Origin of the sequence: Paraburkholderia sp. NPDC080076 (assembly GCF_050281145.1) — a bacterium.
Lineage (GTDB): Bacteria > Pseudomonadota > Gammaproteobacteria > Burkholderiales > Burkholderiaceae > Paraburkholderia.
The window spans coordinates 172,655-287,427 of sequence record NZ_JBNNWQ010000004.1; the positions used below are offsets into that span (position 1 = coordinate 172,655).

A 114,773-nucleotide genomic window follows, 5' to 3' on the forward strand; every position below is an offset into this window, starting at 1 on the left:
GGGCGTCGACGAAGCGACAGCCGAGCGGCTGTTCGAACCGTTTTACAGCACCAAGTCCGATGGTATGGGCATGGGGCTGAACATTTGCCGTTCGATTATCGAATCGCACCGCGGCCGTCTGTGGGTGGTCAACAACGTCGAATCTGACGGCCACATCACAGGCGCCACGTTCCATTGCAGTCTGCCTATTGGAGAGCCTGATGGCCCGAGCAACGGCGGGACACAGGCGCCGACACCACAAACCGTTACGGGAGAGCTATGAACAGCCCAGTCACCACACAGGAAACTGTCTTTGTCGTCGATGACGACGAGGCCGTGCGAGATTCGCTGCGCTGGCTGCTGGAGGCGAACGGCTACCGCGTGCAATGCTTCTCCAGCGCCGAGCAGTTCATCGACGCATGGCAGCCGCATCAGCATCCGGGCCAGATCGCGTGCCTGATTCTCGATGTGCGGATGTCCGGCATGAGCGGGCTCGAGTTGCAGGAACGCCTGATCGCCGACAACGCATCGCTGCCGATCATTTTCGTGACGGGCCACGGCGATGTGCCGATGGCCGTGTCCACGATGAAAAAAGGCGCGATGGACTTCATCGAAAAGCCGTTCGACGAAGCCGAGTTGCGCAAGCTGGTCGAGCGCATGCTCGACAAGGCGCGCAGCGAAAGCACCAGCGTGCAGCAGCAGCGCGCCGCGGCAGAACGTCTCGGCAAGCTGACCGCGCGTGAGCATCAGGTGCTCGAGCGCATCATCGCCGGCCGCCTGAACAAGCAGATCGCCGACGACCTCGGCATCAGCATCAAGACGGTCGAAGCGCACCGCGCGAACATCATGGAAAAGCTCAACGTCAACACGGTCGCCGATCTGCTGCGACTGGCGCTGTCGAACAAGCCGCAACCGGCGCAATAAGCCTCGCACGGCGGCGCTTACCCCGAAGGAGGGCCCTTTGGGGAACTCGCCGCCACACCAGAAGTGACTGCGTGCCAACGGCCGGACTATCGAAGAGTCCGGCCTGTTTCGTCCTCTTTTTCCCTCCTCATTACCCTCCCCTCTATCGCACGGCAATCACGACGAAGCGCGTGATTTCGACGCACCTCGCGGGAGCAAAATAATACGCATTGCTCAGCAATTACTTACGCCAATCCGCAACAGGTTCTTTCCTCAGACAAGATTGACGGATTCGGACGCGCCCCTTAATTTACGCAGAACTCCTTAGCAGACAGCGCCGATGCGACGATCGACGCGGGAGTGACTTGCTGCGATACGCCGCATGCGGCATCGCCTGGTGATGCGAAACAATTAGAGCGGTTCGAGCGCTTTTACACGGCATCGTGCCGTGCCGATCGAGCCGTCCGACCACCCACCGGACACCGGCCCGACTCGCCATTTCCTCGCCGTATTCCATCGCGGCGAAGCGACGCAGCCCGTGCTGCGCACCGACGTCTCGTCGTATAAACCCCACCGGGAGGAATTCATCGTGAAACGATCCGGAGCACACCGCTCGCGTGTGATGCTTGTTTGCGCCGTTCTTGCGGGAGCGCCGCTATTCGTCGGACTGGCCGCGCCGGACTTCGTCCATGCGCAAGGCACAGCGAAAATGTCGAACCAGCAACTCGATTCGCTTGCCGCGCCGATTGCCCTTTATCCGGACGCCCTGCTCGCCCAGGTGCTGATGGCCTCGACGTTTCCGCAAGACGTGCAGGCGGCGGCCATATGGTCCAGAGTCAACTCGACGCTGCAAGGCGACAGCGCCGTCAAGGCAGTCGCGTCCGAGCCGTGGGATCCGAGCGTGCAGTCGCTCGTTGCCTTCCCGCAGGTGCTCGCCACCATGGCCTCGAAAGCGGATTGGGTCACGCAACTCGGCAGCGCGTTTCTCGCCCAGCCCAGCGACGTAGTGGACTCCGTGCAGCGTCTGCGCAGGCAGGCACAGGCCGCGGGCAATCTGAAGACGACGTCGCAGCAAACGGTCGTGGTCGAACAGAGCACGATTCAGATCGTGCCGGCCAATCCGCAAGTAGTGTACGTGCCGACCTACAACCCGACCGTGGTCTACGGCGTGTGGCCTTATCCCGCGTATCCGCCGGTGTATGTACCGCCGCCGCCCGGTTATGTGATCGGCACCAGTTTCGTCGCGGGCCTCGCGTTCGGCACCGGCGTCGCGGTGGCGAACGCGCTGTGGGGCGGCTTCGACTGGAACTCACATGACGTCAACATCAACGTGAACCGGTACAACACTATCAATGTGAACAACCGGATCAACGTGAATGGCAGCACGACGAACTGGAATCGCAACACCAACATCAATCGCAACGTCGGCAACGCGAATGTCAATCGCGGCTTGAACAATAACGTCGGCGGCGCACAGCGCGATGCGTATCGCGGCCGCGACGACGCCCGCGCCCGGGCGCAGCAGACGCTGCAAAACCGCACTGGCCAGAATCTGGGCGGCAGCGCGAGCCAGCGTGTGCAAGGCATTCATCACGGCGGCACGGCGAACCCCAAGTTGCAGAACCGCGCGCAGAACGTCAATCGCGACAACGCGCTGCGCGGCGCCGGCGACGGCAAAGCCGCGCGACAGGACACGCAACGCGGCCAGGCAAGCCGTGATGCGCTCGCCGGCCGCGGTGGTCAGCAGCATGCGGGCGGCACGACCGGCGCAAATGCCAGCGGCCTGCAGCGCGCAGGCGAAGGTCTCGCCGCAAATGGCGGCGGCCAGCAACACATGAGCGGAAGTCTCGGCGCGAACAGCGGCGGTGTCCAGCGTAACGGCGGCACCGCCGGTGTGGGCGGAGGCTTGGGCGGCGGAGGCGGCGGCCTGGGCAGCGGCGGAGCAGGCGAGCATCACTTCGGCCGCAATCGTTGAACAAAAAAGGAGAAGTCTGATGATGCGTCCATTCTCTCGGGGCAGGCTGCGTGCCCAGGTCCTGATACTTGCTATCGCGCTCAGCAGCACCGGCGCACTGCTGCTGGCGCCGGCGCTGCTAATCAGCGCGATCCCCGCTCATGCCCAGGCGATCTATCCCAGCGCGGACGACGCCGCCAATGCCTTCGTCGAAGCCCTCGCCCGCAACGACGACGATGCCCTCAAGCGCGTGCTCGGCGGCGATTTTCATCGCTTCATTCCAACCGAAGGCATCGGGGAGGACGACATCTATCAGTTCCTCGGCGAATGGTCGAAAAACCATCAGATCGTCGAGGACCCCGTCATGGACAAGGGGCGCGCCACCGCGCATCTGACGGTCGGCTACAGTGGCTGGACCCTGCCGATTCCGCTCGTGCAGTCGGGCAACGGCTGGCGTTTCGATCCGCCGGCGGGACGCGACGAGATGCTGACACGGCGCATCGGCCGCAATGAACACGCCGCGATCCTGACCTCGCTCGCTTACCTCGATGCGCAGTACGATTATCGCAACCTCACCCAGCACTATGCACAGCGCTTCGTCAGTACGCCGGGCCAGCACGACGGCCAGTACTGGACGACGGCGCCCGGCGAAGCGGAAAGTCCGCTTGGGCCGCTCGCTGCCACGATGCCCGACGGCACGCAGCCTGAGGAGGCGTATCACGGCTATCACTTCCGCATTCTCACGGCACAAGGGGCGCACGCTAAGGGTGGCGCGAGGAACTACGTCGACAACGGCGTGCTGAGCAAAGGGTTCGGACTGATCGCATCGCCGGCCGACTATGGCAAGACCGGCGTGATGAGTTTCATCGTCAATCAGGACGGACAGGTGTATCAGAAGAATCTCGGGCCGCGAACCGCACGCGCGGCGGCGGCGATCACATCGTTCGAGCCGGGCTCGGGTTGGCAGCCGGTCCAGCCATAGCAAGTCGCGTTTGACAGCTTTGCCTCCGCCCGCCGCACCAGGCGGCAGGCGCGGCCCCGAATACGCGTCTGGCGGCGCACCCGCTGCCGCCACCGTTCCAACCGGGCATCCGTCCCACCATGTGAGGCACGCGCGGCCGGCATCCGTAGCGCTGCCGCACAGCCTGGAATCCGTACGCGGCGCACCTGGCAGGGCCGGTATAATGTCGCACTTTGCAGCGCTGCTTAACCCCGATTCGCGCCGCGCCCTTTTCACGTGCCGACCCATTCCCGTTGAAAAGCGCCATCGCGCGCGGCACGCACAAGCGTCTGCGCCCTGCCCCGCTTTCCAAACTGCCCATCTCGACCGACCATGACTGCCAAACTGATCGACGGCCTAGCCCTTTCCAAGACCCTGCGCGCCGACGTCGCCGCGCGCGCCGCCGCCCTCACCGCTCGCGGCCATCAGCCGGGCCTCGCGGTGGTGCTGGTCGGCGACAATCCGGCCAGCGAAGTCTACGTGCGTAATAAAGTGAAGGCGTGCAACGACAACGGCCTCGGCTCGTCGTTCGACCGTTATCCGGCCGACCTGCCGGAAGCCGAGTTGCTCGCACGCATCGACGAACTGAACCGCGACCCGCGCATTCACGGCATTCTGGTGCAACTGCCGCTGCCGCCGCATATCGACAGCCACAAGGTGATCGAAGCGATCGCGCCGGAAAAGGACGTCGACGGCTTTCACGTTGCCAACGCCGGCGCGCTGATGACCGGCCGGCCGCTGTTCCGCCCGTGCACGCCGTACGGCGTCATGAAAATGCTCGCCGCTTACGAGATTCCGCTGCAAGGCGCGAACGCGGTGGTGATCGGCCGCTCGAACATCGTCGGCAAGCCGATGGCGCTGCTGCTGCTCGAAGCGGGCGCGACCGTCACGATCTGCCACAGCAAGACGCGCGACCTGGCCGCTCATACGCGCAACGCCGACGTGGTGGTCGCCGCCACCGGCTTGCGCAACATCCTCACGGCGGAGATGGTGAAACCGGGCGCGGCGGTGATCGACGTCGGCATGAATCGCGACGAAGCCGGCAAGCTGTGCGGCGACGTGGATTTTGCGGGCGTCAAGGAAGTGGCCGGCTACATCACGCCGGTGCCGGGCGGCGTCGGCCCGATGACCATCACCATGCTGCTCGTCAACACGATTGAAGCCGCCGAACGCGAAGCGGCAGCGAACGCGTAAACGGCGGGAGAAAAGCCGGCGAAGCACCTTCGCCGGCTTCAGGACCTAGCGGCCCTGGCGGCGTCTTGGCAAACCCTCCAAGTCAATCGGCACCGGCCGCGGACCTCATACTCAGCACATCTCAGCGCACCGCCTGATCGCCAGCCGGCATGCCCGCGGCTACCTGCGTCGACGGCCGCGCGAGACGCCCGCGGCACCACTTCAGCACCGGCCGCTCCACGAAGTGCCACGACAGCGCCGCGCACAAAAGAATAAACGGCGCGGCAATCAACACCGCCGCCACATGGCTCAACTGCGGCGCGATGTTCGCGACGCATTGCTGGACCAGGAAGCCGTACAGATAGATGCCGTACGAGTAATCATGACGCGGCACGAAGCGCCGCAGAAGCGGTGTCGTCCCGACCCACAGCACGCCGTACACGAAGGCCAGATAGAACAGCGGCTGCGCGCCGGCGGTGTCGCGGAACACCAGGAACACCATCGCGAACGCCAGCGCCGCCAAGCCGTTGATGTCGATCCGCTCACGCCAGCCATACAGCAGCATGCCCAGCATGAAAAACGGCTGCGGCCAGAACGAATAGCCGTCGGGCGTTTCGCTGAAATCGCGCAAGCCGATCTGCCAATGCGCGTGATCCACGTTCAGCATGAATGTGGCGCAGCCGAGCGCGGCCGCGAGCACCACGCCACGCGAGTTGGACAGCAAACCCACCATGCCGGTCACCAGCACGAGCAGATAGCAGCGCACTTCGACCGGCAGCGTCCAGAGCGGTCCACAGATGTCGACGGGATAGCGGTTGTGCTCGAACACGCCGGGCAGCGCCCAGCCGGCCGACCGCACGATAGTCGAGAAGTTGTCGAGGTTGGCCCAGGTCATGCCGGAGGCAAAATACTCGCGCAGCGTCAGCGTCGTAAAGAGCGGACCGACGATGAACACCGTCACCAGCGACCCTGCCGCCACCGCCGGCCACAGGCGCGCGATGCGCAACACGGCGAAGCGCGGCACCGAGCGTTGCCGGTCGAAGCTGGCGGTCACCAGCATGCCGCTCAGCAGGAAGAAGGCGTAGACGCCCAGCGCGCCGAAACCGTCGAAACCCAGCGCGTTCTGGACCCAATCGGTGCTGCCGTCGGGAGCCTGCAGCACGTACGAATGGCCATACACGACGGCAATGGCGGCCAGCAGTCGCACGAGATCAAAATTGTTGCCCTTGTGCGATAGAGCGTCCGAAAGCGGATTCATTGATACCTCTTTGCAAAAAACGCCGCTGACCGGTAGCGACGCTCCACCTTGCCGCATAGCAGCAATCGGGACCGTGCGCTTTCGCACAAAGCGCAGCGGCGCGTTATTGCCGCGCGCGGCGCCGCCCGGCCTGTCCGGCACGCGCACAAGGCCGCGACATCTGATAATTTGTCTGCCGACGGATTGGAATCGGCGCGCCCTGCCCCAATAATGTCTGTATCGGCCGTTATGGGGCGTCATTGCACGCGCTCCGAAGGAAGTCCCCTTGGGGGGATGCCCGTCGATGCACCGATTACCCGTTCACCCGCGTCAGACAGGAAGCCTCATGTCCACTACCGCCTCGAATCACGACAATCCGCTCCTCGATTTCTCCGACCTGCCGCGCTTTGGCGAAATCCGCCCCGAACACGTCACGCCAGCCCTCGATGTGCTGCTCGCCGATGCGGCCGCCGCCGTCGAACGCGCTGCCCAGCCGATCACCCCCGCTTCGTGGGCCGACGTGGTCGAACCGGTCGAGCGCGCCACCGAACCGCTGTCGCGCGCCTGGAGCGTGGTCGGCCATCTGAACGCCGTCGCCGATACGCCCGAGTTGCGCGCCGTGTATGGCGAAAATCTGCCGCGCGTCACCGAATTCTGGTCGAGCGTCGGCCAGAATCTCGCGCTGTACGAGAAGTACAAGGCGTTGAACGCGAGCAGCGATTTCGCCTCGCTGACCGACGAGCGTAAGAAGATCCTCGGCAACGCGCTGCGCGATTTCCGCCTGTCCGGCGCGGAATTGCCGGAGGACCAGAAACCGCATTTCGCCGAATTGCAGGAACGCCAGGCGGCGCTCTCGAAAGCGTTTTCCGATCACGTGCTCGATGCGACCAACGCCTATGCCTATCTCGTCGAAGCCGGCGATGAAGCGCAATTGGTCGGCCTGCCCGAAGACGTCGTCGAAGCCGCGAAGGAAGCAGCCGAACGCGAAGGCAAGACCGGCTACAAGTTCACGCTGCACTTCCCGTCGTATTTCCCGGTGATGCAGTACTCGGAAAATCGTCCGATGCGCGAAGCGATGTATCGCGCCTATGTCACGCGTGCTTCGGAACTCGGCCCGCAATACGGCAACGGCAAGCCCGAGTGGGACAACACCGCGGTACTCGCCGACCAGTTGAAACTGCGCGCAGAAGAAGCGCACATGCTCGGCTTCAACAACTTCGCCGAAGTCTCGCTCGCGCCGAAAATGGCCGAGTCGCCCGCTCAGGTGATGAGCTTTCTCGAAGACCTCGCCACGCGTGCGCGTCCGCATGCCGAGCAGGACTGGAAGGAACTGCGCGAATTCGCCGCGAACGAACTCGGCATGAGCGAGTTGCAACCATGGGACATGACGTTTGCCGCGGAGCGTCTGCGTCAGAAGCGCTACTCGTTCTCTGAGAACGAAGTCAAACAGTACTTCCCGGAAGACGCCGTGTTCAAGGGGCTGTTCAAGGTCACTGAAACGCTCTTCGGCGTGCGTATCCGTCGCGACGACGCGGCCGTGTGGCATCCGGACGTGCGCTTCTTCCGCGTCGAGAATCAGGACGGCGGCCTCGTCGCGCAGTTCTACCTCGATCTGTATGCACGCGAAGGCAAACGCGGCGGGGCGTGGATGGACGATGCGCGCGGCCGTCACAAGCACACGCACGGCAGCGTGCAAACGCCGGTCGCGTATCTGACCTGCAACTTCTCGGCGCCGGTCGGCGGCAAGCCCGCCTGCTTCACGCACGACGAAGTCATCACGCTGTTCCACGAGTTCGGCCACGGTCTGCATCACATGCTCACGCGTGTCGATGAACTGGGCGTGTCGGGCATCAACGGTGTCGAGTGGGACGCGGTCGAACTGCCGTCGCAATTCATGGAGAACTTCTGCTGGGAGTGGGACGTGTTGAGCGACATGACGTCGCACGTCGAAACGGCCAAGCCGTTGCCGCGCGATCTGTTCGACAAGATGCTCGCCGCGAAGAACTTCCAGAGCGGATTGGGCACGCTGCGCCAGATCGTGTTCTCGATGTTCGACATGCAACTGCATACCGGCTTCGACGCTTCAGGCACGAAGAACGCCACCGAACTCGCGAACGAAATCAACGAGCGCTTCCATGTCGTGCCGCAGGCGCCGTTCTCGCGTTGGCCGAATACGTTCAGCCATATTTTCGCGGGCGGTTACGCGGCGGGCTACTACAGCTACAAGTGGGCTGAAGTGCTCTCCGCCGATGCTTACGCGGCATTCGAAGAAGCGGCGCAAGCGGCAAGCGGCAGCGTGCTCGATCAGGCGACCGGCATGCGCTATCGCAAGGAGATTCTGGAAGTGGGCGGCAGCCGTCCGGCAATGGAGTCGTTCAAGGCGTTCCGCGGCCGCGAGCCGAATATCGACGCCTTGCTGCGCCACAACGGCATGTCGCCGGGCGCGGCGCATTGATGGGTTGAGGCAAGCGTCGGCGCTTTGCTTCGCGCCGATAAAAAACCGGTGACCTGCGTAAGCAGGCACCGGTTTTTTTGTTTCGCGCGAGGCATCAAGCCGCAATCAATCGCGATGCAATTTGAAGTCCACTTCCGCCGGACGGCCTTCGAGCGACAGCGCCGCGCGCGCAGCCGGCGCGCGGCTCACCACCTTGCCGCGGCTCACTACCGCGAGGCGCGCGGCGCGCAAGCGGATCGCTTCCACCGGATCGCGCGCATCGAGCAGCACCAGATTGGCCGAGCATCCCGGCGCGATGCCGTAGCCTTCCAGACCGAGAATGCGCGCGGCGTTCACCGTCACCGCTTCGAAACAGGCGCGCATGCCGTCGACGCCCGTCATCTGCGCCACATGCAAGCCCATGTGCGCGACTTCGAGCATGTCGCCCGAGCCGAGGCTGTACCACGGGTCCATCACGCAATCGTGGCCGAACGCGACGTTGATGCCGGCCGCCATCATCTCCGGCACGCGCGTCATGCCGCGGCGTTTCGGATACGTGTCGCTGCGCCCTTGCAGCGTGATGTTGATCAGCGGATTCGCGATCGCCGCGACGCCCGACTCGCGCATCAGCGGCAGGAGCTTGCTGACGTAGTAGTTGTCCATGGAATGCATCGAGGTCAGATGCGAGCCGGTGACACGCCCGTGCAAACCGAGCCGGTGCGTTTCGGCCGCGAGCGTCTCGATGTGCCGCGACATCGGATCGTCCGATTCATCGCAATGCATGTCGACGCGCAAGCCCTGCTCCGCCGCGTACTCGCACAAGAGGCGCACCGACTGCGCGCCGTCGGCCATGGTGCGCTCGAAATGCGGAATGCCGCCGACCACGTCCACACCCATCGCGATCGAGCGCTTGAGATTCTCGAACGCGCCCGGGCTGCGCAACACGCCGTCTTGCGGAAAGGCCACCAGCTGCAGATCGAGATACGGTGCGACGCGGCGCTTCACTTCGACCAGCGCCTCGACCGCGAGCAGACGCGGATCGCATACATCCACGTGGCTGCGGATAGCAAGCAGTCCGCGCGCGACGGCCCAATCGCAATACTGCAGCGCCCGCTCGATCAGCGCCTCCTGCGTCAGATGCGGCTTCAGCTCGCCCCATAACGCGATGCCTTCGAGCAGCGTGCCCGACGCGTTCACGCGCGGCAAACCGTACGAGAGCGTCGCGTCCATATGGAAATGCGGATCGACGAACGGCGGTGTGACGAGTGAACCCGCGGCATCGATTTCTTCGCGCGCGCTGGCGGCCAGCTTCGGCTCGACGGCGACGATGCGGCCCGCTTCGATGCCGATGTCGACCGGCTCTTTGTATTGCGGCGCGGCGCCCGGTGGCAGCATCGCGCGGCGGATGATCAGATCCATCTATCGCTCCCTTTGACCCCGTCCTGATTGACTACGATTCTATCGGCGTCAGAAAGCGCGTGGCGGCGTTTTTGTTCGACGCTTTTTTCATCTGGCCGTACCGGCGAGCGGCGCGCGATCCGTACCGGCAGTGCATCGCGCCGCCCGCCTATACTCGCCAGACAGACGGTCGATGCGATGCCGCGCCGTCATCCACTCACGGAGCAAGCACATGAAAACCATCGGCGTGATCGGCGGGATGAGCTGGGAATCGTCCACCGAGTATTACAAGCTGCTCAACCGCCACGCCAAAGCGCGCCTGGGCGGCCACCACAACGCCCGCAGCCTGATGCTCACCGTCGACTTCGCGCCGATCGAAGCGAACCAGCGCGCGGGCGACTGGAACGCGCTCGGCCAGCAGATGGCCGACGCCGCGCGCCAACTCGAACGGGGCGGCGCCGATCTGGTGATGCTTGCGACCAATACGATGCATCGCGTGTATGAATCGATCGAAGCGGCGATCGACGTGCCCTTCCTGCATATCGCCGATCCGACCGGCAGCGCGCTGCGCGCGGCAGGCATCGAGCGAGTGGGCTTGCTGGGCACGCGCTATACGATGGAGCAAGCTTTCTACACGGGACGCCTGCGTGAGCGCTACGGCCTCGACACAGTGATTCCCGATGAAGCCGATCGCGCGGACGTGCACCGCATCATTTACGATGAGTTGTGCCACGGCAAAGTGAACGACGCTTCGCGCGCGGTGTATCAGCGTGTGATCGAAGCGCTGGCCGCGCGTGGCGCGCAGGCGGTGATTCTCGGCTGCACCGAGATCACGTTGCTGATCAAGCCAGAAGATTCCGCGTTGCCCGTGTTCGACACGACCGCGTTGCATGCGCAAGCGGCGGTGGAATGGGCGATTGATTCGGAGTGAAGGTGTCTTGCGCACGCGCTTCAACCCGTATGCGCACGGATGCCGCAGAAGTTAAAAAGCCCGCGTGGCTTGCGCCAGCGGGCTTTCAACAATGCTTGGTTGCGGGGGTAGGATTTGAACCTACGACCTTCGGGTTATGAGCCCGACGAGCTGCCAGACTGCTCCACCCCGCGTCAGAGAAAACGGATTGTATAGAGATGTTCGCAAGACGTCAAACAATCGCGCGAATTATTTCACGCTCGTAAAATCACGCACACGCGACTCACAGATCCTGGACCGTCGCGCCTTCCACCTTACCGTCGATGATGTCCGCGCCGTACTGGCTCGCACTGCGTTTGGCCACGCCGAAATCGGAGAACGTGAGCGGCAGCACGAGACGAAATACGCGGCTCGCCTTCGAGCCGCTGATTGCTCCCGGCCGGCAGACGCGCACCGCGACGTCGTAGCCTTCGGAGTGGCGCTTGTGACCGTCGAACTTGTCGAACGCCCGCGAAAATACCAGCGGATGCACTTCGAAGTCCTTATAAAGGGCTGGGTAAAGTTCGGCCATGATGCCTCCCCGATGCGCAAAAGCGCGAGTGTGAGTGATCCCACTATACGCCGCGACATGACCGGCTCGCGCTTTTATTTTCGGTGCCGCGGCGGGGCCATTTTCACCGTCCGCTCGCCCGCGCGATAAGATGCGGGACTATCGGAATCACGCAAGCTTGTGAGAATGTCATGAAAATCGCCACCTGGAACGTCAACTCCCTCAAAGTCCGCCAACAGCATGTGGTCGACTGGCTCGAAACCAGCGGCACCGATGTACTGTGCCTCCAGGAACTGAAGCTGCCGGACGAAAAATTCCCGCGCGCCGAACTCGAAGAAAAAGGCTACCGCAGCTGGTTCGCCGGCCAGAAGACTTATAACGGCGTCGGCATTCTGGTGCGCGGCGGCCTGACGGTCGACGAAGGCAGCATCGTGCGGAATATTCCGGGCTTTGAAGATCCGCAGCAACGCGTGATTGCCGCGACCATCGAAGGCGTGCGCATCATCTCCGCGTATTTCCCCAACGGCCAGGCGCCGGGCACCGATAAGTTCTCGTACAAACTGCGCTGGCTTGCTGCGCTGCACGACTGGATCGCGAGCGAGATGGCGTCGCATCCGAAGCTCGCGCTGCTAGGCGACTACAACATCGCGCCGGAAGACCGCGACGTGCACGATCCGAAAGCGTGGGAAGGCCAGAATCTGGTGTCGCCCGAAGAACGCGCGGAGTTCGTGCGGCTGATCGAGCTCGGTCTCGTCGATGCATTCCGCCAGTTCGAGCAGCCGGAAAAGATCTACTCGTGGTGGGATTACCGGATGATGGCGTTCCGCCGCAACGCGGGGCTGCGCATCGACCACATCCTGCTGTCGAAGGCGCTGGCTGACGTGTGTTCGTCGTGCGACGTCGACAAGGTGCCGCGCAAGTGGGACCAGCCGTCGGACCACGCGCCGGTCGTCGCGCAGCTCGGCTGATCCTTCCGCACGACGTCAGGCCTGCGTCGACCGGTTCAGCGTACGCCACAGGAACTCGAACACCATCGCATCATGCTCGGCCTGCTCCAGCTCATCGGAGCCGCCGTGCCCGCCTTGCGTGTTCTCCCGATACCAGACGTGGTCGGCACCCAGCGCCTGCATGCGCGCGGCCATCTTGCGCGCGTGGCCGGGATGCACACGGTCGTCGGCCGTCGATGTGGTGAACAGCACAGGCGGATACGCAACGTTCGCCGACACGCGGTGATACGGCGAGTAAGCGGCCAGCATGCCCGCTTCATCGGGTTCGTCGGGATCGCCGTATTCGTCGATCCATGACGCGCCCGCGTGCAGCAGGTGATAGCGGCTCATGTCGAGCAAGGGCACCTCGCACACCACGGCGCCGAACAGCTCGGGCCGCTGCACCATGCACGCCGCCACCAGCAAACCGCCATTGCTGCCACCCTGAATACCGAGTTGCGCGGCGCTCGTCACGCCAGTCTCGATGAGCGCCTCGGCCACCGCGATGAAATCGTCGAATGCGCACTGGCGATGCTCGCCCTGTGCCGCCATATGCCAGCGCGTGCCGAACTCGCCGCCGCCGCGAATATGCGCGACCACGTACACGCCGCCGCGCGCCAGCCAGCCGATGCCCTGCCCCGTCAGATAGCTCGGCAGCAAGGGAATTGCAAAGCCGCCGTAACCGTTGAGCAGGCATGGACGCGCGTGTTGTTGCTCGGCGCGCGGGCCGATCACCGTGTACGGCACGCGCGTGCCGTCCGCGGAAACTGCGTGGCCACGCGTGACGGCGAACTGCGTTGCGTCGAATTGCGTCGGCCAGCGGTCAAGCAACTCCCATTCGCTCAGATCGTCACGGGCGAGATCGGCGAGCCAGTACGCAGGTGGCTGCAGATAGTCGTCGGTATCGACGAACACTTCGTCGTCGAGCGTCGGCTCCACCGGCGAGACGTCGGCTTGCGCATCCTCGCGCGTTGGAAAGACGAGTTGCTGCCAATGCCACGCCTGATCGTCGCCTTGCGACGGCGTCAACACCAAGGTCTTGTTCTGCACGTCCTCCAGGTACGACACGATCAGGTGGTTGCGCGTATGCGTCCACTCACAGGCCGAGGTTTGCGGCGTCGGCGTGAATAGCGACTGCACGTCGCGCTCGCCGCGCAGGAACGCGTCTTCGCGGATCGCCAGCAAGGCGCCGCCCGGATAGTGCATGCCATTACAGTCCCAATCGAGCCGCGGTTCGAGCAACAGCCAGTCTTGCCAGCCGCTCACCGCGACATGCGACGGCACCTCGTAGCGGCGCCAGGCGTCGACGGCACCATCGGCATCATCGAGGTAGTACGTGTGCGAATCGAAAAAATCGACGCTGCTCACTACCGTGTGCCGTTGCTCGACCGGATCGTAGTGCCCCTCCACGCCGATGTCGCCGAACGCGCCCTTGAACACCACCGGCGCGTCGGCGAGCGCGGTGCCGCGCGTCCAGCGTCGCACTTCGCGGGGATAACCGGAGCGCGTCAACGTCTTGCGGCCGTTATCCCAGCCGACGTAAAGCGTGTCGCGATCGATCCACGACGCCGTGTGCTTGCCGGCCTTCGCGATCACGAAGCCGTCGTCGAGAAAACGTCGCGCGTCGATGTCGAACTCGCGCACCACGAGCGCATCCGAACCACCGGGCGACAGTGTGATCAGCGCGCGGTCGCCATCGGGATAGAGAATGTCGAATTCGACACAGACCCAAGGCGTGCCCTCGGCAGCACCGAGCGCGTCGAAGTCGAGCAGGTTCTGCCACTCCGGTTTGCCGCCACGCCATGCCGCCCACGTGGTACGCCGCCAGATGCCCTTGGGATTGCGCTCGTCCTGCCACAGGTCGTAAGCCCACTCCTTCCAGCGATCGGGAATCACCGGACGCTCACGCGGCAGATAGGCGTCGGCAAGCCGTTGCCTGAGCGACTCGAATTCCGCGCTGTTGCACCACGCGGCGCGCGTGCGGGCGTTCTGCTGTTCGACCCACGCGAGCGCGTCAGGGTCGTCGAGCGCTTCGAGCGACAGGAAGGGATCGGGAGAAAGCGGCCAGGAGAAAGGAGCGGGAGAAGCGGGCATCGTCAGCTGTCGAATGAAAACAGCGTCGATTATGCCTTGTGGGAGCCCGTGACTCGTTTTACAGGCGAATGAGCGGAGCGACGCGCGCGCCGCCCCGCTCTACAACGCGATACTCAGGGCTCGAGGTTGAGTTCCTGAATCTTGCGCGTAATCGTGTTACGGCCGATGCCGAGACGCTCCGCCGCTTCGACCTTGCGTCCACGCGTGAAGTCGAGCGCTTCGCGAATCACGGCGGCTTCGAACCGGCGCGCGAGTTCGTCCATGACGTCCGCCGCATTCTCGCGCAACATCCGCGCGACTTCGGTGCGCAAGCCGCCTTCCCAGGCGCTGACGGTGTTCGCGACCGGCATGCCGCCCGCCGCGGCCGGATGCGCCGCGGCGCTCGTGCCGTTGACCGGCACGCCGCCTGCGAGGCCCGCATCTCCCGTTCCGATCGCACCGCCACCGCCGGCCAGATCGGTCACGCCGGCTTGCGCGGGGCCGAGATCAGGCGGCAAGTCCTTGATCTCGATGGTCTGCGCCGGCGCCATCACCGTGAGCCAGTTGGCGAGATTCTCCAACTGACGCACATTGCCCGGAAACGGCAACGACGCGAGATAAGCCAGCGCTTCTTCGGACACGCGCTTCGGCTCGACGCCGAGATCGCGTGCACTCTTTTGCAGGAAGTGCCGCGTGAGCAGCGGAATGTCCTCACTGCGTTCGCGCAAGGCCGGCAAGCGCAGGCGGATCACATTGAGCCGGTGATACAAGTCCTCGCGGAACAGACCCTGACGCACGCGCGATTCGAGATTCTGGTGCGTCGCCGCGATCACGCGCACATTGGCGCGCAACGGATTGTGGCCACCGACGCGATAGAACTGCCCGTCCGACAGCACGCGCAACAGACGCGTCTGCAAATCGAACGGCATGTCGCCGATTTCGTCGAGAAACAGCGTGCCGTTCTCGGCCTGTTCGAAGCGGCCCTGACGCATGGCCTGTGCGCCGGTAAACGCGCCCCGCTCATGGCCGAACAATTCGGATTCCAACAGATCCTTCGGAATCGCCGCGGTGTTCAGCGCGATGAAGGGACCGTTCGCGCGTGGGCTATGTCGGTGCAACGCACGCGCGACCAGTTCCTTCCCGGTGCCTGATTCGCCGGTAATGAGCACGGTTGCCGCGGAATGGGACAAGCGGCCGATCGCGCGGAACATGTCCTGCATCGCCGGCGCCTGGCCGAGCATTTCCGGTGCTTCGGTAACGCGTTCGTCCCACGTCTGTTCGCCGCGCATGCTTTCGTCCACGGCACGGCGAATCAGTTCGACCGCCTTGTCGACGTCAAACGGTTTGGCGAGGTATTCGAACGCGCCGCCCTGGAATGCGGCGACCGCGCTATCCAGATCCGAGAACGCCGTCATGATGATGACGGGCAAGCCCGGCACCTTGTCACGCACGGTTTGCAGCAGTTCGAGGCCGGAGCCGCCGGGCATCCTGATGTCGGACACCAGCACCTGCGGGCTGTCGTGGTCGAGCGCGGCCGACGCCTCGCGCACGTTCGCGAAGCTGCGGGTCGCGAAGTTTTCGCGGGCCAGTGCTTTTTCGAGCACCCAGCGAATCGATTGATCGTCGTCTACTATCCAGATCGGCTTCATATGGGTCGGTCAGAAGTCTCAAGAGTGCCCCCAAACCTGTCGCTTCGCGGCAGGCCCCCCGAAGGGGAGTGAGAAAACGTGGGCGGCCCGGCGTTTTCTCACGAGGCATTGGTGTTAGCAGTCGAGCGGCAGCAGAATCTGAAACTCGGTGTGGCCCGGGCGGCTATCCACTTCGATCAAACCGTCGTGCTGTTGCACGAAAGTCTGCGCGAGCGTCAGTCCGAGACCACTACCGTCCTCGCGCCCCGACACGAGCGGATAGAAAATGCGGTCACGGATTTCTTCGGGAATGCCTGGGCCGTTGTCAGTGATATGCAAGTCCAGTGCCAGCTTACATAAGCGTTTCGACACCGTAATCTTGCGCGCAATGCGAGTGCGCAATTCGATCCGCGCATCGCCTTGAGAAATACGTTCGCGCAACGCTTCAGCCGCGTTGCGCACGATGTTCAGGAGCGCCTGGATCAACTGCTCCTTATCGCCGCGCAGATCCGGCACGCTCACGTCGTAATCGCGTTCGATGGTGAGGCCGCGCGGAAACTCCGCGAGAATCACCTGGCGCACGCGCTCGCACACTTCGTGGATATTCACGTCGCCGACGATATGCGGATGGCGGTGCGGCTCGAGCAGCCGGTCGACCAGCGTTTGCAGCCGGTCCGATTCCTTGATGATGACCTGCGTGTACTCGCGCAACTCGTCGCGCTGACGCTCGCCGAGTTCGAACTCGAGCAGTTGCGCCGCGCCGCGAATCCCGCCGAGCGGATTCTTGATCTCGTGCGCGAGATTGCGGATCAGTTGCTTGTTGACCGCCGTGAGGTCGTTGATGCGCTCCTCGCGGTCGGTGCGTAAATGCCGCTCGTTTTCGAACAGTTCGAGCAGCACATAGTCTTGCGCGCCTTCCAGGAAACCGACGATCGCATGCACATGCAGCGGCTCGTGGCCCGGACGTTCGAGCACGGCGTCAAGATGGGTCGCGTGAAAACGGTGGGCGGCGATCGCGGAAATGGTCGCGACCAGTTCGTCGGCATTCGAGAAGATGTCCGGCCATGCCATCTGCGTCAGTTGCCGGCGCGAGAGGTCCAGCATCGACTCCGCCGACGGGTTCGCAAACGCGACGCGCAGCGTGCGCTTTTCGAGCACCAGCACGACCGTCGGCAACGCCTCGAAGCCCGGCAGTAAACCGGAACTGACGAGCTGAGCGTCGTCCGAAAGCGCCTGCTCGTGCCCTTTCCTTGCCTTGATCAGATTCTTGAGAACCATCTTGCAGTCTGGCCGATAGGAGATGGTGATAAACCGGTGATGCGCTTTTTTGTGTTGCTCTTTGCCCATTGCCCGCGAGCCGCAAACGTTGTGCGCGGTCTAACGAAAAAGGGACGGCGCCGCCGTCCCTTCGTGACCGATCGCGAGCGTCGGGCAAAGCACTTCGCCGTGTGAAGGGCGAAGCGCCATTGCCGCTTACAGCGAGTAGTACATTTCGAATTCGATCGGGTGCACCGACTGACGATAGCGTTGCAGCTCGCCCGTCTTCAGTTCGATGTACGCGTCGAGCATCGAATCCGTGAACACGCCACCGCGCGTCAGGAATTCGCGGTCAGCGTCCAGCGCGTCCAGCGCCTGGTCGAGGCCGGCGCACACGGTCGGGATCTTTGCATCCTCTTCCGGCGGCAGGTCGTACAGGTTCTTGTCGGCAGCTTCGCCCGGGTGAATCTTGTTCTGCACGCCGTCCAGACCCGCCATCATCAGCGCGGAGAAGCACAGGTACGGATTCGCCATCGGATCCGGGAAGCGCGTTTCGATACGGCGGCCCTTCGGGTTCGACACGTGCGGAATACGGATGGATGCCGAACGGTTGCGAGCCGAGTAAGCCAGCTTGACCGGTGCTTCGAAGTGCGGCACGAGGCGCTTGTACGAGTTCGTCGACGGGTTCGTGATCGCGTTCAGCGCGCGAGCATGCTTGATGATGCCGCCGATGTAGAACAGCGCGAATTCCGACAGACCTGCGTAACCGTTGCCTGCGAACAGGTTCGTGCCGTCTTTCCAGATCGACTGGTGAACGTGCATGCCCGAACCGTTATCGCCGACCACCGGCTTCGGCATGAACGTTGCCGTCTTGCCGTACGTGTGCGCGACGTTGTGGATGATGTACTTCATTTGCTGCAGCCAGTCGGCGCGTTGCACCAGCGTCGAGAACTTGGTGCCGATCTCGTTCTGGCCTTGGCCCGCGACTTCGTGGTGGTGCACTTCGACCGGAATGCCGATCTGTTCGAGCAACAGACACATTTCCGAACGGATGTCCTGGAACGTGTCGACCGGTGCGACCGGGAAATAGCCGCCCTTCGTGCCCGGACGGTGGCCGGTGTTGCCGCCTTCGAATTCCTTCGCCGACGACCACGGTGCTTCTTCCGAACCGATCTTGATGAAGCAGCCCGATTGATCCGTGTTCCACTGGACCGAATCGAAAATGAAGAATTCCGGTTCCGGGCCGAAGAATGCCGTGTCGCCGAGGCCCGTGCTCTTCAGGTAGGCTTCAGCGCGCTTTGCCAGCGAGCGCGGGTCGCGCTCGTAGCCCTTGCCGTCCGCCGGTTCGACGACGTCGCAGGTCAGCACGAGGGTGGATTCTTCGTAGAACGGGTCGATGAAGGCCGTGTTCGCATCCGGGACCAGCAACATGTCCGAGGCTTCGATGCCCTTCCAGCCGGCAATCGAAGAACCGTCAAACGCATGGCCGCTTTCGAACTTGTCTTCATCGAATGCCGACACCGGCACCGAAACGTGTTGCTCTTTGCCGCGCGTGTCGGTGAAACGAAAGTCGACAAACTTGACGTCTTCGTCTTTGACGAGTTGCACGACGTCGGCCACGGATTTACTCATAACCTTTTCTCCTGATTAACGAATTCGGCGGATTCAGCCGCCGCCCAATCTAGCTGACCCGTCCCGGCGCGTCCACCCTCAATCGTTGAGGAGGAACATAAAGGTCTGCCTGGACAAATCGATCGGCACCAATAAAGCAGCTTCTGTGCCACGTATGCGCCAACCCGGAGCAGAACCACGGTGCGCGCGCGTTTGCGGGGAATGGGCGCACCGAACGGCATGCAGCCCCGAAATCTTTGGACGATATGTCGCACCAAATACGTGCATTCGCCAAATCGGCAACGGCCAACATTTCTATTTTGGTGCATTTCACCAAACTTGCACCATGTTTGCGCATTCGCCGGACCGCGGCGCACGCCCGTTCGCGGCTGCTCGCGCCACACGTGCGCGCCTCGCGCCGCGCGCTAGAATGATCATTTGGTCCGAAGGAGATTTGCGCTCATGAGCACGCTCGAACAGTTGTACGCCAGCGCGGACAAACGCCGCACCGAGAATCAGTTGCCGTACGCGGGCGCGATATCGCCCGCCGAAGCGTTCGAACTGCTGCAGCTCGATCCGCGCACGCGTCTCGTGGATGTGCGCACCCGCGCCGAACTCGATTGGGTCGGCCGGCCGGTGATCGGCGACGGACAATACGCGCACGTGGAATGGACGCGCTATCCGGGCGCGGTGCCGAATCAGGAATTTCTCGCGGCGTTGAAGCAGGTCGCCACGCCGGATACGCCCGTGCTGTTCCTGTGCCGCAGCGCCGCGCGCTCGAAGCTCGCCGCGATCGCCGCCACCCAGGCCGGTTTCACGAAGGCGTATGACCTGCTGGAAGGCTTCGAAGGCGACAAGGACGGCCAAGGGCATCGGAAGACGGTGTCGGGCTGGTGCTTTCGCGGGTTGCCGTGGATCGGCGCGTGAGTGCGGCGGTTGTGCGGCGCGCGGTTACCTTGCGGTCGCCTTGCGGTTGCCTGATCGCTGCGCGAGCGCTGCGTGATATTTGCTTGTCGCCGCGGCTCGTGGACGCCGCCTCAAAACCGCCCATTAAGGCGCGCACGTGAGGACAGGCACATCGTCGGCGCCGAATGTGACAGGCCGATGATCCGCCTCTGCCGCGCTCGGAATCGGCGACGAGCGCGATGAAAAACGGGCGCCGCAGCGCCCGAACCCAGGATAAACGTGCGCCGCGCGAATCAGCCGCGCGGCTTCGCCGCCGCAGCCGCCGCCTCGGGCTCGACGATATCGCCGCCCAGCAGGTGCACGCCTTCCCGCAGCTTGACGAAGGCCGCCGCCACCGCTTCGGGCTCGCCCTTCACGCCCAGATCGATGTGATGCCGCGCGTACACGCCACCGCGTTCCGCATCGCCCACGCTCGGCAGACTGAAGACCCGCACGCCCGGAAAATCGCGTTCGATCTTTTCCATCAGCGGCGTGAGGCGCGACTCCGGCAACTCGAACACCAGCAGCGACTTCTCAGCGTGCGGCATGGCGTGATGCAGATGCGCGTATTGCGTATCCAGCACCCACTCGATCATCGGCCACGCCATCACCGGGAAACCCGGCACGAAGTGATGCTGCCTGATCGAAAAGCCCGGAATCTTGTTGTAGCCGTTCGGAATGATCGACGCGCCCTGCGGATACGTGCCCATATTCAGGCGATGCCGGTTCTCCGGCGACTCCAGATCGAGCGGCGTGGCCGCGTTCGCCGGATGCATGTCGCGGATGCGCTCCTGAATCAGCTTCGCGGCTTCCGGATGCAGTTCGAGCGGCACGCCGAGCGCGGCCGCCGCGCATTGGCGCGTGTGGTCGTCTGGCGTCGCGCCGATGCCGCCCGTGGAGAACACGATGTCGCCCGAGGCGAACGTGCGCCGCAGCGTCGCGGTGATGCGCTCCGGATCGTCGCCGATATACTCCGCCCAGCCGAGCGACAGCCCACGCGCGCCCAGCAATTCGATGACCTTCGGCAGATGCTTGTCGATACGCCTGCCCGACAGGATTTCATCGCCGATGATGATGACGCCAAATGCCATTGCCGCCTCTTTTTCGCTTAGTCAGTAATTCATCAGTAGGGAACCGGCGCCGCGTGCCGCACGCCGCCGTGCTCATCCGCGCGCATGCGTTGCAGCGCGCGCAAACAGTAGTAGCCGAACCATAACGCCGAGAACACGAGGATGAACGCATAGATCCAGATCGTCACGGCCGTGACCACCGGGAACAGCACGATCAGCCAGACCGACGACGCCCACAACAGCGTAGGCAGCGAACCCAGCAAGCCGCTCGCGATGCCGATCAACAGCAACGGCAAACGGAAACGCCGCACCAGCGCGCGCCGCTCGTCACGTGTGGCATGCAGCGCGAGCGCGTCGTAGCTCATCACACGATACGTCAGCCAGCCCCACAGCAGCGGCGGAATCAGCGCGAAGAACGGCGGCACGAGCCAGAGCGGCAACGTGACGATCAGCAGCACCAGACACACCAGCGTGGTCCACAGCGCCTGTCCGAGGCTACCGTACCACGTTCCGCCGCGGCGCATTTCCAGGCTCGGGAATTGCCGTGCCGACAGGAAGCGGATTACCGCGGGCATCGACAGCGTGGCGATCAGCAGCAGCACCGTGACGACGATCAGCGGAATCGTCATCGCGATCACCATAAACGGCGCGATCGCCGCATGCAGCGCTGAAAAACCGAGCCAGTCGAACAGATGATAAAGCGTGAGCGTGAACGACCAGCCTTCGAGCCAGCTGCGCGTCGCACCGATCAGCGTCTGCCAGGAAAACCACAGGATCACGCCCCACCCGACCGTTGCCGCGAGAAACGGCATGAAGGTCAGCCAGAGCATGCGCGGGTGGAGCGCGCTTGTCAGCGCGCGCCCGAACGAGCGCAACAGATCATTCATGCGAGCCAGTGCCGGTGAGCGAAACGATGGAATGGAGTGAAGCGCGCGACAAACCCGCCGGGCAGCCCGGCGAAGGATCGCAAACGTGAACAGGATAAACCACGTGACGCGCCGCCGGGGAAACCGGCGGCGTGGGAGGAAGCGCGCTCAAACGGCGGCGGCGTCGTTGCTTTCGGTGCGGCGTTTCGGCGAAAGACGCCCGGCGATACGCACGAAAGCAAGCCAGTGCTGCGCCCAGAAACCGTCGCCGTAACGGCGGCCTTCGAGTTGATCGCTGATGCCGGTCGGCTCCATTTCCCGGCTCCAGGACACGCTGCGGAACAGCATGTCCCACCACGGAAACAGCACACCGAAGTTGCAACCGTATTTCAGCCCTTCGTGGCCATAACCAATGGCGTGGTGACGGCGATGGAAGGTCGGGCTGACCAGCAGGCGCTCGCCCAGCCAACCGAAGTACAGGCGGATGTTCGCGTGCTGGACACTCTGCGCGAGATTCGTGATGGCGACCAGCACGACGAACTGCGACGGCGGCACGCCGATCACCAGCGCGATCACCGCGAAGAACGAGGCTTGCAGCAGATCGTCGAGCAGATGGTTGCGGTCGTCGGACCAGAGCGACATCTGCTGCTGGCTGTGATGCACCGCGTGCAGTTCCCACCACACGCCGATCCGATGTTCCCAGCGGTGATACCAGTAACCGGCGAAATCAAGCACCAGCAGATACATCACGAACGTGACGAGCGGCTGCGTGGTCACGCCCGGCCACAGATTGTCGAACTCGATATTCGAAATGTTGTGCAGTCGCAGCCACGCCTGCACGGTGTCGAAGAATGGCTGGAGCGCGAAGAAAAAGAACAGGTTCAGAATGCCGAGCTTGGCGATCCACGTGTAGATCACGTCGACGCGCACCGCCTTGCGGGTCTCCCACTTCTCTACCGGACGCAGCGCTTCGAGCGGGCGCAGAACCGCGTACATGGCCAGCACTTCGACGACGCCCACGATCACCCAATACAGGCTGTCGTAGGTGTCTTCGTCGTAATCCATCAGATCGAAGCGGAACAGTAGCGGCTGCACCACGTCGACGTACAACAACGTCTGCACGGCGGAGACGAAGTTGTCGAGGGAAGAAAAAATCAGATGGAACATGGTGCTGGTCTGGTTACTTCATCCGTGACGGTTCGCGTGGTGCGGCATGGGCCCCTGCATCAAGCGCCGTTCGGCGCCGTGACCGGCGCGCGATTGAAGAAATAGATGCCGTGCGGCGAACGGCCGACAGCGATCGTCTGGATCAGCTTACGCGTTGTCAGGTCGATGATGCCGACGTGCTTCGCGAAGCGGAACGTAACCCACAGATAGCGTTTGTCGGCGGAAAGTTCCATGTCGTCCGGTCCCGGCATCAAACCGGTGATGTCGCCGACGTTGGTGAGCGTGTCCTCGTCGATGATGCTGATCGTGCTCGCCACGCGGTTCGACACCGCGACGTGCTTGCCGTCGGCCAGCGAACGGAAGTTGTGCGCGCCGTTGCCGGTGTGGATCGTCTTGACGATCTTCTGGTTGCGCCAGTCGACCACCGCGACGTAGTCCGCGCCGGTCATGCCGACCAGCAGGTATTTCTCGCCCGGCGTCATCCACAGGCCCGCCGGCACCTTGCCAACCTTCATCTTCCACTTGACGGTTTGCGTGGCCAGGTCGATCGCGGCCAGTTCGCCCGACACCTGCAGCGTGACGAATACCGTCTTGCTGTCGTTCGTGAACGCCATGTGGCTCGGCATGACCGCGAGCGGCAAGCGCGAGGCCAGCGTCATCTGGTTCTTCTGGCCGTCGTAGTGATAGATGTCCAGACGGTCCAGACGCAGGCCGGTGGTAACCAGCCATTTGCGGTCAGGCGAAAAGCCGATCTGGTACGGATCTTCGATGTTCTCGACCCAGCGCTGCACCTGCCCCGTTTTCGGGTCGACGAACATCAGATTGTTCGACACCGAATTCGCGACGATCAACGACGAATTGTCCGGCGTGGCCATCAGGTGGTGCGGTTCCTTGCCCGTGGGCACCGTGCCGACGACCTGGCGGGTCGCTTCGTCGATCAGGCTCAGCGTGGCTTCGCCGGAATTGAGCACGATCACGTTGTTGGCGTGGGCCGCCGGAGAAAAAAAGCCTGTGGCGGCGACCAGCAGCGCGCCCGCAGCGACCGTGGCAGTCAAGCCGGGAAGAAAAAATTTACGCATGAAAACTCACTTCGGAGAACAACCATCATTGTAGAACGTTTGCCGGGGCCAGCGGTTGACGCAGATCGGTCTGCGGGGCAGGAGAAATGAGGGCGCGATGTCTCTAGCAACGCGCGACGAGCGGCCCGACACGACACGTGACCGCGTCTTTCTTGAAGCGCCAAAAATGCATTTCCCGCCTGACAATGTGGAGTCTCATCAATCATACGTAAAACAGGAGAATTTTCTTAGATTAAGTCAATCATTGTCATACTAGGTTCTGAATATTCCTATTTAACGCTGCTCGAATATCAGACAAGCGACGCATACCGATATAAAACGATTTTTCCGCATTGCCTGCAGATTTAACTGATATCCCGCCCTGCCCGCCAAATCGGACAATTCTGCCGTCTCATCGCCCACCCACTCATCCTGTGGATGCACGGGCATGACGCGGTGTTCTTCAGTAAAAAGGAACGAAGGGTTGATCTAGCAATACCAGGCCCGCAGACCTTTATATTTTACGCAATTTATCAGGGCGATGAATGCATACGGATCACCCGCGCTCATGCGCCGCGCTCCCACGCACTGCCGCGGAGTTTTAAAACGATGAATAGCAATAAATCACTGGTTTGGTGTGAAGCGGCGCAAACGTTGCTGGCAGCGCCAGCGACGGCAAGATCAAATGCAAAGCGCAAGAAGGCGATCGCGCACGCGGTGCTGGTTTTGGCGGCATTCGCGGGTGGCGCACCGGTGACACAGGCCGCCACCTTCGTAGACACGAACGCTGATTCGCCAGGAAACGATATCGCCCCCTATGCTGGTGGCCTAGGCGCGATTGCGATCGGCATCGGCGCAAAGGCAGCGGGTCCCTACGCGACTGCGACGGGCTTCCAGGCGAGCGCGCAAGGCAGCCTGTCGATCGCAAACGGCGTGCAGGCGAACGCGCAGGGCGACAAGTCGATTGCAATGGGCGTGCAGGCGACAACTGCAACACCTGCCACCAACGGAATCGCGATCGGCAATCAGGCTCTCGTCAGCGGCTTGGGCGCGATGGCATTGGGAGCATCCGCGCGGGCGACCGGCATCAATGCCGCGGCTATTGGCTACGGCGCGATGGCCGCAGCGACCGGCGCCGTGGCGTTCGGCAACAACGCGGCGGCCACAGTTGCCAACAGCGTCGCATTGGGCGCGAATTCCACCACCACCGCCGACCTGTCCAAGGCAGCGTTTGCACCGGCTGGCTTGGGCGCAACCGGGATCGCGGCCGCGAGCGCGGCGGGCGAAGTCTCGCTCGGTTCAGCGAGCCAGGAACGCCGCCTGACGAACGTGGCAGCGGGCGCGGCTGCGACCGATGCCGTCAACGTGAGCCAGTTGAGTTCGGTCGACGGCAAGGTCGACGCCATTGCGCAAAGCGACACGCAGCACTATTTCAAGGCCAATGGCCTCGCCGACGGCTCCGACGACGCCGTGGCAAGCGGCACGCACGCTGTCGCGGCAGGCGCAGGCGCAAGCGCGACGGGTGCCGATACGGTTGCGCTGGGCGCGAGCGCCACAGCCGGCGGTGTCGGTTCTATCGCCCTGGGCGCGAGTGCCGTCGCCAGCGCCGCGTACTCCACCTCGATCGGCGAGTCCTCCGTTGCCACCGTCGCCGATGCGACGACGATCGGCGCCTACTCGAGCGCAACGGGCGTCGGCAGTGTCGCGCTCGGTTACATGGCCACAGCAAGCGGGGCCAACTCTGTGGCGCTGGGCCAAGGATCGGTTGCCGAGCGCGCGAGTACGGTATCGGTAGGTTCGGCGGGTCACGAACGCCAGATCACGAACGTCGCGGCCGGCACCGCCGACACCGACGCCGTCAACGTCGGCCAGCTCAAGGTTGCCATTACTGCTAGTGCCGTCACGTACGACGAGAATGCGGACGACACCGTCAACACGAAAAGCGTCACGCTGGCGGGTCCAAACTCCACTGACGGCGGCGTGACCGGCGGCACGACAATCACCAACGTGCATCAAGGCGCAGTGTCCGCGAGCAGCACCGATGCCGTGAACGGCGCCCAGCTCTATGCCATCACTGGCGACAACAGCGATACCTACATCCAGCAGAACGGCAACGGCGTCAAGTACGTTCGCACCAACGATGACTCGCTGACACCGGACGACGCTCACGCCACTGCCACGGGCGCTTCGGCGATTGGCTACAACGCCCGGGCGGACGGCGAGAACTCGGTCGCACTTGGCCGCGGCGCTCATGCGGAAACTGCCAACTCCGTCGCACTCGGCCAAGGCTCGGTCGCGGACCGGGCGAACAGCGTGTCCGTCGGCGCAGCGGGCCAGGAACGCCAGATCACGAACGTCGCGGCCGGCACCGCCGACACCGACGCCGTCAACGTCGCGCAGTTGAAAGCCGTGAGCGACCAAGGCGCCGCCAATGCCGCGAAGCTCGACGGTGCGGTCATGTATGACCAGAACGCCGACGGCACCATCAACAAGAACAGCGTCACACTCGGCGGCGACGCGGCGAACGGCGGCACGGTCATCCACAACGTCGCGGCAGGCGTGGACGCAACCGACGCGGTCAACGTCGCTCAACTGAACGCCGCCATCGACGGCGCCGTCAGCAACGTCGTGGTCAATACCGCCAATCCGTTCTTCAGCGCGGAAGGCAACCGCGATAGCGAAGGCGCCGTGTCCTCCGGCACCCACTCCGTCGCCGCGGGCGCCAGTGCGCAGGCCACCGGCGCCAACGCAGTCGCGATCGGCGCGAATTCGCTGGCGAGCGGCGCAAACGCCACGTCACTCGGCGCAAGCTCCGTCGCCAGCGGCGCCAACGCCACCGCGCTCGGCGCAGCCGCAAACGCCAGCGCTGACAATTCCGTCGCATTAGGCCAAGGCTCGATCGCGGACCGGGCGAACAGCGTATCCGTCGGCGCAGCGGGCCAGCAACGCCAGATCACCAACGTCGCAGCCGGCGTGCAAGGCACCGATGCCGTCAACGTCAACCAGTTGCAGCAAAGCGTCAGCGGAGCCGTGAGCCAGGCGAACAGCTATACGGACGACCAGATCCGCTCAGCCCGTCGCGACAGCTACGGCGGCACGGCATCCGCGATGGCAATTGCCGGTCTGCCGCAGGCAGTCCTGCCGGGTCACGGCATGGTCGCAATGGCCGGTGGCACGTACGCCGGCCAGTCGGCGTTGGCCATCGGCGTATCGCAGCTTTCGGAAACGGGTAAGTGGGTCTACAAGTTGCAAGGCACCACGGATTCGCGCGGCCAATTCGGCGCGTCGATCGGCGCCGGAATGCACTGGTAGGCGGAACTGGCAGGGCAGGCCGGGCCAAGCCGAGTCACGAGCAATCGCCTGGCCATCGACGTTGCAGGTGCGACGAGCGCGGGACCGACAAAAACCCCGCGCCGTTCTGCGCGCGCCGTCATTCCCACAAGGCATGGCGGCGCGCGCGTTTTTTATCCGTGCCGCGAAAGGCAGCCGGGCCATAACCGAAGCCACTCGCATGAGGCGGCAGCGCACAGCGCGCCCTCGCCCCTCACGTCGATCAGCGCTGCATCGACTCCCACACCTTGTAAAGCCGCTTCACCGAAACGGGCATCGGCGTACGCAACTCCTGCGCAAACAGCGAGATCCGCAACTCCTCCAGCAGCCAGCGGAACTCCGACAAGCGCGGATCGAGCACGCCGCCGCGTTGCGCCACCGCGCGCTGATAGTTCTGCAGCAGCGGCTGGAATTCGGCGAACTGCCGCGCGTCGCGCGCGGGGTCCGCCTTCAGCTTGTCGATGCGCAGCGCGATCCCTTTCAGATAGCGCGGGAAATGCGCCAGTTGCGCGTATGGCGTGTCGACCACGAAGCGCTTGCCGATCAGTCCGTCTAGCTGGTTCTGCAGATCGGCGTGCGCCGCCGTGAACGACTTTGCCTGCACCAGCTTCTTCGCGACCGTCGCGTATTCGCTCAGAATCTGCCCGACCAGCCGGGCAATTTCCTGAGCGAGTAACGTCAGGCGGCTACGGCCTTCGTCGCGGCGCGTGTGGAAACTGGCGTCGTCGTCGGGCAACGGGTCTTGCAGACAGGCGCGGTCGAGCGCGGTGTCGATCAGTTGGTCGCGCAACTCTTCCTGCGTGCCGCGCGGCATGAACTGCATCGCCATTTCGCGCAAGCCCGGCAGATTCTTTTCCAGATACTTGATCGGCTCCTTCAGCTGCAACGCGAATAGCCGGCGCAATCCCGCGCGATGAATCCGCGCGGCTTCGTCCGGTGAATCGAACACTTCGACGTCGCAATGCATGCCGCGATCCACCAGCGCCGGATAACCAAACAGCGTCTGCCCGCCCCGGCGGATTTCGAGCAACTCGGGGAGCTTGCCGAAGTTCCACGTCGTCAGCTTTTCATACAGCGCCGTGCCTTGAGTGCCGGCTTGCGGCGCGGTCTGTGGACCTGGGGCGGCAGCGCCCTTGCCTCGCTGCGCCGCTCCACCGGCCGCACCGGACGCTTGCGACGGCGTCGCGACGCCGCCGCCGCCCGCGTCCGCCAACGCTGCGCCCGCCGCACTCGACGCGATCTTCTGGAAATGCTGCTGCGCCTGGCCGCCGAGTTCGGCGCGCAGTTGCGACAGATTGCGGCCCATCGCAAGCTGACGCCCATGCTCGTCGACGACCTTGAAGTTCATGAACAGATGCGGCGGCAAGGTCTCGAGCTTGAAGTCCGACTGCTTCATCGCGACCTGGGTCTGCTCGCGAATATCGGCGATCAGCGACTCGAGCAAACCGCCCGCGCCGAAACGCGGACCGCTATGCCGGTCGACGAAACCCGCCGCGTACTCGGGCAGCGGCACGCAATGACGGCGCAGCTTCTGTGGCAAGGACTTCAAGAGCAGTTGCGTCTTCTCTTTCAGCATGCCGGGCACGAGCCATTCGCAGCGCCGCGCGTCGACCTGATTCAGCGCATACAGCGGCACCGCGAGCGTCACGCCGTCGCGCGGCGAACCCGGCTCGAAGTGATAGGTAAGCGCCATTTCGACGCCCGCCATCGTCATCCGTTTCGGGAACAGATCGGTGGTCACGCCGGCGGCTTCGTGCCGCATCAAATCATCACGCGACAGATACAGCAGGCGCAGCTTGTCTTCCGGCTGGCCGCTCTTTTTCACCTCGTCGCGATACCAGCGTTCGAACGACGCGCCGGTGTAAATGCCCTTCGGCAGCGCCTGATCGTAGTAGGCAAAAATCAGCTCGTCGTCGACCAGCACGTCCTGGCGGCGCGACTTGTGTTCGAGCTGCTCGATATCGGCGAGCAGCTTGCGGTTGTGAGCGAAGAACGCGAGCTTCGTATCGAACTCGCCTTCCACCAGCGCGCCGCGAATGAACAGCTCGCGGGCGCGCGCCGGATCCTGTTTGCCGAAGCTCACGCGCCGCCGGTGGTAGATCGGCAGGCCGTATAGCACGGCGCGTTCGAACGCCGAGACCTGCGCCGCGCGCTTTTCCCAATGCGGCTCGGAAAGCGACTTCTTCAGCAGATGCGCGCCGATCTTCTCGATCCACTCCGGCTCGATCTTCGCGATGCAACGCGCGTACAGGCGGCTCGTCTCGACCAGTTCGGCGGCCATCGCCCACTTGCCGGCTTTCTTCACCAGCACCGAGCCCGGCCACAAATAGAACTTGATGCCGCGCGCGCCGAGGTAATACGGCTCGTCGTCGGCCTTGAGACCGATGTTGCCGAGCAAGCCCGTCAGCAGCGCAAGATGGATCTGCTCGAAAGTCGCTTCCGCTTCGTTCAACCGCCAGCCGTGCTCGCGCACCACCGTCAGCAGTTGCGAGTGCACGTCGCGCCATTCGCGCAGGCGCAGTTGCGACAGGAAGTTCTTGCGGCACTCCTCGTGCAGCTGCTTGTTCGACTTCTTGTGCGCAATCGCTTCTTCGAACCAATTCCAGATTTTCAGCCACTGCAGGAATTCGGAGCGCTCGTCGGCAAAACGGCGATGCGCCTGATCGGCCTGCTCCTGCGCTTCGATCGGCCGGTCGCGCGGATCCTGCACGGACAAGGCGCTCGCGATGATCAGCACTTGCTTGAGCGCCTGCTGGTCGCGCGCGGCCAGAATCATCCGTCCGACGCGCGGGTCGAGCGGCAGGCGTGCGAGTTCGCGGCCGAGCGGCGTGAGCTGATTGTCGTCGTCGACGGCGCCCAGTTCGTTGAGCAGCTGATAGCCGTCGGCGATCGCGCGGCCCGGCGGCGGCTCGATGAACGGGAAGGTCTCGATCGCCGTCAGATGCAGCGACTTCATGCGCAGAATCACCGACGCCAGCGACGAGCGCAGAATTTCCGGATCGGTAAAACGCACGCGGCCCTGGTAGTCGCTTTCCTCGTACAGGCGAATGCAGATGCCATCGGCGACGCGGCCGCAACGCCCGGCCCGCTGATTCGCGGCGGCCTGCGAAATCGATTCGACCTGCAACTGCTCGACCTTGTTGCGATACGAGTAGCGCTTTACGCGCGCGAGGCCGGTGTCGACCACGTAGCGAATGCCCGGCACCGTCAGCGAGGTTTCGGCGACGTTGGTGGCCAGCACGATCCGGCGCGCGTTCGAGGTGCGGAACACGCGCTCCTGTTCGGCCGCGGAAAGACGCGCGAACAGCGGCAGGATTTCCGTGTGCGGCGGATGGTGCTTGCGCAGCGCCTCGGCGGCGTCGCGGATTTCGCGCTCGCCGGGCAGGAACACGAGCACGTCGCCGGGGCCTTCGCGGCAGAGTTCGTCGACGGCGTCGACGATCGCGTCCATCAGATCGCGATCGGTTTCGCGCTGGCTTTTCGGCCGGTCGCCACGCGGCGCGGACGACGCATTGCCTTCCGCGGCCTTCACGGCGGGGCTGTCTTCCGCGACCGGCCGGTAGCGCACCTCGACCGGATAAAGCCGCCCGCTCACCTCGATCACCGGCGCGGGCTTTTCTTCGCTCCCGAAGTGGCGCGCGAAACGGTCCGCGTCGATCGTCGCCGAGGTCACGATCAGCTTCAGATCGGGGCGCTTGACGAGAATTTCCTTCAGGTAGCCGAGCAGAAAGTCGATGTTCAGGCTGCGCTCGTGCGCCTCGTCGATGATCAGCGTGTCGTATGCTTTCAGCAGAGGATCGGTCTGCGTTTCGGCGAGCAGGATACCGTCGGTCATCAGCTTGACGGAGGCGCCCGGCGACAGATTGTCGGTGAAGCGCACCTTGTAGCCGACCACTTCGCCGAACGGCGTGCCGAGTTCCTCGGCGATGCGGCGGCCCGTCGCCGACGCGGCGATCCGGCGCGGCTGCGTGTGGCCGATCAGACCGGAGCCGCCCGCGCCGAGCCCGCGCCCGAGTTCGAGGCAGATTTTGGGCAGCTGGGTGGTTTTACCGGAGCCCGTCTCGCCACAGACGATCACCACCTGATTCTGGGCGATGGCTTTGGCGATTTCCTCGCGACGGCCCGACACGGGCAGCGCTTCAGGATAGGTGATCGGCGGAATCGGATTGGGCTCGACCACACGTGGAGCGCGCGGCGGCCGTGCTTCGCGCGGCGGCTGCTGCTCGCGGCGGCCGGCGCTGCGCTCGGCTTCGCTCGCCGCTGGCGATTTTTGCGCGGGCGCGCCGCCGGACTCGCGGCGCGGCTCCGCGCCTTGCGCCGACGCGTGCCGCGGCTGCTCGCCACGACCGCCGCCTTTCTGCTGATTCGCGCCCGGCACATTCGCGGGCTGAGCACGCCGCTCGCCACTTCGCTGCGTCTGCTGGCCGTGCGGCGCATTCTGTTTCTGCGGACGCCCCGGGTTGTGGCCCGGGCCTCGACCTTCCTTGCCGTGAGGCGGCTGCGACTCGCCACTTCCGGCGTGTTTCGCCACGTCGTCACTTTCCTGACCGCGGGCTTCACGGCCCGGATTATTTCTCTGCGCCGACGCCTGCGCATTTTCCGCGGCGCGCCGCGGCTCGCGCGCCGTGTGCGGCGCGTTGCGTTCGGCGTCCTGCGCATCGCGGCGCTTCGCGTCGCCGGCCTTCACCTGATCGGCGGCCGACGCCGGATTCTCGTTCGCCGCAGCGGGACTTTTGGGTACATTCGACATGGGGGCGCATTATAATCCCCGGCATGAATTCCCAAACCGACCTCGTCCCCGCGCCCGCGAGCGCTCCGGCCCCCGCCGGAGCAACGGAAGATCTCGCCCAGCACGCGCAATTCGTCGACTGGATGCGCTCAGTCGCCCCTTACATCCATGCATTCCGTAACAAGACGTTCGTCGTCGGGTTCGGCGGCGAGGTGGTGCATCAGGGGCTCCTGAACGCGCTCGTGTCCGACATTGCGCTCTTGCAGGCCATGGGCATCCAGATCGTGCTGGTGCACGGCTCGCGTCCGCAGGTCGAGGAGCAGATGAGCCTGCACGGCGTGGAGTCCGAGTTTTCGCACGGCATGCGAATTACGGATGCGCGCGCGCTCGAGTCCGCGAAAGAAGCGGCCGGCGAAGTGCGTCTGGATATCGAGGCCGCCATCAGCCAGGGTTTGCCGAATACGCCGATGGCGCACGCGCACATCAGCGTGGTGTCGGGCAACTTCGTGACGGCGCGGCCGGTCGGCATTCTCGACGGGGTCGATTTCGCTCACACCGGCGTGGTGCGCAAGATCGACGCCGATTCGATCCGCCACTCGCTCGCGAGCCGCAAGCTGGTGCTGCTCTCGCCGCTCGGCTTCTCGCCCACCGGCGAGGCCTTCAATCTGGCCATGGAGGACGTGGCGTCCGCCGCCGCGATCGCGCTGCGCGCCGACAAGATCGTGTTCCTGACCGAAACGCCGGGCCTGATGGAAGCCGGCGAAAACGGCCCCGAACTGGTGCGCGAACTGTCGCTCGACGACGCCTACAAGCTGCACGAAAGCGGCGAGGTCACCGGCGACGCGGGCTTCTATCTGAAGCACTCGATCCGCGCCTGCCGCGGCGGCGTGGCGCGGGCGCACATCATCCCCTACGCGCTCGACGGCAGCCTGCTGCTCGAACTGTTCCTGCACGACGGCGTGGGCACGATGATCTCGTACGAGAACCTCGAAAGCCTGCGCGAAGCCACGCCGGACGACGTCGGCGGCATTCTTGCGCTGATCGAGCCGCTCGAATCGGACGGCACGCTGGTGCGGCGCGGCCGTCACCAGATCGAACGCGACATCGACCACTTCTCGGTGATCGAGCACGATGGCGTGCTGTTCGGTTGCGCGGCGCTGTATCCGTACACGCAGGAGCGCATCGGCGAAATGGCGTGCCTGACGGTCGCGCCCGAAGCGCAAGGCACCGGCGACGGCGAGCGACTGTTGAAGCGCATCGAGCAGCGCGCGCGGGCGCGCGGCCTGACGCGCATTTTCGTGCTCACCACGCGTACCGAACACTGGTTCCTCAAACGCGGCTTTGTCAAAGTCACGGTCGACGACCTGCCGGAAGACCGCCGCCGACTCTATAACTGGCAGCGCAAGTCGCTCGTGCTGATGAAACAGCTCTGAGCGGCCCTATATATATAGCGACTGCCCGCCCCCACACCGATTTTAGGAGAAGCACAGCATGACTCGTATGGTTCAATGCGCGAAGCTCGGCAAGGAAGCCGAAGGCCTCGATTTCCCGCCGCTGCCGGGCGAACTCGGCAAGCGGATCTACGAAAGCATCTCGAAGGAAGCCTGGCAGGCCTGGTTGAAGCAGCAGACCATGCTGATCAACGAAAACCGCCTGAACATGGCTGATCCGCGCGCACGCCAATACCTGATGAAGCAGACCGAAAAGTTCTTCTTCGGCGAAGGCGCGGACACCGCGCAGGGTTATGTGCCGCCGTCGGCTTAACTGAACGCTTTCGCGCTTCAGGCTGCATCACCGAAATCCGCGCCGCGTGCGCGGATTTTTTTCGCGTCTACGCGCCACCAGATTGACCGGGGCGACGCTGCCAGATTCGCGGCCCCGGCAGCGCCGGAAAAATTCTCCAAACGGTACATTTTCGCGCCGTTTTAAGCCCCTTTTCCAGACCGCCAGGATCCGCTCAATCCCCCGCCCCGCAAGGGATTGAGCGCCCCCGCCAAGGCCCCCGCCGAACACCGGGTTTGCACGATCCTCTGTTATCGTGCTATCATGTGCCTCGTTCCAACAGCATTTCACCTTCATTCACGTTCTCTTCAATCTGGCGCGCAGTGCGTGTGCCATCCCGAACTGAACAGTTTTTATACAAGAAGGCTCGTCGGTCGCTTCCCCGTGTCATGCGCCCCCCTCGTGGGCCACATGAGCGGCGAATAAAAGCACCGGCCTTTTTCGTTTCAAGCCTTCCAGCGGCGCATGGGCCAGCTTTCAGCCACCCCAGCGTCCTCATGCACCTGCCCCCCTTCCACGGCCACGCAGGTGCAACAGTCAGCACAATCTAGACGAGTGTTTTTTCGCGACCTGTCTCGCGAGGCACGGGCGTTCTGCTTTCCATCGCGCCCAGCTCCATCGCCCTCAGCGGCGACGGAGACGCTTTTCGCATGGCTCGCGAAACTGCACTCCCCAGCAACCGTGGCGGAACGTTCATGCGCATCATGAGTTTCGTCGCAGTCATTGGAGTTTTCACCTTGACCGCTTCCAGCAACGGCTTCTGGCGACACCACAAAGAAGAACAACGCCTCTCTCTCGACGACATCACCGTCGTCGACAAATCTCTCCTCAAGCGTGCCGTCGGCGCCATGGCGCTCGGCAACGCGATGGAATGGTTCGATTTCGGCGTGTACAGCTACATCGCCGTCACGCTCGGCAAAGTGTTCTTCCCGTCGGCCAGTCCGGCTGCGCAGTTGATCGCCACGTTCGGCACGTTTGCCGCGGCGTTCCTCGTGCGGCCGGTCGGCGGCATGGTGTTCGGGCCGCTCGGCGACCGTATCGGCCGACAGCGCGTGCTCGCCATGACCATGATCATGATGGCGCTTGGCACCTTCGCGATTGGTCTGATCCCGAGCTACACGACGATCGGCATTTTCGCGCCGGTGCTGCTGCTGGTTGCGCGTCTGGTGCAAGGTTTCTCGACTGGCGGCGAGTACGGCGGCGCGGCGACCTTCATCGCCGAATTCTCGACCGACAAGCGCCGCGGCTTCATGGGCAGCTTCCTCGAATTCGGCACGCTGATCGGCTATGTGCTCGGCGCGGGTACGGTGGCCGTGCTGACCGCGACGCTCTCGAACGATGCGCTGCTTTCGTGGGGCTGGCGTGTGCCGTTCCTGATCGCCGGCCCGCTGGGTCTGGTGGGTCTGTATATCCGGATGAAGCTCGAAGAAACACCCGCGTTCAAGAAGCAGGCCGAGCAACGCGAAGCTGAAGACAAGGCCGTGCCGAAGCAGTCGTTCCGCGAGTTGCTCATGCAGCAATGGAAGCCGCTCTTGCTGTGCGTCGGCCTCGTGCTGATCTTCAACGTCACCGACTACATGGCGCTCTCGTATCTGCCGAGCTATCTGTCGGCCACGCTGCACTTCAACGAAACGCACGGCCTGTTCCTCGTGTTGCTCGTGATGGTGCTGATGATGCCGATGACGCTCGCGGCCGGCCGTCTGTCCGACACGATCGGCCGCAAGCCCGTGATGCTGTTCGGTTGCGTGGGTCTGTTCGCACTGTCGATTCCCGCCCTGCTGCTGATCCGCATGGGCACGGTGCTGCCGGTGTTCGGCGGCCTGATGATTCTCGGCGTGCTGCTGTCGTGCTTCACCGGCGTGATGCCGTCGGCGCTGCCTGCGCTGTTCCCGACCCGGATCCGCTATGGCGCGCTCGCGATCGGCTTCAATATCTCGGTATCGCTGTTCGGCGGTACGACGCCGCTCGTGACGGCATGGCTGGTCGACCGTACCGGCAATCTGATGATGCCCGCGTACTACCTGATGGGCGCGTCGCTGATCGGTATCGTCTCGGTGATGGCGCTGCGCGAAACCGCCCGCAAGCCGCTGCTCGGCTCGGGCCCGTGCGTGGCCACGCGCGCGGAAGCGCATGCCGTGCTGCGCGGCGAGCGTGAAGCCGAAGAGATGGACGAAGGCTATGCGGCAACGGCTACGGCGCGCGCCTAAGGGCGAGTTGTTCGACTGTTAGTGCGAGTTGTTAGAGAACGGGCCGGCAAAATTGCCGGCCCGTTTTTTTATGGCACCAGCGAATCGAAGCTCGCGCTGGCGTGAGCGCCTTCGACCATCAAGATGCCCGCCGAAATCGGCAGCTTGAAGCGCCGCGGCCCGGCGCTGCCAGGATTGACGAACAGCACGCCGTCGCGCTCGCTGATCAATGGCTTGTGCGAATGGCCCGTCACCACCACGCTGATCCCCTGGCTGCGCGGATCGGCGCCCACGTCGGCGATGTCGTGCACGACGAGAATCGTCACTTGCTGCACGGTTAGCGTGGTGTGCGTCGGCAGCGACGCGGCCCAGTCGCCGGTGTCGTTGTTGCCGCGCACCGCCGTGAGCGGTGCAATCCGCCTGAGCGCTTCGAGCACCGCCTCGTTGCAGATATCGCCCGCGTGAATGATCGCGTCGCAACCGGCGAGGTACTGCAAGGCCTCGGGACGCACGAGATTGTGCGTGTCGGAGATCAGGCCGATTCGGGTGCGTGTGGATTGTGGGGTGCGCAAAGTCATGTTGGAAGTATCGGGCAAATGAGCGGACGGCGTGCGCTGTCGTTTCGCATGAGCAAGTGTTCCGCGTGCTTCGAACTGCGTTGAACCCGTGCGCTCAATCCGCCGACTGCTGCTCCGCGAGCTCATGCGGCACGCGCTGCACCGGCCGCTCCGCGTTGAGCATCCGCCGCGTCGCGCCCTGCACGACGATCGAGACCAGCGCCGCGCACGCAAAGCTCAGCCACACGCCATACCGCGGCAGCATCGTCGCGGTCACGGCGAAGAACGCTGCGAACGAGGCGCGGCCAATCACCATGCCGCGCATCAGCAAAGCGACGAAGTCCGCGCCGTGCGCGCGCTGCGCCGACACCGCGAGCACGATGCCGAGCAAGGGAAACACCGACAGCAGTCCGCTCCAGGTCGCGCCCAGCGACGCGGACAGCGTGGTCACCGCGACCGTCAGCAATGCGCCGGCGAGCATGCGCACGGCGAGGTCGCCGAGTCCGAGGCGCGCCGCCGGCACGTGACCAGTCACGCGCGGCAAGCCGCTTTGCGACACCGCCACGGCGACACAGGCCGCCGCCACCGCCCATGCAAGTCCGGCCGGAAGCTGCGTGAGCAGAATGGCCACGCCGACCCAGCCCACCATGCCGACGACCAGCGCGAGCGGCCACGAGACACGGCGGCAGCTCCACGCATACGCAAAATTGAAGGCTTCCGACGCGGCAATCGCCGCGATCGAGGCCACCGACGCCTGCGCCGCGAACGACGGACCGCGCTCCAGCGCGAGCAGCAACACGATCGGCCCGGCGACTACCGGCAGCCCCGCGAGCCACCCCGCCACTGACGGCCCCCACACGCGCCCCGCCACGGTCAGCGCGGCGAGAAACGCGGGCACCAGTACGACTTTGAGCGCGAGCAGCAAGCTTACGATTCCAGCAGGTGTTCGATGCGCCGGTCCGGAACCAGCCACCACGCGGCAGCCAGCGTATAGAGCGCGGCCGAAACCCACGGCGCGACAAACGCCAGCGCAATGCCCGCCAGATAGATCACGACCGAGACCTTGCCCTTGAAGTCGTTGCCGACCGCTTTGGCGAGGGTCGAGTCCCCGCCGTGCTCGCGGATCAGCACGCCCGTCAGAATGAAATACGCGATCGACGACATGAACAGCACCACGCCGTACATCGCGGTCGGCCAGGAGGCCAGATGGTTTTCGCCGGCCCAATGCGTGACGGCCGGCAGCAGCGACAGCCAGAACAGCAGATGCAGATTGGCCCACAGCACCGCGCCGTTGACCTTCTGCACGGCATGGAACATGTGATGATGATTGTTCCAGTAGATGCCGACGTAGATGAAGCTCAGCACGTACGCGCAGAACACGGGGAGCACCGGACGCAGCGCGGCGAGATCGAAGCCTTCCGGCACTTTCAACTCGAGCACCATGATCGTGATGATGATGGCGATCACGCCATCGCTGAAGGCTTCGACACGTCCCTTGCCCATCGGTTGGATTCCTGATGATGAATGCGGTTGTGCGCACCGTTCGCCCGCATTCCGCAGACGACCCGCGCCGTTGCCGATTATCCGCGATGGCCCGACGCTTTGTCGATGCGCCTGATCGATCGCCAGCGTGCCGCGCTCAGGCTGAAGCGCCGTCCGGGTAGTAGACGGCGAGCCACACGCTGGGCTCCTGATCGCTCGTCCATGCCACCCGATGCCGGCAATGCGCGTCGATCAGCACATGATCGCCGGCCTTCATCCGATGCGGCTCGGCCTCGCCTTCGAATTCGAGCGCCGCCGCGCCGCTCAGCAGCACGACCCATTCCGCGCGCGGACTGTCGTACCAGAAGCCCGGCGGACTGGCATGCCCCATCGAGACGATCCGCTCGATGCTCACGCCGCCCTGCTCCACGAACGTGTCGACCTGCTCGTCCGCGCCCGCTGGTGCCCGGTCGTCGAACAGATTGCCGCTTCTGATTGCGCGCTTCACCGTATGTGCTCCGCTCACTTCATTGGCTTGAGTCCATCGAGCAAGGTCGGCACCAGTTCGCTGATGGTCGGGTGGATATGCATCGCATACTCCAGCGTCGGATACGGCGCGCCCGCCGTCATGATGTCGATGAACGTGTGCAGCGCCTCATCGCCTTCGATGCCGTGAATCGCCGCCCCGAGAATCTGCTTGCTCTCCTTGTCGACCATCACCTTCATGAAGCCGTCGGTCTCGCCCCGTTCGCGCGCGCGGCCCACTCGCGTCATCGGCATGGTGGCGATCAGCGCGTCGCGGCCCGCCTTGCGCACCTCGGCCTCCGAGGCGCCGACACGCGCGAGCGGCGGATCGACGAATACCGCATACGTCATGATCCGCGTATCGACGCTGCGCGAGCCGCCGTCGAGCAGATTGGCCGCGACGATCTGATAGTCGTCGTAGGAGGTGTGGGTGAAGGCGCCCCGCCCGTTGACGTCGCCGATCGCCCAGACGCCCGGCACGTTGGTGCGCAACTGGCCATCGACCGGAATCGTGCCGTGTTTGTCCGTCGTGATGCCGGCGGCCGCGAGGCCGAGGTCGTCGGTATTCGGTTCGCGGCCGGTCGCGAACAGCAGGTGCGACGCTTCGAGCGCGGGGATGTTCTGCTCGAAGCCGATGCACACTTCGTTCTCGCGATGCGGATGCGGCTCGACCCGCGAAGGCTGCACGCCGAAGCGAAACTCCACGCCCTCGCGGGCCAGCACCTTGTGCACGGAATCGGCGAAATCGGCGTCCTCGCGGGTGAGCAGGCGCTCGCCGCGCACCAGCACGGTCACCTGGCTGCCGAAGCGGCGAAAGATCTGCGCGAATTCGAGCGCGATATAACTCGCGCCGACGATCACCAGATGACTCGGCAATTCGGTCAGGTCGAGCAGGTTGGAGTTGGTGTAGTAGCGAATCCGCTCGAGTCCGTCGAGCGGCGGCACGACGGCGCGCGTGCCTGTATTGATGAAGATTTCGTCGGCGCTGACTTCGTCGAGCAGGTTGCCGTCCAGCCCGCTGATGGCGAGCGCATGCGGTTCGGTGAAGCGCGCGTGGCCTTTGAACACGCTCACGTTCTTCGTGCCGCGCAGCCATTTCTCGACGCCGTCGCGCGACTGCCCGATGATCTCGTCCTTGCGCGCCTTGACCGCGGCCAGGTCGACGCTGATCGCGCCGCCCACCTGCACGCCGAGTTCCGCGCAATGACGCGCGACATGCGCCGCGCGGGCGCTCGCCACATAGGATTTGGTCGGCGTGCAGCCGACGTTGACACAGGTGCCGCCAAAGGCAGCCCGTTCAATGACCGCGGTTTTACGGCCGCTTTGACCGAGACGCACGGCGAGCGGTGAGCCGCCTTGTCCCGTACCGATCACAACTGCGTCGAAGTGCTGTGGCATGGCAACTCTCCCGAGGCTGGGGTGCTGGTCGTAGCATCTTACCCTTCGCCCTTGGAATCACCATGTTGTGCCGCTCACTACTGCCGCGGATTGTTGCGGATGACTGCTGTTTTCCGTCTGTTTTGCTCAGGCGTGGCAATGCACGGCGCAGATCAATTCGCGCGAACGTTGCAGCGCGGCCTGCGCGCCCCGGGACGCCATTACCCAGCCGACCTGGCCGAGATTGAAATCCTGCGACACCATCACCTGCATGAGGGCGACCATCGGTAAGACCACCGACGGCCGGTAAAGCTGGTCTCTGATTAAAGCTGGCATGACAACTCCCATCGCACGATGCCGCTTCGGCATCGCACTCAATTTACCTTTCGATGGGAGCATTTTAGGGAGACCGACCTCGCGGATAAATACCGGGAACGCGAAGTCACTTGTTTGTCAAACCGAACAATCGAATCCGGCTGCCCGCGGCCGCACCCGGCGAAAGCCCGCATTCGCAGGCCCGGCAAGGCGTCCGGGCTTGCATGCGGGTCGCCGCCGGGTTCAGGAGGCGTCGGCCACGTTGAGCTGCGCGTCCCACAAAGCGCGGGCATACGCGCTTGCCCCGACCGGGCGGCTGTAAAGATAGCCCTGCTGCTTGTCGCAATCGATCGCGCGCAGGAACGCCGCCTGTTCGGCGGTTTCTACCCCTTCGGCGGTGACGTTCATGCCGAGGGAGTGCGCCATCGCCACCACCGCCTGGGTAATCGCAATCGAATCGCGATGATCCGGCAGCCCCGCGACAAACGAGCGGTCGATTTTCAGGTTATGCAGCGGGAAGCGCTTCAGATACGACAACGATGAATAGCCGGTGCCGAAATCGTCGACGGAAATGCGCACGCCCATGGCGTTCAGCGCGCTCAGCATCGGCAGGACGGTTTCGCTGTCGCTCATCAGCAGCCGCTCGGTGATCTCCAGCTCCAACGCCGTCGGTTCGAGCCCGGACTGCGCGAGACAGCGTTCGATCCGCTCCACCAGGCCGTCGTTGAACTGCCGCGGCGACAGGTTCACCGCGACGATCAGCTCCGGCGCCAGCGTGCGGCGCCATTGCGCCACCTGCTCGCAGGCCCGCGCCAGCACGAAGTCGCCGATCTCGACGATCAGCCCGGCATCTTCGGCCACGGGGATGAATTCCCCCGGCGACACGTTGCCCAGCTCGCTGTTGTACCAGCGCAGGAGCGCCTCCGCGCCGATCGTGCGGCCGTCGTGGCTATCGACGATCGGCTGGTACACGAGGCTCAGTTCGCTGGCGGCGAGCGCGCGCCGCAGCGATTGCTCGATCGTGAAGCGGCGCTGCAGATGCTGATTCAGCTCGGCGGTGAAGAACTGGAAGTTATTGCGGCCGCGCTGCTTGGCGTGATACATCGCCGAATCGGCGTTGCGCATGAGCGTGGCGACGTCCTGGCCGTCTTCGGGAAAGCGGCTGATGCCGATCGACGCGCCCAGGTAGTACTCGTTGTCCGCCACCGCGAACGGCACCGCGATCATGTCGAGGATGCGGCGCGCGAGGCCGATCAGATGCCCGGTGTTTTCATACGCGCTGACCACGATCACGAATTCGTCGCCGCCCACGCGCGCGAGCGTGTCCTCGGCCGAGATGCACGCCGAGAGGCGCTCCGCCACGCTGCACAGGAGCGAGTCGCCGGCCTCGTGACCGGCGGTGTCGTTGACTTTCTTGAAGCCGTCCAGATCGACGAACAGCACGGCGACGCTCGCCAGCTCGCCCATGCCGGACGACATGTCCGGCGTGAACAGATCGCGCATCCGCTCGGTAAGATAGGCGCGGTTGTAGAGGCCGGTGAGCGAATCACGGGTGGCGAGGAACTTGAGTTGGCGCTGCGCCTCGCGCACAGGTCCGATGTCGGTGAACGAAATCAGCACCGAACTGGGTTCGCTCTCGCCCGGCTTGATGATCGGCACGACGTTCTCGGTGATCCAGACGATGTCGCCGCCGATCAGCTCCACGCCGATCGTGACGCCGAGCACGGGTTTGCCGGTTGCCAGCACCTGGGCGGTCGGACGAGCCGTATCGGCGACGAGCGAGCCGTCCTCGTGATACGCGCGCACCATCACCGTATGAATACTGCGGCCGACGATCTGCGGGGTCGCGCGCAAAATGCGCTGCGCGCTCGGATTGCAGGCGAGCACGATGCCCCCGCGCGACTGCACCACGATCCCTTCGATCAGGTGATCGACCACCAGCCGGTGATGCTCCTCGCTGTGCGCGAGGCGCTGAACCATGGTGTCCTGATGCACGGCGAGACCGACGCTGTGACCGATGTCGCGCAGCATCGCCTCTTCCTCGGCGCTCGGACGGCGCGGCACGCGGTAGTACACCGCGAAGGCGCCGAGCACCACGCCGGAATCGTTTTCAAAGGGCACCGACCAGCAGGCCCGCAGGCCGAGCGGTAACGCGAGGTGCCGGAAGTCGGCCCACAGCGGATCGGTTTCGATATCCTCGACGACGACGAGACGCCGCTCGTACATCGCGGTGCCGCACGAGCCGACCCGTGGGCCGATCGCGGCGCCGTCGATCGCCGCGCTGAAGTGCGCCGGCAGCGACGGCGCGCCGCCCACTCTGGTGTGCACGCCGTCGGGGTCGAGCAGCAGGATTGAACAGGACGCGCCTTCCCCCAGCAGCGCTTCCGCGCGGCGGCATACTTCGTCAAGCAATTCCGGCAGCGGCGTGTTGCGGGTGATCAACCGCAACACCGTGCGCTCCGACGCCAGCACCCCTTCGGCGAGATTCGATCCATAGCGGCCTTCAGGCGCTGCTCCCAGCGTGTTTTCTGATGTCGCTTCGCAAGTCATATGTGCGCCCCCTAACCCGACATCGGCAAGTTAGTGTACGCGGCACACGGGGGTTTACGCGAGGCCGGCGAATTTAATTCGTCGCGTGTCGCAGACGGGTTGGCCAATTGGGCCGGTCGATCGCTGGGTCAAACGGCCCAATGGCCATGCTGGAGCGGGTGATGACGCCGTGGGCGGGCGCCGCGCGGGCCGGGTTTCGGGCTCCGCTGCCGCCTGTGGCGCAGGCGGAACCCGAATCGCGCTGGAACACGCCGTGGCGACTTGCGCATGAGCGCGATCAGCTATGCTGATCCGGTGGACGGCCGCCGCCTCCGCCTCCGCCGCCTCCGTGTCCTCCGCCACCGTTACCGCCGTTGCCGCCGCCCGGCGGCCTGTCTCCGCCACCTTGAGGGTGACCGCCTTGGGGCCGGCCACCGGCATTGCCCTGCGGTTGACCACCCGGTGGCCGCCCGCCAACATTCCCCGGCGGCTGACCACCCGATGGCTTTCCTCCGCCATGCCCCGGTGGCTGACCGCCCGATGGCCTTCCTCCGCCATGCCCCGGTGGCGACCCGCCCGGCGGTCTTCCTCCGTCGTGCCCCGGTGGCGGTCCGCCCGGCGGTCTTCCTCCGCCGTGCCCGGGTGGCGGTCCGCCGGGTGGCCTTCCTCCGCCGTGCCCTGGTGGCCGTCCCGCGCCGGGTCGCGGCGGGGGCGGCGGCGGATGATGCGCCCAGCGCGATTGCTGGCCGTACCAGGGCCGGCCGCGATAATAGTTGCCCCAGTACGTACCGATCGAGAACGTCACGATCGGCAGCCCGATCACCGTGCCGTAGTTCATCACCGGTACGTTGGCGCCCTGGTAGGGATAACTGAGCGACCCTGCATAGGCCCAGCCGCGCAAGTTCGGCGCGGCGACATCGCACCATTGATAGTTGCTGATGCAGCCCATGACGCTCAATGGCACACCGCGCGGCAGTTGCGCCACGACCGGATAATCCGGCGCCGGACCCGCGCGAACGTTGACGGTAGTGTTGGTATAAGCCTGCGACTGCGCGCCAGCTACAGCGGGTAAGGCAAGCGCGCCGGCCGCCGCATACAGACAACGAACGAGGTGTTGTTTCATTCTTTCTCCCGTTTCAAGGGCCGCGTTGGTGTTGCCAGGTGTTGGCGGCCTGTCCGGCTTGTTGTGAGTCCTGCTTCCGGTCCCTGCAATGCACGCCGCATTGCCATGCGCGGTGCGTCGGCTCACAGGCGAGTTGCACGGCACATGCCTGAAAGCGTTTGGTCAACGTCTCGCGTCGATTCCTGCCGTCCCCGTGAGGCAAGATTTGGTAACCACCCACGTGAACTCACGCGTTTTTCGGTCGTCCGTATTCCGGCAACTCGGCCGATCATCCATTGCATGAAAAAGCCATGCACTGCCGGGACCGCCATGACAAGAATCCGCCCACTTCTGATCGCCGCGCTGATGTTCGCGCAGCCATCCGCCCACGCCACCAGCTTCGACTGCAACAGGGGGCGCTCGTTAACGGAGAAGATGATCTGCAACGACCCCGCGCTCTCGAAGCTCGACGACACGCTGGGGCAACTGTACTGGAAAGCGCGTCGGCGGGTCACCAACCGGCGGGCCTTTCTCACCGACAGCGACAGCAAGTGGGCATGGCGTGAAGCGAACTGCCGCGATGCGGCGTGTCTGGGGACGTGGTACGCGACGCGTATCGAAGAACTGCGGAAACTGATCGACAGCATGCAAGCCGGAACGCCGCCGCCGTCCGCTACGCCGGTTGAACCGGACACGCGGCGCAGGCCGCTCATGGCGCCCGCGCAGCCCACCGAGGTGGCGATGCGTCAGTGCACGGCAGCGAATCCGGGGATCGCGATGAACGAACAGTGTTCCACCGTGCTCAGGGAGACCAGCGGTCAGTGGAAACATCAAGCGCGTGGCGGCGACTGGTTCTGCGGCGTCGCGATGCTCGCACCGGCGGAGATGCAGGCGGACGCCGCGCAATGAGAAAGGTGATGCGCATGCTGGCGGAGCGCCGCCACGCCAGCATGCGTGCAAGGTGGTCGTTCTCCCGCGAAGGCGGCGAAAGCACTGCTACCGGCCGCTCCAGAATCTGCGCTGAACTTCCATCACCTCGGCTTCCACCTCGGGCACCGGCCCGAGCACCTCGACCGGCTTCTGGCAATGATCGAAGACATACCGGCAGTCCACGCTCATGGTCGGATTCTCGGCGTGATCGCCGGTTGCTTCCAGCAAGCGCTTCTCGGTCATGCCGAACACGACCCGGCCGATGTTTGCCCAATACATCGTCCCGGCGCACATGCAGCAAGGTTCGACCGACGTGTACAGCGTGCAACTCCACAAATACTCCGGCGTGAAGTTCAACGCCGCCACGCGCGCCAGCACCGACTCGGCGTGATTCACCGTGTCGACGTTGCCCTGCTCCATCAGCACGGTCTCCTGGTCCGGCCCGACCAGCACCGCGCCGAACGGATGATGTCCTAGCAGCGTCGCCCGCTCCGCCACCCGGCTCGAATGCCGCAGATGCCGCACGATCTGTTCGTGCGTGGGCGTCAAACCCTGCGGCGGATAGTTCGCGGCCGCGGTGGCGGCCTCCGTCGAAACGGTCAGACTCACGGGCGATCTCCTTGAATAATAGTTAGATTAGCGAAGTAAATTTCTACTTGGGCAGCGAGCCATCCACGCCTTGCACGAACCAGTTCAAACGCAGCAGTTCCGGATCGCTCAGCGACTTGCCCGCGGCGACCTTCACCGCGCCGGATTGATCCATGATCGGACCGGCAAACGGATTGAACTTGCCGGAGATAATGTCGTCGCGCTTCTGGCTCAAGGCCTTTTGCGCGGCCGGCGATACGGCGTCGGTGTTGATGTCGGCGAGATCGATCGCTTTCTCTTTCAGCCCCCACCACACCGGCGAGTTGTTCCATGTGCCCGCCATCACCTGATCCACCAGATGCGTGTAGTACACGCCCCAGTTGCTCACGCATGCGCCGAGTTGCGCGTTCGGCCCGAACTTCTTCATATCCGAGTCCCAGCCGAACGCATGCACCTTCTTCTGCTCGGCGGTCTGCATGGTCGCCGTCGAATCGGTGTTCTGGATCAGCACGTCGGCGCCCTGGCCGATCAGCGTTTCGGCAGCCTGCTTTTCGCGGCCCGGATCGAACCAGCTGTTGATCCACACCACCTTCACGCGCGCATTCGGATTGACCGAGCGTGCGCCCATCGTGAACGCGTTGATGTTGCGCACGACTTCGGGCACCGGCACGGAGCCGACAAAGCCGAGTGTATTCGACTTGGTCGTATAGCCCGCGACGAGACCTGCCAGGTAAGCGCTCTGATAGGTGCGCACGTCGTAGGTGGCGAAGTTGGCGGCCTTCTTGTAGCCGGTGGCATGTTCGAACACGGCGTCCGGGAAGTCCTTCGCGACCTTCAGTTCGAAATCCTGGAAGCCGAAGCTCGAACCCACCACGATCTTGTTGCCCTTGGACGCCAGATCGCGGAACACGCGCTCCGAATCCGCCGACTCCGGCACGTTCTCGACGCGCGTCACCTTGACCTTGTCGCCGAACTTCGCCTCGAGCGCTTTCACGCCCTGTTCGTGCGCGTAGGTCCAGCCGGCGTCGCCGGGATTGCCGAGATAGACGAAGGCAATGCCGATCGGCTGCGTGGCGGCGGCCGACGCCCCCGCGGCGCTGAATGCCAGGCTCGCGCCAAGCGTCGCTGAAATGAGCGTGCGGACGGTTCGGACGGTTTTGATGCGCAGTGAATGATGCAGCGCTCGCGCCAGCGTTGTTTTCATGGATTCTCCAAAGATGGTTGAAGGTGCCTGCCCCAGCGCTCGGGATGACCCGGGCAAGGCTCCAGCATAGGGGGCCATATTCGAAGGTCAATTTCAGCGGAAAAATTATTATTCGTTATCTCGTCTATAACGAATCCAGTATTCTGGGTGCCCAGGAAAACATGTTCGATGACTTCGAACGAGTGCATCGGAGAAGTGGTACGGCAAGCATCTCGCACAGGCGCACTATGACTCTCACCAACCCGCAACACTCTTTCGGAGATTCAAAATGACTCGCTTCCAAGGTAAGTCGGTTCTCGTCACCGGCGGCAGCAGCGGCATCGGCTTCGCAGCCGCCAAGGCATTCGCCCACGAAGGCGCCCGTGTGGTCATCACCGGCCGCGACGCCGATGCGCTCGAAACGGCCAGACTGGCGCTCGGCGCCGACGCCGTCGCGGTGCGCAACGACGCCGGCTCGGTGGCGTCGGCGCGTGAACTGGCCGCCGCGATCAGCGCCGCCGGCATCCGCCTCGACGCGGTGTTCGTCAACGCCGGCACCGCGAAATTCGCGCCGTTCCCGGATGTCGACGAAGCCTTCTGGGACGCGATGTTCAACATCAACGTCAAGGGCGCCTACTTCCAGATTCAGGCACTGCTGCCGTTGCTCAATCGCGGCGCGTCGATCGTGATCAACGGATCGATCAATGCGCATATCGGTATGCCGGCGTCATCCGTGTATGCGGCGAGCAAGGCCGCCGTGATTTCGCTGGCGAAGACGCTGTCGTCGGAATTGCTGCCGCAAGGCGTGCGCGTCAATGTGGTGAGCCCCGGCCCGGTGCAAACGCCGCTGTATGGCAAGCTCGGTCTCGACGCCGCCGCGCTCGAAGCCACCGCCGCGCAGATTCTCGGCCAGGTGCCGGTCGGCCGCTTCGGCACGCCGGAAGAAATCGCCTCGACCGTGCTGCATCTTTCGGCGCCGGAATCGGCGTTCATTGTCGGCACGGAAATCATCGCCGATGGCGGTATGAGCCAGCTTTAAGCTCGCGCTTAGGCGAGCCGCGCACGCGGCTCGCCGATCTGTCGCCCAGTCACGCGCGACGCGCTTCAGTGAAGCTTCGGCGACGGATCCGCCTCGTCGTCATCGGGCAATTCGCCATCGCCGAACAAGTCGGCACACAGGCTTTCGCCGAGTTCGCTCAGGCGCGCCGTGCCTGTCCCTTCCTCGTTGAAGGTGGTGTCGACCAGACCGCCGTCGACGAGCGCCGTCAAGTGCCGGCGCAAGCCGCTCATCGGCACGCCCGCCTGCTTCGACAGTTTGGCGAGCGACCACGCGCCGCCCGGCGTCTCCCGATGCGCGCGCCACAGTTGCGTCAGCACGGCGGCCAGCACCGGATCGAGTTCGTCGTCTTCCATGGTGAATGTCTCCTCGTTCTCTTATGCCATCTGTGTGACCAACTCACCCAACGTCTTCAAAGCCGCTTCGGTCTGCGCCGTCCACGGATAGCTGTAGTTGAGCCGGATGAAGTGGCGGAAATCGTTGCGCGTCGAAAACATCATGCCCGGCCCGACCGTGATGCTGCGCGCAAGCGCCGCCTGGTAAAGCCGCATCGAATCGACACGCTCGGGCAGTTCTACCCACAGCACGTATCCACCCTGCGGCGTCGACATACGCGTGCCGACCGGAAAAAACCGCTGCACCATCGCCATCATGATGCTCGCCTGCTGCCGGTAGACCTTGCGCACGTGCCGCAGATGCCGGTCGTAGCCGTCCTGCCGCAAATAATCGGCGACCGCGACTTGCGGCACCGACGGCGTGGTCAGCGTATTGAGAAACTTCAGCTTCTCGACCTGCGCGCGATAGCGTCCCGGCAGCGCCCAACCGATCCGGTACGACGCGGTCAGGCTCTTCGAAAACGACGCGCAGTGCAGCACCAGCCCTTTCTTGTCGAAGTTCTTCAAGGTCGACGGCCGCGTCTCGCCGAAGTACAGCTCCTGATAGACATCGTTTTCGATCACGGGAATCTCGTGCGCGGCGAGCAGTTCGACCAGTTGCCGCTTGCGCGTGTCGGGCATCTGGAAACCGAGCGGATTCTGGAAGTTCGGCATCACCATGCAGGCCGCGATTTTCTGTTCGGCGATCACTTGAGCCAACGCCTCGATATCGATGCCGTGCACCGGATGCGTGGACACCTCGATCGCGCGCATGCCCAGACGCTCGATGGCATGCAGCATCGCGTAATAAGTCGGCGATTCGACGGCCACCGTGTCGCCGGGTTTGGCGACCGCCTGCAGGCTCAGGTTGATCGCTTCGGTCGCGCCGAGCGTGATGACGATTTCGTCGGGATCGACCGGCACGCCGTTCTCGGCGTAGCGCCGGGCGATCTGCCGGATCAGTTCGGGGTTGCCCGGCGGCAGGTCGTCAATCAGGTTCCAACTCGCGTGGCGTCGCGCGATCGCGTTCGCGTACTGGTTGATGCGCCGCCACGGGAACAGCGACGGATCCGGATACGGCGAGCCGAACGGCACGGCGTCGTGCGCGCGGATGCTGCGCAACGTCGACAGCACGAGGCGGCTCACGTCCACCGCGGCGGCCACCGGCGGCGTCTGCGGTGTTGACAGGCGGCCGGGCCGCGGTTCGTCGAGCGCTACTGCCCGCGCTGCGGCGTCGCGCACGAAATAGCCCGACTGCGGACGGGTCTCGACGATCCCACGGCTTTCCAGCAACGCGTATGCGTGCAACACCGTCTTGATGCTGACGCCGTGCTGCTGACTCGCCTGGCGCACCGACGGAATCCGCTCGCCCGCCGCGAACACCCCGCGGCGCACGGCTTCGGTCATTTCATCGGCGAGTTTTTCGTACAGTTTCAAGGACCTGAGTCAAACCGAAGCGTGGGCTGGAACGCCAGTCTATGACAAAAGTCTCGCAACTGTATCCCTTCTCTTTCCAATTTTCTGTATGCTGCGCCCTTTTTGGAACACAGTAGGCTTGCACCTATCGGCTCAACAGCCTCGTTCAAGCCCGATCCGGCGGCAACATCATGAAGAAACCCGAAGCTCGCATCGAACCCTATACGCACCCCGCCGCAGGCTGGGGCGCGCTCAAGTACGTCGCCATCAACCTGATCAAGGAAAAGGTGACGGGCGGCGACTACCGCATGCTGTTCAAGCAGAATCAGCCGGACGGCTTCGACTGCCCCGGCTGCGCGTGGCCGGATCGCGAGCATGCATCCACCTTCGAGTTCTGCGAAAACGGCGTGAAGGCCGTGGCCGCCGAAGCGACCAGCAAGCGCGTGACGCCGGCGTTCTTCGAGCAACACACCATTGCCGAACTGATGACGCAATCGGACTTCGAACTCGAACAGCACGGCCGCCTGACCGACCCGCTCGTCTACGACGCCGTGCGCGACCGCTACGTGCCGATCGGCTGGCACGAAGCGTTCGACCTGATCGCCGATCACCTGAAGCGCCTCGACGATCCGGACCGCGCCGCCTTCTACACCTCGGGCCGCGCGAGTAACGAAGCCGCGTTCCTGTACCAGCTGTTCGTGCGCATGTACGGCACCAACAACTTCCCCGACTGCTCGAACATGTGCCACGAGGCGACCAGCCGCGGCTTGCCGCATACCGTCGGCATCGGCAAAGGCACGGTGACGCTCGACGACTTCGAACACGCCGATACGCTCCTGATCTTCGGCCAGAATCCGGCCACCAACCATCCGCGGATGCTCGGCGAACTGCGCGAGTGCGCCAAGCGCGGCGCGACCATCGTGTCGATCAATCCGCTGAAGGAGCGCGGCCTCGAGCGCTTTGCGAGCCCGCAGCATCCGGTGGAAATGCTGACGATGGGCAGCACCAGGATCAGTTCCGTGTTCATCCGCCCGAAGGTCGGCGGCGATTTCGCGCTGATCAAGGGCGTCGCCAAGCGCGTGATCGAACTCGACGATGAGGCTGTGGCGTCGGGTCTCGAGCGCGTGCTCGACGTCGCGTTCATCGCCGAACATACCGTGGGCTTCGAGGCGTTCGCCGATGACCTGCGCGCCGAAAACTGGGACACGATCGTCGCCGAAGCGGGCGTGCCGTTCGAAGACGTGCTGAAGCTCGCCGACATCTACGTGAAGGGGCGCGCCGTGATCTCGACGTGGGGCATGGGCCTCACGCAGCACAAGAATTCGGTGCCGACGGTGCAGATCCTGTCGAACCTGATGATGATGCGCGGCAACATCGGCCGGCGCGGCGCGGGCCTGTGCCCGGTGCGCGGGCACTCGAACGTGCAAGGCGACCGCACGGTCGGCATTGAAGAAAGGCCGACCCAGGCGTTTCTCGACCGGCTCGGCGAAGTCTACGATTTCGAGCCGCCGCGCGAACACGGACTCGACGTCGTCAATACGATTCAGGCGATGCTCGACGGCAAGGTGAAAGTGTTCATCGGCCTCGGCGGCAATTTCTCGATCGCAACGCCCGATACGCCGCGCACATGGGAAGCGATGCGTTCGTGTGACCTCACCGTGCACATCACGACCAAGCTGAATCGCAGCCACCTCGTGCATGGACGCGACGCGCTGATTCTGCCGACGCTCGGCCGCACCGAGATCGACCTGCAGAACGGCGTGGCGCAAGGCGTGAGCGTCGAGGATTCGATGAGCATGGTGCATATCTCGTACGGCATGAACAAACCGGCGTCGGAGAATCTGCTGTCGGAAATCGCGATCGTGGCGCGCATGGCGCATGCGACGCTCGGCAGCGAGAAAGTGGATTGGCTCGCGCAGGCCGCTGACTACTCGCTGATCCGCGACGGCATCGCGCAGGTGATCGAGGGCTTCACGGACTACAACGAGCGGTTGAAGAATCCTGGCGGCTTCCACCTCGGCGTGGCGTCGCGCGAGCGGATCTGGAAGACGCCGAGCGGCAAGGCGCAGTTCCTGGTGCACGCGATCGATATGGCTACGCCGATTCATCAAGCGCGCAAAGAACACGGCGAGCGGCTGATGACGTTGATGACGACGCGCTCGCACGATCAGTACAACACGACGATCTACGGTCTGGACGACCGCTATCGCGGTGTGTATGGGCAGCGTCGCGTGTTGTTCGCCAACAAGGACGACCTCGCGATGCTCGGCTTCGTGGCGGGACAGCGCGTGGATATCACGAGCGTGTGGGCCGACGGCATCGAGCGTCACGCGGAAGGTTTTCTGCTCGTGGAGTACGACATTCCGCGCGGTTGTCTCGGCGCTTATTATCCGGAGACGAATCCGCTCGTGCCGCTGTCGTCGGTCGCCGATGGCGCGGGAACGCCGACGTCTAAGTCGATTCCGGTTTTGTTGAAGGCTTCCGGGATTGAAGCGGTTGCCGCGTGACGCTTGACGATCAGGTCGGGCTTTTCGCCAATGCGCGATGCGTCAGGTAAAGACGCAAGTCGAATTCGATCTGGTGGTAACCCGGTTGCATGAACTCGCAGAGTCGGTAAAAGGCCTTGTTGTGGTCGCTTTCCTTCAGATGAGCGAGTTCGTGCACCACGATCATTTTCAGAAATTCCGGCGCCGCCGATTTGAACAGCGAGGCGATGCGGATTTCCTTCTTCGCCTTCAGCTTGCCGCCTTGCACGCGGGAAATGCTCGTATGCAGACCTAGTGCGTGGCGTACGACGTCGAGTTTGCTGTCGTAGGCGACCTTGTCGATCTGGTCCGCGCTGCGCAGGTGCTCGCGTTTCAGGTCGGCGCAGTAGGCGTACAGCGCTCTGTCTGTTTGCACGTCGTGCGTGTTGGGATAGCGCGCCGTGAGATAGGAGCCGAGTTGATCTTCGGCGATCAGCTTCTTGACTTTCTCTTGCAGCGCGGGAGGGTAGCCGCTCAGGTATTTCAGGTGGGACATGGTTCTGGTCGGCACCTACTCAAACACCGCGGCGATTGTCTTCGCAATCTTCCCAATACCGAAGCGGATCGCGATGATCCGGGTATTCCTTGTCCAGCCAGTCGGACAGGATCTTCCACTGAGGATGGTTCGGGCCGCTGCGCGTATCCCAGAACGAATCCTTCAGGACGCTGTTGTTACGTCCGCGATCCCGCACGACGATCCGGCAGTGGTCGTTCGCCTCGTGGAATTCCGCCTTCAGGTAGTAGCGCGGAAGGATCTGCAATGCGGCGCCCTCCACGATGCGGCCCTGCGCACGAACGACGCCCGCCGATTCGATTCGCAGAACACCGTCCACCGATTTGTCCGCGCGCCAACCCACTGGCAGTCTGACCACGCATTCGTCTTTCCCGACCTTGATCCAGTCCATGCGCCAGATGCGGGCGAGCGCATCGCGCATGGCCGCCGCGTCTTCATAGCCGGGCGGCAGTTCGAACTGGGCCGGCAGCACGACGAGTTCGTTCCCTGCCGGCGTCGCGCTGGCGGGATTGTCGAAGGGGTCGTTGCCGAAGGGATTCGAGGGCCGGCTGGCCGTGGTGTTGCTGCTGGTCGGCAAATCCCCGAAGAGGCTTTCGGCGGCGCGGCGTGCGCGCTTCGATTTTTCACTGCCCATCATTTTTCTCCGATGGAGTTGGGTTGTTCTGGTGGGAAACGCAGGTTGGTAGACGTCGTCAGCAGCGCACGTTGTCGGATGCTTGCGCCGTATCCGAATGGGCCCCTCACGAGCGCCCTTTGGATCACGGCATTGCTGTCCTCGCCCCAAGGCTGCGGATGCCCGAGGTCAATGCGCGTATGCATGCGTTCAGCCAGCCACGACACCTGCACGATATAGGTGATCGCATCAATGTCACCGAAATCGAACAGTGAGGCTCGCATCAGAGCCTCCCGGAAACGGGCCATTGCAGCAAAGCGCTCCTGCAATGCGCACGCTGATCGTCGATTGCCTAAGCTAGGCGGTCAAACGTGCGGCAGGTCGTCGATGCATTTTTCGACATGATCGCCGGGGACGTCAGTGTCGATCCCATCGCGGCCGTCGGTGTGGGAGACGGGCACAATTTTCGGCCCCAGAAACCGAGTGCCGCCGAGCGTAAAAAGGGACCAAACAGCGTCTCCCCGGCGGATCGCGGCAACGACTTCGGCCACCTCGACAATCGACGTGGGGGATAACCAGTCACGCGTCGACGGGTCGACGGGAGCCCAGCGCACGTGGGTGATCCTGTCGCTGGCCGGGTTGATGCGAATGGCATCGATAGCAAAAGTAGTCACATTTACCTCCATCACCCTGACAAATGGATTTCGTCATTATGCGCCGCATCTTTTGCGGTGGATCAGGAGGTGGAATCGTGGACGCCTTTATCAGCTCGTGCGGCACCTATCGCTATTGGCTGATGCGTGCCGCCGGATCGTTGTCGCCCGAGAAATCGACCGCGCTGTTCGTGATGCTCAATCCGAGCACCGCTGATGCGCAACTCGACGATCCGACCATTCGCCGATGCCGCGGCTTCGCAAAGCTCTGGGATTGCAATGGCCTGGCAGTCGCCAACCTGTACGCGCTGCGCTCGACAGATCCGGCCGCCCTTTGGTCCCATCCTGATCCGGTCGGCCCCGACAACGACGACTGCCTGTGGACCTTTGCCCGCGAGTACGGCGACGTGGTTTGCGCATGGGGCTCGAATGCCAGGCCCGAGCGGGCCGCTTGTGTCGTCAGCATCATGCGTGATGCCGGCGCGCGCCTGTGGTGTCTTGGCACGACGAAGAACGGCTCGCCGCGCCACCCGCTCTACGTGCGTGCCGATCAGCCGCTGACCGAATGGAGTCCGCAGCAATGGCAGGAAACTAGAACCTAGCCCGTCTCCGGCGGCTGATCGCGCGACGTGGTCTTTTCCGCCAGACAGTGGTACAGCACAGCGAATGGATACAGGTAATGCCCTGGAATCCGGCCTAAGGCAAAAAAACTCACACCCTAAGGATTTGTGGCCAAGCCACAAACAGGCCGAAACCCTTGCGGGGACTGCTGGTGCCGGGGACCGGACTTGAACCGGCAAGCCGTTAGGCGGCGGATTTTAAGTCCGCTATGTTTACCAATTTCATCACCCCGGCAGGGGTCGAACCGCGTGTGGACGCGAATTCTACCATTGCCCGCCGGGCGTACCAAACCGCCCAGGCGCCGCCCCGCACACTTCCATTCCACAAGCCGCATCGGCAAATACCGGCGTCATCCGTAAGTCACAAACCTTCCCGATAATCCGCTCACGAAAACGTTTACAACCCGAGCGCAAACCCATGATCCCTACGATCAAAGATGTCGCTGCCCACGCCGGCTTCTCCATCGCCACGGTGTCGCGCGCAATCAACGCGCCACACACCGTCAACCCGGTCACGCTCGATAAGGTGCGTCAGTCCATCGACGCCCTGAACTTCCGCCCCAGCCCGCTCGGGCGGCAATTGCGCGGCGAACGCACGCGCCTGATCGGCGTGATCCTGCCGACGCTCGCCAATCCGGTGTTCGCCGAGTGCCTGCAAGGCATCGACGAACTCGCCTCGGCGCAAGGCTACCGGCTCATGCTGATGACCACGCAGTACGACGCCGACCGCGAACGCCACGCCATCGAAACGCTGCGCGAACACCGCGTGGAAGGCCTGATCCTGACGGTCGCCGATGCCGACACGCACCCGCTGCTCGACGAACTCGATCGCGCGGGACTGCTCTACGTGCTGATGCATAACGACACCGTGCGTCGTCCGTCGGTCTCGGTCGACAATCGTTTGGCCGCCTACGACGGCGTGCGCATGCTGATCGCCCACGGCCATCGCCGCATCCTCATGCTGGCCGGCACGCTGGCCGCGTCCGATCGCGCCCATCAGCGGCATCTCGGCTATTCACAGGCGATGCAGCAAGCCGGCCTCACGCCGGCGCCCGCGCTCGAGGTCGATTTCAACGCCGAGGAGCTGTCGCCCTCGGTGCTCGCCCATCTGACGAGCGGCCCAAACCGCCCCAGCGCCCTCTTCTGCAGCAACGACCTGCTGGCGATGGTGGTCATGCGCGGCCTGCGCCGCGCACGTCTGCAGATTCCCCACGACATGTCGATTCTCGGCTTCGATGGCCTCGCCATGGGCGAGTTGCTGTCGCCAGCGCTCGCCAGCATCTGCGCGCCGAATCGCGAAATCGGCTGCGCGGCCTGGCAGCGTTTGCTGGCGCGCGTCACCGGCACTTACGAAGCCTTGAATGAAACGTCGCTCACGCTGACCTTGCCGCACAGCTTGCGCCAAGGCGCCACCATCGCGGCGATTTCGAACCGCAACGACGCAATGCCTGTGCGTGCATCAACATCCGCCGAGCGGCCGTTCGCCTGAAGCGCCGCACAAGCGCCATTGGCTAACGCGCGTGCTATGCACCAACGCGTGCCGATATGAAAACGTTTAACACGCTGCCCCGCAAGACGACTTTGAGTCACCCACCCCAAAACCCGAACCACCCGCTCGCTTGTTCTCCTGGAGACCCGCAGTGATCCGCACTTCCAAACCATTCGCTTCGCCAATCAAACCGCTCTGGCGCCGCCTCGCGCGCTCCACGGCTGCCGCGCTGTCGGCTGGCATGATGGTCGCCGCCGCGCTCGCCGCAATCGCACCGCAAGCCGCCCGCGCCGACGAAACCGCGATCTGCTACAACTGCCCGCCCGAATGGGCTGACTGGGCGAGCCAGATCAAGGCGATTCAGCAAAAGACCGGCATTCGCGTGCCGTTCGACAACAAGAACTCAGGCCAGTCGATCGCGCAGCTGATGGCCGAGCAGAAGAGCCCGGTTGCCGACGTCGTGTATCTCGGCGTCTCGTCGGCCTTCCAGGCGAAGGACAAGGGCGTGATCCAGCCGTACAAGCCCGCGCATTGGGACGACATTCCCGCCAACATGAAAGACCCGCAAGGCTACTGGTTCTCGATTCACTCGGGCACGCTGGGCTTTTTCGTCAACAAGGACGCGCTCGAAGGCAAGCCCGTGCCGCGCTCCTGGGCCGACCTGCTCAAGCCTGAGTACAAAGGCATGATCGGCTACCTCGATCCGTCGAGCGCGTTCGTCGGCTATGCGGGCGCGGTGGCGGTGAATCAGGCGCTCGGCGGCACGCTCGATAACTTCGAGCCGGGCCTCGACTGGTTTCGCAAGCTGAAGGCCAACGCGCCGATCGTGCCGAAGCAGACCGCCTATGCGCGCGTCATGTCCGGTGAAATTCCGATCCTGCTCGACTACGATTTCGACGCCTATCGCGCAAAGTACAAGGATCACGCGAATGTCGAATTCGTGATTCCGAAGGAAGGCACGATCTCAGTGCCGTACGTGATGAGTCTCGTGAAGGGTGCGCCGCACGAAGCGAACGGCAAGAAGGTGCTCGACTTCGTGCTCTCCGACGAAGGCCAGAAACTGTGGGCCGAAGCCTATCTGCGTCCGGTGCGCGCGAACGCGATGAGCCCGGAAACCGCCGCGAAATTCCTGCCGGCCAGCGACTATGCGCGCGCCAAACCGGTGGACTTCGGCAAGATGGCCGAGAAGCAGTCGAGCTTCGGCGAGCGTTATCTGCAGGTGATGCATTGAACGACGTCACGTTCCCGCTGCGCTGGCGCATCGCGTTGATCGCGCCGGCGCTGGCGGTGTTCATCGCCTTCTGGCTGTTGCCCATGGGCGCGCTCGCGCAGCTGAGCGGCGACGGCCACGCGTTCGCCACCTATCGCGCGATGCTGATGAATCCGCGCTACATGTCGAGCCTCGGCGCGACCGTACTGTTGTCCGCGGCGGTCACGGCGGCGACGCTGGTGCTCTCGGTGATCGCGGGTCTGCTGCTGGCGCGGCGCGAGTTTCCGCTGAAACGCACGCTGCTTGCGTTGCTCACGTTTCCGCTGGCGTTTCCCGGCGTGGTGGTCGGCTTCATGGTCATCATGCTGGCGGGACGCCAGGGGCTGATCGGCGCGCTCTCGCTCAAACTCACGGGCGACCGCTGGGTGTTCGCGTATTCGATGAGCGGCCTCTTTCTCGGCTACCTGTACTTCTCCATTCCGCGCGTGATCGTCACCGTGATGGCCTCGGCGACCAAGCTCGACGCGTCGCTCGAAGAAGCCGCGCGTTCACTCGGCGCGTCGCCGTGGCGTATCACGCGCGACATCGTGTTGCCGGCGCTCTCGCCCGGGCTGATCGCGGCGGGCGCGGTGTGCTTCGCCACCGCGATGGGCGCGTTCGGCACCGCCTTCACGCTCGCCACCGACATCGACGTGCTGCCAATGACCATCTACACCGAGTTCACCCTCAACGCGAACATGGTGACGGCCGCGGGCCTCTCCATCGTGCTCGGCATCGTGACGTGGGCCGTGCTGGCGTTGGCGCGCAGCGTGAGCGGTTCGGCCGTGGCGGCAAGCGCATGAGCGGCGTTTCAAAACCTGAGGTTTCGCAACCGGATAACGCTCCGATGAATTCCGTCACCGCCTCTCTGCAACCGTCCACCAAGCCGCGCTCACGCTTGCGGATGTGGGATACGAGGACGTGGCTCGCAGCCGGTCAATGGGCCGTCACGCTGCTGCTGTGCGCGTTCCTGATCGTGCCGGTCGCCATGTCGATCATGGCGGGCCTGACCGTCAACTACTTCAAGGGCGTCTCCAGCGGACTTACGCTGCGCTGGCTCGGCGAAGTGTGGACGCAGTATCACGACTCGGTGTTTCTCTCGCTCGAAGTGGCCGCGGCGACTCTGCTCATCACGCTGCTGACCGGCGTGCCCGCGGGCTACGTGCTCGCGCGCAGCAAGACGCGGCTCTCGCGCATCATCGAAGAGTTTCTGGTGCTGCCGATCGCGCTGCCCGGGCTCGCGTCCGCGCTCGCACTGCTGGTGGTCTACGGCGGCTTCACGATGTTCCGCATGAGCGTGGCGTTCATCGTCGTCGGGCATGTGGTGTTTACACTGCCGTTCATGGTGCGGGCAGTCGCCGCGGTGTGCGCGAGCAGCGATCTGCGCACGCTCGAGGAAGGCGCGGCGAGTCTCGGCGCGAGCTTCCTGCAGCGCTTCGTGACGATCGTGCTGCCGAACGCGCGGCCCGGCATCGTGGCCGGCGCGCTGGCGGTGCTGACGCTTTCGATCGGCGAGTTCAACCTCACGTGGATGCTGCACACGCCAGACACCAAGACGCTGCCGGTCGGTCTCGCCGACACCTACGCGTCGTTGCGCATCGAGATCGGCAGCGCCTATACGATTCTGTTTTTCATCATGACGATGCCTCTGCTCGTCGCCATGCAATGGCTCGGCGTCGATGCGACCGGCCAGCGCAGCGCGGCGAAAAAACGCGCCGCTGCATCTCCTTCGAAGTCCATCACGCCATGAAACTCGCTTCCGTTCCCATCACGCTGACGCAGTGCGCCAAAACGTTTCGCGGCACGCGCGTGCTCGAACCGCTCGACCTGCATATCGACGCCGGCGAAACGCTCGTGCTACTTGGCCCGTCAGGCTGCGGCAAGACCACGACGCTGCGCATGATCGCGGGTCTGGAAACACCGGATGCCGGCGGCCGCATCGCGTTCGGCGAGGACGACGTCACTGCCCTGCCGATCGAAAAGCGCCAGGTCGGCATGGTGTTCCAGAGCTACGCGCTGTTTCCGAATCTGACGGTACGCGGCAACATCAGCTACGGTTTGAAGATCAAACGCGTGCCCGCTGAGACGGCGCGGCAACGCGTCGACGAATTGCTCGGCATGATGCGTCTCACCGCTCACGCCGACAAACCGATCGATCAGCTTTCCGGCGGCCAGCGTCAGCGTGTGGCGCTCGCTCGCGCGCTCGCCGTGCAGCCGCGCGTGCTGCTGCTCGACGAACCTTTGACGGCGCTCGACGCCCGTTTGCGCGACGCCTTGCGCAGCGAGATGAACACGCTGCTGCGCGAGTTGGGCATCACGACCGTCTATGTCACGCACGATCAGGCCGAAGCGATGGAACTGGGCGACCGCATCGTCGTGATGAGCGCGGGGCGCATCGAGCAGATCGGCTCGCCGCGTGAGATCTACTACCGCCCCGCCAACCGGACGGTCGCGCAGTTCGTCGGCACGATCAACCGGCTTGCGGGCGAGCGGCGCGACGGCATGCTGACGACCACCGGCGGCGCCGTGCCGCTGCCCGCGGGCTCGGCGCATGCGAACTCCGCGCACGAGATTTTCTTCCGCCCGGAAGACGCTTATCTTGCCGATCCGGCTCATGCGCAATTGCGCGGCCACATCGAAAGCACCGCGTTTCTCGGCGAACGCACGCGTCTGACGGTCGGCGGCGCCGCGCCGGATGCGTTGCTGATCGACGTGGCCGGTCGCGTGGAATTGGCGCGCGGCACGCCGGTCGGCATCTCCATCGCGCAGGACGCGCTGATTGCGCTATCGTAATGACGCCGCGCTGTTCTAATAGCGCGCTATAACAAGGACATCCCCATGCTGCTGGCTCAAATTAGCGACCTGCATATCAAACGGCCCGGTGCGCTTGCTTACCGCCGCGTCGACACCGGCGCCTATCTCGCGCGCTGCGTCGCCGCCCTCAATGCGCTCGAACCGCGTCCCGACGCGGTGATCATGACCGGCGACCTCGTCGATCAAGGTGATCCGGAACAGTACGAGCACCTCAAAACCTTGCTCGCGCCGCTGGAGATCCCCTACTTCATGCTGGTCGGCAATCACGACGAACGCGCTGCGCTGCGCGCCGCGTTTCCCGATCGCAAGGAATTGGCGAGCGGCGGCGAGTTCGTGCAATACGCGGTCGATGTCGGCCCGCTGCGAATCATCGCGCTCGATTCGATGGTGCCGGGCCAAAGCGCCGGCACGCTGTGCGACGCGCGGCTTGCGTGGCTCGCCACGCAACTCGATGCGGCCCAAGGCAAACCGACGGTGATCGCATTGCATCATCCACCGTTCGTGTGCGGTATCGGCCATATGGACGACCTGCGGCTCGATCCCGCCGCCGCCGAAAAACTCGCGGCGTTGATCGCCCGTTATCCGAACGTGGAGCGGGTGATCTGCGGGCATGTGCACCGGCCGATGTTCGTGCGTTTCGGCGGCACGATCGCGTCCGCGGTGCCGGCGCCCGCGCATCAGGTCGCGCTCGATCTGCGCGAGGATGCGCCGTCGGCGTTCATGATGGAACCGCCTGCGTACGCGCTGCATCGCTACGATCCGGCGACCGGCATTGTCACGCACCACGCGTATGTGGAAAAAGCCGATGGCCCGTATCCGTTCTACGAGCCGGAGGGCGATCTGATCGATTGACGCGCACGGCTCACGCGCCGATAAACGTCTCATGCACGCGCCGGGACGACCTGAAATACGGAATCCCGAGCGCGGCCGCCACGAGAGCCTGAATGAAGCCGTCGTATGGAATGGCGATGTCGATGCCGATTGCGTGCGTCATGTAATCGCCTAGCAGATATGCGCCGGTGCGCAACACGACAATCGCCAGCAGCCACGCCTGGATATGCACGGTAAAACGCGCCGACTTGCGCCACGCAAGCAGCGCCAGCCAGCCGATGCCCGCGACGACGAACACGCCCGTGAGCACGTCGCAGCCCACCATCGCGATCACGGTGCGATACCAGCCGTGCGTTTCGGGCCGCGCGAACACGGCCAGCACTTCCCATTCGAGCATGAGTTTGAGCGGGTTGCGCATCGCGATCGCCGTATGGAGCACCCACGCCGCGAGGCAAATCAGGGCGACGAGCAGCGAGCCGCCGATGCGTCGAGGTTCGTGTTTCGTGATCGAGGTCATGGAGTCGTTCTAGTAGTCGTCGGTCGGTTAAAGGCGCGCCGATTCTACGAACGAAAGCCGAACGACCATCTCATTTTGTCGGCAAGGCAATCTCAAGCGATCAGTGTCCGCCTTGTCGCTCCGCCCGCCGCCGTCAGCACGATCCGCCGTGCTCCGGTATGATCGGCACGCTTGAGGACCGCGCATGGGCCGGTCCGTCGACTGTCCCCTCTCATGTCCACTTCCAACGCGTCCACTCCCGCTTCCGCCGACCGGTCGTTGCGCGGCCTGCTGTTTCTGCTCGCCACCATTGCCGGTGTCTCGGTTGCGAACATCTATTACAACCAGCCGCTGCTCGACGACTTCCGCCAATCATTCCCGCGCAGCGCGTCGTGGGTCGGCGCGGTGCCGGCCGTCACGCAGCTCGGCTACGCGGCCGGCATGCTGCTGCTTGCGCCGCTCGGCGACCGTTTCGACCGGCGCCGTCTGATCCTGTTGCAGATCGCCGCCATTTGCGTCGCGCTGGTCGTGGCAGCCGCGGCGCCGACGCTGACCGTGCTGATCGTCGCGAGTCTGGCGATCGGCGTGCTCGCCACCATCGCGCAGCAAGCGGTGCCGTTCGCGGCGGAAATCGCGCCGCCGTCCGAACGCGGCCACGCGGTCGGCATGGTGATGAGCGGTTTGCTGCTGGGGATCTTGCTGGCGCGGACGGCCTCGGGTGTGATTGCCGAATATTTCGGTTGGCGGGCGGTCTTCGGCGCGTCCGTGGTCGCGTTGCTGGTGCTCGCGGCCGTCATCATGGCGCGTCTGCCGAAAAGCCAGCCGACCTCGACGCTGCCCTACGGCAAGCTGCTGGTCTCGATGTGGCATCTGATCGTCGAGCTTCGCGAGTTGCGCGAAGCTTCGCTCACCGGCGCGGGCCTGTTCGCGGCGTTCAGCATCTTCTGGTCGGTGCTGGCCTTGCTATTGGCGGGCGCGCCGTTTCATCTCGGGCCGCAGGCGGCCGGGCTATTCGGCATCGTCGGCGCGGCCGGCGCGATGGCCGCCCCGCTCGCCGGCAAGTTTTCCGATCGACGCGGACCGCGCGCGATCATCACTCTTTCGATCGTGCTGGTGGCGATTTCGTTCGTCGTATTCGGCGCATCGGCGACGAGCATTGCGGGCCTCGTGGTCGGCGTGATCATTCTCGATATCGGCGTGCAGGCCGCGCAGATTTCCAATCAGTCGCGCATCTACGCACTCAAGCCGGACGCGCGCAGCCGCGTGAACACGGTGTACATGGTGGCGTATTTCATTGGCGGAGCACTCGGCTCCGCCGTCGGCGCAGCGGTCTGGCCGGCGTTTGGATGGATCGGAGTGAGTGTGGCCGGGATCGTATTCGCGGGGCTCTCGGCGTGGAATCATCTGGCGTTTCCCGCGCGGGCGAGCAGCTAACGCGGCAGTTGCGCGAAGCGCTTATTTGCTGCTTCGCGCGGACGCGTATTCGTGCAACGCGTCGATTACGCGGTCGAATTCGAACGACTTGTCGTAAAAGTGGCGCACGCCATATTGCTCACAGCGCTCACGATACGCGGGCAACGCGTGATTGGTCAGCACCGCGGCGAACACCTTGTCGATCAATCCTTCACGCTGCAAGTAAGCGAGGACCGGCACGCCCGAGCCCTGCTTCAACTGCAAGTCGACGATCACCGCGTCGAAAGATTCGTCGCTCAACAGGGCGATAGCCTGATCCGCGGAATCCGCGTATGCGGCGACTTTCAGCAGGCCGGAGGCGTCGATTGTTTCCACGAGACTTCTGCGGATCAGCGGCGAATCCTCGATCAGCAACACACGCAACGGCGTGTGTTGGGCTGACTCGGCAACAGGGTTCGATTCGCTGTTCATCGGAATATCTCGATCGTCCATTATTCGATCAAGCCATTCTTGATCGCGTAATAAGTCAGATCGGCATTGTTCGCCAACCGCATTTTCTCCAGCACGCGAGCCCGGTAAGTGCTCACCGTCTTCACGGACAAATGCAATTCCTCCGCGATCTCGGTGGGAATCTGCCCCGCCGCGAGCTTGCAGAAAATCTGGAATTCGCGCTCGGAGAGCGCTTCGTGCGGACGCCCCGCGGCCGGCTTGTCGAGATTGTCGGCGAGCGTGTCGGCGACCGCCTCGGAGAGATAGCGATGCCCGCGCGCCACCGCGCGAATCGCCCGCACGATCTCCTCGGGCTCGCAGTCCTTGTTCAGATAACCATTCGCGCCCGCGCGCAGCAGATTGATCGCGTACTGACTCTCCGGGTAGCCCGACAGAATCAGCACACCCTGTTCAGGGCGCACCTGCTTGATCACGCGCAAGGTGTCGATGCCGTTCTTGTCCGGCATCGCGATGTCGAGCAGCACCACGTCGAAGGCCTGTTCGCGCACGAGGCTGATGGTTTCGTCGCCGGTGGCCGCTTCGGCCGCGACGCACATATCCGGCTCGTCAGCGACGAACTGTTTGAAGCCACCTCGGACGATCGCATGGTCGTCAGCTATCAACACTCGAATCATCGGTTTAGGTGTCCGTGCAATGGAATCGCTCCAAAGCAGACATTGTAATGATCTCCGGCATGGCGTCTGCCGGATCCGGAAAACCGGGCGGCGCATGCCGGCGCGGGAAACTTCCAGACCCACCCGCGCCCGCTGCGCCGTCCGCCGCGCTGCCTGAACCGGCTAAGCGGGCAGTGAAGCACGGAGCCGCCGCTCGCCGTTTTGTTACGGTCCTTCTGTAGGGTCTTCGCTTCTACGTTTTTTTGCGCCGCCGCTTACTCACGGCCAGCCAGCAAATCCGCCATATCGTCGGCATGCTCTTCTTCGACGGCGAGAATATCTTCGAACATACGACGCGTGGTCACGTCCTTCTCGCCGAGATAGCGAATGATCTCGCGGTACGTGTCAATCGCAATCCGCTCGGCGATCAGGTTCTCCTTGATCATGTCCGTGAGATTGTCGCCTTCCTTGTATTCCGAATGCGAGCGCGTCTTCAAACCGTCCGGCGCGAAATCCGGCTCGCCGCCGAGTTGCACGATCCGCTCGGCAATGCTGTCGGCGTGTTGCTGTTCCTCTGCGGCATGTTGGGCGAACTCCGCCGCCACGGCCTCGGAATTGATGCCCTTCGCCATGAAGTGGTGCCGCTTGTAGCGCAGCACGCAGACGATTTCGGTGGCCAGAGCGTCGTTGCACAGCTTCAGCACCGTCTCGCGATCCGCGCCATAGGTTTGCGTGACCGGACCGTCAGACATGTGCTTGCGTGCGTCTTCGCGGATCTTTTTAAGGTCCATCACGAACGGATCGCGAGATTGAGATGCCGCGCCCTGGGCGCCAGGTGATTTCGACATTGAATTTCTCCTTTATCCGGTATTGGGGGAACTGCGCATCACGCACGAATCGCGCCTGATGCGCCGGCACAAGGGATCATTGCTGCGAATGACCACCCGTCTACGTTCGGAATACGCCAAGCAGCAGCGTGACCACGAATACGACGAGGAAAATGTAGAACAGGATCTTTGCAATTTCGGCCGCACCCGCCGCAATGCCGGTAAAGCCGAACACGGCGGCGATGATCGCAATCACGAAAAAGACAATGGCATAGTGAAGCATGGCGACTCTCCTTCTTGTTGTATCTGCGTGGCATTGGCGTACGACGTCGACTGGCGAACCGTTCTCGAAGCTTCGAAGGCGCGGTTCGCGACTGCCTCATTTGAGCAGCGCTAATCAACGATCTTTTTCGTCACCACGAACCCCAGCACGAGGAACACCACGCACAGAATCACAAACACGATGAACAGGAACTTCGCGATCGCCGCCGCGCCCGCCGCGACACCGGTAAAGCCGAGAAGACCGGCGATCACCGCGATGACGGCGAAGAACAACGCCCATTTCAGCATGATGGCTTCCTCCCGAAACATTGATTGAACGATCAGGTCCATCCTATCGATCAGCGACGCGAGGCGCATTCCGACGCACGCCGGTTTTCGTGTGAGAATCCGCTTACATTGGATTACGGCAGCATTACGGTGAGCGTGTCCACCACACCACCCCCCGCGTGCTGCGCCGCGACGGCCGCGCGAGAGCGGCACCGTCGCCGAACGCGGCGGACGTTACACTGATGCCCCATCAGAGGAGCCGAATGTGCCAAATGTGCAGAACGTGCCGGACGCGGGCAATCCTGGGGCCGCCGCCCGGCTGGGCGACTGGATGCGCAATCGCAGCTGGGCGATCGCCATGACGGTGGCGATCGTGATTACCGTGGGCGGCCTCGTGATTCTCGAGACCGCGCGCCAGCGCATTGCCGCCGAGTACGAGACCGCGCTCGAAGCGCGCGACGTCACCGTGCAACTGAGCGCGCTCGCAAGCCAGTTATCGCGCCTGAGCGCCCAGCAAAGCGATTTTCTTCTGACGAAGCAGGACGCCGCCGCGCACGAGTTCTGTGCGACCGCCGTGCGCATCCGCCAGAGCGAACAGCAGTTGAACCGCTTCTACCGCGGCGGCAAAGCCGACAGCGCCGAGCTCGCCAGCTTCACGCAGATTCTTGGACTGATCGAGGCGCGTATCGGCGCGGGCGCGTCCGCGCTGCAGCGTGCGGCGCCGCATCCGCTCGATCTGTCCGCCTGTGGCAGCGCGAGCGAGGCCAGTCCGGCCGACGCGTCGCTGGTGGACAGCACGCTCTCGCTGCTGCGCGACAACGAGGAACGCCGCGCGCAACACGCGCTGGCCGCGAGCCGTGGCGATCAGCGCATCTCCACGCTGTGCGCAGCGGGTCTCTCGGCGCTGAACATCGTGCTGTTCATTCTGCTGTTTCGCAATCTCGGCATTCAGATCGATCGTCAGGCACGCGTGCAGCGTCAATTGATCACACAACAGGAAGGCCTCGACCAGCTCGTCAACGAACGCACCCGGCAGCTCGAAGCGCTCGGCTGGCACTTGCAGGCGGTCAGCGAAAACGAGAAGACCCAGCTCGCGCGCGAGCTGCACGACGAACTCGGTGCGATTCTGACGGCCAGCAAAATGGACGTGGCGTGGGCCAACCGCAAGCTGAAGGACAGCGAGCCGGACATCTCCGAGAAACTCAAGCGGGCACTCGCCAATCTCGACCAGGGCATTGCGCTCAAGCGCCGCATCATTGAAGACATGCGGCCTACGGTGCTGGCCAACTTCGGGCTCGTCACCGCCTTGCGCACGCTCGCCGACGAAGCCGCGCAGCGCAACAACTGGACGCTCGAACTGCACCTGCCCGCCGACGACATCAAGCTCGACGAGCAAACGGAAATCGCGCTGTTCCGCGTCGCGCAGGAGTCGCTCACCAACGCCGCCAAGTACGCGCGAGCATCGAAGGTATCGATCGCCTTGCAGGTCGGCGACGGCCAGGTGGCGCTGCATATCGCCGATAACGGCGTCGGCATCATGCCGGCCGATCTGAAGCGCACGCACACGCACGGGCTGCTGGGCATGCGCCAGCGGGTCGCCGCGCATGGTGGGCGCTTCGATATCCGGCGCGGCGTGCCGAACGGCACCGACATCCACGTGGAGATGCCGAGCGTCAGCACCGCGACGCCCTCGATCGATCTGCCGCCAGCGACGCCTTCGCGAACCTCCGTCTAGGAAGGCCTTGCGGCGCGCTGCCGGCAGGGTTGTAGGAGTGCGCCGACGCAAACACCGGAGCACGCCTACAAGAAAATCGCAGCCCAGCCGACAGCGCCGCCCCCGCCCTTTTTTTACCATGCAATCAGACCGGATCGACTGGCGTAAGCCCCGGTCGGACGACAGCTAGCTCAGCTGGCGCGTGCCGTACAACATGGGCACGTCAACCAATGCATTCTCGACAAGGAGAACTTTCATGAATCGACTGATCGCTTTGCTTCTCATTGCAGGGACAGCTGCGCTCGCCGGTTGCAACACGATGGCGGGGGCTGGGCAGGATATTTCGAAGGGTGGCGACGCCATCACGAACTCGGCTGAAAAGGCCAAGTAAGCAGCGTAAAACCAGGCAGACGCCGGACGCTTTGCTGCGCCTGGATTGCAGGATTGTGAGAGCCCGTCGCGGGAAACCGTGGCGGGTTTTTTTGTGCACTTGCTTTGGTGTTTCTTTGTGGTTTCCTCGCGGGTGTTTGCTGAAGCCGCGGGTCTTTGTCTGAGCTACGGTTGATAGCCAAAGCCGCAAACAAAACGGCGACCCACTCGCGTGGATCGCCGCCCCGTCCTCCCCAGGACTGGCCGCCTATTGAGTGCGCTTTTGTTAGCGCCGCTGTTCGCGCCGCTGTTCGCGCTTCCGTCAGCCCTTATTGCCCGTTCAGCGTATTCGTCAATTCGACGCTCGGCGTTTGCGTGTTGCCGTTCTGCGCGACCAGCAGATGGATCTGACCCGGCACGAGCTGGCTCAGCGCACCGGCGATCGGCACCGACGTCACCAGCCAGTCGGCATTGTTCGACAACGTGAAGGCCGGCGACTGGAAGATCGGCGTCTTGCTGCCCGCCGCGGTCGCGATCAGCACGTAGGTGCCGCCGGACACGTAGATCGAATCCTGGCCGCTCGCCGGCACCGCGTTCTTGAAGGCCACACCGGCCATCGTCGGCGAGACGTTGGCGATGTCGGTGGAAGTGGACTGGACCAGATACAGGTCGAGGTTGGTCGCGTTCGCCGACGCGTTGAAGCCGCGCAGACGCGCGCTATTCGAGAGCAGACCCTTGTCGAACGGATCGTCGATCAGGCCGATGTCCGGCGCAGCCAAACCCGGCAATGCGAGCACGGTATATTCGTGGCCCTTCGCGACATCCGGGAAGCTGCCGCTCGCGAGCGCGGTCGTCGTGCCGGTCGCCGAGTAAGCGACCGTGGTCGCGCCCGTGTTGATATTGGTGAGGTTCGTCACACCTTTATAGCTGATGTTCGTCTGTCCCGAGGGCGCAGTGCCGTTCACGAGAAAGTCGACTGCCGGGCCGCTGGGAATCGCATGGATGAAATGGATCTCCGGATTGGTCAGCCCGAGCTCCTTGCCTACGTCGTCAGAACCGCCACCGCACGCGCTCAGAACGGATGCAACGGCAGCCATCGCCACCATGGTTCGGATCAGTTTCATTATGTTCACCTTTATTGATTTGTCGGGCTCGCGGCCCATTGATTTTGTGGACGTCCCGCTTCGCACAACACGCCGTCCGGCACCTTGTTCGTTGGTCATACGAACGGTTCAGGCCAGCTCTGCGAAATGAGCACCCCCTCCTATCCCTGCTGCACATCGCGCCACTTTTCCGAACGGCGCGGTCCGTGTCGATGGACGTTCGCTTTGAGCAATGCGTGTGCCGCGGGCTTCGATATGGCTGGTGGCGGCTGAAGAATGTCTTACGGAGCAACGAGTTGCGAGGATTAGAATTTTTCCTCGGAGGGATGGCACGCCCGGCGGTGTATTGTTCGTGCGCGCCCAATACTTACATGGTCCTCCGCATGTCTTACCAACATTTACTCGCCGAACTCGACCTCGGCTTCACTCGCTTGCGCAACCGCGTGGTGATGGGTTCGATGCACACCGGCATGGAGGACCGCTTCTGGAATTACCCGAAGCTGGCCGCGTATTTCCGCGAGCGCGCGAAGGGCGGCGTCGGTCTGATCGTCACCGGTGGCATCTCGCCGAATCGCGAGGGTTGGCTGTTGCCGTTCGGTGGCACGCTGAATTCCGTGCTCGATTTGCGCAATCACCGGAAGTTGACCGAGGCCGTGCATGCCGAAGGCGGCAAGATCGCGCTACAGATCCTGCATGCGGGCCGGTATGGCTATCAACCGTTCGTCGTATCCGCGTCCGCGATCAAATCGCCGATCTCGAAGTTCAAGCCGCGCGCGCTGAGCATCGCCGGCATTGCGAAGACCGTGCGCGACTACGCGCGCTGCGCGCGCCTCGCTCAACGCGCGGGCTATGACGGCATCGAGATCATGGGCAGCGAAGGCTATCTGCTCAACCAGTTCCTCTGCCCGCGCACCAATCGGCGCACCGACGCCTACGGCGGCAGCATCGAAAACCGGATGCGGCTCGCGCGCGAGATCGTCGAGCGGGTGCGCGCGGTGTGCGGCGAACGCTTTATCGTCGTGTACCGGCTCTCGCTGATCGATCTGGTGGAAGGCGGCAATACGTGGGACGAAACCGTACAGGTCGCCCAGGCGCTGGAAGCCGCCGGCGTGACGATGTTCAACACCGGCATCGGCTGGCACGAAGCGCGGGTGCCGACAATCGTGACCTCGGTGCCGCGCGCCGCTTTTGCTGCGCTGAGCGCGCGATTGAAGGCCGCGGTCAAGGTACCGGTGATCGTGTCGAACCGCATCAATACGCCCGACGTCGCCGAAGCACTGCTCGCACAGGGCGCCGGCGATCTGGTATCGATGGCGCGGCCGCTCTTGGCCGATCCCGAGTTCGTCGTGAAGACCGCCGAGGGACGCACGCATGGAATCAATACCTGCATCGCCTGTAATCAGGCCTGTCTCGATCACACGTTCAAGAACCAGCGCGCGACGTGCCTCGTCAATCCGCGCGCGGGGCGCGAAACCGAACTGATCTACCGGCCGGTCGCCGGAACGCGGGCCGCGCGTTCGATCGCGGTCGTCGGCGCGGGTCCGGCGGGATTGTCCGCAGCGACGGTGGCCGCCGCGCGTGGGCATCGCGTGACACTGTTCGATGCGAGCGCAACGATCGGCGGCCAGTTCAATCTGGCGATGCGCGTGCCGGGCAAGGAAGAGTTCAGCGAGACGATCCGCTATTTTCAGAGCCAGTTGCAGCGACACCGCGTCGACGTGCGGCTCGATACGCGCGTGGATCCCGCGCTGCTCGCCGCCGGCGCTTACGACGACGTGATCATCGCCACCGGCATCGTGCCGCGGCGGCCGGCGATTGCCGGCATCGACGGACCCAACGTGCTGTCTTATGTCGACGTGCTGCGCGGCGCGCCGGTCGGCCAGCGCGTCGCCGTGATCGGCGCGGGCGGCATCGGCTTCGACGTCAGCGAGTTTCTGCTGCATCGCGCGGGCGAGCCGCTGCCGATGCCCCGTGACGCGTGGCTCGACGAATGGGGTGTCGATCTGGCCGTGCGGGAACGCGGCGGCCTCAAGCCGCCCGCGCCGGCCCAGCCGCCGCGGCAAATCTGGCTGTTGCAGCGCAAGGCCGGCAAGCTTGGCATGGGACTCGGCAAGACATCCGGCTGGGTGCATCGCGCGACGTTGGCGAGAAACGGTGTGAAGATGCTCGACGGTGTGTCGTATCGGGAGATCAGCGCGCGCGGCTTGAAAATCGCGCGTGAAGGCGTCGAGCAATGGCTGGAAGTGGACACGATCGTCGTGTGCGCGGGCCAGGAATCGCTGCGCGATCTGCATCCGCAGACGGCAGCGGACGCGAAGGTGAGAAAGGCGGATCAGGGTAACGGTCCGCGCTATCACGTGATCGGCGGTGCGAAGGTCGCGACCGAACTGGACGCAAAGCGCGCGATTCGCGAAGGCGCGGAAGTGGCGGCGGCGCTGTAACAGGCCGTCGCCCGCTTCAAGCGAAACTCAGGCGAGTCCCTTCTTCCGGTAATCGAGCCAGAAAGACAGCCCCACGCTCGTCAGAATCACAATGGTCGCGATCACCGTGGAGTGAGTCACCGGCTCGCCGAGCAACAGCGCGCCGAGCGCCACGGCCACCACCGGATTCACGTACATGCAGCTGCTGGCGATGATCGGGCTGGTGTGCCGGATCAGAAAACCGTACGCGACGTAGGCGGCCATCGTCCCGATCAGCATCAGGTAGATGAACGCCAGCACCGGCAGGAAATGCACCTCGAGCATCCGCTCGCCCGAGACCCACGCGACCAGCGTCGACATCGCGCCGCCCAGCCCGATTTGCAGCGACGTCGAGAGAAACAGGTCCGAAGGCAGCTTCAGACGCCCGGCCAGATGCGCGCCGCCCGCCCAGAAAAGTGCGCCGCACAGAATCGCCAGACTGCCGCCCGCCGAGCCGGGCGCGCTGTCGCCGTGGCTGAGAATCGCAATGCCGACCAGACCGAGGCCGACCGCGAACCACTCGCCGCGGCCGATCTTGCGCCCCGCCACCGCCGCAATCACCGTCGCGAACAACGGCACGGTCGCGACCATGACCGCCGCGGTGCCGGTGCCGACGGTGCGCATCCCATAGGCGAGCATGCCGCTCGACAAACCGACCAGCATGGTGCCGACGAGGCCGGCATTGCGGATCTCGGCGGCGCTCGGCCAGACCGGCTTGCGGCGCGCCGCGAACACGAACAGCCCTATGCCGGCGAACAGATTGCGCAGCCCCGAGAGCAGCAGCGGTGGAAACGAACCCAGCGCGACGTGCACGGCGAGATACGTCGAACCCCATACGAGATAGACGACGGCGAGCGCGAGCGCGATCTGCCCGTTGCGCGACTGCGGCAAACGGATCGGGAAACCACGCGAAAAAAGATTGGGGAGTTGCAGCGACATGCGTTCAACCCGCCCATGCCGCTCGAGGTGCTGCGCTCCCGCTGAAGACCCTGCTGCGGGATGGCGGACACCGCATCGGCGATGCGGTCTGACGGGCGAGGCTGGCGGGCATGTCGGTGGAACGGAAGGACGATAGATGGCCAATGGGGCCACAACGCCGCGGCGATCGGTAGAAATCGAGCCACGGCGAACACGCGCCGAATGGTCGGCGCGCATCGCATTATGCAGTAAGCGCCCACGGCGTCGCTTGAAAGAATCGTAACTTTTTGGCGTGCTTGCAACAAAAAGCCGGGGACGTGCCCCGGCTTTTCTGTCGCGCAGGCCAACGGCGCGTTCGAGCTATGCAGCTCGCATTATCAGGACGGCTCAGTTGGCCATCGCGCCCGACGCTTCGTGCTTCATGCCCATCGCGTCGCCCTTTTTCATCTTGTCGTGCTTCATCGTGTTCTTCTTCATGCCGTCCTTCGACATGCTGTCTTTGGACATGGAATCTTTCGACATGGTGTCCTTCGACATCGCATCGTTGGACATGGCGCCGCTTGCCTGGGCGAATGCGGCGCCGCCGCTGGTCAGGAGAGCGACGGCGAGTGCTGCGATTGCAAACTTTTTCATGAGATGACTCCGAGTGTTGTGGATGAATCAGAACCGGCCAGAGCACTAGCCGGCGTATTTCCGAAGCTTCTGCCGCCTGGGGTCGCGCAGCCGTTTCAGCGGCGCCGACCCGCGCGCGTCAAGAGCCTCCGAACCAGTTGTAGCCCTGGTCGACCCAATAGCCGCCAGGGTACGTATTAGTGACGAACATCTCGACGATGTGCTTCGGGTTCTTGTAGCCGAGCTTGGTCGGCATGCGCAGCTTCATCGGGAAGCCGTATTTCGCGGGCAGACGCTCACCGTCGTACGAAAACGTGAGCAGCGTCTGCGGATGCAGGGCGGTCGGCATGTCGATGCTTTCGTAGTAGTCGTCGGCGCATTTGAAGCCGACGTACTTCGCGCTGGTGTCCGCGCCGATGCGCCGCAGAAAGTCGCTGAACGGCGTGCCGCCCCAGCGGCCGATCGCGCTCCACCCTTCCACGCAGATATGCCGCGTGATCTGCTCGGCGTGCGGCAGCGCGTACAGCTCGGGCAAGGACCAGACGCGCTGGCCGGTCACGAGTCCGCTGATCTTCAGCCGGTAATCGGCGCCGTTCACCTCGGGCACGTCGTCGATGCCGTAGAACGCGTTGAACGGAAACGGCCGCGTGATCTGCGCTTCGGTGTAGGTCGGCGCGAGTTGCTTCGGATCGAACAGCGCGGCCTGCGCGCGGTCGTTCAGGCGTGAGACGGCGGTGAGAAACTTGTTGACCGAGTCGTCGTCGGTGAGCGAGCAGCCGGTCAGCATCGACAGGCCGCCGAGCGTCAGAAGCCGTTTGCCGAACAGGCGCCGCGACGGCATCGCGAGTTCGCGGCGGGCGTCGATCAGGATCGATTCGCGGTCAAGTTTCGGGCTAATGGAGCGAGTGGGGTTTCGAGCGGGTTTGTTCATGATTCGGTATCCGTAACGTTCGCTTACGCGGATAAATGGCTCAGCGTCCGCGCAACATGGCGAGCAGCGAGCGTGGCACGAGCGCCACCATCACCAGATGCACGGCGATGAACGCGGCCATCAGCGACATCGCGCAGAAATGGACGATGCGCGCGTTGTCGTAGCCGCCCATCAGTTCACGCAGCAGCGGAAACTGCACCGACTTCCAGATCGCGAGACCCGAGAGCACCAGCACGATCAGATCGCAGACCACGAACAGGTAGGCGAATCTCTGCACCGCGTTGTAGACGCGTAGGTCGGCGTGCGACAGCTTGCCGGTCAACGCGGCGATGAAATCGTGCAGCACGGCGCGCGGCGACACCGGCAGGAACTTGCGCACGAAGCGCCCGCTTGCAAGGTTCAACGCGAGATACAGCAAGCCGTTGAAGACCAGCAGCCACATCGCCGCGAAATGCCATTGCAGCGCGCCGCCGAGCCAGCCGCCGAGCGTGATGCCGGTAGGAAAACGGAACGCGGGGAAGATCGGCGAGGCGTCGTAGATGCGCCAGCCCGAGAGCATCATTACGATGGCCGCGAGCGCGTTGAGCCAATGCGTGAGACGCACCCACAGTGGATGGATCGCACTGCTTTCCGGCTTGGCCGGCGGCGCGCTGTCGCGAAGAGCATGATGAGTTGCCATGAGAATCTCCTGTGTGCGCAGAGGCGGCGATCAAGGGCACGCGGCCAGTTCGGCCACCTGCAGGACCTCGCCGGTCGCCGCGTTTTCGACGAAAGCGACCACACCGAACCGGTCGGCGGGCGCGTTGACGCTGGCATCCGCGGCGGTGTCCTGGATGCGGATATCGCGGCGGATCTGTGCGCTGCCCGCGACCAGAGGCACCGGGCCGATCCATTGCCGCACGACTCGTTCGTGATGCAAGGTGGCGCCGCTGTTTTCGCCGGCGCCCACTTGCGAGCTCAGCGAGTTTTCATAAACGGCCAGGTAGGCGTCCAGTTGGCCCGCTGTGTCCGCTGCCTTGCTGGTGAATTGCGCCGCGACATTGAACGCGCCCGGCGCCTGCCCTTTGAGCTCCAGCGCGACATTCGCTTGCGCCGGCTCGGCGACGACCTTGCCGACGCGGCTCTGAAAACTGTCGCGTTGCGACCAGCTGCGCAATTCGCGTCCGGAGACAAAGATTTCCGGCGTGTAGATGGTGTGGCCGCCGGCCAGATCGGTGAGCGTTTGCTGACGTTCAGTAAAGCGATGTTGCGAGAAGCGGTCAGTCCAGCCGAGGCTGTTCCAATAGTCCACATGCAGCGCCAACGGTACGATGCTTTGCGCCGCGCCGCTATTCTTCCATTGGCTCAGCCAGTTATCGGCGGGTGGGCAGCTGTTGCAGCCTTCGCTGCTGTACAGCTCGACCAGCGCCACGCGATGCGCCGGGCTATGCGCGCTGCAGATGGCGCCGGCCGCGGTCGCGAGGCCGCTGGCCGCGAGCATGGTCAGCGCGAGGCCGAGCGCGATGATTCGGGTGAAGCGCCGACAGTCTCGGCGGGGTGCGGCGGTTTGCATGACGTGCTCCGATCAGGATCCGCACGTTTGTCGAATCGCACGGCCGGTTATGACAGTCCGTTGCCAACTTTTTTCTTGAAACTCGACCGAGTCGGGGGACGCACGACCCCGTGCTAACATTGAGCTTTCGATCGCGCCCATTCAGATTGATGGCGGCGCCCTCTTCACTCTCTTTCGCTACCTGCCGGCTACCTCGATGCGCTTTCCGACTTCCCGTGCCTTCTTCCGCTTGCGCCCCCGTCGCGCAACCGGTTGCGCGCGCGCGGAACTCATGCCGCGTCGCGCCGGTGAGCCGTCCCGAACGCTCCCGCTCCACGCCGCCCGGCGCCCGATCTAACGCTGCTCGCTCCATTGCCTGGGCCGCGTTGTCGGGCTCCGGGCCGATCTCATCCGCACGCTGTCCCCTCAAATGCAGATCGAATTGGAGTACCCCTCGTGAAAAAGACGAAAACCTGTTACCTCACCGAACTCGACGTCGCCCGTCTCGAGAAACACGCCGCCGCGCCCGGCGCGGACACGCGTTTGCAAGACATGCTCGACGACGTGCTGGAACGCGCCGTGATCGTCGAGTCGCGCGAGATACCGGCCAACGTCGTCACGATGAATTCGCAAGCCACGCTGGTCGACGAAACCAGCGGCGAGCACATGACCTGGACCGTGGTTTATCCGCCCAATGCGGACTTCTCGCACGGCCGCCTGAATGTGTTCTCTCCCGCCGGCCTCGCCTTGCTCGGCGCCAAACGCGGCGAGCGCATTCGCTTCACGCCGCCAAGCGGCACTGAGAAAGTGCTGAAGCTGGAAAAGATCCTGTTTCAACCCGAAGCCGCCGACGATTTCACGCTGTAAGCAACGCTCGCGCGCAACGCAAAATTTTTGCCGCAGCATCTCCGGCTGCCCGTCAATTCAAGAAAAGTGCGTGGCGGCCCGCTGTTATATCCATCATCCGACTTTTCAAGATGGGTTGCCAAGCAGCGGGCGGCCGGTGTATCGTGTGCGCTGCTAACGCGGGGGTCCTGCGTCGCACGGAGGTTGGAGGTCCGTGCTGCGTGGGTGAGAAATACCCTTTGAACCTGATCTGGATAATGCCAGCGCAGGGAAGCGTACGGATTTCGCACCTTGGCTCTATCGCCTCATCTCTCGCGAATTCCGACTACTTCCGTCTCGTCTCCTGCTTAGCGGCCCCACATAGCTTTGCATAGGAGATACAGATGAACGCCAATCCGAAGTTCCTTTCCGCCGACGCCCACGTCGATGAAGCCGCTGTCGCGCCGCTGCCGAATTCCCGCAAGGTCTACGTGACTGGCTCGCGCGCCGATATCCGCGTGCCGATGCGCGAGATCTCGCAGGCCGACACGCCCGACAGCTTCGGTGGCGAAAAGAATCCGCCGGTCTATGTCTACGATACGTCGGGCCCCTACTCGGATCCGGAAGCCAAAATCGACATTCGGGCCGGTCTGCCCGCACTGCGCCAGGCCTGGATCGAAGAACGCGGCGACACCGAAGCGCTGACGGGTCTGTCGAGCGACTTCAGCCGCGAACGCGCCGCCGACACGGCCACCGCCGATCTGCGCTTCCAAGGCCTGCACCGTACGCCGCGCCGCGCGATCGCCGGCAAGAACGTGTCGCAGATGCACTACGCGCGTCAAGGCATCATCACGCCGGAAATGGAATACATCGCGATTCGCGAGAACCAGCGCCGCGCCGAGTATCTGGAGAGCCTCAAGACGAGTGGCCCGAACGGCGAAAAGCTGGCGGCGATGATGGGCCGCCAACATCCGGGCCAGGCATTCGGCGCGAGCGCGTTCGGTCCGAACGGCCTCACGGCGATCACGCCGGAATTCGTGCGCGAGGAAGTGGCGCGCGGCCGCGCGATCATCCCGAACAACATCAATCACCCGGAAAGCGAGCCGATGATCATCGGCCGCAACTTCCTCGTGAAGGTGAATGCCAACATCGGCAACTCGGCGGTGACGTCCTCGATCGGCGAGGAAGTCGACAAGATGACGTGGGCGATCCGCTGGGGCGGCGACACGGTGATGGATCTGTCGACCGGCAAGCACATCCACGAAACGCGCGAGTGGATCATCCGCAATTCGCCGGTGCCGATCGGCACGGTGCCGATCTATCAGGCGCTCGAAAAGGTCAACGGCAAGGCCGAAGACCTGACGTGGGAAATCTTCCGCGACACGCTGATCGAACAGGCCGAGCAAGGCGTCGACTACTTCACGATTCACGCGGGCGTGCGTCTGCAATACGTGCCGCTCACGGCCAGGCGTATGACGGGCATCGTCTCGCGCGGCGGCTCGATCATGGCGAAGTGGTGCCTCGCTCACCACAAGGAAAGCTTCCTGTACGAGCACTTCGAAGACATCTGCGAAATCATGAAGGCCTATGACGTGGCCTTCTCGCTCGGCGACGGCCTGCGTCCCGGCTCGATCTACGACGCCAACGACGAAGCGCAGCTCGGCGAATTGAAGACGCTCGGCGAACTCACGCAGATCGCGTGGAAGCACGACGTGCAGACCATGATCGAAGGCCCCGGTCACGTGCCGATGCAGCTCATCAAGGAGAACATGGACCTGCAGCTGGAATGGTGCGACGAAGCGCCGTTCTACACGCTCGGACCGTTGACGACCGACATCGCGCCGGGCTACGACCACATCACGTCAGGCATCGGCGCGGCGATGATCGGCTGGTTCGGCACGGCCATGCTCTGCTACGTCACGCCGAAGGAACACCTCGGGCTGCCGAACAAGGACGACGTCAAGACCGGCATCATCACCTACAAGCTCGCCGCGCACGCCGCCGATCTGGCGAAGGGCCATCCGGGCGCGCAGGTGCGTGACAACGCGCTCTCCAAGGCGCGCTTCGAATTCCGTTGGGAAGACCAGTTCAACCTCGGTCTCGATCCGGACAAGGCGCGCGAATTCCACGACGAAACGCTGCCGAAGGACTCGGCCAAGGTCGCGCATTTCTGCTCGATGTGCGGCCCGCACTTCTGCTCGATGAAGATCACCCAGGACGTGCGCGAGTTCGCCGCGCAACAAGGCGTCACCGACGACGAAGCGCTGAAGAAAGGCATGGAAGTGAAGTCGATCGAGTTCATGAAGAAAGGCGCTGAGATTTATCAGCGGCAGTAAGGTTCGGGGCGCGGATCGAGCGTCGTTGTTACGCCACTCGATCCGCCAGACCACTGCGTCGCAGCATCGAAGCCCGCCACTGGCGGGCTTTTGCGTCTATGGCGTCCGGGCACGCCGCATGCTAGACGGAGGGAAACATTTGATTACGAAACCGTCGGTTCGCTGACAAGCGCATACATCCGGATACGGGATGCGGCGATAACATCAAATGCAAGGACGGGTTTACTTCCAACCATAACTACTGGAGTCGACATCATGAAATCGATACGTCAAATCGGTACGTTTGCGGCCATCGTGGCAGTCGTGGTGAGCCTTTCCGCATGCGAAGGCATGAGCCGTCAGGGGCGCGACACGGCAATCGGCGCGGGCTTGGGTGGCGCCGCGGGCGCGGCGATCGGCGGCAATGCGCTCTCGACGATTGGTGGCGCGGCAGCGGGTGGTGTCATCGGACACGAGGTGGGCAAGTAAGGGGTACGGCGGGTCATCGCGCTATTTATGTATGAGGCAAGCGTGAGTTGTGCGACGCCCGGCGCACGAATAACTCGCGCAGCCGCTCTCGGATAACACTAGTGACGCCCCTAGTGACGCGCCCTCGCTTCGAATCGCGAAGCGCGCTGCAATGAGGTGAAATAAGCCGTTACGGTTTTGCAATCCTCTGGGCGCGGCGACGGCGTAAGCTGGTGCCGTGACGCCCCTAATGGCGGCGTTCGATTCAACCAGGAGCGCGTCATGAAGTCCCGCCTCATCAATACGGTGTGCGCGATCGGCCAGCGGTTGCCGCTGCGCTTTTCCAGGTCTCTCCCGCGTCTTTCGCAAACAGGCATGGCGCTCGGTGGCGCGGTCTGTGTACTCACCTTGTCCGGTTGCTATTACCCGTACGGTTACTATCCGGGCGGCGCTTATCCATACTACGCCACGGTGCCCGCGGCCGGTACCCAGCAGGCGGTGCCGGTCGGGCAAGACGATTCCTCCGCCGCGCAACAACAGCAACAACAGCAGCAACAACAGGCGCAGACGGGCCAGCAAGGCCCGCCCCCGACTTACGCGGTTGCCGCCCCGCCCGTTTATGTGGCGCCGCCCTATCCCGCCTACTACCCGCCGCCGGTCTATCCCGCTTATTACGGCTATCCGGGCTGGTATGGACCATCGGTCTCGATCGGCTTCGGCTTCGGTGGCTACTGTTGCGGCCACGGTGGATGGGGCGGTCACGGCCATTGGCATTGACGCCCGCCGGCGCAGTCCAGGTTCCTGATCTTCACTCGGTGCGCTCGCACGGCAGATTCCGGCCGTGCGGTGCCTGCACGGCATCGCGCAGTGCGTGCCGCGCCGCCCAACCCGCGCAAGACGCGCTCCCAGCGCCCATCCGCATCGCCCGTAGTTTCCCTTCTTGACGCGGCCCGACTGGGTTCTATGCTTGGTAGGCCGCACGCAGTACCTGTTTAAATAAGCGATCCCGGCCGCTCCCACGTGCCGCGGACGCCCATCCGTCATGCCAGATCGACGCGTCCCGAAGTGCGTAGTGCCGCGTCGAGTCCGAACAACAACGAAGGAGACGTGATGTTTCACCAACTACTCACTCCGGTCGGCAACTCGCTATTGCCATCGTTTCTAGTCGCGGCGTTACCGATCATCGTCGTGCTGCTTCTGCTTGGCTGGGCGCGCCGGCCGGCATGGCAGGCGTCGCTCGCGGGGTTGATCGTCGGCCTGATCGTGGCGATCCTTGTCTGGCAATTTCCAGTGGGACTCGCGGTCGATTCGGTGGTCGCCGGCGCGGTGTTCGCCTGCTGGCCGGTCATGTGGATCGTGTTCACCGCGATCCTGCTTTACAACATCTCGCAGCGCTCGGGCCGCTTCGCGGCCTTTCGCATGTGGATGATCGACAACCTGCCGAACGACCGGCGCGTAGTGCTGGTGGTGATCGGGTTTTCGTTCGGCGCGCTGCTCGAAGGGATTTCCGGCTTCGGCACGCCGGTCGCCATCACCAGTTCGCTGCTGATTCTGCTCGGCTTTCCGACGCTCGAAGCGCTCACCTTCACGCTGATCTTCAATACCGCGCCGGTCGCGTTCGGCGCGCTCGGCGTGCCGATCACCGTGCTCGGCGCGGTCACGCATTTGCCGGCCGATTCGCTCGCCAAGATGGTCGGCCGCCAGTTGCCGTTCTTCGCCTTCCTGCTGCCCTTCTATGTGATCAGCGTCTATGCGGGCTTTCGCAACATGCTGCGGGTGTGGCCGGTGCTGCTGGTGTCGGGCGCGAGCTTCGCGCTGACGCAGTTCGTCGCGTCCAACTATGTGAACTACAGCCTGACCGACGTGCTGTCGTCGATGGTCTCGCTCATTCTGACGATCGCCTTCCTGCGCGTCTGGAAGCCCGCGACGGATCCGAAGTTCGCGATCAACATCGACCGTGTGGGCGAAGTGCGCGGCAAGATCGGCGGCGGCCAGGGCTGGTATCCGTGGATCATCGTATCGGTGGTGGTGATCGTCTGGACCGTGGCGAGGATCTTCCTGATCGGCGACGTCAAGGTGCCGTGGCCCGGCCTCGACAAGGCCGTGTTCATCACGCTGTACAACACGCCGTACGGCGCGGTGTGGGACTTCCAGCCGCTCGCCACCGGCACCGCCATTCTGGTCGCCGCGCTCATCACGGCGTTCGTGGTCAAACTGAGCCCGCGCGAGTTCGGCGCGGCCATCGCCGACACGTGGGTGCAGACGCGCATCGCCATCCTGACGGTGGCGACCATCGTCGGGCTCGCGTATCTGATGAACTACTCGGGGCTTACGTACACGCTCGGGCTGGGCGTCGCGTCGGTCGGACCGTTCTTTCCGCTGGTGTCGGCGTTCCTCGGCTGGGTCGCGGTGTTCCTCTCCGGCAGCGACACGTCGGGCAACGCGCTGTTCGGCAACCTGCAGGTGGTGGCGGCCAATCAGTTGAATCTCAACCCGATTCTGATGGCGGCGACGAACTCGTCGGGCGGCGTGATGGGCAAGATGATCTCGCCGCAGAACATCTCGACCGGGGTGGCGACCACCGAACTCAAAGGCAAGGAAGGCGTGGTGTTCGCCAAAACCTTCAAGCATTCGATTCTGTTGACGGTACTGCTTGGTGTGCTGGTGTGGCTGCAGCAGAATTTCTTGCAGTGGATGATTCCGCACTGAGGCGGGTTGGGCGGGTTGCTCAGCTCTCACAACCCGCCTGGTAGGATGCACTCTCGCCAACCGGCGGCCGCGCGCTCACTAGCGCGCGCCGCTTCAAGGATGCGAGGATGACCATCCCGACCATTTGCGGCTGATGCGCTGCCGCAAAATAACTCACGCTTCTTCGCTCGAGCCCCTATCTTTCCCTAGCGCTTCGTCCCATCCCACCGCCTTGATCGCAATATTTCTCACATCAGCGTGAGAATTGCTCGTTTTGCCCAGAGCGCCGCTGAGCTTACGATGGACAATTACCAGACGCCTTGCCTCTCCCATATCTTGCCGTTTCATTCCAGCCTGAAACGTTTCGCATGATTGCGCTGCTACGATGCGCAGGCGTCTCGACTCAACCGCGCGCGGCGCCACCTCGATGAATGCTAAAAACCTGCTGCAGTTGCTGATCCTCGCCGCCCTGTGGGGCGCCTCATTCCTGTTTATCCGCGTCGGCGTCACCGACTTCGGCGTGGCGCCGTTGATGGCGCTGCGCGTCGGCATCGGCGCGGCGTTTCTCGCGATCGTGCTGATCGCGCGCCGTCCGCTGCGCCAATCCGCGACGATCCTGCGCACCCGGGCCTTCCCGCTGATGGTGGTCGGCATTCTGAATTCGGCGGCGCCCTTCTGTCTGTTCGCCTATGCGGAGTTGACGCTGTCAGCCGGCGTCACGTCCGTGATCAATGCGAGCACGCCGCTGTGGGGCGCGCTGGTCGGCTTTCTGTGGCTGCGCGACCGGTTGAGCGCGCTGCGCACACTCGGTCTGATGATCGGCTTTCTCGGCGTGCTGATGCTGGTGTGGGATCAGATCGCCGCGCCGAACGGCACGCCGGCCACGCCGCTCACCACCGCGCTCGCGGCCGGCGCGGCGCTCGGCGCCACGCTGCTGTACGGCATCGCCGCCAACTACACCAAGCGCCATCTGACCGGTGTCGACGCGCTGACCGTCGCCACCGGCACGATGACCGGCGCCACCATCGTGTTGCTGCCGCTCGCCGTCATCTACTGGCCGACGGCGCCGATCTCGCTGCACGCATGGGGCGCGGTGATCGCGCTCGGCGTCGCCTGTACCGGCGTCGCGTATATGTTGTTCTTCCACCTGATCGCGGTGGCCGGACCGGCGCGTGCGATTACGGTGACCTTCGTCATTCCGATCTTCGGCATTCTGTGGGGCGCGTTGTTTCTCGGCGAAAGCGTCTCGCCCGGCATGCTGGAAGGTTGCGGCGTGATTCTGGTCGGCACCGCGCTCGCCACCGGCGTGATCAAGCGTCTGCCGTGGATCGGCACCCGCCGCGCCGATACCTGAAACCCGCTTCATGTCGCGCGACGCTTGCCCCGCGTCGCCGACTCTCCTCTTTCCCGCCATCAGGCCGGCCGCAGTAAGGAATCACGCATGGCCATCTCCCATCGAATTCCGGTTCGGACTGGTATTCAGGGAACCATGCAAAAAGACGTGCACGCGGGTTGACCGCGCTCTTGTCGGCCACGCACTGCGTGAAACCCAAGGCATAAAAAAAACCCGCCCGGCGTGATCGCCGGGCGGGTTTTCAGACAGCCTTCCAACTGCTGCAGCCTTAGTGCAGCTGGTCGGACATCAAACTCATGATCTGCTTGGCCTGCGGGCTCTGGTCGATGGCGCCCTTGTCGTCGACCACAGCCACGCGCGTCTGGTTAGGCGTTACCGCGCGCACGTTCACCATATACTGCTTGGCAACTTTTTCCTTCTTGCCGTGGAAAACCTGGCTCCAGAAGCCCTGTTCGGCCGACGACATGTCCTTCGGATCGACGTAGCGCACGAAATACAGGCCGCGGGTCAGATCGCGGTCGTCGACGGTGAAGTTGCTGCGGTCGAGCGCGAGGCCCACGCGCAACCATGCGCGGTCGTACGGCTCGCCGAGCGTGAGTTCCGTCGACGAGAGCTGAGCGTCGGTGCCGTTCGCCGCGTCCCCAGCCGGCATGGGTTGCTGGGCGGACAGCGCGACGTTTTGCGCCGCCGTGGCCGCCGCCGCCGACTTGGCGCCCGCCGTAGCCGCGTTCGGCGCCGTTTGCGCGCCGGCCGACAGGTCGGCGTTTTGCGCGTCAGCCGGTTTCGAACGCGAATCGGCCAACGCCAGCGCCGCCATCAGCCGCTTCAGATATTCCTGTTCGAGGCCCGGATCGTTCGGCTTCGGCACCCACGTGCTCGAATCGTTGTTCGTGCCGGTCAGCGCCTCGCGCATGCCCTTCTGACTGACGAACACGTACGTGCCGCCGTTCGGCGCCGCTTCCAGGCGCGTGCGGTACTTGTTGCGCTCCGAGGTCACGTAGCTGTTGCCCATGGCCTTGGACAGCGTGTTGCGGATCAGGCCTTCGTTGATCTGCGCGTGCGTTTCGTTCCAGTCGGTTTCCATCACGCCCTTGTCGCGCTGGTCGACCACCAGCAGGAAGCCCTGTTCCTGCCAGAAGCGGCGGATCTGCGGCCATGCCTGTTCGGGCGCCTTGTTGTCGATGACGAGCCAGCTTTCCGTGCCGTCGCGCTGGATATGCATGCCGTTGACCGCCGGCGCCACCACCACGGAATTGGCCGACGGGGCTTGCGCCTGAACCTCTTTGAGCGCGGACAACGAGGTTTCGCCGCCCTGCGGGGGCAACGAACGCTGATCGGCCGTCTCATCGATCATGTTCGGCGGTACGGCAAGTGACACTTGCTTCGATTTCGAGTCGCTCTTGTAGTCGACTTTGGTCGGCGACGAGGTGCCGCAGCCGGCGACCAGACCGCCTGCCATCAGCATTACTGCAAACCGCTTGGTAAGACGAAGATCAGTCATGTTCGGGGAATCCTTCCGCTACGCCACGGCAAGTTTCCGTGGATCAACCCAACATTTTACCGATCCCGGCGAGTCATGTGCAAAAACCCGGGTTTGCCCGTGAATTGAGCAGCGTGAGACGTGCGCAAAGGACGCGGGATCGACGCGCGAGAAGGACACCGAAGCGACTCCTTCCGTCAACGTTTCGATGAGTTGCAAGAGGCTCATTTTCGCGCGTGAAAACGAACGGCGCACTGCAAATTTAACAATCCCCCACATTTCCCAACGATCTGTCAGATGCGCCCTACGTGATCGTCAGATCATTGATTCGACGGCACTTTCCGGGGCCCTCGCCACGTCGATTTTGATATATCGAAATTTGCTGAATGCCGCTTCAGGTAACGGTCTGAAAACCCGAGTGATATCTTGAAATAGACAACTCAAGAGCCTTTGAGCGCTCCAGCCACGGGACCGACCGTCATGCCCTTGCGTACCCTTACCCCGAATTTTGCTGCGTCAGCGATCGCGGTTGCCGCGTTGTGCACGAGCCTCGAAGCGCACGCCGAATTGGGCGGCGCTATGCCGGCTCAGGCGGATGCGAGCGCGAGCGCGCCGCGCGTCATGTTGAACGGGGCGCTGCGCATGCGCACGCTGACCGACGCGGGCAACACGACCATCAACGAGTACGCGACGAACACCGGCCAGATCATCGCCTACGCGTGGCAAGGCCCAACCATGCCGGACCTGCGCGCGCTGCTCGGCAAGTACGCCGCCTCGTATCGCGCCGGCGCCGCCGCGGCGCCGGCGGACGGCAATCTGCATGTCTCGCGCGTGGCGCGGCCGGACGTGATCGTGGAATCCGGCGGCCCGATGCGCGGCTACGTGGGCCGCGCATGGCTGCCCGCGGCGCTGCCGCCCGGCGTCACGGCTGACGATTTTCAGTGATGTGCGCAAGCACTCAGCACTAGCACCAGCATCGGCACCACGCCGCGACGAGCACTGACCACGCCATGAAATCCACCCTTTCCATTTACGCCCTACTGCTGGTCTGCGCCGCCTTCGCGGGATGCGGCGGCGGTGGCGGCGGCTCGCCGGCCGCGACGTCGCAGACGGGTTCGGCCGCCCCGCCCAGCAGCCCGAGCCCCGCCAGTGCGCCGGTAGGCGCCTCGAGCGCCGGCCCGACCGCCTCCGTGCCGCAGTCGAATACCCCGAACGTCCAGCCGATCGCCGTCACCGCCGCACCGGGTCTGACGCGCAACATGCTGACGACGAGCGTCACCGTCTGCGAGCCCGGCACCAGCAATTGCGCGACGATCGACAATGTCCAGGTCGACACCGGTTCGCACGGGCTCAGGATTCTCGCGTCCGCGCTGCCGGCGGACCTGTCGCTCGCGGCAATCGCGTCGGGCAGCGGCATCGCGGGCGAATGCGCGGTGTTCGGCGGCGGCTACACCTGGGGCGCGGTGCGCAGCGCGGACGTGCGCATGGCCGGCCAGTTGGCCGCGTCGATCCCGATCCAGACGATCGCCGACCCCGCGCTGCCCACCGTGCCCGCCGACTGCGCGGGCTCCGGCCGCGCCATGCAGACGGTGGCGGGCCTGCGCTCGAACGGCATTCTCGGCGTGGGCCTGTTCGCGGGCGACTGTGGCAGCGGCTGCGTCACCGCCGCGCTGCCGCGCTGGTACTACCGTTGCGACGCCGGCGGCACCTGCCTCGCAAGCACGCAAGCGCTGGCGCAGCAGGTGACCAATCCGGTCAGCCGCTTTGCGCTCGACAACAATGGCGTGGTGATCGACCTGCCGGCCATCGCCGATGCCGGCGCGGCCAGCGTATCGGGTTCGATGATCTTCGGCATCGGCACCCAGGCGAACAACACGCTGAACGGCGCCAGCATCCTCAAGGCGAATTCGCAGACGGGCTACGTCGTCACCACGAGCGGCGGGCAGACTTATTCGCAGAGCTATGTCGACAGCGGCTCGAATGGGCTGTTCTTCCGCACCACCCAGTTTCCGCAGTGCGGCGTCTGGTACTGCCCGGCTTCGATTCAAGCCGCGAACGCCGCGATCACCGGGACGGACGGCGCGTCGAACACGGTGTCGTTTGCGGTCGGCAATTCGAGCGCGCTGTTCGCGTCGTCGAATAACGCCTTCAACAATCTGGCCGGCGTGGCCAGCAGCGGCTTCGGCTGGGGCTTGCCGTTCTTCTTCGGCCGACGCGTCTATACGGCGATCGCCTCGCGCGAAACGTCGGCGGGCCCGGGGCCTTACTACGCGTTCTGAACGGACGGCTTCTTTCGACGCCGAAATTTCGCAAACTCACCTGACGGACAGATTTGGTACGTATCGGCTGAGATAATTCCACCTTCCGGCTAACTCCGTTCCAATTAGTTAGTCATGCAAATCCTGGAATTGTCGGCAGATGGAAGAACCCACTTTTTCGCTCGATCATTTCGAGCAGCTCGTCTATACGCGGCAGCATGTCAAAGCCGCGATCCAGTTCATTGCTGCGCTGGCGCTCCTTCAGCAAAAGCGCGGCGAACTGGACGGCAGCTTTCTTGCCTCGGGCATCGCCGACCTGCCGCCTGACGAGCAACGCAAGCGCTTCTGCACACGCCTCGCGAGCGCGGCGTCGACCCTGTTCGCCGACCCGGCGTTCCAATTGCCTCCCGAGTGTTTCAGATTGATTCTGACCCTGCACGAGTGGGTCGGACTGGTGTTCGCCTGCACGTCGTTCGGCAATGCGGACCATGTGACCCGATACCTGAATCCACGTGGTGCGGACAACGCCGAGTTTCTGTCCGGCGACAGCTTCATCGAAAAACTTTGCGCGCTCTACTCGACCGAGTCCGAACTGGAACTCGACTTCGCCGCGCTGTGGGCGTACGACAAATCGCTCGCCGCCTGTCTTGCCCTCGTTTTGCTGGCGCCGGTCTTCAAAGGATCGGCGAGCGCGCATATGAAGCGCGAAGCGTTGATGGAATGGCTGCCCGGCAAACTGCAGCAAATCGGCGACCTCGACGACCTGCCGACCGCCTTGCTGCACAACGCCTATATGTTCTGCAGCTACGCGGACACGCCGCGGCGGCACGAGATCAAACGGGACATCAACGCGCTGGTGCGCCGCAAGCTGGATCAACTAGGGCTGACAGACATTCCCGCAGCGAAGCTAGCCCGCGCGAAAAGCCGCGAGCAGCGCGGCAAAAAACCGCTGATGGTGGTCGTGCTCGAATGGTTCGGCGGCGCTCATTCGATCTACCGCACGCACTCGCGCACGCTCGAAGCCGCGCGCGAGCATTTCGAAGTGGTGGCCTTCGGCTTCGGCTACGCCATCGACCATATGGGGCGCGCGGTGTTCGACCGTTTCATCGAACTGGAGGAGCCGGAATACATAGGCGAATGTCTGAAAACGATCCGCGACTTTGCCGAGGCGGAACAGCCTGACGTGCTCTACATGCCGAGCGTCGGCATGTTCGCGCTCACGGTGTTCATGTCGAATATGCGTATTGCGCCGCTGCAGATCGTCGGCCTCGGTCACCCCGCCACGACTCACTCCGACAAGATCGACTACGTCAGCGTTGAGGAAGATTATGTCGGCGATCCCGCCTGCTTCAGCGAACGTTTGATGAAGCTGCCGAAAGACGGTCAACCATACCGGCCGTCGGTGGCGCTGCCGGACATCGTCGCGGAGATCCCGCCGTCACGCAAAACGCTGGAGATCGTCATCACGGCCAGCGCGATGAAGCTCAATCCCGGCTTTCTCGAAGCGTGCCGTGAGATCGGCGCGCGCGCGGCGACGCCTGTCCAGTTTCACTTCATGAGCGGCGTGCCCTTCGGCTTGCCGCTCGAGCGCATGCGCGATGTGATCCGCCAGACACTGCCGTGCGCCGTCGTGCACGGCTTTCACGAATATGCGGGCTATCTGGCGCGCGTCAATCGCTCGGATCTGTTTCTCAGCCCGTTTCCGTTCGGCAATACCAACGGTATCGTCGACGCGCTCACGCTGGGTTTGCCGGGCATCTGCAGGCGCGGGCCGGAAGTGTTCGAGCGGATCGACGGCGCGCTGTTCGAGCGTGTGGGCATGCCGTCGTGGACTACGGCGGAGAGCGTCGAGGATTACATCGCCGCCGCCGTGCGGATGATCGACGCGCATAGCGAGCGCGCAGCCTTGCGGCAGCGTCTGATCGATACGCGGGCCGTGGAACGTTGCTTTGAAGGGCGGCCGCAGGCGTTCGGTGAATGCGTGCTGGAACGGGTGCGGGGGAAGCAACGCTGGCGCAGTGAAGAAGCGATGGCTTAAGGTTCGGCGCCGCTCAGTGCGCCACCCGGTCGCATGATGCCCGGCGTCACGAGATTATCCGGCACCGTGCCGCCGTACCCGTGCGCCAGTTTGCTACTCGGTCGCGTTGGGGCTCGCCGTTACAAGATCAGCCGGCGCCAGCCAGTTGAACACGTCCAGCGTCGGCCCGTGGAAGGTGCACTCCGCGGCTGCTGGCGTGGCGGTCTTCTTAGGTTTCGCGGGCTTGAGCGAAAGCGCCGTTGCCGATGCATCTGAGGCGCCCGCTGCACCTGCTCCACCAGCAGTCACAGCGGAAGCCGCCGGCGCACCCGAAGCTGCAAGCGGCGCACTGCCTGCACCCGCCTCCGCAGTCTCGGACGCCGGAACCACCACGCGTTCGATCGATCCCTCAACTACCACTCGCGAGCCATAGATGCCTGCGCCCGCATGAGTGATCTTCAGCGGATCCGCCGACGTTTCCGCCAGCTTGCTTCGCATCAACTGCTCGCACGCGTCCGTGTTCTTATAGACGGCCGTGCACGCCGTCAGCAGCGCGGCAGCGGTCGTGACGCAGGCGATAGAGAGAATCCGAATCTTCATTGGTGTTCCGTTTTTCAAGCCGTCGGCAATTGTAGCTTACGGCCTGCTTGAGCGGCGCCGGCTTCGAGCGCGGGCAGCGCGCGAGCCGCGTAAGGCGATCGACACTTTCACCGCGCATCCAGCGCGCCCGAAACCCAGTGACTGCTTGACCGCGGCGGCTCGCATCGGCATCGTGTTGACCGGCCGCCATTCGATCGGCGCGCCGCCGACGTTGCGACGGGGCCCTCGCGATGCGCATCGCTTCGCCTTGTCACGCTTTCTCACTGTGTACCGACCGGCTTTCCCGCATGTTCAGCCTTGCCCTGCTCGCCATCGCGGGTTACACCGCTACCAACGTCGACAACCTGTTCGTGCTGCTCGCCTTCCTGGCGGAAGCCGGCGACGAGCGGCGTCGCGTGATCGCCGGGCAGTATGCCGGCTCGCTAATCCTGATCGCGGGGTCGGCGCTGCTCGCCGCATTGCTCAAGCACTTGCCGGCTGGTTACGTCGGTTTGCTCGGCATTTTGCCGATCGGCGTGGGGCTCGGCAAAGCGTGGGAGCGCTTTGGTCCCGGCAGCCCGCAGCAGGAGGAAGCGGCGCGAATCGAAACGGCGCCACCCGCATCATCCGGGCCGGCCGGGTCGGGGTATCCGGCTAGTGCAGCGAATCAGGCAAGCTCGCCCGCTTCAACCATCCCGTCCCACGCAAACCGCGCCTCATCCTGGTGGACTGTAGCGTGCGTGGCCGTCGCCAACGGTTCCGACAATCTCGCCGTCTATGTGCCCTTGTACGCCAGCCATTCGCACGGCGAGGGCGCATTCATCTCGCTGATCTTTGTCGTGATGATCGGGCTCTGGTGCGCCGGCGCCGTATGGCTCGTGGACCATCCGTTGCTGGGTGCGCCGATCCGACGCTACGGCACCGCGCTGCTACCGCTAATCCTGGTGGTGATCGGCGTCTCGGTGATCGCGCAGAACGGCACGCTGCGCATCGTCTTCGGACTCTGACCAGTGCCCACATGTGGGCAACGCACGGCCCACTACTCGAAAAAGCCCAATTGAACAACACGGTCCGTGCAGGGATGCGCTGCAGTCCAACGCGCGATGCGGCACGACCGTCGTCCGCGCGAGCGCTCAATTCGACGGCATTTGCGGTTGCACGTAAGTGCGCACGCCGGCGAGCGGCGAACCATAACCGCCGGAATTGGTATGATTCGGCAAGCCGTTGACCAGCTGCGCACGCGGGTCGGTCGGGTTCAGGTTCAATTCGCCTGCCTGCTGGTTGCCGTGCGTCGGATATTCGCTGCCGCGCGCCGCGTTCGGCATCAAACGCGTGCTGTTTTGCGGCGCGTTCATGTCGTCCTGCGGGCTCAAACCCTGCGCTCCCGCCTGCGCCGCAATCGCGCACGCGGCCGCGCACAGCAAAATCCGCCCTACCCGCGACATCGTCGATGTTCGTTTCATACCTGCCTCCGGCAAAATGAAATGAAGGGAATCAAGTCGCGCCCGGTACACAACGAGCCCGCTCGCGACAGCCAAACGCTGATCACACCATTTATACGCGCCATGCCGCACTTCGGATTCGGCGACGTAAGCGCGAGTCGCGGTAAACAGAGAAACTGGCGGGTATGGCCTTTTATTCCGGGCCGCGGCGGCAGACACGCAAATCCAGCGAGCGCCTATCCTTACGCCGATTACCGATTTCCCTCCCGCGCGATCGCGCCCGATAATGGACGTCATGAACCTTCGACCCAATCTCCACGCTCGTGCGCTGCGCGCCACACTCGCGGCACTGACCGCAACGCTGTTGCTGGCGGCTTGCGCCGGCCCATCGGCCTCGACTTCCGCGTCCGCGTCGTCCAGTCCGGCACTGCTCGACGCGGCGATTGCCGGACCACAACGCGGCGACAAGGCCCGCGCCCGCGACGTCTACCGTCATCCGCGGGAAACGCTGCAATTCTTCGAACTTACGCCGTCGCAAAGCGTGCTGGAGATCGAGCCGGGCGGCGGCTGGTACACGGAGATCCTGGCGCCGTATCTGCACGACCACGGCAAGCTCTACGAGGCGCAGTACGACGGCCCACAGGGGACGCCGTCGGCGGAAGCGCAGGCCAATCGGGCAGCATTTGCGCGCAAACTGGCGGCCACGCCCTCCGTGTACGGCAATGTCGTGGTCGGCACGCTGCACGCCGGCCAGTTCAGCGGTTTTCCGGCCGATGCCAGCTTCGACGAGGTACTGACCTTCCGCAATATCCATAACTGGATCAAAGACGGCCAGATCGACACGAACCTGCGCGCCTTCTACGCGGCGCTCAAGCCGGGCGGCGTGCTCGGCGTCGAGGAACACCGCGCGGCGCCGGGCACTTCGCTGCAACAAACCATCGACACCGGCTATGTGACCGAAGACTACGTGATCGAACATGCGCGCGCGGCCGGCTTCGAACTGGCCGGCAAGAGCCAAGTAAACGCCAACCCGCGCGACAGCAAAAATTACCCCAACGGCGTCTGGTCGCTGCCGCCGACCTTCGAGGGCGGCGACGTCGACCGGGCGAAATATGCGGCCATCGGCGAATCGGACCGCATGACCTTGCGCTTCGTGAAACCGGCGCACTGATCTCGCGCCGCACCGGGACGGCGCTTGACGCCGTCCCAATAATATGTTCCTATTGCGCACTATGTACCGCGCCCAGACCATCCTATCGCTACTACTAGCCCCCTCTACCGGGCTAGGTCTGCTGCTGCGCGCTTCCATCTGAACCACACGAAGCACCGCTCAATTCCCCAGTAACTGACCCAGCCCCGGTTTCCGACCGGCGGCCCAGTTATGTCTTTTCGTCGTCCGGTCGACTCCCAGCTACCTGGTCTCACCCACGGATGATGAAAATGTTGAAGAACCCCGCTACCAAATACCGCTCGTTCAAACCGGTCAACTTGACGGATCGCCAGTGGCCGTCGCGCACCATCACGCACCCGCCGATCTGGATGAGCACCGACCTGCGCGACGGCAATCAGTCGCTCTTCGAGCCGATGGACGCGCAGCGCAAGATGCGCATGTTCAAGACGCTGGTGCAGATCGGCTTCAAGGAAATCGAAGTCGCGTTTCCGTCCGCTTCGCAGACCGACTTCAATTTCGTGCGTGAGTTGATCGAAGGCGGCCACATTCCCGACGACGTCACGATCGAAGTCTTGACGCAAGCGCGCGACGACCTCATCGAGCGCACCTTCGAATCCTTGCGTGGCGTGCCGCGCGCCATCGTCCACTTGTACAACGCGACCGCGCCGGAATTCCGCAAGATCGTCTTCAATCTGGACAAGAGCGGCGTGAAGGAACTGGCGCAAAACGCTGCCCGCACGATGAAGCGGATCGCCGAGACCATGCCGGAAACGCACTTCACGTTCCAGTACAGCCCGGAAGTGTTCAGCGGCACCGAAATCGAATTCGCCAAGGAAGTCTGCGACGCCGTGTTCGACATCTGGCAACCGACGCCGCAACACAAGGCCATCGTCAACTTGCCGGCCACCGTCGAAATGTCCACGCCGAACATCTACGCGGACCAGATCGAGTGGATGCACCGCAATCTCAAGCGCCGCGATTCGCTGTTCATCTCCGTGCATCCGCATAACGATCGCGGCACCGCGGTGGCGGCCGCTGAACTTGCCGTGATGGCCGGGGCGGATCGTATCGAAGGCTGCCTGTTCGGCAACGGCGAGCGCACCGGTAACGTGGACCTCGTCACGCTCGCGTTGAACCTCTACACGCAAGGCGTCGATCCGGGGCTCGACTTCTCGAACATCAACGAAGTCGCGCGCACCGCGGAAGAATGCACGCAATTGCCGATCCATCCGCGTCATCCGTATGTCGGCGATCTGGTATTCACCGCCTTCTCGGGCTCGCATCAGGATGCGATCAAGAAGGGCTTCGCGGTGCAAAAACCGGACGCCGTCTGGGAAGTGCCCTACATGCCGATCGATCCGGCCGATCTCGGCCGCACCTACGACTCGGTGATTCGCGTGAACAGCCAGTCGGGCAAAGGCGGCATCGCCTATCTGCTCGAGCAGGGCTACGGCGTCGTGTTGCCGCGCCGCTTGCAAGTGGACTTCAGCTCGGCCGTGCAGCGCTTCACCGACGACAGCGGCCAGGAAGTCACGTCCGCGCAGATCTGGGAATTGTTCCAGCAGGAATATGTGCAGAACACGGCGCCGATCCACTACGTCGGTCACAGCCTGTCCGAGCGTGAAGGACGCGAGCACATCAAACTCACGGTCGACATCAATGGCACGCGGCGCGTGTTGACCGGTGAAGGCAATGGTCCGCTCGACGCGTTGATGCACGCGATCGGCGTGCCGGTGCGGATTCAGCACTATGAAGAACGCGCGTTGACGCAGGGTGCGGATGCCCGCGCGGTGGCGGTCGCCGAAATGGCCGGCGCCGATGTGACCGGCAGCGCGTTCGGCGTCGGCATCGATGCCAATCTGGTGACGGCGTCGATTCGCGCGGTGATCAGCGGCGTGAATCGCGCTTACGCACGGGTCAATGTGCAGGCGAAGGAGAGCTTCTTCGACGCCGCGATGAACGATGCCACGGAGAGCGTGGGGGTCTAAGGTTCTTTGCCGTTGGTGGTCGATTTGTAGCGGTTATATGTGAAGGGGGCGTCTCGACGACGCCCCCTTTTTTTATCCAACCGCGTCGCGGGCGTGACGGCCTTTCAGGTCCGCGTCATTGAGTCCATTCATCCGGCAGACTGTGCGTCAACGTCGACACGAAACGCTCGGTTTCCGGCTCGCGCGGCTGCATGAAGATCTCGCGCGACGGCCCGGCCTCCACCACCACGCCGTTGTTCAGAAACACCACGTCACGCGCGATCGTCGCGGCGAGCCGCAAATCGTGCGTGGCCATCAGCATGGTCATGCCTTCGGTGGCGAGTTGCTTGAGCACCTCCACCACTTCCGCGGCGAGACCGGGGTCGAGCGCCGAGGTCGGCTCGTCGCACAACAACACTTCCGGCGACGGCGCCAACGCCCGCGCAATCGCCACACGCTGTTGTTGCCCGCCGGAGAGCGTCGAAGGCCATGCATCCGCCTTCTGCGCGATGCCGACCTTCTCCAGCAGCTCGTCCGCGCGAGCCCGCGCCTTGTCCTTGTCCCACTTCAGAACGGTCACCAAGCCTTCCATCACGTTTTGCCGCACGGTGAGATGCGGAAAAAGCTGGAAATTCTGAAACACCATGCCGGTGCGGCGGCGAATCGTCAGCACCGCGTCGCGCGAGGGCCGGTGGTCGCGGCTGAATTCCAGCCGCTGATCGCCGAGTTCGAGCGAACCGGACTCGGGAATCTCAAGCAGATTCACGCAACGCAAGAGCGTGCTCTTGCCGCTGCCCGATGGACCGATCAACGCGGTAACATTACCGGAGGCGAGTTGCAGATCGACCGAGTTGAGCACCCGTTGACCACCGAAGTACTTGTCGATTTTTTCCAGTCGGATCATCAGTTGCCTGCCTGGAAAAGTGCGTGACGGCCGAACTTGCGCTCGAGCCTGACTTGCGCCGACGACAACACCGAGCTGAACACCAGATAAACCAGTGCCGCTTCCGTGTACAGAATCAGCGGCTCGTAAGTCACCGACGCGATCCGCTGCGCCGCCTGAAACACCTCGGGCACGGTCAGCACCGCGGCGAGCGAGGTGTCCTTCACCAGCGCGATAAACGAGTTGGACAACGGCGGCAACGCGACGCGCGCCGCTTGCGGCAGGATCGCACGACGCAGAGCCTGCTCGCGCGTCATCCCCATCGAATACGCCGCCTCCCACTGCCCTTTTGGAATCGACTCGATCACGCCGCGTATCACTTCGGAGTTGTACGCGCCCACATTCAGCGAAAAGCCGATGATCGCCGCCGTCAACGGATCGAGCACGATGCCCACGTTCGGCAAGCCGTAGAAGATCACGAACAGTTGCACGAGCAACGGCGAGCCGCGAAACAGCCACACGTAGAAGCGCACGATCGCCACGGCCCACTTCGGCCCGAACAGGCGGACCAGCGCGACGAGGAACGCCAGCGCAAGTCCGATCGCAAACGATATCAGCGTGAGCGGCACGGTAAACACGAGCCCCGCATACAGCAGGGGCCACAGCGACTGCGCCATCAGATGCAACCATGCCGGCATGATTCAGACTCGCGGAAGGCGTTTACTGGGAGACGTCTTTGCCGAAATACTTCTGCGAGATCTTCGCGTAGGTGCCGTCTTTCTTCATGTCGGCGAGCGCCTTGTTGATTGCCGCCTGCAATTCGGGGCTGCCTTTGCGGATCAGCACGGCGGACTTGTCGCTGCTGTCGGCCGAGGTATCGAGCGCGGCGATCTTCACCTTCGCGTCCGGCTTGTGCTTCTTGAAGTCGAGGAACGACAGCGAGTCGTTGACGGTGGCATCGACGCGACCCGAGGTCAGCAGATCGATCGATTCATTGAAGCCCTGCACGGGGATCACTTCCGCGCCGTGTGCCGCCGCGATCTTGCCGAAGTTGCTGGTCAGCGTGTTGGCCGACTTCTTGCCCTTCAGGTCGTCGAAGTTCTTGATCGTGGTGTTGTTCGACTGCACGATCAGCGCCGCGTGCGACGTGATGTACGGGTCGGAGAAGTCGTATTTGACCTTGCGCGCGTCGGTGACGGCAACTTCGTTGATCACCGCGTCGTAGCGGTTCACGTCGAGACCGGCGATCAGACCGTCCCATTTGCCCTCGACGAATTGCGGCTTGACGCCGAGACGCTGCGCGATCGCCGTGCCGATTTCGACGTCGAAACCGGTCAGCTTGCCGGATTCGTCGTGGTACGTGAACGGCGCGTAGGTGCCTTCGGTGCCGATCCTGAACACGCCGGCGGATTTGATCTGCGCGAGTTCATCGGCGGCGAATGCGGAATTCACGGCCACCGCCTGGAACAACGCGATCAGCAGAATGGAACGAATCGATTTCATCAGGCGGCTCCGTCAAATGTGCCACGTCGGTGGCTGAGTCTTGTGTTGGACAGTCCCCGCCGGCGCTTGCGCCCGCAGAGTGGGCGGACTGTAGCAAACGGCCTGCGTTTTTACAAAGGATCAGGTTTCCGATCGATATGCGCTTGCGTGCTAAGCGAACAGCCATAGCCTCTGGTGTGACGTGGATTTCAACTCTACAGCAGATAGACAGACGCGGCATGCATCGCAACACGGAACCTATGTTGCGCGCCATCGGGGAAAACGCGAGAGGTCTCGCCGCGGTGAGCGCGCGGCAGGAAAAAACGGGCGGCGCCGCGTTTGAATGCGGCGCCGCCCGTCGTCGGATTGCGAATGGCTTACCGCTCCACCGGATGCGGCTCCTTGCGCTTGTTGGCGACGCGGATCGCGTCGAAGTAAGCGCCGTTCGGCGGACGCTTCAGATAGCGGCCCGCGCCGCGCACCGCCCGCAGCTCGCCGTCGGTCCAGGCGAGCGCGCCGCGCGTGAGCGTGTGCATCGCCACGCCTTGCACCGTCATGCCTTCGAACACGTTGAAGTCGACCTTCTGATGATGCGTCTTCACCGAAATCGTTTTGCTCGCGTTCGGGTCCCACACCACGAGGTCGGCATCCGCACCGACCCGCACCGCACCTTTGCGCGGATACAGGTTGAAGATCTGCGCGGCATTCGTCGACGTAATCCGCACGAACTCGTTCGGCGTGAGCCGCCCCGAATTCACGCCGTGATGCCAGAGCACCGCCATGCGGTCTTCCACGCCGCCGCAACCATTCGGGATCTTCGTGAAGTCCTCGCGGCCCATCGCCTTCTGCGACGCGCAGAACACGCAGTGGTCGGTGGCCGTGGTGTGCAACTGGCCAGCTTGCAAACCGCGCCATAGCGCCTCGCGATGCTCGGCCGAGCGGAACGGCGGGCTCATCACGTGGGCCGCCGCGCGCGTCCAGTCGGGATCGCGATACACCGCTTCGTCGATCACCAGATGGCCGGGCAACACTTCGCCGAACACGCGCAGACCTTCGCTGCGGGCGCGGGCAATCGCATCGACCGCGTCCTTTGAGGACACGTGCACGATATACACCGGCACGCCCAGCACCTGCGCGATCCGGATCGCGCGATTGGCGGCCTCGCCCTCCACTTCCGGCGGCCGCGACAACGGATGCGCCTCCGGACCGGTAAAGCCTTTCGCCAGCAACTGACGCTGCAACTGGAACACCAGTTCACCGTTTTCCGCATGCACGGTGGGCAGCGCGCCGAGTTCGAGCGAACGCGAGAAGCTGTTCACCAGCACTTCGTCGTCGGCCATGATCGCGTTCTTGTACGCCATGAAGTGCTTGAAGCTCGACACGCCGTGTTCATGCACCAGCGTGCCCATGTCGCGATAGACCGAATCGTCCCACCAGGTCACCGCGACGTGAAAGCCGTAGTCCGCCGACGCCTTCTCGGCCCAGCCGCGCCATTCCTTGAAGGCGTCCATCAGCGGCTGCTTCGGGCTCGGAATCACGAAGTCGATGATGCTCGTGGTGCCGCCTGATAGACCTGCCGCCGTGCCCGTGTAGAAGTCGTCGCTCGCCGTGGTGCCCATGAACGGCAATTCCATATGCGTGTGCGGATCGATGCCGCCGGGCATCACATACTGCCCACCCGCATCGACGATCGTGGCGCCGGCGGGCGCCTCCAGGTCCGCTCCGATCTCCAGGATCGTACCGCCGTCCTGCGGGTCCGCACACAACACGTCCGCACGATACGTGTTCTCCGCGTCGATAATCGTGCCGCCGCGAATCAGGGTCGTCATGTTGCCGCCTCCTTATGAACTGCTGGTTTCGGTGCTACGTACTTCGTTTCGTTGATGCTTACGCGCTCGCCACGCGCGCACTCGGTCCCTTGCTCAGTTTCATCCACGCGCTGTATACGATCGACGCCAACGCGAGCCCGACAAACCATGCATACGTATAGAGTGTATTGAAGATCGCCGGCACGTTCGGGAACGACGCCGGAAACGCGGTGTGCAAAAAGCCGGGCAGATTCGGCAGCACGCCGATCACGAGCGCGACCACCGCGCCGATATTCCAGCCGCCGGTATAGCTGTATTCGCCGTGCTCGTCGAAGAGTTCACGCGTGTCGAGACGCGTGCCGCGAATCAGGAAATAGTCGACCATCAGAATGCCCGCGACCGGACCAAGCAGCGCCGAGTAGCCGACCAGCCACGTAAAGATATAGCCCTGCGTGGTGGCGAGAATCTTCCACGGCATCATCACGATCGCGATGGTCGCGGTAATCATGCCGCCCACGCGATACGAAATGCCCTTCGGCCACAGGCTCGAAAAATCGTACGCCGGGCCGACGAGATTCGCCGCGAGATTGCAGCACATGGTGTCGAGCGTCAGGATGATCAGCGCGACGCCCACGCCGATGCCGGTCATGCGGCTCGTCAGGTCGATCGGATCCCAGATCGCCTTGCCGTAGATCACCACCGTCGCCGACGTGACGACCACCGAGATCACCGAGAGCAAGGCCATCGGCACCGGCAAGCCGACCGACTGGCCGATGATCTGATCGCGCTGCGTTCTGGCAAAGCGCGTGAAGTCGGGGATATTCAGTGCGAGCGTGGCCCAGAAGCCGACCATGGCCGTGAGGCCGGGCCAGAACGTGACCCAGAAGAGGCCTTCTTTCTTGCCGCCCGGCACGAATTGCGACGGCGCCGACAGCATCGAGCCCAGGCCGCCCGCTTTTGAAGTCGCCCACCACACGAGCGCAATGCACATCACGATCTTGATCGGCGCGGACCAGCTTTCGAGCCAGCGGATCGAATCGGTGCCATGCACGATGAAGTAGATCTGCAGTGCCCAGAACACCAGGAAACACGCGAGCTGAGCGAGCGAGATGTCGAGAAACGGTAAAGCCGCGCCGTGCAGCGCGTTGCCCGTGAGAATGTTGAGCAGCGTATAGATCGCGCTGCCGCCGAGCCACGTCTGAATCCCGTACCAGCCGCAGGCGACGATGGCGCGCAGCATCGCCGGCAATTTGGCGCCCTGCGTGCCGAACGACGAGCGCACCAGCACCGCGTACGGAATGCCGTGCTTCGCGCCCGCGTGGCCGATCAGCAGCATCGGCACCAGCACGATCAGGTTGCCGAGCAGCACGGTGATCACGGCTTGCCACGGTGACATGCCTTCTTCCGTCAAGCCGGCGGCGAGCATGTACGACGCGATATTCATCACCATGCCCACCCACAGCGCCGCGAAGTGATACCACTTCCAGGTGCGCTGCGCGACGCCGGTCGGCGCAAGATCGTCGTTGTAAAGACTGCTGCCCTGCACGCCGGCCGCGAACTGCGGGTCGGCGGGTTGCGCTGTCTGCTTCATCTAAAGATCTCCACTCGATCGTTGAGGCCCGCGCGGCTTCTGTCGGCGCGTCGGGACCTTTGGGGAATGACAGGTTCAGTGCTAGCGCTGCGTTCTTTCTAACCACATCGTATTTCAGGCCGCTTTTGCCGCGTGCGCATGCGCGTGCTCCGCGGTTTCGGCCGCGTCCGCCGCTGCGCCCTCCTGTGCGCCCACGCGCGCCGGGTTGTTCGGATGCGTGGTCCAGTTCGCGTACTCGCCGTTGTCCACGCGCTCCATCGTGATGCACTGTTCGACCGGACACACGTGCATGCACAGATTACAGCCGACACATTCGGAGTCCATCACTTCAAAATGACGGACGCCATCTTTTTCTTTCATGATCGCCTGGTGAGCCGTGTCCTCGCAGGCGATATGGCACAGGCCGCACTGAATGCACTTGTCCTGATCGATGCGCGCCTTGATGTCGTATTTGAGGTTCAGGTACTTCCAGTCGGTGACATTCGGGACGGCGCGGCCGCGAATGTCGTCGAGCGTCGCGTAGCCTTTTTCGTCCATCCAGTTGGAGAGGCCATCGGCGAGGTCGGAAACGATACGGAATCCGTAGTGCATCGCCGCCGTGCAGACCTGCACGCTGCCCGCGCCGAGCACCATGAATTCGGCGGCGTCGCGCCATGTGGAAATCCCGCCGATGCCAGAGATCGGCAGATTCGGCGTTTCCACGTCGCGCGCGATTTCCGCGACCATGTTCAGCGCGATCGGCTTCACAGCCGGTCCGCAGTAGCCGCCGTGCGTGCCTTTGCCATCGACCATCGGCAACGGCGACATCGCATCGAGATCGACCGCCACGATCGAGTTGATCGTGTTGATCAGTGACACGCCATCCGCGCCGCCCTTGTAGGCCGCGCGCGAACCGAGGCGAATGTCGCTGATATTCGGCGTCAGTTTGACGAGGCACGGCAGCTTGGTGCCTTCTTTCACCCAGCGCGTGACCATCTCGACATACTCGGGCACCTGGCCGACGGCCGCGCCCATGCCGCGCTCGCTCATGCCATGCGGGCAGCCGAAATTCAATTCGACCGCATCCGCGCCGGTGTCTTCGACGAGCGGCAGAATCCACTTCCAGTCGCGTTCGTTGCACGGCACCATCAGCGAGACGATCATCGCGCGGTCCGGCCAGTCGCGTTTGACTTGCGCAATTTCCTTCAGATTGACGTCGAGCGGACGGTCGGTGATCAGTTCGATGTTGTTCAGGCCCGCCATGCGCTGGCCGTTCCATTGCACCGCGCCGTAGCGCGAGCTGACGTTCACCACATGCGGGTCGAGGCCGAGCGTCTTCCACACCACGCCGCCCCAGCCCGCTTCGAAGGCGCGGTTCACGTTATAGGCTTTGTCGGTCGGCGGCGCGGAGGCGAGCCAGAAAGGATTCGGCGAAGTGATGCCGGCAATCGTACAGCGCAGATCGGCCATGTTCGGCTCCTTGGGGACTGCTGTTCTGTGTCTGGGGTGCTGCTTCGCTTGGTTTGGCTTGGGTCGCTCTAGGCGGCTTTCGCCGCCGTGCGGGCGAACTGCGCGTCGATCGCGGCAGCCGCGATCTTGCCGTCCTGCACCGCTTGCACCGTAAGGTCGATGCCGCCAGTGGCCGCGCAATCGCCGCCGGCCCATACACCCGCCAGCGAGGTCTGGCCATTCGCATCGACAGCGATACGGCTGTCGTCCAGCGTCAGCAATTCACGCTCGATGCCGACCGGCACCAGCGTTTGACCGATCGCCTTGAGCACCATGTCGGCTTCGACCATGAAGCGCTCCTCTCCACCTTCACGCGATGTGCGCGCGAATTCGACACCCGTGACCACGCCGCCGTCGCCGATCAAACGCATCGGCGTGGCATGCGTGACGAGCGTGACACCGTTGGTCTGCGCGAAGTCGCGCTCGGCCCAGGTGGCGCTCATTGCTTCGACGCCGCGCCGGTAAACCATCGTCACCGATGTCGCGCCGAGCTTGCGGCTTTGCACGGCCGCGTCGACCGCCGTATTGCCGCCGCCGATCACCACCACGCGCCGGCCCACCGGCACCGTGCCGAAGTCGCTCGCGCTGCGCACCTGTTCGATGAAGTCCACCGCGTTCATCACGCCGCCGAGATCCTCGCCTTCCATGGCAAGCGAGCGCACGCCCGTGAGGCCGATAGCGAGGAACACCGCATCGTGTTGCTTGCGCAGCGTGTCGAGGTCGACATCGCGACCAAGCGCGACGCCGTGTTTGATCTCAATGCCGCCGACGGAGCACAGCCACTCCACTTCACGCTGAGCAAAATCGTCGACGGTTTTATAGGCGGCGATGCCGTATTCATTCAGACCGCCGGCCTTTTCATGCGCGTCGTAGATCGTCACGTCATGGCCGGCCAGCGCGAGCCGGTGTGCACAGGCGAGTCCCGCCGGACCCGCGCCGACCACCGCGACGTGTCTTCCGGTTTCAGCCGCGCGCTTGAACAGCACTTCGCCGCGCGCCATCGCCCAATCGGTGGCATGACGTTGCAGCGCGCCGATCGCCACGGGCTTCGCGTCCTGATGGTTACGCACGCACGCGCCTTCGCAAAGAATCTCCGTTGGGCAGACGCGCGAGCACATGCCGCCCAACGGGTTGGCCGACAGAATATCCACGGCCGCGCCCTTCAGATTGCCGTTGCTGATCTTGCGGATGAAGCTCGGAATGTCGATCTGCGTCGGGCAGGCGTTCACGCACGGCGCGTCGTAACAGTAGTGGCAGCGGCTCGCCGCCGCGGCCGCGGCGCTTGCGTCGAGCAAGGGCGCGATGTCGGAGAACTCGCACGAAAGCTGCTCGGGCGATAGCCGCTGAGCGGCAATGTCGCCGGTTTGCTTGATGGCCATACTCGTTCCTTCTTCGATGTGAGGACGTAGCCGCTCCTGCCGGCCACGCTTAAAGCGGAGCCGGGACGGCATGTTTTATGGGCACTACGGTGAAGCGGGTAAAGCGAGCGCAACCGCCAAAGAGTTACGACAGCGTCATGAAACCGGCTCGCATGCACGCTCCAGCATGGCGTGCAGCAACACGTTGGCGCCGGCCTCGATCCATTCGAAAGTGGCGTCCTCGATCTCGTTGTGACTGATGCCGTCCACGCACGGCACGAACACCATCGAGGTCGGCGCGACTTGCGACAGATAGCAGGCATCGTGTCCCGCACCGGACACCATGTTGCGATGCGGATAACCGAAGCGTTCGGCCGCCGCGCGCACCGACTTCACGCAGGCTTCGTCGAATGCGACTGGCGCGTAGTAAAAGATCTGTTCGAGTTCGGTTTCAAGACCAATGCCGCTGGCGATGTCGGCCACGCCCTTGCGCAAGGCCGCATCCATTTTCGCGAGCACCGCATCGTCCGGATGACGGAAATCGACCGTGAAGAACACGCGGCCCGGAATCACGTTGCGCGAGTTCGGATAGACCTGCATCATGCCGACCGTCGCACAGCCAAATGGCGCATTGTCGAGACCGATGCGATTGACCAGATCGACCACGCGCGCGGCACCGAGCAAGGCATCGCGACGGCGCGGCATGGGTGTCGGACCCGCGTGCGCCTCCTGCCCGGTCAGCGTGATTTCGTACCAGCGCTGACCTTGCGCGTCGGTCACGACGCCAATGGTTTTCTGTTCGGCTTCGAGAATGGGCCCCTGTTCGATATGCAACTCGAACGCCGCGTGCAGCGGCCGTCCGCCGCACGGAATATCGCCCGCATAGCCGATGCGCTTGAGTTCCTCGCCGATGGTTTTGCCGTCCACGTCCTTGCGCGACAGGCCATAGTCGAGCGTGAACACGCCGGCGAACACGCCCGACGCCACCATGGCGGGCGCAAAGCGCGAGCCTTCCTCGTTGGTCCAGATCACCACTTCAACCGGATGCTCCGTCTCGATGCCGTGATCGTTCAGGCTCCGGATCACTTCGAGACCGCCCAGCACGCCGTAGATGCCGTCGAAGCGGCCGCCGGTCGGCTGCGAGTCGGCGTGCGAACCGGTCATGACCGGCAACGCATCGGGATTGCGCCCGGCGCGGCGCATGAACACGTTGCCCATCTGGTCGACACTGACCGTGCAGCCGGCTTCCTTCGCCCAACTGACGATCAGGTCGCGTCCTTGCTTGTCGAGGTCGGTGAGCGCCAGGCGGCAGACGCCGCCTTTGGGCGTCGCGCCGATCTTCGCCATCGTCATCAGGCTGTCCCACAGCCGCTTGCCGTCGACCTTGATCGACGTGGTGGGTTCAGCGTGCTTCAGCGCTTCGGATACCGCGTTCATTCGTCTCGCTCCTTTCGGTGAACCGACTTGAAACTGGTGCATTGGTGGCGGGTTTTGGGGCGTGCTCGCACGGGGGCAGTGCACATTCGACACCTTCGATCGCCTCTTATACAGAGGGCAAACCCTGAGGCATCTGCCGCTCTTCCAATCCTGTCCAGTTGGACAGGTTGTAGACGATTAAGCTCGCCAAATCAACACCTTTCGTGCGGTGAGAAACATAGCGAGAAGTGTGCCATTGCACCGCAGCATGGCTTCGGCGCGTGCGACGAATGCGCGTGTGGGCAGCGCGCCAAACGACTAGAATGAAGCGCGACGCGGCACCCATGCCGCCGAAGGCGAACATGAGAGACGACGACGTGGCGGCCGACATCACGGAAAACGAGGAAACACGCGCACCTTTGCGGCGGCGCAAGGCGCACATTCGCGAGTCGAATGAAGCCCATCTTCTGGCGTGCGCCGAGGCGGTTTTCGCCGAGCGCGGACTCGACGGCACCAGCACCGCGATGATCGCGGAGCGTGCGGGCTTACCGAAAGCCAACGTGCATTACTACTTCCCGACAAAGCTCGCGCTCTACCGGCGTGTGCTGGAAGACCTGTTCGAAGACTGGCATCGCGCGGCGGACACATTCGAGTGCAGCGACGATCCGGTCGAAGCGATTGGTGGGTACGTGCGCGCGAAAATGGAATTGTCGCGCCGCCGTCCGCTTGGTTCGAAGGTGTGGGCAAGCGAGATCATTCACGGCGCGGAACACATGGAGGACATACTCACCGAACGCGTGAAGCCGTGGCTCGACAGCCGCGTGAAAGTGATCGACGACTGGATCGCGCGTGGGTTGCTCGCGCCGGTGAATGCGCAAACGTTGATGTATATGATCTGGGCGACGACGCAGCACTATGCCGACTTTGATGCGCAGATTCGCGCGCTTAAAGGCAAGCGTGCATTGACGCAAAAGGCGTTCGATGCGACGACGGAGGAAGTGGTGCAGTTGGTGATTCGGGCGTGCGGGGCGGTGTCGCCCGCACAGCATGAGGATGGCGCCGACCCGGCGAGATAGAAGTAACTCAAAGAGCCCCGCTGTCCATAATGAACAGCGGGGCCTTGAAGGCACGGCACCTTAATACGTCTCCAGGTGCAACCTCCCCTCCTTCTTCAACTTGATCCACAGCGCTTCCCAGTCCAGCTGATGCTGCTCACCGATCTCCTTGAGCGCCTGCAACACACCATCTTCCATGCCCTTCAACCCGCACACGTAGATATGCGTGTTGTCGTCCTTGAGCATGTGCGCCACATCGACCGCGCGCTCACGCATGGCGTCCTGAACATAGCGCTTCGGTTGACCCGGCGTACGCGAGAACGCCAGATTGGTATCGATGAAGTCTTTCGGCAGATTCGTGAGGGGCCCGAAGTACGGCAACTCTTCTTTGGTCCGCGCGCCGAAGAAAAGCATCAGCTTGCCGGTCGCGCCCTTCAAACGGCGCCGGCGGCGATACTCGGTCATCGCGCGCATCGGCGCTGAACCCGTGCCGGTGCAGATCATCAGCAAATGCGAGTTCGGATGGTTCGGCATCAGGAAGGTGCCGCCGAACGGGCCGATCACGTTGACCACGTCCCCCTTCTTCAGATCGCACAGGTAATTCGAACACACGCCATCGGTCGAGTCGCCGTGCTGCTGCGAGACGCGTTTGACAGTGAGCGAGACGTTGTTATAACCGGGCCGCTCGCCATCGCGCGGACTCGCAATCGAATACTGGCGCGCGTGATGCGTACGGCCATCGGCGGTCGCGCCGGGCGGCAGAATGCCGATTGACTGGCCTTCCAGCACCGGAAACGGCATCGACCCGAAATCGAGCACGATGTGATGAATGTCGCTATCGGTCGAGCCATCGGTGAGCCGGTAGTTGCCGACCACCGTCGCGCTGGTCGGCTCCTTGTGCGTATAGAGGTTCACATACGGCTTTGCGGCCGACCACGGCGGCACGACCGAGCCGCGCACGGTATCCACTTCGATGCCGCTCGCCTCAGCCGGCGAATCACCCGATGCGCCCGCGCCCGACGATTCGTCCGCGGCGGGCACGGCCATCGTGTTCTGTTCCGGCAGGACGTCCCACGTGAACTGCTCTTCGATCGGATACGCATCGGCCTTCAATACCGTGCGCCAGTTGTCGATCGCGCCGGTCGGACACGGCGGCACGCATGCCATGCAGCCGTTGCAGATATCCGCCTTGACCACATAGTTGTTGTCGTCGTGCGTGATCGCATCGACCGGGCAAGTCTCTTCGCACGTATTGCAGCGAATGCAGATTTCCGGATCGATCAGATGCTGCCGGAGAACTTCGATCGATACTGGGCCGTTCATGACTTCCTCCACCTTGAGACGCGGCGCCAGCGTGCCACGCGCCGCTCGCGCACTCAGTTGAAGCGCACGTATTCGAAATCGACCGGCTGACGGTTCACGCCCATCGCAGGCGGCGCAATCCAGTTGGCGAATTTGCCCGCGTCCGTAACGCGGCCCATCAACGACGCGACGTAAGCGCGATCTTCCGGTGTGGCGAGCCATTTCGCTTCGTTGGCGGCCCATTCGGTTTCGCTGACCACGCGGCCGTCGGGCGACACACGCGTGCCGGCGAACGTGCCGATTTGCCGATTGAACGCTTTATGCGGCACCGTCATGCGGAAATCGATACCGGCCTTTTCGAGCACCTTGTTCCAGCGGCCCACGCCCGCCACCGAATCCTTGATGTAGTCGTCGCGCAGCACTTCGTTCATGGCGTTGAGCATGGGCACTTCGCGCTCGACCAGCTTGCCGTCCTGCACGTCGAGCAGCTTGTAGCTTTGCCCGTTCAACTGATGATCGTCGTCGCGCTTGTTTTCTTCGTAGCGGCCCTTGAGGCCCGAGCTATAGAACGTGGCCGCGTTGGACGAATGATCCGCGCCGAACAGATCGATCGTGACCGAGTAATGAAAGTTCAGATAGCGCTGAATGGTCGGCAGATCGATCACGCCGGCCGCGCGGATCTTCGCGACGTCGTCCGTGCCGAGTTCGTTCATCACCTGGGCCGTACGCTGGATCACACGAGACACACCCGATTCGCCGACGAACATATGATGCGCTTCTTCGGTCAGCATGAATTTGGTGGTGCGCGCGAGCGGATCGAATCCCGACTCCGCAAGTGCCGACAACTGGAATTTGCCGTCGCGATCGGTGAAGTACGTGAACATGAAAAACGCGAGCCAGTCCGGCGTTTTCTCGTTGAATGCGCCGAGAATGCGGGGATTGTCGTCGTCGCCTGAACGGCGGCCGAGCAATGCTTCGGCTTCCTCACGTCCGTCGCGGCCGAAGTAGCGATGCAGCAGATACACCATCGCCCACAGATGGCGGCCTTCTTCCACGTTGACCTGGAACAGGTTGCGCAAGTCGTACATGGAGGGCGCTGTCAAACCGAGGTGGCGTTGCTGCTCGACCGACGCCGGTTCGGTGTCGCCCTGCGTCACGATGATGCGGCGCAGATTCGCGCGATGCTCGCCCGGCACGTCCTGCCAGGCCGCTTCACCCTTGTGTTCGCCGAAGTGAATCTTGCGGTCCTGCTCGCCGGGCGTGAGGAAAATGCCCCAGCGGTAGTCCGGCATCTTCACGTGATCGAAATGCGCCCAGCCGCCCGCATCGACGCTCACCGCGGTGCGCAGATACACGTCGTAGCCATGCGAGCCTTCCGGGCCCATATCGCCCCACCACGCGAGGAAATTCGGCTGCCATTGTTCGAGCGCGCGCTGTAGCGCCCGGTCGTCGGCGAGGTTGACGTTGTTCGGAATCTTTTCGCTGTAGTTGATCGATGACATGGTCGGTTCCTGGTTCAGAAACTGCAGTGACGGTGAGAGGCGCGTGCCGGGCTGATGGCGGCCCGTTTCGCGCTCGTTGCGTTGATGGCGATCGGTCGCCCATCAAGCGCGCATCAAATGCGTATCAAACACGCGAGACGTCGAATTGCGCCTTGCTGCCCTTGCCGTACACCTTGAGCGCGCCCTTCTCGCCCACCGCGTTCGGCCGGTTGAAGATCCAGTTCTGCCACGCGGTGAGACGGCCGAAAATGCGCGTCTCCATCGTTTCCGGCCCGTTGAAGCGCAGATTCGCTTCGAGTCCGGTCAATGCGTCCGGCGACATCGCGGCGCGTTCTTCGAGCGCGATGCGAATTTCGTCGGCCCAATCGATGTCATCGGGCGATGCGGTCACGAGGCCGAGGCGTTCGGCTTCGACCGGCTTGATCGGCTGACCGATCAGGGAGCGCACGGCGTCGAGCGGCCCGGTTTCTTCATAGAAACGCCGGCCGAGACGCGACTGATGGGTGACCATCGGATAGAGGCCGAAGTTGACTTCCGACAGCGTGATAGCCGGCTCTTCCTCTTCATTCCCCGGCAGCGCCGCCATGTAAGTGCGATCAGCGGCGAACGCGAGTTCCGCGAAGGTGCCGGCAAAGCACGAACCCGGCTCGATCAGCGCGAACAGCGAACGCGACGAAACGTCGATGCGCGCCAGCGTGCGGCGCAACAGGCCGATGGTCTCGCGCACGAACCAGTGGTCCTTGTGCTGCATGAGCGAGGCGTCAGCGGCGAGCAGATTGCGGGCATCGCCTTCGGTCCTGAAGACCCACGTGCCGACCGCGAGCTCGTTGGTGCGCATGCAAAGGATGGCGTCGTCGAGTTCGCGGGCGAATTGCAGCGGCCACCAGTTCACGCCGGCCGCGACGATGGCATCGATACTCGAGGGCGTTTCGGATTGCGGTGCCTTGGCCGTGAACGTCGCAATGCGCTTCGCGCGGTCGATCGTCACGTCGAGCGTTTTATAAGTGAGGCCGTCTTCACGATCCGTGCGTTCGATACGCGTGAGCATAACGCCCTGTGCGTCCGAGGGACGATCGCTCTGTTCGGCGAGTTCGAGCGCGCGCGCCTGGATCGCCTGATCGAACTGGTTCGGCTTCACGACTTCATCCACCAGGCGCCATGCTTTCGCGCGTTCGCCGCGTACGCCTTCGACCACCGTGCAGAAAATGTCGGCGCGATCGTGACGCACCTTGCGTTTGTCCGTGACGCGCGTCAGGCCGCCGGTGCCGGGCAGCACGCCGAGCAGCGGCACTTCCGGCAGCGAGACCGACGACGAGCGGTCATCCACCAGATAGATCTCGTCGCATGCCAGAGCGAGTTCGTAGCCGCCGCCGGCGCAGGCACCGTTCACTGCCGCGAGAAACTTCAAACCTGAATAGCGCGACGAGTCTTCCAGGCCGTTGCGCGTTTCGTTGGTGAACTTGCAGAAGTTGACCTTCCACGCATGCGTGGAGAGACCCAACATGAAAATGTTGGCGCCCGAGCAGAACACGCGGTCCTTCAGGCTCGTCAGCACCACGGTTTTCACTTCCGGATGCTCGAAGCGGATGCGTTGTATTGCGTCGTGCAATTCGATGTCGACGCCGAGGTCATACGAATTCAGCTTCAGCTTGTAGCCGTCACGGATGCCGCCGTCCTCGGCGATATCAATGCCGAGCGTCGCAACGGGACCATTCAAGCTCAGCTTCCAATGCTTGTACTGCGAGGGATCGGTGCGGTAGTCCACCGGCGCGACGGCGGTTTCTGCTGTAGACATGGGGCCTCTCCTGGCTGGACGATGCAAATACTGTTTTTGAACAATAGTGCATCGTCAAATCCATGTAAAGCACTTTAGTGCATGTTTACGCGTAAACCCTGACGCCGAATTGCATGTCAGCTCACGCCCGCCTCGTCCGGCGATTCCGCGGCGAGCCTTGCAGCAAGGCGGTCGCGCAGCTGCAGGTAGGCGTCGGCCAAGGTTTTTTCGCTGGTGTCGAAGGTCATGTCAGCGCGGCCATACAGCTCGCCGCGTCCCGCCAGGATGCGCTTCAGGTCGTCCATTGCCTCCTTGTTGCCCGACATCGGCCGCAGATCGCCCTGCGCGACGACGCGGCGCATATGCTCTTCCGGCGCGGCCTGCAGCCACACCGTATAGCAGTGCGACAGCAACGTATTGAAGGTGCCCGACTCCGACACCAGTCCGCCCGGCGACGCGATCACCGCGCGCTCGTGCTCCTGAATCACAGCCTCGAGCGCGCGATGTTCATAACGCCGGTAAGCGGCCGCGCCGTAAAGCGAATGAATCTCCGACGGCGGGCAGCCGGCCAGTTGTTCGATCACGCGCGTGAGTTCGACAAACGGCACCTTGCGCTCCTGCGCCAGCATCCGCCCGAGCGTCGATTTACCGGCGCCGCGCAGGCCGATCAACGCAATCCGGTCCTTGCGATGCGGGTCGCGCGGCGCCTGCGCGAACATCTCGGCGAGCGCCACGCGGGCGCGCTGCAAGGCTGCCTGATCGCGCCCCTGCAGCAGTTCGCGGATCAGCAGCCATTCGGCGGAAGCGGTGGTTTCGTCGCCGATCACCTCGGCCAGCGAACAGTTCAGAGTAGCCGCGATCTGCCGCAGCACCAGCACTGACGCATTGCCCACGCCAGATTCCAGATTCGCCAGATGCCGCTCCGACAAGCCCGTTTCCGTTGCCAGTGTTTTGCGCGTCATGCCGCGGCGCGCGCGCAGGAGCCGCACGCGTTCGCCCATCGCCGTCAGAAAGGGATCGCGCTCCGCCGCCCGTTCGGTGCGGCCTGTGGCGTCGTCGGCGGAATCGTCCAGCGGTGCAGGAGAGTAATTTTGGTTCATGTTTTGCTGCCTCCTAACTGCGATACATGTACTATAGTGCTTGACAGGCACCGAGTGAACGGTTAATTTTCGCCAAATATTGATCCAATAACAAACGCTGTCGAGATTTTTCGGCAGCGTCACAGAGATGGCGCGACGGCTCGCATGCATTAACGTGCGTGCGGCGGTCGAATGCGCCGATCTGGAGGCTCGCATGTCCCCACATGAATTCCAGCGCCTGATCGCGGGCGTCACAGAGCAACTCGACGGCCGACCGCTCGACGGCAGACTGGCCGGCTGGCTGAACGACGCCTATCCCGCGGACAGCGCCACGTTCCGCGAACTTGCCGAGGCGTGCCGAACCGGTGTCGCCGAAGGCTGGCTGTGCAATCGCGAAGGCGGTGGCATTCGCTACGGCCGCATCTTCAAGGCGCTGCCCGAGACCCACGGCTTTTCCGTCGACGTCGTCGATATGAAGGATATTGCGGGTCCGCATCATGTTCACCCGAACGGCGAGATCGATCTGATCATGCCGCTCACCGAAGGCGCGACCTTCGACGGCCACCCGGCCGGCTGGTGCGTGTACGGGCCCGGCACCGCGCATCGTCCGACGGTGGCGAACGGCGAAGCATTGGTGCTGTACCTCCTGCCGCAAGGCGCAATCGAATTCACTCCCGCCTGAGCGCTGCCATGACCGAACTCTTGAAGAACCATGTGGCCGGCCAGTGGATCGCCGGCGGCGGCGCCGGCGTCACGCTCACCGATCCGGTGACGGGCGAGGCGCTCGTGCGTGTATCGAGCGAAGGCCTCGATCTCACCCGCGCGTTCGGCTTTGCACGCGATAACGGCGGCGCCGCATTGCGCGCTTTGACCTACGCGCAACGCGCCGCCAGCCTCGCCGATATCGTCAAGCTGCTGCAAGCGAAGCGCGACGACTACTACGCGATCGCCACCGCGAACTCGGGCACCACGCGCGCCGATTCGGCGGTCGATATCGACGGCGGCATTTTCACGCTGTCGTATTACGCAAAACTCGGCGCGTCGCTCGGCGAAGTGCATGCGCTGCGCGACGGCAACAGCGTCTCGCTGAGCAAGGATCAATCGTTCAGCGTGCAGCACGTGCTCACGCCGACCCGCGGCGTCGCGCTCTTTATCAACGCGTTCAATTTTCCGTCGTGGGGCTTGTGGGAAAAAGCGGCGCCGGCCTTGCTCTCCGGCGTGCCCGTCATCGTCAAGCCCGCCACGGCAACGGCGTGGCTCACCCAGCGCATGGTCGCCGATGTGATCGACGCCGGCATTCTGCCGCCCGGCGCGCTCTCGGTGATTTGCGGCAGCTCGGCGGGCCTGCTCGATCAGATTCAACCCTTCGACGTGGTGTCGTTCACGGGCTCGGCTGAAACCGCCGCCACGTTGCGCGCGCACCCCGCATTCGTGCAGCGCGGCGCGCGCCTGAACGTCGAAGCCGACAGCCTGAACAGCGCGATTCTGTGCGCCGACGCCACGCCCGACACGCCCGCCTTCGAACTGTTCATCAAGGAACTGGTACGGGAAATGACCGTGAAATCCGGGCAGAAATGCACGGCGATCCGTCGCGCGTTCGTCCCCGAGGCTGCACTTGAAGCGGTGCTCGAAGCGCTCAAGGCGAAGCTCGCGAAGATCACCGTCGGCGATCCGCGCAACGAGGCGGTGCGCATGGGCTCGCTCGTGAGCCGCGAGCAATACGAGAACGTGCTGGCCGGCATCGCGGCGCTGCGCGAAGAAGCGGTGCTCGCCTACGACGGCTCCGCAGTACCGCTCATCGATGCGGACGCGAATATCGCGGCTTGCATCGCGCCGCATCTGTTCGTCGTCAACGATCCGGATAGCGCGACGCTGCTGCACGGTGTCGAGGTGTTCGGACCGGTGGCGAGCGTGGCGCCCTATCGCGTCACCGCTGATGCAAACGCCTTGCCCGAAGCGCACGCGGTCGCTCTCGCGCGACGCGGCCAGGGATCGCTCGTCGCCTCGATCTATTCGAACGACGACGCGCATCTCGGCCGCCTTGCGCTGGAACTCGCGGATTCGCACGGCCGCGTGCATGCCATTTCGCCCTCGGTCCAGCAGAGTCAGACCGGTCACGGCAACGTGATGCCGATGTCCCTGCACGGCGGCCCCGGCCGCGCGGGCGGCGGCGAAGAACTGGGCGGTTTGCGCGCGCTGGGTTTCTATCACCGGCGCTCGGCCATCCAGGCGGCGAGCGCGGCACTCGACGCGCTGACGCAAGCGACTCATTTGCCCGCGGCCTGACCGCGCACGCGTTCAGCGATAAGGACCGAGCCCACCCATTAGCCTGCAAGCATCGAGCGGATCACGAGCACAGAACAGCCGGACCGCGCCCACCCGATGGAGGAGACACATGGAAGCCCTGTTGGACAAGACGGCGAATCAGCCCGCCGCGACGGTCGAAGCGCCGCCCGCGCTATTCAATTTCGCGGCCTACCTGTTTCGGCTGAACGAAACGCGCGCCGCCAAAACCGCCTATATCGACGACACCGGCAGCGCCACCTACGGTGAACTCGAGGGTCGCGCGCGGCGCTTCGCGAGCGCACTGCGCACGCTCGGCGTGCATCCCGAAGAGCGCGTGTTACTCGTGATGCTCGATACCGTTGCGCTGCCGGTTGCCTTCCTCGGCGCGCTCTACGCGGGCGTCGTGCCGGTGGTCGCGAACACGCTGCTCACACCCGCCGACTATGTGTACATGCTCACACACAGCCATGCGCGCGCCGTGATCGCCTCGGGTGCGCTGTTGCAGAACGTGACGCAGGCGTTGGAGTCCGCCGAACATGACGGTTGTCAGTTGATCGTCTCGCAGCCGTGTGAAGGCGAGCCGCTCCTCGCGCCCTTGCTCGAAGAACTGATCGACGCCGCTGCGCCTGCCACCAAGGCCGCCGCAACCGGTTGTGACGACATCGCCTTCTGGCTGTATTCGTCCGGCTCGACCGGCAAACCGAAGGGCACCGTCCACACGCATGCGAACCTGTACTGGACCGCCGAGCTGTATGCGAAGCCGATTCTCGGCATCACCGAGAGCGACGTGGTGTTCTCCGCGGCCAAGCTGTTCTTCGCGTACGGTCTCGGCAACGGATTGACGTTCCCGCTGTCGGTCGGCGCCACGGCGATCCTGATGGCGGAACGCCCCACCGCCGACGCGATTTTCACGCGTCTCGTCAAGCATCGCCCGACAGTGTTTTATGGCGTGCCCACGCTTTACGCGAACATGCTGGTGTCGCCCAACCTGCCCGCGCGCGCCGATGTCGCGATACGCATTTGCGCCTCGGCGGGTGAAGCGCTGCCGCGTGAAATCGGCGAGCGCTTTACCGCGCACTTCGGCTGTGAGATTCTCGACGGCATCGGCTCGACAGAAATGCTGCACATCTTCCTGTCCAATCGTGCGGGCGCGGTCGAATACGGCACGACGGGCCGTCCGGTGCCGGGATACGAAGTCGAGTTGCGCGACGATGCCGGTAACGCCGTGGCCGATGGCGAAGTCGGCGACCTGTATATCAAGGGGCCGAGCGCGGCCGTGATGTACTGGAACAACCGCGAGAAGACGCGCGCCACCTTTCTCGGCGAGTGGATTCGCAGCGGCGACAAGTACTGCCGGCTGGCGAACGGCTGCTATGTCTACGCGGGCCGCAGCGACGACATGCTCAAAGTGAGCGGCCAGTATGTTTCTCCTGTCGAAGTGGAAATGGTGCTGGTGCAGCACGACGCGGTGCTCGAAGCGGCGGTGGTCGGTGTCGATCATGGCGGTCTCGTGAAGACTCGCGCGTTCGTGGTGTTAAAGCGTGAATTCGCGGCGTCTGAGATACTCGCGGATGAGTTAAAGGCCTTCGTGAAGGACCGGCTCGCGCCGCATAAATATCCGCGCGACATCGTGTTCGTCGACGATCTGCCGAAGACGGCCACCGGAAAAATTCAACGCTTCAAACTGCGCGAGCAGTCATAAGGTGATTTATGCAGAACCCCGCCATTGGCAACGTTGCAGCAACGACCGCTAGCAATTTCGCTGACTTGCCCGCTACCGCGTCGCATGGACCGTTGCGCATCGAGTATCGCTGGGTGAATGAAGCGGCGGGCAACGCGCCGATCGCCGTCTTCCTGCATGAAGGCCTCGGGTCGATCGCGATGTGGCGCGACTGGCCGCAAGCGCTGTGCGAGCGGCTCGGCATGCGCGGGCTTGTTTATTCGCGGCCCGGTTACGGGCTTTCCACACCGCGCCCGCATGAGGTGAAGTGGCCCGTCGATTTCATGACGGCGCAGGCGCGCGATATCCTGCCCGCGTTGCTCGACGCACTCGATATCGATATGCGCGAACGCCGGCGCATGTGGGTCATCGGCCATAGCGACGGCGGTTCGATCACGCTGTTGTACGCGACGCTCCATCCCGACGAGTTGGCTGGCGCGGTGGCGATTGCGCCGCATGTCTTCGTCGAAG

At 63.8% G+C, this 114,773-nt stretch carries 99 protein-coding genes, 2 tRNA genes and 1 riboswitch (2 of these 102 running past the window's edge); of the genes, 44 read left to right on the forward strand and 57 right to left on the reverse strand.

Translation table 11 applies throughout. The annotated features are described in order from the left end of the window. The 5 genes from fixL to folD form a co-directional block, all read left to right on the forward strand. Window positions 1-262 carry the 3' portion of an oxygen sensor histidine kinase FixL gene (gene fixL, locus ACQKRQ_RS17805; RefSeq protein WP_132376838.1) on the forward strand. 2,255 nt of this gene lie to the left of the window's left edge, so 262 of the gene's 2,517 nt are visible here — the last part of the coding sequence; the start codon falls outside the window, past its left edge; the stop codon is at window positions 260-262. After that, a complete protein-coding gene (gene fixJ / locus ACQKRQ_RS17810; RefSeq protein WP_006051254.1) occupies window positions 259-903 on the forward strand; it encodes an oxygen response regulator transcription factor FixJ in 645 nt (214 codons plus the stop codon). The genes fixL and fixJ overlap by 4 nt, the downstream gene beginning before the upstream one ends. Before the next feature lie 568 nt (window positions 904-1,471). Then, window positions 1,472-2,857: a DUF3300 domain-containing protein gene (locus ACQKRQ_RS17815; RefSeq protein WP_427478500.1), complete on the forward strand. Its 1,386-nt coding sequence runs from the start codon at window positions 1,472-1,474 to the stop codon at window positions 2,855-2,857. A 19-nt stretch (window positions 2,858-2,876) separates the two neighbouring features. Next, complete coding sequence (locus ACQKRQ_RS17820) at window positions 2,877-3,818, forward strand: DUF2950 domain-containing protein (RefSeq protein WP_427478501.1); 942 nt, start codon at window positions 2,877-2,879, stop codon at window positions 3,816-3,818. 351 nt (window positions 3,819-4,169) lie between these two features. After that, a complete protein-coding gene (gene folD / locus ACQKRQ_RS17825) occupies window positions 4,170-5,030 on the forward strand; it encodes a bifunctional methylenetetrahydrofolate dehydrogenase/methenyltetrahydrofolate cyclohydrolase FolD (protein WP_132373816.1) in 861 nt (286 codons plus the stop codon). A 121-nt stretch (window positions 5,031-5,151) separates the two neighbouring features. Here folD and ACQKRQ_RS17830 read toward each other — a convergent pair whose 3' ends face one another. Continuing rightward, a complete protein-coding gene (locus tag ACQKRQ_RS17830) occupies window positions 5,152-6,267 on the reverse strand; it encodes an acyltransferase family protein (RefSeq protein WP_427478503.1) in 1,116 nt (371 codons plus the stop codon). A 325-nt stretch (window positions 6,268-6,592) separates the two neighbouring features. Between ACQKRQ_RS17830 and ACQKRQ_RS17835 the strand changes: the two genes are divergently transcribed. Then, window positions 6,593-8,701, forward strand: coding sequence for a M3 family metallopeptidase (locus ACQKRQ_RS17835; protein WP_427478505.1), 2,109 nt, complete (start codon window positions 6,593-6,595; stop codon window positions 8,699-8,701). Window positions 8,702-8,806: 105 nt separating this feature from the next. Here the strand turns inward: ACQKRQ_RS17835 and ACQKRQ_RS17840 are convergent, their stop codons facing one another. Further along, complete coding sequence (locus ACQKRQ_RS17840; protein WP_427478507.1) at window positions 8,807-10,099, reverse strand: amidohydrolase family protein; 1,293 nt, start codon at window positions 10,097-10,099, stop codon at window positions 8,807-8,809. 211 nt (window positions 10,100-10,310) lie between these two features. Between ACQKRQ_RS17840 and ACQKRQ_RS17845 the strand changes: the two genes are divergently transcribed. Beyond that, on the forward strand, window positions 10,311-11,009 hold the full coding sequence (locus tag ACQKRQ_RS17845; RefSeq protein WP_427478509.1) for an aspartate/glutamate racemase family protein: 699 nt from the start codon (window positions 10,311-10,313) through the stop codon (window positions 11,007-11,009). A 96-nt stretch (window positions 11,010-11,105) separates the two neighbouring features. On the opposite strand, the gene ACQKRQ_RS17850 is transcribed toward ACQKRQ_RS17845, so the two are convergent. Both ACQKRQ_RS17850 and ACQKRQ_RS17855 read right to left on the reverse strand, forming a co-directional pair. Then, a tRNA-Met gene (locus ACQKRQ_RS17850) sits at window positions 11,106-11,182 on the reverse strand. Between the two features lie 89 nt (window positions 11,183-11,271). After that, window positions 11,272-11,559, reverse strand: coding sequence for a hypothetical protein (locus tag ACQKRQ_RS17855; protein ID WP_106279408.1), 288 nt, complete (start codon window positions 11,557-11,559; stop codon window positions 11,272-11,274). 170 nt (window positions 11,560-11,729) lie between these two features. Here ACQKRQ_RS17855 and xth point away from each other — a divergent pair, with 170 nt between their 5' ends. Continuing rightward, on the forward strand, window positions 11,730-12,506 hold the full coding sequence (gene xth / locus ACQKRQ_RS17860; RefSeq protein ID WP_427478511.1) for an exodeoxyribonuclease III: 777 nt from the start codon (window positions 11,730-11,732) through the stop codon (window positions 12,504-12,506). Between the two features lie 15 nt (window positions 12,507-12,521). On the opposite strand, the gene ACQKRQ_RS17865 is transcribed toward xth, so the two are convergent. From ACQKRQ_RS17865 to glnA, 4 genes are all read right to left on the reverse strand, one after another. Beyond that, entirely contained in the window at window positions 12,522-14,618 is a 2,097-nt protein-coding gene (locus tag ACQKRQ_RS17865; protein WP_427478513.1) for a prolyl oligopeptidase family serine peptidase, read from the reverse strand. 113 nt (window positions 14,619-14,731) lie between these two features. Continuing rightward, window positions 14,732-16,246, reverse strand: coding sequence for a nitrogen regulation protein NR(I) (gene ntrC, locus ACQKRQ_RS17870; RefSeq protein ID WP_132373809.1), 1,515 nt, complete (start codon window positions 16,244-16,246; stop codon window positions 14,732-14,734). A gap of 114 nt (window positions 16,247-16,360) precedes the next feature. After that, window positions 16,361-17,503 carry a nitrogen regulation protein NR(II) gene (glnL, locus tag ACQKRQ_RS17875; protein ID WP_342960366.1) on the reverse strand — a complete coding sequence of 381 codons (1,143 nt, stop codon included), beginning with the start codon at window positions 17,501-17,503 and terminating at the stop codon, window positions 16,361-16,363. 195 nt (window positions 17,504-17,698) lie between these two features. Next, entirely contained in the window at window positions 17,699-19,114 is a 1,416-nt protein-coding gene (gene glnA / locus ACQKRQ_RS17880; RefSeq protein ID WP_073427532.1) for a type I glutamate--ammonia ligase, read from the reverse strand. 441 nt (window positions 19,115-19,555) lie between these two features. Between glnA and ACQKRQ_RS17885 the strand changes: the two genes are divergently transcribed. Further along, window positions 19,556-20,020 (forward strand): rhodanese-like domain-containing protein, encoded by a 465-nt coding sequence (locus ACQKRQ_RS17885; protein ID WP_427478516.1) that lies wholly within the window; start codon window positions 19,556-19,558, stop codon window positions 20,018-20,020. A gap of 272 nt (window positions 20,021-20,292) precedes the next feature. Here ACQKRQ_RS17885 and ACQKRQ_RS17890 read toward each other — a convergent pair whose 3' ends face one another. The 4 genes from ACQKRQ_RS17890 to ACQKRQ_RS17905 form a co-directional block, all read right to left on the reverse strand. Then, the gene (locus tag ACQKRQ_RS17890; RefSeq protein WP_408175832.1) at window positions 20,293-21,129 is read right to left on the reverse strand and encodes a competence/damage-inducible protein A; all 837 of its coding nucleotides are present in this window, start codon (window positions 21,127-21,129) and stop codon (window positions 20,293-20,295) included. A 32-nt stretch (window positions 21,130-21,161) separates the two neighbouring features. Further along, window positions 21,162-21,995 carry an EI24 domain-containing protein gene (locus ACQKRQ_RS17895; protein WP_408255895.1) on the reverse strand — a complete coding sequence of 278 codons (834 nt, stop codon included), beginning with the start codon at window positions 21,993-21,995 and terminating at the stop codon, window positions 21,162-21,164. A gap of 147 nt (window positions 21,996-22,142) precedes the next feature. Further along, window positions 22,143-23,141 carry a sterol desaturase family protein gene (locus tag ACQKRQ_RS17900; protein WP_132373806.1) on the reverse strand — a complete coding sequence of 333 codons (999 nt, stop codon included), beginning with the start codon at window positions 23,139-23,141 and terminating at the stop codon, window positions 22,143-22,145. Window positions 23,142-23,200: 59 nt separating this feature from the next. Beyond that, window positions 23,201-24,220, reverse strand: a complete 1,020-nt coding sequence (locus tag ACQKRQ_RS17905) for a beta-propeller fold lactonase family protein (protein WP_132373805.1) — start codon at window positions 24,218-24,220, stop codon at window positions 23,201-23,203. 588 nt (window positions 24,221-24,808) lie between these two features. On the opposite strand from ACQKRQ_RS17905, the gene ACQKRQ_RS17910 reads away from it, so the two are divergent. After that, window positions 24,809-27,511 (forward strand): YadA family autotransporter adhesin, encoded by a 2,703-nt coding sequence (locus ACQKRQ_RS17910; protein ID WP_427478519.1) that lies wholly within the window; start codon window positions 24,809-24,811, stop codon window positions 27,509-27,511. A gap of 241 nt (window positions 27,512-27,752) precedes the next feature. On the opposite strand, the gene hrpA is transcribed toward ACQKRQ_RS17910, so the two are convergent. Then, on the reverse strand, window positions 27,753-32,279 hold the full coding sequence (gene hrpA / locus ACQKRQ_RS17915; protein ID WP_427478521.1) for an ATP-dependent RNA helicase HrpA: 4,527 nt from the start codon (window positions 32,277-32,279) through the stop codon (window positions 27,753-27,755). 23 nt (window positions 32,280-32,302) lie between these two features. Between hrpA and argA the strand changes: the two genes are divergently transcribed. The 3 genes from argA (at window position 32,303) to proP (ending at window position 36,247) form a co-directional block, all read left to right on the forward strand. Next, the gene (gene argA, locus ACQKRQ_RS17920; protein ID WP_132373802.1) at window positions 32,303-33,691 is read left to right on the forward strand and encodes an amino-acid N-acetyltransferase; all 1,389 of its coding nucleotides are present in this window, start codon (window positions 32,303-32,305) and stop codon (window positions 33,689-33,691) included. 58 nt (window positions 33,692-33,749) lie between these two features. Further along, on the forward strand, window positions 33,750-34,022 hold the full coding sequence (locus ACQKRQ_RS17925) for an oxidative damage protection protein (RefSeq protein WP_007181244.1): 273 nt from the start codon (window positions 33,750-33,752) through the stop codon (window positions 34,020-34,022). A gap of 722 nt (window positions 34,023-34,744) precedes the next feature. Then, entirely contained in the window at window positions 34,745-36,247 is a 1,503-nt protein-coding gene (gene proP / locus ACQKRQ_RS17930; protein WP_408313466.1) for a glycine betaine/L-proline transporter ProP, read from the forward strand. A 68-nt stretch (window positions 36,248-36,315) separates the two neighbouring features. Here proP and ACQKRQ_RS17935 read toward each other — a convergent pair whose 3' ends face one another. From ACQKRQ_RS17935 to ACQKRQ_RS17970, 8 genes are all read right to left on the reverse strand, one after another. Next, complete coding sequence (locus ACQKRQ_RS17935) at window positions 36,316-36,804, reverse strand: metallophosphoesterase family protein (protein ID WP_427478524.1); 489 nt, start codon at window positions 36,802-36,804, stop codon at window positions 36,316-36,318. A gap of 94 nt (window positions 36,805-36,898) precedes the next feature. Then, the gene (locus ACQKRQ_RS17940) at window positions 36,899-37,705 is read right to left on the reverse strand and encodes a hypothetical protein (protein WP_427479248.1); all 807 of its coding nucleotides are present in this window, start codon (window positions 37,703-37,705) and stop codon (window positions 36,899-36,901) included. Window positions 37,706-37,710: 5 nt separating this feature from the next. Then, window positions 37,711-38,286, reverse strand: a complete 576-nt coding sequence (locus ACQKRQ_RS17945) for a TMEM175 family protein (protein WP_132373799.1) — start codon at window positions 38,284-38,286, stop codon at window positions 37,711-37,713. Between the two features lie 136 nt (window positions 38,287-38,422). Next, entirely contained in the window at window positions 38,423-38,773 is a 351-nt protein-coding gene (locus ACQKRQ_RS17950; RefSeq protein WP_427478526.1) for a cupin domain-containing protein, read from the reverse strand. Between the two features lie 14 nt (window positions 38,774-38,787). Continuing rightward, entirely contained in the window at window positions 38,788-40,188 is a 1,401-nt protein-coding gene (locus tag ACQKRQ_RS17955) for an FAD-containing oxidoreductase (RefSeq protein WP_427478528.1), read from the reverse strand. 126 nt (window positions 40,189-40,314) lie between these two features. Further along, on the reverse strand, window positions 40,315-40,503 hold the full coding sequence (locus ACQKRQ_RS17960; protein WP_012433618.1) for a hypothetical protein: 189 nt from the start codon (window positions 40,501-40,503) through the stop codon (window positions 40,315-40,317). 222 nt (window positions 40,504-40,725) lie between these two features. Next, window positions 40,726-43,032 (reverse strand): putative bifunctional diguanylate cyclase/phosphodiesterase, encoded by a 2,307-nt coding sequence (locus ACQKRQ_RS17965; RefSeq protein ID WP_408175821.1) that lies wholly within the window; start codon window positions 43,030-43,032, stop codon window positions 40,726-40,728. Window positions 43,033-43,309: 277 nt separating this feature from the next. After that, window positions 43,310-44,134 carry an SH3 domain-containing protein gene (locus ACQKRQ_RS17970; protein WP_427478530.1) on the reverse strand — a complete coding sequence of 275 codons (825 nt, stop codon included), beginning with the start codon at window positions 44,132-44,134 and terminating at the stop codon, window positions 43,310-43,312. A 309-nt stretch (window positions 44,135-44,443) separates the two neighbouring features. On the opposite strand from ACQKRQ_RS17970, the gene ACQKRQ_RS17975 reads away from it, so the two are divergent. Then, entirely contained in the window at window positions 44,444-45,022 is a 579-nt protein-coding gene (locus ACQKRQ_RS17975; protein WP_427478532.1) for a lysozyme inhibitor LprI family protein, read from the forward strand. An 87-nt stretch (window positions 45,023-45,109) separates the two neighbouring features. On the opposite strand, the gene ACQKRQ_RS17980 is transcribed toward ACQKRQ_RS17975, so the two are convergent. Further along, on the reverse strand, window positions 45,110-45,652 hold the full coding sequence (locus tag ACQKRQ_RS17980; RefSeq protein WP_207915615.1) for a nucleoside deaminase: 543 nt from the start codon (window positions 45,650-45,652) through the stop codon (window positions 45,110-45,112). A gap of 43 nt (window positions 45,653-45,695) precedes the next feature. Further along, a complete protein-coding gene (locus ACQKRQ_RS17985; RefSeq protein ID WP_132373793.1) occupies window positions 45,696-46,835 on the reverse strand; it encodes a BMP family ABC transporter substrate-binding protein in 1,140 nt (379 codons plus the stop codon). 268 nt (window positions 46,836-47,103) lie between these two features. Here ACQKRQ_RS17985 and ACQKRQ_RS17990 point away from each other — a divergent pair, with 268 nt between their 5' ends. Then, the gene (locus tag ACQKRQ_RS17990; RefSeq protein WP_427478535.1) at window positions 47,104-47,853 is read left to right on the forward strand and encodes an SDR family oxidoreductase; all 750 of its coding nucleotides are present in this window, start codon (window positions 47,104-47,106) and stop codon (window positions 47,851-47,853) included. A gap of 65 nt (window positions 47,854-47,918) precedes the next feature. On the opposite strand, the gene ACQKRQ_RS17995 is transcribed toward ACQKRQ_RS17990, so the two are convergent. After that, a complete protein-coding gene (locus ACQKRQ_RS17995) occupies window positions 47,919-48,227 on the reverse strand; it encodes a winged helix-turn-helix domain-containing protein (RefSeq protein ID WP_132373791.1) in 309 nt (102 codons plus the stop codon). A 21-nt stretch (window positions 48,228-48,248) separates the two neighbouring features. Further along, entirely contained in the window at window positions 48,249-49,682 is a 1,434-nt protein-coding gene (locus tag ACQKRQ_RS18000; RefSeq protein ID WP_132373790.1) for a PLP-dependent aminotransferase family protein, read from the reverse strand. Between the two features lie 170 nt (window positions 49,683-49,852). On the opposite strand from ACQKRQ_RS18000, the gene ACQKRQ_RS18005 reads away from it, so the two are divergent. Next, window positions 49,853-52,168: an FdhF/YdeP family oxidoreductase gene (locus tag ACQKRQ_RS18005; protein WP_427478537.1), complete on the forward strand. Its 2,316-nt coding sequence runs from the start codon at window positions 49,853-49,855 to the stop codon at window positions 52,166-52,168. A gap of 10 nt (window positions 52,169-52,178) precedes the next feature. Here ACQKRQ_RS18005 and ACQKRQ_RS18010 read toward each other — a convergent pair whose 3' ends face one another. From ACQKRQ_RS18010 to ACQKRQ_RS18025, 4 genes are all read right to left on the reverse strand, one after another. After that, window positions 52,179-52,682, reverse strand: a complete 504-nt coding sequence (locus ACQKRQ_RS18010) for a M48 family metallopeptidase (protein ID WP_427478539.1) — start codon at window positions 52,680-52,682, stop codon at window positions 52,179-52,181. A 19-nt stretch (window positions 52,683-52,701) separates the two neighbouring features. Beyond that, entirely contained in the window at window positions 52,702-53,337 is a 636-nt protein-coding gene (locus ACQKRQ_RS18015; protein ID WP_427478541.1) for a hypothetical protein, read from the reverse strand. Further along, entirely contained in the window at window positions 53,334-53,597 is a 264-nt protein-coding gene (locus ACQKRQ_RS18020; protein WP_427478543.1) for a hypothetical protein, read from the reverse strand. The genes ACQKRQ_RS18015 and ACQKRQ_RS18020 overlap by 4 nt, the downstream gene beginning before the upstream one ends. Window positions 53,598-53,678: 81 nt before the next feature. Next, complete coding sequence (locus ACQKRQ_RS18025) at window positions 53,679-53,987, reverse strand: hypothetical protein (RefSeq protein WP_132373785.1); 309 nt, start codon at window positions 53,985-53,987, stop codon at window positions 53,679-53,681. 77 nt (window positions 53,988-54,064) lie between these two features. On the opposite strand from ACQKRQ_RS18025, the gene ACQKRQ_RS18030 reads away from it, so the two are divergent. Beyond that, the gene (locus ACQKRQ_RS18030) at window positions 54,065-54,568 is read left to right on the forward strand and encodes a DUF1643 domain-containing protein (RefSeq protein ID WP_427478546.1); all 504 of its coding nucleotides are present in this window, start codon (window positions 54,065-54,067) and stop codon (window positions 54,566-54,568) included. Between the two features lie 168 nt (window positions 54,569-54,736). Here the strand turns inward: ACQKRQ_RS18030 and ACQKRQ_RS18035 are convergent. Beyond that, a tRNA-Leu gene (locus ACQKRQ_RS18035) sits at window positions 54,737-54,821 on the reverse strand. Between the two features lie 183 nt (window positions 54,822-55,004). Here ACQKRQ_RS18035 and ACQKRQ_RS18040 point away from each other — a divergent pair. The 6 genes from ACQKRQ_RS18040 to ACQKRQ_RS18065 all read left to right on the forward strand — a co-directional run bounded on the left by ACQKRQ_RS18040 (window position 55,005) and on the right by ACQKRQ_RS18065 (window position 60,990). After that, the gene (locus tag ACQKRQ_RS18040) at window positions 55,005-56,075 is read left to right on the forward strand and encodes a LacI family DNA-binding transcriptional regulator (RefSeq protein ID WP_427478548.1); all 1,071 of its coding nucleotides are present in this window, start codon (window positions 55,005-55,007) and stop codon (window positions 56,073-56,075) included. A 241-nt stretch (window positions 56,076-56,316) separates the two neighbouring features. Next, the gene (locus tag ACQKRQ_RS18045; RefSeq protein WP_427479251.1) at window positions 56,317-57,306 is read left to right on the forward strand and encodes an ABC transporter substrate-binding protein; all 990 of its coding nucleotides are present in this window, start codon (window positions 56,317-56,319) and stop codon (window positions 57,304-57,306) included. After that, window positions 57,303-58,127: an ABC transporter permease gene (locus ACQKRQ_RS18050; protein ID WP_408180121.1), complete on the forward strand. Its 825-nt coding sequence runs from the start codon at window positions 57,303-57,305 to the stop codon at window positions 58,125-58,127. The genes ACQKRQ_RS18045 and ACQKRQ_RS18050 overlap by 4 nt, the downstream gene beginning before the upstream one ends. A 44-nt stretch (window positions 58,128-58,171) precedes the next feature. Continuing rightward, on the forward strand, window positions 58,172-59,074 hold the full coding sequence (locus tag ACQKRQ_RS18055; RefSeq protein WP_427478551.1) for an ABC transporter permease: 903 nt from the start codon (window positions 58,172-58,174) through the stop codon (window positions 59,072-59,074). Beyond that, window positions 59,071-60,117 carry an ABC transporter ATP-binding protein gene (locus tag ACQKRQ_RS18060; RefSeq protein WP_427478553.1) on the forward strand — a complete coding sequence of 349 codons (1,047 nt, stop codon included), beginning with the start codon at window positions 59,071-59,073 and terminating at the stop codon, window positions 60,115-60,117. Before ACQKRQ_RS18055 ends, ACQKRQ_RS18060 begins: the two co-directional genes overlap by 4 nt. A gap of 45 nt (window positions 60,118-60,162) precedes the next feature. Further along, entirely contained in the window at window positions 60,163-60,990 is an 828-nt protein-coding gene (locus ACQKRQ_RS18065; RefSeq protein ID WP_427478555.1) for a phosphodiesterase, read from the forward strand. A 10-nt stretch (window positions 60,991-61,000) separates the two neighbouring features. Here the strand turns inward: ACQKRQ_RS18065 and ACQKRQ_RS18070 are convergent, their stop codons facing one another. After that, window positions 61,001-61,486, reverse strand: a complete 486-nt coding sequence (locus tag ACQKRQ_RS18070; protein WP_427478557.1) for a DUF2569 domain-containing protein — start codon at window positions 61,484-61,486, stop codon at window positions 61,001-61,003. Window positions 61,487-61,699: 213 nt separating this feature from the next. Here ACQKRQ_RS18070 and ACQKRQ_RS18075 point away from each other — a divergent pair, with 213 nt between their 5' ends. After that, complete coding sequence (locus tag ACQKRQ_RS18075) at window positions 61,700-62,899, forward strand: MFS transporter (RefSeq protein WP_427478559.1); 1,200 nt, start codon at window positions 61,700-61,702, stop codon at window positions 62,897-62,899. 21 nt (window positions 62,900-62,920) lie between these two features. Here ACQKRQ_RS18075 and ACQKRQ_RS18080 read toward each other — a convergent pair whose 3' ends face one another. The 5 genes from ACQKRQ_RS18080 to ACQKRQ_RS18100 form a co-directional block, all read right to left on the reverse strand. Continuing rightward, a complete protein-coding gene (locus tag ACQKRQ_RS18080; protein ID WP_132373775.1) occupies window positions 62,921-63,349 on the reverse strand; it encodes a response regulator in 429 nt (142 codons plus the stop codon). A 20-nt stretch (window positions 63,350-63,369) separates the two neighbouring features. Further along, entirely contained in the window at window positions 63,370-64,002 is a 633-nt protein-coding gene (locus ACQKRQ_RS18085) for a response regulator (protein ID WP_132373774.1), read from the reverse strand. A gap of 254 nt (window positions 64,003-64,256) precedes the next feature. Next, complete coding sequence (locus ACQKRQ_RS18090; RefSeq protein ID WP_132373773.1) at window positions 64,257-64,829, reverse strand: ferritin-like domain-containing protein; 573 nt, start codon at window positions 64,827-64,829, stop codon at window positions 64,257-64,259. A 100-nt stretch (window positions 64,830-64,929) separates the two neighbouring features. Beyond that, the gene (locus tag ACQKRQ_RS18095; protein ID WP_006052455.1) at window positions 64,930-65,091 is read right to left on the reverse strand and encodes a DUF1328 domain-containing protein; all 162 of its coding nucleotides are present in this window, start codon (window positions 65,089-65,091) and stop codon (window positions 64,930-64,932) included. Between the two features lie 110 nt (window positions 65,092-65,201). Continuing rightward, window positions 65,202-65,378, reverse strand: a complete 177-nt coding sequence (locus ACQKRQ_RS18100; RefSeq protein WP_132373772.1) for a DUF1328 domain-containing protein — start codon at window positions 65,376-65,378, stop codon at window positions 65,202-65,204. Between the two features lie 244 nt (window positions 65,379-65,622). Between ACQKRQ_RS18100 and ACQKRQ_RS18105 the strand changes: the two genes are divergently transcribed. Both ACQKRQ_RS18105 and ACQKRQ_RS18110 read left to right on the forward strand, forming a co-directional pair. Beyond that, the gene (locus tag ACQKRQ_RS18105; RefSeq protein WP_427478563.1) at window positions 65,623-67,092 is read left to right on the forward strand and encodes a sensor histidine kinase; all 1,470 of its coding nucleotides are present in this window, start codon (window positions 65,623-65,625) and stop codon (window positions 67,090-67,092) included. 235 nt (window positions 67,093-67,327) lie between these two features. Continuing rightward, a complete protein-coding gene (locus tag ACQKRQ_RS18110; protein ID WP_091792786.1) occupies window positions 67,328-67,462 on the forward strand; it encodes an entericidin A/B family lipoprotein in 135 nt (44 codons plus the stop codon). Window positions 67,463-67,769: 307 nt separating this feature from the next. Here the strand turns inward: ACQKRQ_RS18110 and ACQKRQ_RS18115 are convergent, their stop codons facing one another. After that, window positions 67,770-68,564, reverse strand: coding sequence for a DUF4397 domain-containing protein (locus ACQKRQ_RS18115; RefSeq protein WP_132373770.1), 795 nt, complete (start codon window positions 68,562-68,564; stop codon window positions 67,770-67,772). Between the two features lie 362 nt (window positions 68,565-68,926). On the opposite strand from ACQKRQ_RS18115, the gene ACQKRQ_RS18120 reads away from it, so the two are divergent. Next, window positions 68,927-70,984, forward strand: a complete 2,058-nt coding sequence (locus ACQKRQ_RS18120; protein WP_427478566.1) for an FAD-dependent oxidoreductase — start codon at window positions 68,927-68,929, stop codon at window positions 70,982-70,984. Window positions 70,985-71,011: 27 nt separating this feature from the next. Here ACQKRQ_RS18120 and ACQKRQ_RS18125 read toward each other — a convergent pair whose 3' ends face one another. The 5 genes from ACQKRQ_RS18125 to ACQKRQ_RS18145 form a co-directional block, all read right to left on the reverse strand. Next, window positions 71,012-71,941, reverse strand: coding sequence for an EamA family transporter (locus ACQKRQ_RS18125; protein WP_132373768.1), 930 nt, complete (start codon window positions 71,939-71,941; stop codon window positions 71,012-71,014). 366 nt (window positions 71,942-72,307) lie between these two features. Then, a complete protein-coding gene (locus ACQKRQ_RS18130; RefSeq protein ID WP_408180113.1) occupies window positions 72,308-72,553 on the reverse strand; it encodes a pentapeptide MXKDX repeat protein in 246 nt (81 codons plus the stop codon). Between the two features lie 118 nt (window positions 72,554-72,671). Beyond that, a complete protein-coding gene (locus tag ACQKRQ_RS18135) occupies window positions 72,672-73,463 on the reverse strand; it encodes a molybdopterin-dependent oxidoreductase (RefSeq protein ID WP_427478568.1) in 792 nt (263 codons plus the stop codon). Between the two features lie 40 nt (window positions 73,464-73,503). Beyond that, window positions 73,504-74,142 (reverse strand): cytochrome b/b6 domain-containing protein, encoded by a 639-nt coding sequence (locus ACQKRQ_RS18140; protein ID WP_427478570.1) that lies wholly within the window; start codon window positions 74,140-74,142, stop codon window positions 73,504-73,506. A 30-nt stretch (window positions 74,143-74,172) separates the two neighbouring features. Beyond that, entirely contained in the window at window positions 74,173-75,015 is an 843-nt protein-coding gene (locus tag ACQKRQ_RS18145) for a DUF1223 domain-containing protein (RefSeq protein WP_427478572.1), read from the reverse strand. Between the two features lie 435 nt (window positions 75,016-75,450). Between ACQKRQ_RS18145 and ACQKRQ_RS18150 the strand changes: the two genes are divergently transcribed. From ACQKRQ_RS18150 to ACQKRQ_RS18175, 6 genes are all read left to right on the forward strand, one after another. After that, complete coding sequence (locus ACQKRQ_RS18150) at window positions 75,451-75,861, forward strand: GreA/GreB family elongation factor (protein WP_132373763.1); 411 nt, start codon at window positions 75,451-75,453, stop codon at window positions 75,859-75,861. A 150-nt stretch (window positions 75,862-76,011) separates the two neighbouring features. After that, window positions 76,012-76,130, forward strand: a riboswitch (TPP riboswitch). Window positions 76,131-76,223: 93 nt separating this feature from the next. After that, complete coding sequence (gene thiC, locus ACQKRQ_RS18155; RefSeq protein ID WP_132373762.1) at window positions 76,224-78,155, forward strand: phosphomethylpyrimidine synthase ThiC; 1,932 nt, start codon at window positions 76,224-76,226, stop codon at window positions 78,153-78,155. Window positions 78,156-78,410: 255 nt separating this feature from the next. Continuing rightward, entirely contained in the window at window positions 78,411-78,623 is a 213-nt protein-coding gene (locus ACQKRQ_RS18160) for a glycine zipper 2TM domain-containing protein (protein ID WP_408180108.1), read from the forward strand. A gap of 261 nt (window positions 78,624-78,884) precedes the next feature. Then, window positions 78,885-79,379 carry a hypothetical protein gene (locus ACQKRQ_RS18165; protein ID WP_427478575.1) on the forward strand — a complete coding sequence of 165 codons (495 nt, stop codon included), beginning with the start codon at window positions 78,885-78,887 and terminating at the stop codon, window positions 79,377-79,379. Between the two features lie 333 nt (window positions 79,380-79,712). After that, window positions 79,713-81,311, forward strand: coding sequence for an L-lactate permease (locus tag ACQKRQ_RS18170; RefSeq protein WP_427478577.1), 1,599 nt, complete (start codon window positions 79,713-79,715; stop codon window positions 81,309-81,311). A 406-nt stretch (window positions 81,312-81,717) separates the two neighbouring features. Further along, window positions 81,718-82,644: a DMT family transporter gene (locus ACQKRQ_RS18175; protein ID WP_427478579.1), complete on the forward strand. Its 927-nt coding sequence runs from the start codon at window positions 81,718-81,720 to the stop codon at window positions 82,642-82,644. A gap of 268 nt (window positions 82,645-82,912) precedes the next feature. Here ACQKRQ_RS18175 and bamC read toward each other — a convergent pair whose 3' ends face one another. Further along, window positions 82,913-84,145, reverse strand: coding sequence for an outer membrane protein assembly factor BamC (gene bamC, locus ACQKRQ_RS18180; protein ID WP_408180105.1), 1,233 nt, complete (start codon window positions 84,143-84,145; stop codon window positions 82,913-82,915). A 459-nt stretch (window positions 84,146-84,604) separates the two neighbouring features. Between bamC and ACQKRQ_RS18185 the strand changes: the two genes are divergently transcribed. The 3 genes from ACQKRQ_RS18185 (at window position 84,605) to ACQKRQ_RS18195 (ending at window position 88,420) form a co-directional block, all read left to right on the forward strand. Next, on the forward strand, window positions 84,605-85,069 hold the full coding sequence (locus tag ACQKRQ_RS18185) for a DUF2844 domain-containing protein (protein ID WP_427478581.1): 465 nt from the start codon (window positions 84,605-84,607) through the stop codon (window positions 85,067-85,069). 65 nt (window positions 85,070-85,134) lie between these two features. Next, window positions 85,135-86,403 (forward strand): DUF3443 domain-containing protein, encoded by a 1,269-nt coding sequence (locus ACQKRQ_RS18190; RefSeq protein ID WP_427478583.1) that lies wholly within the window; start codon window positions 85,135-85,137, stop codon window positions 86,401-86,403. A 139-nt stretch (window positions 86,404-86,542) separates the two neighbouring features. Beyond that, window positions 86,543-88,420, forward strand: coding sequence for a glycosyl transferase family 1 (locus ACQKRQ_RS18195; RefSeq protein WP_427478584.1), 1,878 nt, complete (start codon window positions 86,543-86,545; stop codon window positions 88,418-88,420). A 93-nt stretch (window positions 88,421-88,513) separates the two neighbouring features. On the opposite strand, the gene ACQKRQ_RS18200 is transcribed toward ACQKRQ_RS18195, so the two are convergent. After that, window positions 88,514-88,999, reverse strand: a complete 486-nt coding sequence (locus ACQKRQ_RS18200) for a hypothetical protein (protein WP_427478586.1) — start codon at window positions 88,997-88,999, stop codon at window positions 88,514-88,516. Window positions 89,000-89,286: 287 nt separating this feature from the next. Between ACQKRQ_RS18200 and ACQKRQ_RS18205 the strand changes: the two genes are divergently transcribed. Next, window positions 89,287-89,985 (forward strand): cadmium resistance transporter, encoded by a 699-nt coding sequence (locus ACQKRQ_RS18205; RefSeq protein ID WP_132373753.1) that lies wholly within the window; start codon window positions 89,287-89,289, stop codon window positions 89,983-89,985. 126 nt (window positions 89,986-90,111) lie between these two features. Here ACQKRQ_RS18205 and ACQKRQ_RS18210 read toward each other — a convergent pair whose 3' ends face one another. Then, window positions 90,112-90,441, reverse strand: coding sequence for a hypothetical protein (locus ACQKRQ_RS18210; RefSeq protein WP_427478588.1), 330 nt, complete (start codon window positions 90,439-90,441; stop codon window positions 90,112-90,114). 265 nt (window positions 90,442-90,706) lie between these two features. On the opposite strand from ACQKRQ_RS18210, the gene ACQKRQ_RS18215 reads away from it, so the two are divergent. Next, window positions 90,707-91,591 carry a class I SAM-dependent methyltransferase gene (locus tag ACQKRQ_RS18215; protein ID WP_427478590.1) on the forward strand — a complete coding sequence of 295 codons (885 nt, stop codon included), beginning with the start codon at window positions 90,707-90,709 and terminating at the stop codon, window positions 91,589-91,591. 269 nt (window positions 91,592-91,860) lie between these two features. After that, window positions 91,861-93,579, forward strand: a complete 1,719-nt coding sequence (leuA, locus tag ACQKRQ_RS18220) for a 2-isopropylmalate synthase (RefSeq protein ID WP_427478591.1) — start codon at window positions 91,861-91,863, stop codon at window positions 93,577-93,579. Between the two features lie 115 nt (window positions 93,580-93,694). On the opposite strand, the gene ACQKRQ_RS18225 is transcribed toward leuA, so the two are convergent. From ACQKRQ_RS18225 to ACQKRQ_RS18260, 8 genes are all read right to left on the reverse strand, one after another. After that, the gene (locus ACQKRQ_RS18225; protein WP_427478593.1) at window positions 93,695-94,462 is read right to left on the reverse strand and encodes an amino acid ABC transporter ATP-binding protein; all 768 of its coding nucleotides are present in this window, start codon (window positions 94,460-94,462) and stop codon (window positions 93,695-93,697) included. Continuing rightward, complete coding sequence (locus ACQKRQ_RS18230; RefSeq protein ID WP_012433671.1) at window positions 94,462-95,139, reverse strand: amino acid ABC transporter permease; 678 nt, start codon at window positions 95,137-95,139, stop codon at window positions 94,462-94,464. Before ACQKRQ_RS18230 ends, ACQKRQ_RS18225 begins: the two co-directional genes overlap by 1 nt. 22 nt (window positions 95,140-95,161) lie before the next feature. Next, window positions 95,162-95,944, reverse strand: a complete 783-nt coding sequence (locus ACQKRQ_RS18235; RefSeq protein ID WP_132373748.1) for an amino acid ABC transporter substrate-binding protein — start codon at window positions 95,942-95,944, stop codon at window positions 95,162-95,164. 356 nt (window positions 95,945-96,300) lie between these two features. After that, window positions 96,301-97,752: a dihydropyrimidinase gene (hydA, locus tag ACQKRQ_RS18240; RefSeq protein ID WP_427478597.1), complete on the reverse strand. Its 1,452-nt coding sequence runs from the start codon at window positions 97,750-97,752 to the stop codon at window positions 96,301-96,303. Window positions 97,753-97,810: 58 nt separating this feature from the next. After that, window positions 97,811-99,322 (reverse strand): NCS1 family nucleobase:cation symporter-1, encoded by a 1,512-nt coding sequence (locus ACQKRQ_RS18245; protein ID WP_408433598.1) that lies wholly within the window; start codon window positions 99,320-99,322, stop codon window positions 97,811-97,813. 114 nt (window positions 99,323-99,436) lie between these two features. Continuing rightward, window positions 99,437-100,771, reverse strand: a complete 1,335-nt coding sequence (preA, locus tag ACQKRQ_RS18250) for an NAD-dependent dihydropyrimidine dehydrogenase subunit PreA (protein WP_132373745.1) — start codon at window positions 100,769-100,771, stop codon at window positions 99,437-99,439. 68 nt (window positions 100,772-100,839) lie between these two features. Next, window positions 100,840-102,189, reverse strand: a complete 1,350-nt coding sequence (locus ACQKRQ_RS18255; RefSeq protein WP_132373744.1) for an NAD(P)-dependent oxidoreductase — start codon at window positions 102,187-102,189, stop codon at window positions 100,840-100,842. Between the two features lie 135 nt (window positions 102,190-102,324). Further along, window positions 102,325-103,605, reverse strand: coding sequence for a Zn-dependent hydrolase (locus ACQKRQ_RS18260; protein ID WP_427478600.1), 1,281 nt, complete (start codon window positions 103,603-103,605; stop codon window positions 102,325-102,327). A gap of 302 nt (window positions 103,606-103,907) precedes the next feature. Here ACQKRQ_RS18260 and ACQKRQ_RS18265 point away from each other — a divergent pair, with 302 nt between their 5' ends. Then, window positions 103,908-104,660, forward strand: coding sequence for a TetR/AcrR family transcriptional regulator (locus ACQKRQ_RS18265; RefSeq protein WP_408180093.1), 753 nt, complete (start codon window positions 103,908-103,910; stop codon window positions 104,658-104,660). A 60-nt stretch (window positions 104,661-104,720) separates the two neighbouring features. On the opposite strand, the gene boxA is transcribed toward ACQKRQ_RS18265, so the two are convergent. The 4 genes from boxA to ACQKRQ_RS18285 all read right to left on the reverse strand — a co-directional run bounded on the left by boxA (window position 104,721) and on the right by ACQKRQ_RS18285 (window position 110,317). After that, entirely contained in the window at window positions 104,721-105,962 is a 1,242-nt protein-coding gene (boxA, locus tag ACQKRQ_RS18270; protein ID WP_427478602.1) for a benzoyl-CoA 2,3-epoxidase subunit BoxA, read from the reverse strand. Window positions 105,963-106,015: 53 nt separating this feature from the next. Then, window positions 106,016-107,443 carry a benzoyl-CoA 2,3-epoxidase subunit BoxB gene (gene boxB / locus ACQKRQ_RS18275; RefSeq protein WP_408180091.1) on the reverse strand — a complete coding sequence of 476 codons (1,428 nt, stop codon included), beginning with the start codon at window positions 107,441-107,443 and terminating at the stop codon, window positions 106,016-106,018. Between the two features lie 124 nt (window positions 107,444-107,567). Next, entirely contained in the window at window positions 107,568-109,238 is a 1,671-nt protein-coding gene (gene boxC, locus ACQKRQ_RS18280) for a 2,3-epoxybenzoyl-CoA dihydrolase (RefSeq protein WP_427478605.1), read from the reverse strand. Window positions 109,239-109,354: 116 nt separating this feature from the next. Beyond that, the gene (locus ACQKRQ_RS18285) at window positions 109,355-110,317 is read right to left on the reverse strand and encodes a helix-turn-helix transcriptional regulator (RefSeq protein ID WP_132373738.1); all 963 of its coding nucleotides are present in this window, start codon (window positions 110,315-110,317) and stop codon (window positions 109,355-109,357) included. A gap of 193 nt (window positions 110,318-110,510) precedes the next feature. Between ACQKRQ_RS18285 and ACQKRQ_RS18290 the strand changes: the two genes are divergently transcribed. The 4 genes from ACQKRQ_RS18290 to ACQKRQ_RS18305 form a co-directional block, all read left to right on the forward strand. Further along, window positions 110,511-110,978: a DUF4863 family protein gene (locus tag ACQKRQ_RS18290; protein WP_427478607.1), complete on the forward strand. Its 468-nt coding sequence runs from the start codon at window positions 110,511-110,513 to the stop codon at window positions 110,976-110,978. Between the two features lie 8 nt (window positions 110,979-110,986). Further along, on the forward strand, window positions 110,987-112,582 hold the full coding sequence (locus tag ACQKRQ_RS18295) for a 3,4-dehydroadipyl-CoA semialdehyde dehydrogenase (protein ID WP_427478609.1): 1,596 nt from the start codon (window positions 110,987-110,989) through the stop codon (window positions 112,580-112,582). A gap of 109 nt (window positions 112,583-112,691) precedes the next feature. Then, complete coding sequence (locus ACQKRQ_RS18300; RefSeq protein ID WP_427478611.1) at window positions 112,692-114,284, forward strand: benzoate-CoA ligase family protein; 1,593 nt, start codon at window positions 112,692-112,694, stop codon at window positions 114,282-114,284. 8 nt (window positions 114,285-114,292) lie between these two features. Next, window positions 114,293-114,773 carry the 5' portion of an alpha/beta fold hydrolase gene (locus tag ACQKRQ_RS18305; protein ID WP_427478613.1) on the forward strand. It continues 362 nt past the right edge of the window, so the window shows 481 of its 843 coding nt (coding positions 1-481); the start codon lies at window positions 114,293-114,295; the stop codon falls past the right edge of the window.

Excerpts from the sequence above, each read along its gene's own strand:
- fixJ (WP_006051254.1), top strand. The coding sequence starts at position 259 with ATGAACAGCCCAGTCACCACACAGGAAACTGTCTTTGTCGTCGATGAC.
- ACQKRQ_RS17820 (WP_427478501.1), top strand. The coding sequence starts at position 2,877 with ATGATGCGTCCATTCTCTCGGGGCAGGCTGCGTGCCCAGGTCCTGATA.
- folD (WP_132373816.1), top strand. The coding sequence starts at position 4,170 with ATGACTGCCAAACTGATCGACGGCCTAGCCCTTTCCAAGACCCTGCGC.
- ACQKRQ_RS17830 (WP_427478503.1), bottom strand. The coding sequence starts at position 6,267 with ATGAATCCGCTTTCGGACGCTCTATCGCACAAGGGCAACAATTTTGAT.
- ACQKRQ_RS17835 (WP_427478505.1), top strand. The coding sequence starts at position 6,593 with ATGTCCACTACCGCCTCGAATCACGACAATCCGCTCCTCGATTTCTCC.
- ACQKRQ_RS17840 (WP_427478507.1), bottom strand. The coding sequence starts at position 10,099 with ATGGATCTGATCATCCGCCGCGCGATGCTGCCACCGGGCGCCGCGCCG.
- ACQKRQ_RS17845 (WP_427478509.1), top strand. The coding sequence starts at position 10,311 with ATGAAAACCATCGGCGTGATCGGCGGGATGAGCTGGGAATCGTCCACC.
- ACQKRQ_RS17855 (WP_106279408.1), bottom strand. The coding sequence starts at position 11,559 with ATGGCCGAACTTTACCCAGCCCTTTATAAGGACTTCGAAGTGCATCCG.
- xth (WP_427478511.1), top strand. The coding sequence starts at position 11,730 with ATGAAAATCGCCACCTGGAACGTCAACTCCCTCAAAGTCCGCCAACAG.
- ACQKRQ_RS17865 (WP_427478513.1), bottom strand. The coding sequence starts at position 14,618 with ATGCCCGCTTCTCCCGCTCCTTTCTCCTGGCCGCTTTCTCCCGATCCC.
- ntrC (WP_132373809.1), bottom strand. The coding sequence starts at position 16,246 with ATGAAGCCGATCTGGATAGTAGACGACGATCAATCGATTCGCTGGGTG.
- glnL (WP_342960366.1), bottom strand. The coding sequence starts at position 17,503 with ATGGTTCTCAAGAATCTGATCAAGGCAAGGAAAGGGCACGAGCAGGCG.
- glnA (WP_073427532.1), bottom strand. The coding sequence starts at position 19,114 with ATGAGTAAATCCGTGGCCGACGTCGTGCAACTCGTCAAAGACGAAGAC.
- ACQKRQ_RS17885 (WP_427478516.1), top strand. The coding sequence starts at position 19,556 with ATGAGCACGCTCGAACAGTTGTACGCCAGCGCGGACAAACGCCGCACC.
- ACQKRQ_RS17890 (WP_408175832.1), bottom strand. The coding sequence starts at position 21,129 with ATGGCATTTGGCGTCATCATCATCGGCGATGAAATCCTGTCGGGCAGG.
- ACQKRQ_RS17895 (WP_408255895.1), bottom strand. The coding sequence starts at position 21,995 with ATGAATGATCTGTTGCGCTCGTTCGGGCGCGCGCTGACAAGCGCGCTC.
- ACQKRQ_RS17900 (WP_132373806.1), bottom strand. The coding sequence starts at position 23,141 with ATGTTCCATCTGATTTTTTCTTCCCTCGACAACTTCGTCTCCGCCGTG.
- ACQKRQ_RS17905 (WP_132373805.1), bottom strand. The coding sequence starts at position 24,220 with ATGCGTAAATTTTTTCTTCCCGGCTTGACTGCCACGGTCGCTGCGGGC.
- ACQKRQ_RS17910 (WP_427478519.1), top strand. The coding sequence starts at position 24,809 with ATGAATAGCAATAAATCACTGGTTTGGTGTGAAGCGGCGCAAACGTTG.
- hrpA (WP_427478521.1), bottom strand. The coding sequence starts at position 32,279 with ATGTCGAATGTACCCAAAAGTCCCGCTGCGGCGAACGAGAATCCGGCG.
- argA (WP_132373802.1), top strand. The coding sequence starts at position 32,303 with ATGAATTCCCAAACCGACCTCGTCCCCGCGCCCGCGAGCGCTCCGGCC.
- ACQKRQ_RS17925 (WP_007181244.1), top strand. The coding sequence starts at position 33,750 with ATGACTCGTATGGTTCAATGCGCGAAGCTCGGCAAGGAAGCCGAAGGC.
- proP (WP_408313466.1), top strand. The coding sequence starts at position 34,745 with ATGAGTTTCGTCGCAGTCATTGGAGTTTTCACCTTGACCGCTTCCAGC.
- ACQKRQ_RS17935 (WP_427478524.1), bottom strand. The coding sequence starts at position 36,804 with ATGACTTTGCGCACCCCACAATCCACACGCACCCGAATCGGCCTGATC.
- ACQKRQ_RS17945 (WP_132373799.1), bottom strand. The coding sequence starts at position 38,286 with ATGGGCAAGGGACGTGTCGAAGCCTTCAGCGATGGCGTGATCGCCATC.
- ACQKRQ_RS17955 (WP_427478528.1), bottom strand. The coding sequence starts at position 40,188 with ATGCCACAGCACTTCGACGCAGTTGTGATCGGTACGGGACAAGGCGGC.
- ACQKRQ_RS17960 (WP_012433618.1), bottom strand. The coding sequence starts at position 40,503 with ATGCCAGCTTTAATCAGAGACCAGCTTTACCGGCCGTCGGTGGTCTTA.
- ACQKRQ_RS17965 (WP_408175821.1), bottom strand. The coding sequence starts at position 43,032 with ATGACTTGCGAAGCGACATCAGAAAACACGCTGGGAGCAGCGCCTGAA.
- ACQKRQ_RS17970 (WP_427478530.1), bottom strand. The coding sequence starts at position 44,134 with ATGAAACAACACCTCGTTCGTTGTCTGTATGCGGCGGCCGGCGCGCTT.
- ACQKRQ_RS17975 (WP_427478532.1), top strand. The coding sequence starts at position 44,444 with ATGACAAGAATCCGCCCACTTCTGATCGCCGCGCTGATGTTCGCGCAG.
- ACQKRQ_RS17985 (WP_132373793.1), bottom strand. The coding sequence starts at position 46,835 with ATGAAAACAACGCTGGCGCGAGCGCTGCATCATTCACTGCGCATCAAA.
- ACQKRQ_RS17990 (WP_427478535.1), top strand. The coding sequence starts at position 47,104 with ATGACTCGCTTCCAAGGTAAGTCGGTTCTCGTCACCGGCGGCAGCAGC.
- ACQKRQ_RS17995 (WP_132373791.1), bottom strand. The coding sequence starts at position 48,227 with ATGGAAGACGACGAACTCGATCCGGTGCTGGCCGCCGTGCTGACGCAA.
- ACQKRQ_RS18005 (WP_427478537.1), top strand. The coding sequence starts at position 49,853 with ATGAAGAAACCCGAAGCTCGCATCGAACCCTATACGCACCCCGCCGCA.
- ACQKRQ_RS18010 (WP_427478539.1), bottom strand. The coding sequence starts at position 52,682 with ATGTCCCACCTGAAATACCTGAGCGGCTACCCTCCCGCGCTGCAAGAG.
- ACQKRQ_RS18015 (WP_427478541.1), bottom strand. The coding sequence starts at position 53,337 with ATGATGGGCAGTGAAAAATCGAAGCGCGCACGCCGCGCCGCCGAAAGC.
- ACQKRQ_RS18020 (WP_427478543.1), bottom strand. The coding sequence starts at position 53,597 with ATGCGAGCCTCACTGTTCGATTTCGGTGACATTGATGCGATCACCTAT.
- ACQKRQ_RS18040 (WP_427478548.1), top strand. The coding sequence starts at position 55,005 with ATGATCCCTACGATCAAAGATGTCGCTGCCCACGCCGGCTTCTCCATC.
- ACQKRQ_RS18045 (WP_427479251.1), top strand. The coding sequence starts at position 56,317 with ATGATGGTCGCCGCCGCGCTCGCCGCAATCGCACCGCAAGCCGCCCGC.
- ACQKRQ_RS18055 (WP_427478551.1), top strand. The coding sequence starts at position 58,172 with ATGAATTCCGTCACCGCCTCTCTGCAACCGTCCACCAAGCCGCGCTCA.
- ACQKRQ_RS18060 (WP_427478553.1), top strand. The coding sequence starts at position 59,071 with ATGAAACTCGCTTCCGTTCCCATCACGCTGACGCAGTGCGCCAAAACG.
- ACQKRQ_RS18065 (WP_427478555.1), top strand. The coding sequence starts at position 60,163 with ATGCTGCTGGCTCAAATTAGCGACCTGCATATCAAACGGCCCGGTGCG.
- ACQKRQ_RS18070 (WP_427478557.1), bottom strand. The coding sequence starts at position 61,486 with ATGACCTCGATCACGAAACACGAACCTCGACGCATCGGCGGCTCGCTG.
- ACQKRQ_RS18075 (WP_427478559.1), top strand. The coding sequence starts at position 61,700 with ATGTCCACTTCCAACGCGTCCACTCCCGCTTCCGCCGACCGGTCGTTG.
- ACQKRQ_RS18080 (WP_132373775.1), bottom strand. The coding sequence starts at position 63,349 with ATGAACAGCGAATCGAACCCTGTTGCCGAGTCAGCCCAACACACGCCG.
- ACQKRQ_RS18085 (WP_132373774.1), bottom strand. The coding sequence starts at position 64,002 with ATGATTCGAGTGTTGATAGCTGACGACCATGCGATCGTCCGAGGTGGC.
- ACQKRQ_RS18090 (WP_132373773.1), bottom strand. The coding sequence starts at position 64,829 with ATGTCGAAATCACCTGGCGCCCAGGGCGCGGCATCTCAATCTCGCGAT.
- ACQKRQ_RS18095 (WP_006052455.1), bottom strand. The coding sequence starts at position 65,091 with ATGCTTCACTATGCCATTGTCTTTTTCGTGATTGCGATCATCGCCGCC.
- ACQKRQ_RS18100 (WP_132373772.1), bottom strand. The coding sequence starts at position 65,378 with ATGCTGAAATGGGCGTTGTTCTTCGCCGTCATCGCGGTGATCGCCGGT.
- ACQKRQ_RS18110 (WP_091792786.1), top strand. The coding sequence starts at position 67,328 with ATGAATCGACTGATCGCTTTGCTTCTCATTGCAGGGACAGCTGCGCTC.
- ACQKRQ_RS18115 (WP_132373770.1), bottom strand. The coding sequence starts at position 68,564 with ATGAAACTGATCCGAACCATGGTGGCGATGGCTGCCGTTGCATCCGTT.
- ACQKRQ_RS18120 (WP_427478566.1), top strand. The coding sequence starts at position 68,927 with ATGTCTTACCAACATTTACTCGCCGAACTCGACCTCGGCTTCACTCGC.
- ACQKRQ_RS18125 (WP_132373768.1), bottom strand. The coding sequence starts at position 71,941 with ATGTCGCTGCAACTCCCCAATCTTTTTTCGCGTGGTTTCCCGATCCGT.
- ACQKRQ_RS18130 (WP_408180113.1), bottom strand. The coding sequence starts at position 72,553 with ATGAAAAAGTTTGCAATCGCAGCACTCGCCGTCGCTCTCCTGACCAGC.
- ACQKRQ_RS18135 (WP_427478568.1), bottom strand. The coding sequence starts at position 73,463 with ATGAACAAACCCGCTCGAAACCCCACTCGCTCCATTAGCCCGAAACTT.
- ACQKRQ_RS18140 (WP_427478570.1), bottom strand. The coding sequence starts at position 74,142 with ATGGCAACTCATCATGCTCTTCGCGACAGCGCGCCGCCGGCCAAGCCG.
- ACQKRQ_RS18145 (WP_427478572.1), bottom strand. The coding sequence starts at position 75,015 with ATGCAAACCGCCGCACCCCGCCGAGACTGTCGGCGCTTCACCCGAATC.
- thiC (WP_132373762.1), top strand. The coding sequence starts at position 76,224 with ATGAACGCCAATCCGAAGTTCCTTTCCGCCGACGCCCACGTCGATGAA.
- ACQKRQ_RS18160 (WP_408180108.1), top strand. The coding sequence starts at position 78,411 with ATGAAATCGATACGTCAAATCGGTACGTTTGCGGCCATCGTGGCAGTC.
- ACQKRQ_RS18165 (WP_427478575.1), top strand. The coding sequence starts at position 78,885 with ATGAAGTCCCGCCTCATCAATACGGTGTGCGCGATCGGCCAGCGGTTG.
- ACQKRQ_RS18170 (WP_427478577.1), top strand. The coding sequence starts at position 79,713 with ATGTTTCACCAACTACTCACTCCGGTCGGCAACTCGCTATTGCCATCG.
- ACQKRQ_RS18175 (WP_427478579.1), top strand. The coding sequence starts at position 81,718 with ATGAATGCTAAAAACCTGCTGCAGTTGCTGATCCTCGCCGCCCTGTGG.
- bamC (WP_408180105.1), bottom strand. The coding sequence starts at position 84,145 with ATGACTGATCTTCGTCTTACCAAGCGGTTTGCAGTAATGCTGATGGCA.
- ACQKRQ_RS18185 (WP_427478581.1), top strand. The coding sequence starts at position 84,605 with ATGCCCTTGCGTACCCTTACCCCGAATTTTGCTGCGTCAGCGATCGCG.
- ACQKRQ_RS18190 (WP_427478583.1), top strand. The coding sequence starts at position 85,135 with ATGAAATCCACCCTTTCCATTTACGCCCTACTGCTGGTCTGCGCCGCC.
- ACQKRQ_RS18195 (WP_427478584.1), top strand. The coding sequence starts at position 86,543 with ATGGAAGAACCCACTTTTTCGCTCGATCATTTCGAGCAGCTCGTCTAT.
- ACQKRQ_RS18200 (WP_427478586.1), bottom strand. The coding sequence starts at position 88,999 with ATGAAGATTCGGATTCTCTCTATCGCCTGCGTCACGACCGCTGCCGCG.
- ACQKRQ_RS18205 (WP_132373753.1), top strand. The coding sequence starts at position 89,287 with ATGTTCAGCCTTGCCCTGCTCGCCATCGCGGGTTACACCGCTACCAAC.
- ACQKRQ_RS18210 (WP_427478588.1), bottom strand. The coding sequence starts at position 90,441 with ATGAAACGAACATCGACGATGTCGCGGGTAGGGCGGATTTTGCTGTGC.
- ACQKRQ_RS18215 (WP_427478590.1), top strand. The coding sequence starts at position 90,707 with ATGGACGTCATGAACCTTCGACCCAATCTCCACGCTCGTGCGCTGCGC.
- leuA (WP_427478591.1), top strand. The coding sequence starts at position 91,861 with ATGTTGAAGAACCCCGCTACCAAATACCGCTCGTTCAAACCGGTCAAC.
- ACQKRQ_RS18225 (WP_427478593.1), bottom strand. The coding sequence starts at position 94,462 with ATGATCCGACTGGAAAAAATCGACAAGTACTTCGGTGGTCAACGGGTG.
- ACQKRQ_RS18230 (WP_012433671.1), bottom strand. The coding sequence starts at position 95,139 with ATGCCGGCATGGTTGCATCTGATGGCGCAGTCGCTGTGGCCCCTGCTG.
- ACQKRQ_RS18235 (WP_132373748.1), bottom strand. The coding sequence starts at position 95,944 with ATGAAATCGATTCGTTCCATTCTGCTGATCGCGTTGTTCCAGGCGGTG.
- hydA (WP_427478597.1), bottom strand. The coding sequence starts at position 97,752 with ATGACGACCCTGATTCGCGGCGGCACGATTATCGACGCGGAGAACACG.
- ACQKRQ_RS18245 (WP_408433598.1), bottom strand. The coding sequence starts at position 99,322 with ATGAAGCAGACAGCGCAACCCGCCGACCCGCAGTTCGCGGCCGGCGTG.
- preA (WP_132373745.1), bottom strand. The coding sequence starts at position 100,771 with ATGGCCGATCTGCGCTGTACGATTGCCGGCATCACTTCGCCGAATCCT.
- ACQKRQ_RS18255 (WP_132373744.1), bottom strand. The coding sequence starts at position 102,189 with ATGGCCATCAAGCAAACCGGCGACATTGCCGCTCAGCGGCTATCGCCC.
- ACQKRQ_RS18260 (WP_427478600.1), bottom strand. The coding sequence starts at position 103,605 with ATGAACGCGGTATCCGAAGCGCTGAAGCACGCTGAACCCACCACGTCG.
- ACQKRQ_RS18265 (WP_408180093.1), top strand. The coding sequence starts at position 103,908 with ATGAAGCGCGACGCGGCACCCATGCCGCCGAAGGCGAACATGAGAGAC.
- boxA (WP_427478602.1), bottom strand. The coding sequence starts at position 105,962 with ATGAACGGCCCAGTATCGATCGAAGTTCTCCGGCAGCATCTGATCGAT.
- boxB (WP_408180091.1), bottom strand. The coding sequence starts at position 107,443 with ATGTCATCGATCAACTACAGCGAAAAGATTCCGAACAACGTCAACCTC.
- boxC (WP_427478605.1), bottom strand. The coding sequence starts at position 109,238 with ATGTCTACAGCAGAAACCGCCGTCGCGCCGGTGGACTACCGCACCGAT.
- ACQKRQ_RS18285 (WP_132373738.1), bottom strand. The coding sequence starts at position 110,317 with ATGAACCAAAATTACTCTCCTGCACCGCTGGACGATTCCGCCGACGAC.
- ACQKRQ_RS18290 (WP_427478607.1), top strand. The coding sequence starts at position 110,511 with ATGTCCCCACATGAATTCCAGCGCCTGATCGCGGGCGTCACAGAGCAA.
- ACQKRQ_RS18295 (WP_427478609.1), top strand. The coding sequence starts at position 110,987 with ATGACCGAACTCTTGAAGAACCATGTGGCCGGCCAGTGGATCGCCGGC.
- ACQKRQ_RS18300 (WP_427478611.1), top strand. The coding sequence starts at position 112,692 with ATGGAAGCCCTGTTGGACAAGACGGCGAATCAGCCCGCCGCGACGGTC.